The following is a 110,707-nucleotide window of genomic DNA, read 5'->3' on the forward strand; positions in this document are numbered from 1 at the left end:
TTTCAGCTACCTGCTGGTCACTGGCATCACCGTTTGTCTCTATATCTGGTTCACCGTCAAGGCGAGCGACTGGCGCATCGCCATCCGCCGCTCGATGAACGACAGCGACACCGACGCCAATACCAAGGCGATCGACTCGCTCCTGAACTTCGAGACCGTCAAATATTTCGGCAACGAAGAGATGGAAGCCAAGCGCTTCGACAGATCGATGGAGCGCTATGAGAAAGCCGCGACCCAGGTCTGGACCTCGCTCGGCTGGCTCAACTTCGGCCAGGCGATGATCTTTGGTGCGGGCACCGCCGTCATGATGATCATGTCCGCGCTTGCGGTGCAGCGCGGTGAACAGACCCTCGGCGACTTCGTCTTCATCAACGCCATGCTGATCCAGCTGGCCATTCCGCTCAATTTCATCGGTTTCGTCTATCGCGAGATCCGTCAGGGCCTGACCGACATCGAACACATGTTCGATCTGCTCGACGTGGAAGCCGAAGTGGTCGACCGCCCGGATGCGCGTCAGCTTGCCATTGCCAACGGGGCAATCGCCTTCAACGACGTTCACTTCGCCTATGATCCGAAGCGGCCGATCCTCAAGGGCATTTCGTTCGAGGTTCCGGCCGGCAAGACCGTTGCCGTCGTCGGCCCTTCTGGCGCCGGCAAATCAACGCTGTCGCGACTTCTCTATCGCTTCTACGACGTGCAGCAGGGCACGATCACCGTCGACGGGCAGGATGTGCGCGATGTGACACAGAAGAGCCTGCGTGCGGTCATCGGCATGGTGCCGCAGGATACGGTACTGTTCAACGACACCATCGCCTACAATATTCGCTACGGGCGCGTTTCGGCGACCGAGGAGGAGGTCGTGGCTGCGGCCGAGGCGGCACAGATCGCCACCTTCATCCAATCGCTTCCCGAAGGCTTCCAGGCAATGGTCGGCGAACGGGGCTTGAAGCTCTCCGGCGGCGAAAAGCAGCGTGTCGCCATCGCCCGTACGATCCTGAAGGCGCCGCCGATCCTCATTCTCGATGAGGCAACCTCGGCGCTCGACACCCGCACCGAACAGGAAATCCAGTCGGCGCTCGATGTCGTATCGCGCAACCGCACGACGCTGGTCATCGCCCATCGGCTTTCGACGGTGATCAATGCCGACGAGATCATCGTGCTGAAGGATGGCGTCATCGCCGAGCGAGGCACGCACGGGGAACTGATCGATCGCAGCGGACTTTATGCTTCCATGTGGAGCCGCCAGCGTGAGGCGACCCAGGCGGAAGAACAATTGAAGCGTGTACGCGAGAGCGATGATCTGGGCATCGTCACGCGTGGCGAGCCGGCCTTATGACGGCATGCCCATTGGCTGATCACGACGCGTATTGTCGCTGTCGGGCGGGCGGCGTTGCCGTAGGCGGCATTTCGCGCTAGGTCACGTTCCACAGCAAATCTGGAGTAGAGTTCATGAGCTTGGTCAATACGGTGCGCAACACGCTGGTCCCGGTGCACAAGGAAGGCTATCGCTTCATCGCGATCTTCTTCGTCGTGTCGCTGGCGCTGGGCTTCCTGTGGGAGCCGTTGATGTGGATCGGCTTCCTGCTCACCGCCTGGTGCGCCTATTTCTTCCGCGATCCCGAGCGCATGACGCCGATCGACGACGATCTGGTGATCAGCCCGGCCGATGGCCGCGTGTCGTCGATCGCCATGGTGACGCCGCCGGAAGAACTGGGTCTCGGTTCAGAGCCGATGCTGCGCATCTCTGTTTTCATGAATGTCTTCAACTGCCATGTGAACCGTGCGCCGATGGCCGGCACCATCAGCCGCATCGCCTATCGCGCCGGCAAGTTCGTCAACGCCGAGCTCGACAAGGCCAGCCACGAGAATGAACGCAACGGTCTCGTCATCCAGACGAAGCACGGCGCCATCGGCGTGGTGCAGATCGCCGGCCTCGTTGCCCGCCGCATCATGTGCTGGAAGTATGAAAACGCCTCGCTCGACGCCGGCGAGCGTTTTGGCCTCATCCGGTTCGGCTCGCGCCTTGACGTCTTCCTGCCGGAAGGTGTCGAACCGCGCGTCAGCCTCGGCCAGACCGCGATTGCCGGTGAAACCGTGCTGGCCGAATTCGGCTCGTCCAAGGGCCCGGTCATCAGCCGTCGCGCATAAAGGAGACCCTATGGAAGGTCCTCAACAGGAAAACCCAGCCGAACCGCCGAAAGTGGCGGACGAGGCGAATGGTTCCAACGACACCGGCCGCGGCCCGCGGCTGCGCGAGATACCGCTGCGCCTGATGATCCCGAACATGATCACCGTGCTCGCGATCTGCGCGGGTCTCTCCGGCATCAGGCTTGCGTTTGAAAACCGCATCGAACTCGCCGTCGCCATGGTGTTGCTTGCGGCCTTTCTCGACGGCATCGACGGCCGCGTCGCCCGTCTTTTGAAGGCAACGTCGAACTTCGGCGGCCAGATGGATTCGCTTGCCGATATCATCAACTTCGGCGTTGCACCGGCGCTGGTTCTCTACGTCTTCATCCTCGATCAGGCCCGCTCGATCGGCTGGATCGCGGCGTTGGTCTACGCGATCGCCTGCGGCCTGCGGCTGGCGCGCTTCAACGTCATGGCCGAGCGCCAGTCCAAAGCGGCGTGGCAGTCGGAGTACTTTGTCGGCGTACCGGCACCGGCAGGCGCCATGCTGGTGCTGCTGCCGGTCTATCTCGGCCTGCTCGGCCTGGCGCCTGAGCGCACCATGGCGCTGATCGCATCGGGTTACACCGTGCTGATTGCCTTCCTGCTCGTCAGCCGTCTGCCGGTCTGGTCGGGCAAGTCGGAAAGCCGCGTGCGCCGCGATCTCGTGTTGCCGGTCATTCTCATCGTCGTGTTCTATGTCGCGACGCTGATGACCTACACATGGGAGACGATGGCGGTGACCGCCCTCGGTTATCTGATCACGCTGCCGTTCGGCGCGCGCTCGTGGCAGCGCAAGTATGGCGGCGACTGGCCCGCCCATCCCGCCCACGGCGGTGACGGACTGCCGGGCGACAAGGACTAAGCCTGAGCGGCCGCACAAACATAAAGGCCACCGTGGAAACACGGTGGCCTTTTTGATTCCGGGTTTGTGGCAGCCATTACTCCGGCAGGCGGTAGTCGACGATCTTGTTTTCGCGAACGATATAGAGCTTGCCGGTTTCGGTCTGGTCTGGGCCGACCAGCGGCAGAAGCTGAGCCGCGACTTCGGACGGATGCGGCACGGTTTCCGGGTCCTCTCCAGGCATCGCCTGTGCGCGCATGGCGGTGCGGGTGGCGCCAGGATCGACGCTGAGGATGCGCAGCGGCAGCCGCTGCGTCTCTGCGGCCCAGGTGCGCGCGAGTGCCTCGACTGCGGCCTTCGAGGCGGAGTAGGGGCCCCAGAACGGCTTGCACTTGTGGGCAGCGCTTGACGAGAGAATGAGCGCGCGTCCGGCGTCGGACTTGATCAGCAACGGCTCAAGCGTGCGGATCAGGCGCCAGGTGGCGTTGACGTTGATGGTCATCACCTTGTCGAACACCTTGGCCTCGACATGGCCGATCGGCGAGATCGTGCCGAGCACGCCGGCATTGGCAACCATGATGTCGAGCTTGCCCCAGCGCTCGTTGATCGCGCCGCCGAGCTTGTCGATCGCAGCCATGTCGGCGAGATCGAAGGGAACGAGCGTGGCCGAGCCGCCGACAGCCTTGATGGCGTCGTCGAGTTCCTCGAGGCCGCCGACGGTGCGGGCGCAGGCGACGACATGGGCGCCAGCCTTGGCGAGTTCGAGGGCCGTGAAATAGCCGATACCGCGCGATGCGCCGGTGACGACGGCGACCCGGTCTTTCAAATTGATCGTCATTTTATTGTCTGATTATCCGTTGCTGGCGAGAACCGAGAGTTTGCGGACATTGCTGGCGCCTTCCTGGTCGAGAAGGCGGGTCGGATAGTCCCCGGTGAAATAGTGGTCGGTAAACTGCGGTGCCTTGGGATCGCGCTTGACGCCGCCGACGGCCTCGTAAAGCCCGTCGATCGACAGGAACTCGAGCGAGTCCGCACCGATGAAGCGGCACATGGAGGCAAGGTCGGCGTGCTGGTTGGCGAGCAGCTTGTCGCGATCCGGTGTGTCGATGCCGTAGAAATCGGGGTGGAAGATCATCGGGCTGGCAACGCGCACATGCACTTCGCGTGCGCCGGCATCGCGGATCATCTGCACGATCTTGACCGAGGTGGTGCCACGAACGATCGAATCGTCGACGAGCACGACGCGCTTGCCCTCGATCATCGCACGGTTGGCCGAGTGCTTCAGCTTGACGCCGAATGCGCGGATCTGCTGCGTCGGCTCGATGAAGGTGCGGCCGACATAATGGTTGCGGATGATGCCGAGTTCGAAGGGGATGCCGCTCTGCTGCGCGTAGCCGATCGCAGCGGGCGTGCCGCCATCGGGAACCGGCACGACGACATCGGCTTCGACAGGCGCTTCCTTGGCGAGATTTTGGCCCATGTTCTTGCGCGCGACATAGACGTTGCGGCCGCCGACGACGGAATCCGGACGGGCGAAGTAGACGTATTCGAACAGGCAGAGCCGCTCCGGTTGCGGGGCGACAGGCTTGCGGGCATCGATCGAGATCGAGCCGTCGGCCTGGATCTCGCAGATGATGATTTCGCCATTCTCGACGTCGCGCACGAACTTGGCGCCGATGATATCGAGTGCGCAGGTTTCCGAGCAGAAGATCGGCTTGCCATCGAGTTCGCCCATGACGAGCGGACGGATGCCGTGCGGGTCACGGGCGGCAATCAGCTTGGTGCGGGTCAGCGCCAGCATCGAGTAGCCACCTTCGACCTGCGCAATCGCATCCGCGAAGCGGTCGGTGGTCGAAGCGTGCTTCGAGCGGGCGATGAGGTGAAGGACGACTTCGGTATCGGAGGTCGACTGACAGATGGCACCATCCGAGATGATCTGGCGGCGCAGCGTCAGCCCGTTGGTAAAGTTGCCGTTATGGGCGATTGCGATACCACCTTCATGCAACTCGGCAAACAGCGGCTGGACGTTGCGCAACGCCACTTCGCCTGTTGTCGAGTAGCGCGTGTGGCCGATGGACATGAAGCCCGGGAGCTTTGCCAGGGTCGCGGGGTCGGTGTAGTGGTCGCCGACAAGGCCCATGCGCTTTTCCGTGCAGAACTGCTTGCCGTCGAAGGTGACGATACCGGCGGCCTCCTGGCCGCGATGCTGGAGCGCGTGCAGGCCAAGCGCCGTCAGCGCGGCGGCATCCGGATGCCCCAGGATGCCGAACACGCCGCACTCTTCGTGCAGGGTGTCGCCATCGATTTCGTCATGGATTTCCTTGGATCTCAGATCGGTCATCACAGTCGCCTTTGCTCCGTGCCGGTGCGCATATCGTGATCAGGCCCGCCGTCTTCAAGCGATATTAGCTGAAAACGGACACAAGCGTTATTCCCAAAAGGACAAAGCCCGCGCAGCGGGCTTTGTCGGCAGTTTTTCCATGTCTCAGCCGTTGGTGGCCGGGGCGTCGTCAACCGGCGCCTGGTCGGGCGAACCCGACGGTGCCTGTCCGGGCGTTCCAGCCGGGGCCTCGCCTTCGCCTTCGCCGGTCGTGTCCTTGCCGCGCAGGCGGTCGAGGATGGTGGCGTCGGCTTCCTCGGGCAGGAGCGCGATCAGCTTGTTGCCGAGATTGTCGAGCAGCGGCTTGGACTTCGCCTGCGTAACCCAGCCCGGCTGCTGCTGCGGAGCGACCAGCCAGTTGAAGAACAGCATGGCGACGACCACGAGCAGGATGCCGCGTGCGGCACCGAAGAGAAAGCCGAGCGTGCGGTCAAGCGCGCCGATGCGGCTGTCGATGATGAAATCGGCAATCCGCATGGTGATGAAGGAAATGATGATGAGCGCAACCAAGAAGATCACGGCCGCCGAGCCGATCAGCGCGACGGTGTCGCTGCTGGTGTACTGCTTGGCATAGGGCAGGAGGTGCGGGTAGAGGAAGTAGGCCGCTGCCGCAGCGCCCACCCAACTCGCAACCGACAGGACCTCGCGCGAGAAGCCTCGGACCATGGCCAGGATTGCTGAAAACAGCGCGACGCCGAGAACGATACCGTCGAGAATTGTAATGGGCATTTTGTCCTTACTCCGAACCCGGTTCGTCCGGGTCTCCTCAAGCCTATCCGCCGTCGGCCCTGCCTGATATCCAGGGCATTGTTGTGAGCCAGCTCAGAAGCCGCCTCGTGGAGCCGCTTGCAGCACCCGCACCTTCAATCTGCGTCCTCTACCGGTCTCAGCGCGTTTCGCGATCCCGCGATGCGCGCCACCAGATCCGGCAGGCTTTCCAGCTCGCTCCACCGGCCATTGCCGTTCTTCGGCAATTCGGTCGAGGCAGCCGGCAGAACAGCCTGGGAGAACCCGAGTTTCTCGGCTTCCTTGAGGCGTTGAGCGGTATGCGCAACCGGCCGGATGGCGCCCGACAAGCTGACTTCGCCGAAATAGACGCAATCAGCCGGAAGGGCAAGCCCGGCAAGCGACGAAACCAGTGCGGAAGCCACAGCCAGGTCGGCGGCAGGTTCGGAAATCCGGTAGCCACCGGCGATGTTCAGGTAGACGTCGTGCTGGCCGAGCCTGACGCCGCAATGGGCTTCAAGCACGGCAAGGATCATGGAAAGGCGAGCAGAGTCCCATCCGACGATGGCGCGACGCGGCGTGCCGAGCGAGGTCGGCGCGACAAGCGCCTGCACTTCGACCAGGATCGGCCGCGTGCCCTCCATTCCGGCAAAGACGGCAGCCCCCGGCGATTTCTCGTTGCGCTCGCCGAGGAACAGTTCCGACGGGTTTGCGACCTCGCGCAGGCCTTTGTCCGACATCTCGAAGACGCCGATCTCATCCGTTGGTCCGAAGCGGTTCTTCACTGTTCGCAGGATCCGGTAGTGATGGCCGCGATCGCCTTCGAAATAGAGCACGGCGTCGACCATGTGCTCGACAACGCGGGGACCGGCGATCTGGCCTTCCTTGGTGACGTGGCCGACGAGCACGACGGCGGTACCCGTCTGCTTGGCAAAGCGGATCATCGCCTGCACGCCGGTGCGCACCTGCGTGACCGTGCCGGGGGCCGAATCGACGATGTCGCTCCAGAGCGTCTGGATCGAGTCGATGATGACGAGGTCGGGACGCTTGCCCTCGGCAAGCGTCGCGAGAATATCCTCGACATTGGTTTCGGCCGCGAGCAACACGTCGCTGTCCGCGGCACCGAGCCGCTGGGCGCGCAGGCGCACCTGGGCCACGGCCTCTTCACCGGAGACGTAGATGACGCGGTGCTTCTGTCGGGCAAGGGCGGCAGCCGCCTGCATCAGCACCGTCGACTTGCCGATGCCTGGATCACCGCCGATGAGCAGGGCGGAGCCGCGAACGAAGCCGCCGCCGGTGGCGCGATCAAGCTCGGATATGCCGGTCTGGATGCGCGGAGCATCCTCGATCTCGCCTGATAGCGTGGTGAGCGCGACGGGACGCCCCTTTTTCGGTGCACGCGAAGGGCCGCCGCCGATGCCGGAGGTCGGGTCGTCTTCGATGATCGTGTTCCATTCGCCGCAGCCCTCGCACTTGCCGGCCCAGCGGGTATGGATGGTGCCGCAGTTCTGGCAGACGAATTGGGTGCGGGCTTTCGCCATCGGATATGACTTTCACGGTGCGGAGACTTCAGCGCATCGCCAATGGCGATGCGGCCGGTGATCGGAGAATCACTTTCGCCTCCACATAATGCCGCGAAACGCGGAACAAAAGGTGATTTTCGGCGACAGACTGTAAAGGAGCGGGAAAGCCGCCTCAGACCGCACCGACATAGTGACGTTCGTAGCGGCGGCCGAGGCTCGTCAGCATCTCATAGCCGATCGTGCCGCCGGCGCGCGCCACATCGTCCACGGCGATATGCCGACCGAACAACTCGATGTAGTCGCCGGGGCGAACCGCGTTTTCCGGAAGGTCGGTGACGTCGAAGAGGCTGAGGTCCATGGTCACCCGGCCGACATGCGGCACCTTCTGTCCGTGCAGGAAGCCGAAGGCGCCCGAAGGCGTCGCTTGCCTGAGGGTCACGCCACCACCCGAGACGGACCGGTGGTAGCCGTCTGCATAACCGACAGCAACAGTCGCGATGCGACTGTCGCGGTTGAAACGGGCGGACGCTCCGTAACTCGCGTGGCCGCCGGAGACGACGGTGCGCACCTGAATGATCCGGGCTTCAGCCGTCACCACCGGTTTCATCGGATTGACAACGTCATTGACCGCTTCGCCGCCGTAGACGGCGATCCCAGGGCGCGTCAGCTCGAAATGATAATCATTGCCGAGGAAGACGCCGCCGGAGTTGGCAAGGCTTGCGTCGACCCCTTCGAATGCGCCCGTCGCTTCGCGGAAGCGCCGAAGCTGGTAGTCGTTGAGCGGGTTGCCCGGGTCGTCGGCACAGGCGAGGTGGCTCATGATCAGGACGGGGGAAAAGCTGGCAGGGCGCGCCGGATCGTTGGCAAGAGCAACGGCTTCCTCGACCGTCAGCCCCAGCCGGTTCATGCCGGTATCGACATGCAGCACGCAAGGATGGTCGCCACGCTCGGACAGTGCGGCCATGAAAACGGCCAGCTGTTCCTCGGAGTTGATCACCGGCACCAGATCGTTGTCGAAGAACAGCGGCTCGTTGCCGGGCCACATGCCGGCCAGGATGTAAATCCGGGCTTCCGGCACCAGCGGCCGCAGGTCGGCGCCTTCCTCGGCATTGGCAACGAAGAAATCGCGGGCGCCGGAAGCATAAAGCGCAGGCGCTGCCTCATCGATCCCAAGGCCGTAGGCATCGGCCTTCAGCACCGCGGCGGCACGTGCTTTGCCCGAGCGGGCATTCATCGAGCGCCAGTTGTCTGCCAATGCATTGAGATCGACCGTGAGCCGGTTGGAGGCGGAGAGAAATTCTGGACTGAGCATGCCTGGCACTCTGCGTGGACGATCAAAAAGCAATACAGTCAACCACGCTTGCCCGCAAATGCCGTCCTGCCGCATGTCGAGAGGAGAGAGCGAAGAGCACTTTTATGCAAGACGCTTGTCGTTGCGGACGCTAGGATCGTTGCATGCATACGATCTCGCAGGAACAAGCCCTTGATGTCATGCCGCTGGAAGGCGCGGAGCGGACCCGATTCTGGCGGGACACCCGATTCGACGGCATGGAGTGTCTGACCGCGACTTTCATCACGCATGAGTTTGCACCGCACGCGCATGACACGTTCAGCATCGGCGCGATCGAGGCGGGCTCGCAGATCAGCAAGATCAGGGGCGAACGGTCGCAGGCGGGACCCGGCGACTTCTACCTCATCAACCCGGACGAGATCCACGACGGCCACCCGGGTGGCGGCGGTTATCGCTACCGCATGGTCTATCCGAGCACCGAGCTTCTGGTGAATATCCTGGAAGACGTCACCGGGCGCCCGTTCAAGGGAACGCCCTCATTCTCGAAACGGATGCTGCGCGACCCGGATCTGGCTCAATCGTTCTATCAAGCACACAAGGCGCTGGAGCTGGCGACGGGTGCGCTCGAGGCCGAGGAACGCATGTTCGGCGTCCTGGCCACCATGTTCGAACGGCACGGCAGTTCGATCATCGTGCCTGTCGAAACAAGGGAACAGTCCGCGGTGCAGCGGGCCCGCGACTATCTGACCGAGAATTATGCCGAAGACATTGGCCTCGACGAACTGGCAAAGGTCGCGGGCCTCAGCCGTGCCCATCTGATCCGGGCCTTCCGGCGACAGTACCATATTACGCCGCATGCCTTCCTCACCGACAAGCGAGTGCGGGCGGCAAAGACGCTGCTGCGGCATGGCTGGTCGGCGGTCGATACCGCCTATCAATGCGGCTTTGCCGATCAGGCGCATTTTACCCGGCACTTCAAGGCCCGAACCGGAGTGACACCCGGCGCCTTCCGCGCCGGATGATCACTTTCGTTCAATACGCCCGGCTAAACTGCGCCTAGGTGTGCACCGGTCATGATTGATCGGGAGACAAGGGCATTGAGCGATACGGGATTCTTTCCAGATTTTAGAGCCGGGGCCATGTCGATGGCGCCGCTGATCGTGGCGGTCATGCCGATCGGGCTTGTCTTCGGCGCGGTTGCTGCCGGCAAGGGTCTTTCGGGGGTTGAGGTGACGTTGATGAGTGCGCTGGTTTTTGCCGGTGGCTCGCAATTCGTGGCCATGGATATCTGGACGCATCCGGCCTCCTGGGCAGCACTCGCGTTTTCGGCCCTGCTCGTCAATGTCAGGCATGTGCTGATGAGCGCGTCGCTCGGCGCCAAGCTGCAAGGGTTCTCAGGCCCGGCGAAATACGCCTCGATGCTTTTGCTCGCCGACGAGATATGGGCGATGGCCGAGATGCGGGCGAAGGAAGGCAAATTGACGCCGGCCTGGTTCGCAGGTCTCGCTGTGCCCTTCTATCTCGTCTGGGTGACGACGAGCCTTGCCGGCGCCTTGCTGGGCGCCTTCCTCGGCGATCCCAAGGTGACGGGGCTCGATTTTGCCTTTCCCGCGGTCTTCATCGTCCTGGTGATGAGCTTCTGGAAGGGGCGCGAGACCGGAGCGGTGCTGGCCGCCAGTGCCGCCGCTGCGGTGCTGACGCACCATTTCCTTCCTGGCGTCTGGTATATCGCTGCCGGTGCCGCCGCCGGGGTTGCGGTCGCGCTTCTAGGCCGCCGGCGCGAGGAAGCGCACGCATGACAGTCGATCCGCACACGTTTCTCGCCATCCTCGCGATGGCAATTGCCACCATCGCCACCCGCATCGGCGGGCTGGTGCTCATTCGGTTCGTGACGATCGGGGAGACGCAGAGGCGCGCCCTTGAGGCAATCCCGCCAGCCGTGTTGATGGCGGTGATTGCGCCGACGGCGCTGGTCACCGGGCCGGCGGAAACGATTGCGACCGTGGTCACGGCGCTGGTCGCCATGCGCCTGCCGCTGCTCGCAGCCGTCGCGGCCGGCGTTGTCACCGTGGCCATCCTCAGAATGGCCCTGGGGGCGTAAAGACGCCCCCAAGCTTTCTCAGTGTTCTTCGTACTGGGTGAAGGACGGATCGGCCAGATCGGTAAAGCGGGTGAATTCCGACTGGAAGGCGAGCTTGACGGTGCCGGTCGGTCCGTGACGCTGCTTGGCGATGATCACGTCGGCCGTGCCCTTCACCTGCTCCATCTTCATCTTCCACTCGTCGTACTTCGGGTCGAACTCGTCGCGCGGCTCGAGGTTCTTCACGTAATATTCTTCACGGAACACGAAGAGCACGACGTCGGCGTCCTGCTCGATCGAGCCCGATTCACGAAGGTCAGAGAGCTGGGGCCGCTTGTCTTCGCGGCTTTCCACCTGACGGGAGAGCTGTGACAGCGCGATGATCGGCACGTTCAGCTCCTTGCCGAGCGCCTTCAGGCCGGTGGTGATCTGGGTGATTTCCTGCACGCGGTTGTCGCTCGACTTGCCCGAACCGGTCATGAGCTGGATGTAGTCGACGACCAGGCAATCAAGGCCGCGCTGGCGCTTCAGGCGGCGGGCACGGGCCGAGAGCTGGGCAATCGAGATGCCACCGGTCTGGTCGATGAACAGCGGCACTTTCTGCATCATCTGCGAGCAGGCGACGAGCTTCTCGAAATCGGCTTCGGAGATGTCGCCGCGGCGGATCTTCGAGGAGGAAACCTCGGTCTGCTCGGAAATGATACGGGTGGCCAGCTGTTCGGATGACATTTCGAGCGAGTAGAAGCCGACGACGCCGCCGTTCTTCGCCTTGAACGAACCGTCGGCCTGGACCTCCGGATCATAGGCGGCAGCGATGTTGTAGGCGATGTTGGTGGCGAGCGAGGTCTTGCCCATGCCGGGGCGTCCTGCAAGCACGATCAAGTCCGAGCGCTGCAGACCGCCCATGCGGGCATCGAGCGAAAGGATGCCGGTCGAAATGCCCGACAGGCTGCCGTCGCGTTCGAAAGCCTGGCCGGCCATGTCGATGGCAAGCGCCACCGCGTCGTTGAAGGACTGGAAGCCGCCGTCGTAACGGCCGGTTTCGGCAAGCTCGAATAGCCGCCGCTCCGCGTCTTCGATCTGGCCCTGCGGCGGCATGTCGAGCGGAGCGTCGAAAGCGATGTTGACCATGTCCTCGCCGATGGTGATCAGCGAACGCCGCAGCGCCAGGTCATAGATGGCGCGGCCATAGTCTTCCGCATTGATGATCGAGACGGCGCCGGCGGCAAGGCGCGCGAGATACTGCGCGACCGTCAGGTCGCCGACCTTGTCGTCTGCCTTGAGAAAGGTCTTGATCGTCACCGGGTTGGCGGTCTTGCCCATGCGGATGATATCGCCGGCAACCTCGTAGATGCGGCGGTGCAACGGTTCGAACAGGTGGACCGGCTTCAGAAAGTCGGAGACGCGGTAGAACGCATCGTTGTTGACGAGGATCGCGCCGAGCAGCGCCTGTTCGGCTTCAAGGTTGTTCGGCGCCTCGCGGTAGTGCTGGTCCGACTGGTCCTTGCCGATAGGGGCTAGCTTTCGCGCTGCGTCGTTCATGGTCGTTCGTCTCTGCCTTTTCTGGTGTGCACCCGGTTTGATCTCTGCGTCCATGCCGGTCAAGTGCAGCAGTGCCACAGTCGCTGGCCATGTGCTGCGACCCGTTGCCTTTGCCCGTTGTTCGACTGATCCACAGGCTGGCGTCACAAAAGTGCGAAAAATAATGCCCGCTTGAAAAACGACGTTGACGCTGCGAATCGCTACGACCCGCGACGGCCTCAATTCTAGCGCCGTTTGCCGCTGCGCTCAAAACGGCATCTTGAAAAGAGCCGCCGGATGGATTAGATAGTGGCAATATAATTAGCATGCTACTAATATGGAAAAGGTACTATGTATCAACCGACCGTGAATCGTGAATTGTTCGACGCCCTGGCGATGGTCAATCGCAAGCTGCGGGCGGTGTTCGATGCCCGCGTCAAGGAACGCGGACTGACGCTGTCACGGGCAAGGGCGCTGTTTGCGCTGACGAAGAAGGATGGCTTGAACCAGCGGGAACTGGCCGACGAACTCGATATCGAGACGCCGACGATCGTGCGCCTGCTGGATGGCATGGAAAAGCAGGGCTTTATCGAGCGTCGGGTTGAGGCCTCGGACCGCCGGGCCAAGCAGGTCCACATGACCGAGCTTGGCCGCACGATCGCCGACGAGATCCTCAGGCTTGCCGATGAGATCCGGGCAGAGGTGCTGCTGGGTGTCGACGCTGACGAGGTCGCGGCCGCGCTGAAGGTGGTCCGCACCATCGCCGACAACGTTCAATCGCTCGCCAAGGAATGATGGTGATGAGTGCCGCCGCGAGCGCTGCAGCCAACGACAACAGGGCCGCCGTCGTCGAAGGCGAGGCGGAGGCGCCCGTAGGCGCAGACGAAGTCTCCCACTTCCCGGCGCCGAGCGTTGCAACGCCGCCCACGCCGCAGCCGATGAGTGTTGCCAGGTCATCGACCTACGTGGTCTGTTCGGCGCTCTTGTTCCTGACCCAGGGCCTGGGCATGAACCTGGCGCTGGCCAATCTTACCCAGCTTCAGGGGTCTCTTTCGGCCACCTCGATCGAGGCCGCCTGGCTCTCGGCGGCCTATATGGCGCCGAATGTTTCGCTGTCCATCGCGCTGGTCAAGATCCGAGCGCAATACGGGCTGCGCCGTTTCGCCGAAATCGGCATCCTCGGCTTCGTGATCGTTTCGTTGATGAACGTCTTTGTTTCCGATCTGCATTCGGCGATCGTCGTTCGCTTCATCAGCGGCATTGCGGCTGCCCCCATGTCGACGCTCGGCTTCCTCTATATGCTGGAGGCCTTCCCGCCGGCGCGCAAATTGACGGTCGGACTTGCCCTGGCGCTGACATGCACAACGATCTCGGCGCCGATCACCCGGCTGATCTCGCCGACGCTGATCGAGTATGGGCAGTGGCATGGGCTCTATACGCTCGAGATGGCGCTGGCGCTGATGGCCTTGCCAATCATTTATCTCATGCCACTGACGCCGGTGCCGCATGCGAAGGTGATCCAGCGAACGGATATCCTCAGCTACCTGCTGGTCGCCGTCGGCTTCGGTTGCATTGCCATCGTGCTGACGATGGGGCGGCTCTACTGGTGGTTCGAGGCGCCATGGCTCGGCGTGCTCCTGGCCATCGCGATCGTGACCCTGACCAGCGTGGTGCTGATCGAACTCAATCGCGAACTGCCGCTGATCGACGTTCGCTGGCTCGCCTCCAGGGAAATCCTGCACTTTACCGCGGTGCTGCTGGTCTTCCGTCTGGTCGCCTCCGAGCAGTCGGCGATTGCGGCAAATTTTTATCAGCTGCTCGGATTGCAGTTCGAACAGGTCGCAACGCTTTACTGGGTCATTCTTGGCGCATCGATCGCCGGCGGCATGCTCTGCGCCGCACTCATGAAGCCGGATCACGCACCGTTCGTGCATGTCCTGGCATTGAGCCTCCTGGCAGCCGGCGCCTATATCGACAGCCAGGCGACCAATCTGACGCGACCGGCGCAGATGTATATGAGCCAGGCGATGATCGCCGCCGGAACCGCGCTTTTCCTGCCGCCTGCCATGGCCAGCGGCTTCAAGGCGGCGCTGATGAAGGGGCCGAACTACATTCTCAGCTTCATCGTCATCTTCCTCTTTACCCAAAGCATCGGCGGCCTGATCGGTACGGCTGCCTTCGGCAGCTTCGTTACCTTGCGTGAGAAGTTTCACTCCAATGTACTGGCCGAGCAGGTCGTGATGTCGAACCCGCTCATCGCCCAGCGCATCAGTCAACTGGCTGCCGCCTATCGCCGCGTGATCGGCGACAGGGCCCTGCTGGACGGCGAGGGCGTCGCGCTGCTTGGACAGCAGGTCACCCGAGAGGCGAACATTCTTGCCTACAACGACGCCTTTCTGCTGGCGTCGGTCATCGCGCTTTGCGCCTTGGCCGGCCTGCTGGCGCATATCCTTTACAAGCGGATTGCGGGGCGCCTTGTGCCTCCCGCAGCTGCGCTCACGTCTTGACGAACAGAGTTACCACCATGCTGAAATTCTTGCGCTCACCCACGACAATCATCGTTTTGCTCGCCGGCCTCTCCGGGCTGACCCTGGTTCTCTATGCCTGGCGGCTGCCGCCGTTCCACAGTTCCGTGGAGATGACCGAAAACGCTTATGTCAGGGGCTACCTGACGATCATGAGTCCGCAACTGTCAGGTTATGTCGCCGAGGTTCCGGTGCACGACTACGAGGAGGTCAAGGCCGGCCAGTTGCTGGTCAAGATCGATGACCGAATCTACGCCCAGAAGCTGGCGCAGGCTGAGGCTGCACTTGCCGCCCAGAAGGCATCGCTTGCCAATTCACGGCAGCAGGAGTTGTCGGCCAAGGCGGGTATCGCCGCAAGTAAAGCGCAATTGGACAGTGCGAAAGCGGCGCTTAACAGAGCGGAGGCATCCTGGGGCAGAATCCGGCCGCTGGCGGAAAAGGGCATCTCGACCCGCAGCGATGCGGACCAGTCGAAAGCCGCATTCGAGCAAGCGATAGCAGCCGTCAATCAAGCGGAGGCCGGCCTGGAGGTCTCGCGGCAGGCGCTGGCGACGACGCTCGGCGCCCGCGCCGGCCTTCAGGCAGCCGTTGCCGGCGCCGAGGCTGCCGTCGAACTGGCGCGGATCGATCTGGACAACACCCGCATCGTCGCCCCCCGCGATGGCAAGCTCGGCGAGATCGGCGCACGCCTCGGCCAATACGTCACGCCCGGCTCGCAACTTCTGTTCGTCGTGCCGCACGACGTGTGGGTGCTGGCGAATTTCAAGGAAACGCAGCTCGATGGCATGAAGGCAGGCCAGCCGGTGACCATTTCCGTCGATGCACTGCAAAAGAGCATGCTGACCGGGCATATCGAGCGTTTCTCGCCGGCCGCCGGCTCCGAGTTCAGCATCATCCGCCCTGATAATGCCACCGGCAATTTCACCAAGGTCGCCCAGCGCGTTGGTGTGCGGATCGCGGTCGATCCCGGCCAACCGCTTGCCGATCTGCTGTCGCCCGGTCTTTCCGTCGTCGTGCGCGTCGACAAGAACGCCGCGCCCGTGGCCGAGCCTGCCCATAGCTGAAGCCAAGTCGGCGCAAAAGAAAAAGCCCGGATCCTGGGATCCGGGCTCTCTCAATCAGAACGGCCAGTAAGGCTTATTCTTCTTCGCCGTCGAAGTCGGCTTCCGGGTTGAAGAAGTCTTCCGGCTTCAGCGCGTCTTCGTCAACGCCGTAGATGGCGTCGGCCGAGGTCAGGCTTTCGCCCTTGGACTGGCGCTCAGCTTCTTCAGCCGAACGGGCAACGTTGACTTCAACTGCGATTTCGACTTCCGAATGCAGGTGCAGCGTAACGTTGTGCAGGCCGATCGACTTGATCGGGTGGTTCAGGTCGACCTGGTTGCGGCCGATGTTGAAGCCGGCGGCAGCCAGAACTTCGATAACGTCGCGAGCAGCAACCGAACCGTAGAGCTGGCCGGTTTCGCCAGCCGAGCGCACGATGATGAAGGACTTGCCTTCGAGCTTCTCGGCAACCTTCTGGGCTTCCGACTTGCGCTCGAGGTTACGGGCTTCGAGCGTCGAGCGCTCGGCTTCAAAGCGGGTCTTGTTGGCAGCGTTGGCGCGCAGTGCCTTGCCGAGCGGCAGCAGGTAGTTGCGTGCGAAGCCGTCGCGAACCTTTACGGTTTCGCCCATCTGGCCGAGCTTTGCGATACGTTCGAGAAGAATGACTTCCATGATCTTGTCCTTTCAGAGTTCAGGTTTGGTGAGGTCAGTTTTTTCCCACCGGGGTGACCGCGATGGTGCGTCGCGTATCGGTCAGTCCCGTCAGGAGGAAGAAGATTGCCGGGATCGTGAACACGAGCACCGACAGGTATGCGATCCACAACACGGGAAGCCGCCAGGACTTGCCGCGCGTGCGGAAGTGGAAGGATGCGAAACCGGCAAGCAGGAAGCCCGCGCCGAAGGTTCCGCAGATGAGCGCGCCGATCGTCGCCGGAGCGCCGCCCAGAAAGGTCAGGACCAGCCCGCCGAGAAAAATGAATATTGCATTGCGGTGCATGCGCAGCGTCGACGGAATGTCTTCGCGCGGGCGCAACGACTTGCCCGACATCTGCACGATGCGGGTGGCGATGTAGTAGGCGGTAAACAGCATCACCACCCAGACGGCGCCCTGGATGAGCGGGAGGGCCAGCGTGAAGATCGACTTGATCTGCGCAATCGCCGCAGCGTCGGGGTTGTAGAGGGGTTCCTGAGCCTTCACCGCCTCGATGACAATGTCGACCATGCGGTCGGACACGCCAGAATCATATCCGACGATGAAGCCGACGATGATCATGCCGGCAGTTACCAGGCCGGCGAGGTGGCTGAGAATGTCGGAAAGCGGGTACCAGGCAAGCGCACCATCAGGGCCGCCGAGCTCGGTTGCTGGGCGCGCCAGATTGGCGAGATGGCTGAGCCACCCGGCCGGGATGAGCGTCACGACGAGGATCAGCAGCGCGAACTGGGGTGAAATCAGAGCGGCAGCGGTCGCGCCGGCGCTGATGATGGCGGTGATCGCGGCTGCATTGCCCCAGCCGAGGCCGGCAATAAGAATGGGAAGCGCCGAAGCGGCATAGAGAACGATCGTAAGCGACGACTGCGTGTTCGCGCCCATCGACAGGAGGGCAGCGGTAACGCCGGCGAGAGCGCCGGTCAGCAGCGATGTCTTGTTCACGGTGTTCACGGTCGCTGTCCTGCTTCGTGCAGTTAGGGGATGGCCAAGGGTCAGCCCCAACATGGGATTTCCGTGTGTTTCCACACGAGGGTTCCGATCCGCGCCCAACGCGGAAGGGAGAGGGCAAGGCGTCACGTAAAGGGAGCGCCTTGCCTCAGAGTCGGTTTCCGTTGAGTCAGGCGACCAACGGAAGGTCAGCCGTTGTTACGAAACGACGTAAGGCAGCAGGCCGAGGAAGCGGGCGCGCTTGATCGCCTGGGCGAGTTCGCGCTGCTTCTTCTGGGAAACGGCCGTGATGCGGGAAGGAACGATCTTGCCGCGCTCGGAAATGTAGCGCTGCAGCAGACGGATGTCCTTGTAGTCGATCCGCGGAGCGTTTGCGCCCGAGAAGGGGCAGGTCTTGCGGCGACGGTGGAACGGGCGACGAACCGGAGCGGAAGAAACTTCAGCCATTGTCTTTAATCTCCTAAAGTTTCTTGATTAAGCGCGGTCTTCGCGCGGACGACGCGGGCGGTCTTCGCGGTCGCCACGGTCCGGACGCGGACCACGGTCGCCGAAGCCACGCTCCGGACGGTCGCCATCGCGGCGCGGACGGTCGTCGCGGTCGCGCTTCTGCATCATGGCAGACGGGCCTTCTTCGTGCTTCTCGACGGCGATCGTCATGTAGCGCAGGACGTCTTCGTTGATGCGCATCTGACGCTCGATTTCGTGAACAGCGGCTGCCGGAGCATCGATGTCCATGAGAACGTAGTGAGCCTTGCGGTTCTTCTTGATGCGGTAGGTGAGGGACTTGAGGCCCCAGTTCTCGACGCGACCGACCTTGCCGCCGTTTGCTTCGAGGACGCCCTTGTACTGCTCGACGAGACCGTCGACCTGCTGCGGCGTGATGTCCTGGCGGGCCAGGAATACGTGTTCATAAAGAGCCATTGTGGCTTACCTTTCTTGCGTTAATCAGCCCGGACATCGGCGGCTAAGCCTCAACGACTGTTCTTAGTGGCTGACACGCAGCCGGCAAGAAAGTGTTGTATCGAGACGGTCGAGAGCGGAGACACGGGAGGCCGGAAAGACTTGCAATCCTAACGGCTCCCCTCGAGGAAGCCGGCCCTCCGTTCAGCCACCAGCCAGAAGACCGGGCATTTCGAACAGCGCGCTTATACGCATATTTCAGCGAAAGGCAAGGCTTGGCCGGTCTTTTCGCCCGGTTTTGCCTTTCAAGCAGTTCCCGCGGTCTTCTTCCACTTGCGCAAACGCCCGCGGGCATTGGCATAGGGTGAGGACGTGTTGAACTGGATCATGCGGCCAAGCGGCCATTTGCCGTACCAGGGCTGACCGTAGAGTGCTCGGTCATCGCGCGCCTCGATCAGGGCGACCAATCGATCCTTGCTGGCTGCGAGGCGCGACAGGCGTTCTGCGGGTGGAAGCGCCTGGTAGTCATTATAGAATTCCTGCGCGAGCCGGCCGAGTTCGTTCCACTTGTATCCCGTCTCCGGAAAATCGACCGGCAGGCCTTGCTCGTCCCGTTCGATCCACTTGATCACCAGTTCGCCCCAGCCGATGAGGTAGGCGACGAGGTCGCCCACACTCATCATCGTGCCCTTGGCATGCCCATCGAGCGAAGGCTCGGCGAATCGCTCCGGTGCTATGCCGTCGAGTTCGCGGCGGAGTTTGGCGAACTCCGTCTGGATGGCGAAGAGCAGTTCCGCTTTCGTCTGGGGCACGGACATGGGCTGTTTCGCGCTCAGATCGGCATGGGATAGAGTCGGTGCAGGCGGCGAATGCCGTTCATGACGTCCTGCGACAGCGTCATTCCGGCCGCACCGAGATCCGTCTTCAACTGTTCCATCGAGGTTGCGCCGATGATGGCGGAAGCCATGAACGGGCGGGAGAGGCAGAAGGCGATCGCCAGCTGCGAGGGGTCGATCCCATGCTCGCGGGCCAGCGCCACATAGCCGGCGACGGCCGGCTCCTGGTGCGGCGTGAAGCGGCCGCCGAGATCGCCGTTGATCGCAAGCCGCGAGCCGGTCGGCCTGATGCCGTCGAGGTACTTGCCGGTCAACAGGCCGGCTGCGAGCGGCGAATAGGCGAGAAGCCCTACGTCCTCGTGATGCGAAAGCTCGGCGAGATCGAGGTCGTAGGCTCTGTAGAGAAGATTGTATTCGTTCTGGATCGAGGCGACGCGTGGCAGGCCGTGGCGTTCGGCCATGTCGATGAGCTTCATCGTGCCCCAGGCGGTGTCGTTCGAGAGACCGATTGCCCGCACCTTGCCGGCTTTCACCACGTCACCGAGCTTTTCGAGGATCGCCTGGAGGTCGGCCGCTACATGGGCCTTGTTCTGTTTGGCGGGCTCGTAGGACCAGGCATTGCGGAAATGGTAGTGACCGCGGTTCGGCCAATGGATCTGGTAGAGGTCGATGTAATCCGTCTTCAGCCGCTTGAGGCTGGCGTCGACCGCTTCATCGATGCCCTCGGGGGTGATCGGGCCGCCATTGCGAATATAAGGTCGCCCGGAGCCGGCAACCTTGGTGGCGACCACGACGTCGTCGCGACGGCCGCGTTTGGCCAGCCACTCGCCGATGAAGCGCTCGGTATCGCCATAGGTTTCGGCCGAAAGCGGCGTCGTTGGGTAGAGTTCAGCAGTGTCGATGAAGTTCACACCCTTGTCGAAGGCGTAGTCGAGTTGTTCGTGCGCCTCGGCTTCGGAGTTCTGCGAGCCCCAGGTCATTGTGCCCAGGCAGATTTCGGAAACCTTGATGTCGGTCCGGCCAAGCGTGTTGTAACGCATTGCGTGATGGTCCTTATGGATGGCGGGTCTCGACCCAGGACGAAGGGTGCCCGCGATAGAAAAGGGTGAAGGCCGCAAGCCCAGGGGAGGTTGAACGGGCAGGGCGGCGATGCGCGGCAAACTTACGCCTTGATTGGCGAAGATCAAGGGCAAAAGGCCGCCTGAAGCCCGCAAAGCCGGGCCTGCGCGCTTGACTCACCGTTCAGGAATGTGAATGGAGAGGAAAACTAGGGAAGGGACAATCCCATGAGTATTGCATTCACGTTCCCGGGCCAGGGCAGCCAGGCTGTCGGTATGGGCAAGGATCTGGCGGACGCGTTTCCGGAAGCAGCGGCGGTGTTTGCCGAGGTTGACGACGCGCTCGGCGAGAAGCTCTCCGAGGTCATGTGGAACGGCCCCGAGGAAACGCTGACACTGACGGCCAACGCCCAACCGGCGCTGATGGCCGTGTCGATGGCGGTGATCCGTGTGCTGGAAGCCAAGGGCCTCGATCTGAAGAGCAAGGTCTCGTTCGTGGCCGGCCATTCGCTCGGCGAGTATTCGGCGCTCTGTGCCGCCGGAACCTTCTCGATTGCCGACACGGCGCGCCTCCTGCGCATCCGCGGCAATGCCATGCAGGCGGCCGTTCCCGTCGGCAAGGGTGCGATGGCGGCGATCATCGGTCTTGAGCATGCGGATGTCGATGCCATCTGCCGCGAAGCCTCCGCTCTCGGCTCCTGCCAGATCGCCAATGACAATGGTGGCGGTCAGCTGGTAATCTCCGGCGAGAAGGCGGCCGTCGAAAAGGCTGCGGCACTTGCGTCGGAGAAGGGCGCCAAGCGCGCCCTGATGCTGCCGGTTTCGGCTCCTTTCCATTCGAGCCTGATGGCGCCCGCGGCCGATGCGATGCGCGAGGCGCTTGCCAAGGTTGATAAGCACAATCCGTCCGTCCCCGTCATCGCCAACGTCCTGGCCGCTCCGGTCAGTGACGCCGAAGAGATTGCGCGCCTTCTGGTCGAGCAGGTGACGGGCCAGGTTCGCTGGCGCGAGACGGTGGAGTGGTTCGCCGCCAACAACGTCACGACGCTTTATGAAGTGGGTTCCGGCAAGGTTCTCACCGGGCTTGCCCGCCGGATCCACAAGTCCGTCACCGGCATTACCGTCAACACGCCTGCCGATATCGACACCGCGCTCTCGGCGCTTCTGGCCTGAGTGCTCCAGTTATAAGGAATCAATCCGATGTTCGATCTTTCCGGCCGTAAGGCTCTTGTAACCGGTGCATCCGGTGGTATCGGCGAAGAAATCGCCCGCATGCTGCACGCCCAGGGCGCAATCGTCGGCCTCCACGGCACGCGCGTCGAAAAGCTTGAGGCGCTTGCCAACGAACTCGGCGAACGCGTCCAGCTGTTCCCGGCCAACCTTTCCGATCGCGCCGAAGTCAAGGCGCTCGGCGAAAAGGCCGAAGCTGAACTGGGTGGCGTCGACATCCTCGTCAACAATGCCGGCATCACCAAGGATGGCCTTTTCGTTCGCATGAGCGACGAGGACTGGGACAATGTGCTCGAGGTCAACCTGACCGCCGTGTTCCGCCTGACCCGCGAACTGACCCATCCGATGATGCGCCGCCGCTTCGGCCGTATCGTCAACATCACCTCGATCGTCGGCGTCACCGGCAATCCCGGCCAGGCCAACTACTGCGCCTCGAAGGCCGGCATGATCGGCTTTTCGAAGTCGCTCGCTCAGGAAATCGCCACCCGCAACGTCACCGTCAATTGCGTTGCGCCGGGCTTCATCGAGAGCGCCATGACCGGCAAGCTGAACGACAAGCAGAAGGACGCCATCATGGGAGCGATCCCGATGCGGCGCATGGGCACCGGTGCCGAGGTTGCATCTGCGGTCGCCTATCTCGCTTCGAACGAAGCAGGTTACGTCACCGGCCAGACCATTCATGTCAACGGTGGCATGGCAATGATCTGATGCGGTGTCGGGGCCTTACATGCCGTGCATGCCAACGGGCGTGATCTCGGCCTGCAATGCTCCGGCATATCCTCTGCCAAATGCCTGAAATTCAATGTTGAGCAAGCGATTGTCAGGCATTTTCGCACTTTGCGGCAGACCTAAACCGTGTTAATCGGGCCATGACTGTTAGCAGTCGACCGGCCCCGCCAGGTGTCCGGCAGCCTTGGCTGCCTTGGGTTTGCCGCGGTTCTGGTTGGATGGATTGCCCGTTGGACCGTCTTGGTCTATCAGGCGTATTGAGAGTACCGGTGCCAGAAAGGCGCCCAGAGAAACGAAGGTCGAGGAACTCCGACATGAGCGATATCGCAGAACGCGTAAAGAAAATTGTTATTGATCATCTTGGCGTCGACGCCGAAAAGGTCAGCGAAGGCGCAAGCTTTATCGATGACCTCGGCGCGGACTCGCTCGACACCGTCGAACTGGTCATGGCATTCGAAGAAGAATTCGGCGTCGAAATCCCGGATGATGCCGCGGATTCGATCCTGACTGTCGGCGACGCCGTCAAGTTCATCGAAAAGGCCCAGGCCTAATATTTCACGGCCAAGCCGTAGACGGGCCGCGTTCAGCGGCCCGTACCAGCCCAGGGGAAGTGGGCTGTCCCGTGCTGAGCGCGGGTTCTCGATCAGCAATGCGGTCCGGCATTTCCCTCTGATCGTTGCTACAAGAACTTAAAATGGATGCACGGATCGGGTTCGTCACACGTGGTCCGATCCGGCTCTGAAATTGAACAGTCAGGGTGGGTCGCGGACTATGAGACGTGTCGTTATCACCGGTACCGGCATGGTATCTCCTTTGGGTTGCGGAACCGAGGCAACTTGGGCGCGCCTGATCGCGGGCGACAATGCTGCGCGCAGGGTCACGGAATTCGAAGTCGAAGATCTGCCCGCGAAAATTGCGTGCCGCCTTCCATTCGGCGATGGCTCGAACAACACCTTCAATGCCGATGACTGGATGGAGCCGAAGGAACAGCGCAAGGTTGACCCCTTCATTGTCTACGCGATGGCCGCTGCCGACATGGCGCTGGCCGACGCCGGCTGGAAACCCGAAAACGACGAAGACCAGATTGCAACCGGCGTCCTGATCGGTTCGGGCATCGGTGGTCTCGAAGGCATTGTCGAAGGTGGCTATACGCTGCGCGACAAGGGCCCTCGACGCATTTCGCCCTTCTTCATTCCCGGCCGCCTGATCAACCTTGCCTCGGGCCAGGTTTCGATCCGCCACAAGCTGCGCGGTCCCAATCACTCTGTCGTCACCGCCTGCTCGACCGGCGCGCATGCTATCGGCGACGCGATGCGCCTTATTGCGCTCGGCGACGCCGACGTCATGGTGGCCGGTGGTGCGGAATCGCCGATCTGCCGTATCTCGCTTGCGGGCTTTGCCGCCTGCAAGGCGCTGTCGACACAGCACAATGATGATCCGCAAAGGGCATCGCGTCCCTATGATGTCGATCGCGACGGTTTCGTCATGGGCGAAGGCGCCGGCATCGTGATCCTGGAAGAACTGGAACATGCCAAGGCGCGCGGCGCGAAGATCTATGCCGAAGTCGTCGGCTACGGCCTTTCCGGCGACGCCTATCACATCACGGCGCCGTCCGAAGATGGCGATGGTGCCTATCGCTGCATGCAGATGGCGCTGAAGCGCGCCGGATTGACGGCGGCCGACGTCGACTACATCAACGCCCACGGCACCTCGACCATGGCCGACACGATCGAGCTTGGTGCAGTCGAGCGGCTTGTCGGCGAACATGCCTCGAAGATTTCCATGTCGTCGACCAAGTCGGCAATCGGCCACCTGCTGGGTGCTGCCGGTGCGGTCGAAGCGATCTTTTCGGTGCTGGCGATCCGCGACAACATCGCGCCGCCGACGCTGAACCTCGACAATCCCTCCGTCGAGACCAAGATCGACCTGGTGCCGCATGTTGCCCGCAAGCGCGAGATCAATGTCGCTCTGTCGAACTCCTTCGGCTTCGGCGGTACAAACGCTTCGCTGGTTTTGCGCCGCTATACCGGCACTTGATAATGCCGAGCTTATCAACGGGGCGATGTTCATCACAGCCCCGTTGATCCTGCTTTTGCCGCATTGCTCGCTACAAGCATGTAGCAGGAGGACGTGCCGCCTTTTTGTAGGGGGATTGGCACTGCCTGACGGCTATGTTCGCGCAAGGCACATCTGACAGTCTGTTGTATCGCTATTGCCGCGCGCATGCTGGCTGTCGTCGAGCGAAAAAATGCCGTTGACTGGCGGGTGCGCCGAAACCATTTATTCCACTGCCGGCCCCAAGGGCTGGCTGCGGCTCAAACGTTTTGATTTATACCTGCCACGGTCCAGGCCGAAATTCGCACCGCGGCAGCTAGAATGAGGATGCGAATTTCGGGTTCGGGACAATCGTGAGCGACTCAAACGAGAACGGCGCGGCGCAATTCGGCCGCAGTGACACCGGGAACAACGGGCCGATCATTCCGAAATCGGCCAGCGAAGCCTTGCGGCCCGAGAAGGCACCGCAGCCGCCGAAGCGTTCGCGCAAGGCGCGCAGCCAGGTTGTGATCTTCCTGAATTTCGTCATGACCGTTATCGTTTTCGCCGCACTCGCCGCGGCCGGCGCGGTCTACTACGCCATGCACCAATACGAGAAGGCAGGCCCGCTCGAAGCCAACAAGAACTTCATAGTCAGAAGTGGCGCCGGTATCAGCGAGATCGCCAGCGGTCTCGAACGTGGCAACATCATCACCGATGGCCGCGTCTTCAGGTTCGTCTCGGAGGCTTACCTCGACAACGACACGCTCAAAGCAGGCGAATACGAGATCAAGGCCGGGTCTTCGATGCAGGAGATCATGCAACTGCTGAAATCCGGCAAGTCCATTCTCTACTCCGTGTCGCTGCCCGAAGGACTGACCGTCAAGCAGATGTTCAGCCGGTTGTCCGGTGACGAGGTTCTTGTCGGCGATCTGCCAAAGGAACTGCCTGTCGAGGGTTCGTTGAAGCCGGACACCTACAAATTTACCCGCGGCACCAAGCGTGTGGAAATCGTGCAGCAGATGGCGGCCGCCCAGAAGGCATTGGTCGACCAGATCTGGGAGAAGCGCGATCCGAACCTTCCGGTCTCGACCGTCGAGGAGTTCGTCACGCTTGCTTCGATCGTGGAAAAGGAAACCGGGCGTGCCGACGAACGTCCACGCGTTGCCTCCGTCTTCATCAACCGGCTGGACAAGGGCATGCGCCTGCAGTCCGACCCCACCATCATCTACGGCATTTTCGGCGGCGACGGGAAACCGGCGGACCGGCCGATCCTGAAGTCGGATCTCGACAAGAATACGCCCTACAACACCTACATCATCAAGGGCCTGCCGCCGACGCCGATCGCCAATCCAGGTCGCGCAGCACTTGAAGCCGTTGCCAATCCGTCGCGCACACCGGAGCTCTACTTCGTTGCCGACGGCACGGGCGGCCACGTTTTTGCCGTCACATTGGATGAACACAACGCCAATGTTCGCCGCTGGCGCAAGGTAGAAGCCGAAAAGGCAGCTGAAGCGGCAAAGGCCGCCCAGGACGCAGCGACGGCGGCGCAGCCTCAGTAACAACAGCCTTGCATTGTGGACGGACTTACCACGGCGCGGATATCCCTTGCGGGATACCGCGCCGTCGCCTTATTGCTTCTCCAGAAAATGCAACGGAGGTGAGGATGCCGCTCCAATCGATGACCGGCTTTGCCCGGAGAGAAGGCAGCAGCGGCCGCCATCGCTGGGCTTGGGAACTGCGCTCCGTCAACGGCAAGGGCCTTGATGTCAGGCTACGCTTGCCGCAAGGGCTTGAGCGGTTCGAGCCGGGCGTACGCCGGCTTGCTGCGGAGTTCTTTTCCCGAGGCAATCTGCAGGTCAGTCTGTCCGTCAGCGGAGCGGAGAACGTTGTTGAGGCGGTGGTGAACCAGGCGGCGCTGACAGCGGTCCTGGGCCTGCGTGAGCAACTCGGCGACCTCGTCGACCCCGCGCCGCTGAAGTTCGACACGCTGCTGGCAATTCGGGGCATCGTCGACTTCCGCGAACCCGAGGAGAGCGAAGCGCAACGTGCCGCCCTCGACGACGATATCATGACCGGACTCAAGCTCGCTCTGAACGATCTGCGCGAAATGCGCGAGGAAGAGGGCGGTGCGCTCTGTCAGATCCTGCTGGGGCAGGTCGAGACCATCGAGACGCTGACGGCAACGGTCGAAACCGATCCCTCGCGCAGCCCGGCGGCAATTGCCGAAAAGCTGGCGCAGCAGGTGGCGCTGGTGGTGGGTAACGGCTCTTCGCTCGATCGCGACAGGCTGTATGCCGAAGTGGCACTGCTCGCCACTAAGGCCGATCTGAGAGAGGAGCTGGACAGGCTTGGCTCTCATGTTGTCGCCGCCCGCGACCTCTTGTCGAAAGGCGGGCCGGTCGGCCGCAAGCTTGATTTCCTGGCACAGGAATTTAACCGGGAATCGAATACAATCTGTTCCAAGTCGAATGCGGCTGCGGTCTCTGCCGCCGGCATCGAGTTGAAAGTTGTGATCGATCAGTTCCGCGAACAGGTTCAGAATCTGGAGTAACGCATGAAACCGGCGACACCTTCGCCCATCAAGATCGCCCGCCGCGGGCTGATGCTGGTCATTTCCTCACCCTCGGGTGCGGGAAAGTCGACGATCGCGCGCAACCTGCTGGAAGCCGATCCCGAAATGAGCATCTCGGTCAGCGTGACCACGCGCCAGCGTCGTCCAAGCGAAATTGATGGCCGGCACTATCACTTCAAGTCGATCCGCGAGTTCGAAGCGCTTCGGGCGACCGACTCGCTGTTGGAATGGGCTGAGGTTCACGGCAATTTCTACGGCACGCCGCGCGACGCCGTCGAGGCCGCGATGGCCGCCGGCCGCGACATGCTCTTCGATATCGACTGGCAAGGCGCCCAGCAGCTTCAGGAGAAGATGGCCGGCGACGTCGTCTCGATCTTCATCCTGCCGCCATCAATGGCGGAGCTGCAATCGCGGCTGCATCGCCGTGCCGAAGACAGCGAGGAAGTGATCGCCACGCGCCTGGCCAATTCGCGTGCTGAAATCGAACATTGGCGCGAATACGACTACATCGTTCTCAACGACGATCTCGACCGTGCCTTTTCGTCCGTCCGTGCGATCGTCGAGGCGGAACGCCTGCGTCGGGACCGTCGTCCGGGCCTGTTCGAATTCGTCAACGGGCTGCTGACGGAAAACCCGTTCTGACCACGACAGCGGCCGGGCAATACCGGCCGCTCACCCGGCAACGGTTGTCCGACAAGCATGTGCGCGACGACGCACGCGAAGCTTTTTCTGCGAAAAGTATCATGACGGCTTTCCGTCAGGAAACGCATGGAAACAAAGCGATAGAGCGTCTTGGTGAATCTGTTTCACCGGTAGCGCTCAGGGCGCTGAACCAGAACCTAAAGAGCCGTTTGCCCGCAAGAGGCTAAAGGCAGTTCGCCAGTCGGCAGAATTCTTCCACGGAAAGCGTTTCCGCGCGCCGCTGCGGATCAATCTCGGCTTTTGCCAGCAGCGCTTCGCCACCAAGCGGCTTCAGGCTCTGCCGGAGCATCTTGCGACGTTGGCCGAAGGCGGCATGAGTGACCCTTTCGAGCGAGGTCACCGCGCACGGGATAGGATTGGCAATCGGCTCCAGATGCACCACCGAAGATGTCACCTTTGGTGGTGGCGTGAAAGCCTGGGGCGGCACGTCGAAGGCCATGCGGGCATTCGTCCGCCAGCCACACAGAACACCCAGGCGACCGTAGTGATCGTCGTCCGCATCAGCGACGATCCGCAAGCCCACCTCGCGCTGGAACATCAGCGTCAGCGATTGCCAGAAGGGGGGCCAAGTCTTTGGCAGGAGCCAGTTGACGAGAAGCTGCGTGCCGACATTGTAAGGCAGGTTGGCAATGATCTTGACGGGGCCGCCACCGCTGATTGCCTCGAAATCGATCTTCAGCGCATCGCCTTCGATGACCTCAAGCCGGTTCGGATAGTGATCGGAGATTTCGGCAAGTGCTGGCAGGCAACGGGAATCCCGCTCGATCGCCACCACCTTCTTTGCGCCCAGCGCCAGGATCGCACGTGTCAGTCCGCCTGGCCCAGGTCCGACCTCGATGACCGTCACATCCTCGAGCGCCCCGGCCGTCCGGGCGATCTTCTGGGTGAGATTGAGGTCGAGCAGGAAGTTCTGCCCAAGCGCCTTCTTGGCGTCGAGGCCATGACGCTGAATTACGTCCCGTAGCGGCGGGAGTCCGTCGAGAGCGGCCATCAGACGATAACTCCTGCGGTATTATTGGAAAGCTCTGCCGCGAGTGTCAGGGCCGCGAACAGGCTGTCGTCACGGGCGATACCCTTGCCGGCGAGACTGAAAGCAGTACCGTGGTCGGGCGACGTACGGATGAAGGGAAGGCCAAGCGTGACGTTGACGCTGTCGTCGAAACCAAGTGCCTTGGCCGGGATCAGCGCCTGATCGTGGTACATGCAGATCGCGACGTCGTAGGTCGCGCGCGCCCGGTCGTGAAACATTGTATCGGCGGGCAGTGGCCCGGTGGCGTTGATGCCTTCCGCGCGCAACCGCTCGACGACCGGACGGATGATTGCATCGTCCTCGGCGCCCAGGGCTCCGCCTTCACCTGCATGCGGATTGAGCCCGGCGATCGCCAGCTTCGGCTTGTGGATGCCGAAGCGCGTGCGAAGGTCGGTGGCGGTGATTGTGCAGGTCCGGTAGATCAAGTCAGCTGTGAGCTGGGCCGGAACGTCTTTTAGTGGGATGTGGATCGTGACAGGCACGGCCCGAAGCTTGGGGCCGGCCAGCATCATCACCGGCAACAGGGTTTCGCCGGTGGCCTTCTCTGCGAGATCCGCCAGGTACTCGGTATGGCCCGGAAAGCGAAAGCCGGCGAGATAGAGCACGGCCTTGGCAATGGGGTTCGTGACCACCGCCGAAGCTTCGCCATTCATGACCAGCCGCACCGCCGTGTCGATGGCACCCGTTACGGCCGGCGCGTTGGCAGAATTTGCCTCGCCAGCGATGACGGGAGCCATGCAGCGCACGGGCAGAACGGGCAGGGCATCATCAAAATGGGAGACTGCGTTCGCACAATCGGTCTCGCGGATCGAGACCGCATGGCCTAGCAAGTCGGCTCTGGCGGCCAGAGCGGCGGGATCGCCGATGAAAAGGAACGGCGGTGTCGAGCGTTCGCGGCGACCAAGCCACGCGGTCAGGCTAAGGTCCAACCCGATCCCGGCAGGATCGCCCATGGTCAGGGCGAGGGGCCCGCCGGTCGTATCGCGCATTTTTGCCCGCTGATCTTACTTGTTGACGATCTGCGCCTTCTTGCGCAGTTCCTCGATATATTTTTCGCTGTTCGGATCTTCGCCGCCGGCCTTCTTCTTGCCGAGGTCCTCGGCGCGGAAGACGATTTCGGCTGCGGTGTCATCATTGACCTGGCGCTTCTTGCAGATGGCGAGAAACTCGACGCCCTTTTCGGTCACGCGCGTTCCCGTCGTGTTGCCGTCGCCGGCCTTCTCGACAAGTGGCTTCCATTCGTCCGGCAATTGCTGGGCCAGCATGCGGCCGAGATCGCGAATGGAAACGTCGCGATAGTTCGCCGCAAAAACCTTTGCCGTATCGCATCCCGGGAACTGAGCACGCGCTGCGTTGGCTTCCGCTTGACGCTTGCCGGTGATGGCGCCGCGCTTCTTCTCCGGAATGACGAAGATGACCTGCTTGAAATAGTATTCGGTCGTGACCGGCTTGTTGCCGCCGCCTTCCATCATCCGCTTGACGAGATCGGCGCCCTGCAGGCGGTTTCCACTACCGAAGCGGAAATTGACGGCGCGCGGCCAGCTCATCTGCACGGCGATGAACTGCTTGAAGTGTTCGGAGCCAACACCGGCCTGGTCGAGGATCTTGCCAAGCTGCTCGGGAGAGAGCTTGTTGCCGGCCGCAAAGCGCGCAAAGGCCGCGTCCACGTCCTGCGTGCTGACCGACTGGCCGATCCGTGCGATTTCTGCGCGCTTCAATACTTCGTCGACGAGTTGCTTCTTGGCTTCCTCTGCACTGCCGCCCTGGCGTTGCAGGCGAAGGAAGGCGACGCGCTTGGCAATGTCGCCGGAGGTGATCACGGTGTTGTTGACCGTTACCTTCACCTGGCTCGCAGCCTGCGCGCTGGCGCAAACGGCAATGCTCAGGCTGCCGGCCAAAGCCATTACCGAAAGCGTCCTCAAGATCGACATTTTCCCGCCCATCATCTTTTCCTGTCCTTGGCGCGGTCGAAACGTGGTGCTTCGATCCGCATCCCGGCTCACGCCGTTGCTCTATCTTGTCGGAGGGAATGCATAATACATGCGGCCAAACGATGACAAGACCGTTTGGCCGGCCCGATAGCGGGTGGAGGGGCAATCCTTTGGCGAATGCCCCTCCGGCTAAAGCGTATCAATAGTAGTCCAGCTCTTCGAACTTGGTGTCGCCGACATTGACGTCGCCGAGTGTACGGAAGCTGATGCGGGCACCGATCGACCAGTCGTTTGCAATCGTGCTGTCGGTATCGCGTTCCTGCTTGTAGACGAGCGAGAACAGCGTGTCCTGATCGTCATAGGTGATGCCGAAGCCGTTGCGCGAAATGACATCGTTGTTGATGTCGTAGGTTATCGCGCCGAAGACCGACCAGTAGTCATGGAACCGGTAGGCTGCCGCGGTCTGGATTTCGTCCTGATTGCTTTGCGAGCCATAAAGCGGCTGCGCCTCAATGCGCGTATAGGTCATGGCTGCCTGCCAGGTCAGGCCGAGATAGCCGACGGTGGCATCGGCGCGGCGCAGAGCCAAATCCTCTTCGTCGAGACGGCCGGAAAGGTTTGCCATCAGGCCAGACGGCGCATCGATACCGAGCATGGCGACGTAGTCGGACCGGTTGCTTTCGAGGCCTGAATTCGCCCCCGCCTTGACCAGGTCGTCCGTTGCGAACGAGTTCAGGCCGCCGAGATGGTAGGATTGACCGACGATGCCGCGCAAGCCGTAGCCGCTGTCGAATGTCCCGGTATAGCGAAGACCGACATTGGCGCGGGTGCCGCCTTCGATGCGATCGAAGCCCGAAAACTTGTCGCGATCGAACAGGTTCGTCGCGTCGAAGACGAAGCTCTGCGCATCCTCGTTGGGCAGGCCGCCGGCATATTGCTCGTTGGGACGGGCATAGACCTGGGCGATCGGCTCGAGGACGTGGCTGCTATTGTCGCCCACGAACAGGATCGGGTAGCGCGCCTCGAGGCCTGCCGTCAGCATGCGCCGCGTGGCGGCATCGCTGTTGTTGAAGTCCCCCGTATAGCCGGCACCCGGGTCCGTCATGTTCAGGCCGAGCGCGTCACCGCGGGCGGCCAGCAACGGCGTCAGGACGATCCCGCCCGGAGCGATGTAGGTCCGCTTCCATTCGAGTTCCGCAGTCAGGCGATGCGTCGTTCCTTCGAGGCCACGGTACCGATTGACCACGCCTGGAATGGAATCGAGGTCGAGCCGGTTGCGCTTTATGTTGGTGAGGTTCACCGTTGCCGAAAGTTCGCCGCCCAGAACCGGCTGAGGCGCCTTGTAGGAATAGTCCAGAACCTGTGCTGCCGGCTGCTGGTTTTCAGCAACGCTGCTTGCGTCCGCGTCCTGAATGTCGAAATAGAAGGCGCGCAGGTCGAAATAGTTCCGCTTGCCAAGGCCGGTCAGGTAGGCCTGGTTGACATAGGTCGTTCCGTCGAACGTCGACAGTTCATAGGTCTTGGCGAAGTTGTTGTCGGACTGGACGAGGACATTCCAGCCGAACGTCCAGCGCGGATTGATCTCGAATTCGCCCTTGGAGGCGATCATGCCGCGATTGGTTTCGAGCGCATCGACCGTGCCGGGCGTAAACCGGCTCCTGTCGAGCTGGCTGATGCCGGCAACGCTCAAGGTGTGAAGGCCGTTGTGGAATCTCTGGCGGAACTCACCTTCCAGCAGGAAGCCCTGCCGGCTGAGACCCGTCAATGTTGCCGTCGCGTCCATGTGGGGCGAGATCGCCCAGTAGTAGGGAATGCCGACGCCGGCGCCGAGCTTCTGCGTGTAGCGGAACTTCGGAAACAGGAAGCCGCTCTTGCGCTTTACCGTGTGGTCGGGAATCTCCATCACCGGAATGTAGGCGATCGGCTTACCAAAGAGCTCGAAGCGGGCGTTTTCCAGCTTGATCGTGCGCGTGCGTCCATTCTGGACAATGCGTTGCGCCTTGATGTGCCACAGCGAACGGTGATCGGGCTTCGTCGTGCACGGCGTGCAGGCCGTGTAGACGGCCTCGTTGAGGATGAATTCTTCGCCGTTCCGGCGCTCGCCGCTGGTCGCGGCAAGCCGCGTCAGATCCGTCGTCTCGATGCGCATGGCATCGACGAAACCGTCGCCGAAGTCGTCGGTCACGTCCATTTTTTCGGCGTAGACGACATTGCCGCCCGGCTCGATCAGCTGGATTTCACCGGTGGCATGAATGCGGCCCGCCTTCTGGTCGTATTCGACCTGCCGGGCCACCATCTTGTAACCGCCGTAGTCGATCTGCACGTTGCCGCGCACAATCACCTTCTCGGCGTCCTTGTTGTAGACAAGCTCATTGGCGGAGAGAAGCAGCTTGGCATCTTCCGGCATGTTCGGGCGCAGCGAATCAAGGCGCTCCGAAGTCTGCTGCGCGAGCGCGGGCGCACTCATTCCCATGGCAAGTGTCTGCAGCGCCACGCCTGCGAACAGGGCAGCGTTGATCAGCTTTGTACGTTTGCGGTTGCCTGCCGCCACTAGCCATCCTCCTGGTTTAAAAGAATCGTCGAGCCCAGCGCCATCGCTACAACAACTGGCAACCAGGCTGCAACGAAAGGAGGCACTATACCGCTGCTCCCGAATGCTTTGACAAGCACGGTGACGACATAAAGCACGAAGCCCGATAGGATTCCACCGAGAATTACCGAGCGGGATTGGTTGAACCGGCTAAATTTCAGCGACACGCACGCGGCAATCAGCGTCATGGCGACAAGTAGCAGCGGCAAGGACAAAAGGGAGTGGAATTGGGTTTCCATGCCGTTGGTCGAAAAGCCGAATGAGCGAGCCACTTCGATCTTTCGAGGGAGGTCGAAAAACTGAATGGAATCAGCCTTTGCAAGCCTTTCCTGAACAAACTCCGGCTTCAAATTGGTGCGCAGTTGTGCCGTTTGCAGACGACGAGGCAGCTGTCCGCTGCGTGTTTCCGCGACGTCGTTAAGAAGCCAGTAACCATCTTCGAGTTTCGCCGAGGCGGCATCCTGTCTCAGAATGATCGAACCCTGTGGATCGAAGTGGATGACGGTGACGTTGACAAGCGTCGTGCCGCCGTCCTGAACCGAGCGGGCGCCAATGATTGTATCGGTGCCCTGGTAGATCTGTCTGAGCCACGGGATCGAGCCGGCATCCGAGGTCCGCGACGAACCAAGGGCGGCAAGCATGGCCTCTTCCTTCTTGGCACCCCAGGCTGCCAGCGGGTTGAGTGCGAGCACGGCGAGCACGCCGAACAGGAAGGCGCCAAGGACAAACGGACGCAGGAACTGCCACACCGAAATGCCCGCAGCCCGGGTGACCACGAGTTCGTAACGCCTGTTGAGCGAGATCAGGGCGGCCATCGCAGAGAAAAGCGCGACGAAGGGAACGGTCTGCTGCAGAATGGTTGGGATCCGGAAGGCACTGATCAGCAACGCGGCCGTTATCGAATAATGCGGAAGGTTGGACAGGCGGCTCGCCTGTTCGCTGAAGTCGATGATGAAGACCAGCGAAAAGATACCGACCAGAAACCAGAAGGTTGTGACGACGTAACGGGTGAGGAAGTAGCGACCGAGGGTGGTGAAGATCACGATGCGTTGCTCCCGTCAGGGGCCGGGCGCACGAGGCGAAGGCGCACCATCAACTCGGACAGCTTTTCCTGCCAGGTCATGGGAATGTCGAGCCGACGGTTGCTGGCGAGCTGGTGAATGGCAAGCGCGCCGGTGGCAAGTGGAACGACATACATCAGCGGAACGAACCAGACCGAATCTTCGGCGCTGTTGCCCGCATAGAAGGTCATCCAGCGAATGACCAAGGCGGAGCCGAGGGCGCTGACCATCGGGTGGACTCGCGCCTCGCGGTGCGAGCGGGCATCGCTGCAGAAGACAAGCGCGATCAGGCCGAACAGCAGCGGGAACGTCCATTCCGTTAAGCGGCGGTGCAGCTCGGCGGTGAAGGCAAGCGGGTTACCCTGATAGACGGGATCGTTGGGGTCCGGGTTGAAAAGATTGGGAAGGTCGCGATCCTTGGCACGGATCGTCGCTTCGCGCGTCGTCTTCGTCATGTCGGCGAGATCGAAGGCGTAGGAATCGAACTTGATGATCGACACGCCGCCGTCGGGCAGCTTTCGCTGAACTTCGCCGTCCTTCATGACCAGCGCCGAGCTCTTCTCGTCCACGGCACCTTCGCGCGCATAATAGACGAGCTCGAAAGCCGGGTTGCGGGAATCGGCGACGAAGATCCCTTCGAGCACGCCACCGCCGCGTCGGCCGCCAACCTGCACATAAAGCCCGTCGGTAATCTTGCGGAAGGCATTCTCCTGGACGACCGAGGAAAGCAGGTCCGCATTGGCCGTTGCCAGCATTTTGCGCACGGCGACGCGCGAATAGGGCTCAACAAAATTGTCGACCACGAAGGAGAGGACGCTCAGGCCGGCAGCGAGAAGGATGATCGGACGGATGATCGTCATGCGCGAGCTTCCGGCAGCATTCAGCACCGTCAGTTCAGAATCGGTGTTCATCGTCGTCAGCGTCTGGGTCACGCCGATGACCAGCGCGAACGGCAGAATGATCGGTACGACCGAGGGCAGGATGAGCGTCGCGAGTTTGAGGAACGCAAAGACCGACTGGCCGCTATCGGTGACCAGATTGACGTTGGTCAGGGCCTGCGTCGTCCACACGATGCCGAGCAACGGCAAAAGTGTCGCGAGGAACATGGTCAGGGCACGCCGGAAAATGTAGCGTTCGATCAGCTTCATGTCCGTTTCCGGTCCAAATTCCTGCTCATGTTTCCGTCCCGCATCGCTGCATCGAAACGCCTGTTTCTGCTGCCGCCATCAGCGGGAACCGAGCTTTCGTCTCATCTCCCGCATTGCTCAAAGGGTAAAGCAACTGGGATAATTTAAGGCGAAGAACCTCGGTTAACCGCATGTAAACATCTGAGGGCATCTTGCCAAGCCGTTGAAAAGCGAGAAGGGTGCCGACCACAGCTTTGACGGCGGCAGACGCAGCGAATGTTTGCCACTGTAACCGCCCGGTAACAGGGGCGAGCGCGTAAGACCAAGAAATGCCCGGAGTTTTGTAATGTCTATGAAATTTGAGTTCACCTTCGCCAAGTCTCATCGCCCGGCGGGTGGTGTTGCAATCCTGTTGAAAGCGACCGTTGGACAGGCAGCGGGCGCCGATGTCGCCGATCCGGAAGGCGTTCTGGCCAAGGCGGCGAAGATCAAGAAGTTCAGCGGCAAGGCATTCTCCACCCTCGATATCCTCGCGCCGCATGGCTCGCCCGCAGATCGGATCATCGTGCTCGGCCTCGGTAACCCCGATGCATTGACCGATCACGATTGGCTGAAGGCAGGTGGTGCCGCAGCGGCGAAGTTGCGTGGGGCCGAAAAGGCTACGATCTTCATCGACGTTCCCGATCTCGAAGTCAGCGGCAAGGCGGCGGCCGACTTCGCGCTCGGTATGGAAATGAACGCCTACAACTTCGACGGCTACAAGACGAAAAAGGCCGATGATGAGGCCAAGTCCCCGGGCAAGCCGGTGAAGGTCACCATCGTGACCGGCGCGGTGATTGCGGCGAAGAAAGCTTTTGCGACGGCGCAGGCGGTCGGCGAGGGTGTGTTCCTTGCCCGCGACCTGGTCAACGAGCCGGCAAACGTCCTCGGTCCGCTGGAGTTCGCCGCCAAGGCGAAGGAGCTGGAGAAGCTCGGCGTCGAGGTGGAGATCCTCACCGAAAAGGAAATGAAGAAGCTGGGAATGGGCGCGCTTCTCGGCGTTGCCCAGGGCTCGACGCGCCCGCCGCGACTGGTCGTGATGCAGTGGAAGGGCGGCAAGTCCAAGGAGCGCCCGGTTGCCTTCATCGGCAAGGGCGTCGTGTTCGACAGCGGCGGCATCTCGATCAAGCCGGCTGCCGGCATGGAAGAGATGAAGGGCGACATGGGCGGCGCCGCCGCCGTTACCGGCCTGATGCACGTGCTTGCGGCGCGTCACGCCAAGGTCAATGTCGTTGGCATCATCGGCCTTGTGGAAAACATGCCCGACGGCAGCGCGCAGCGTCCGGGTGATATCGTGACGTCGATGTCCGGACAGACGATCGAGGTCATCAATACCGATGCCGAGGGACGTCTCGTGTTGTGCGATGCGCTCTGGTATTGCAACGACCGCTTCAAGCCGCAGGCGATGATCGACCTCGCAACGCTGACCGGCGCGATCATGGTAGCGCTTGCCACCCATCACGCCGGCCTGTTCTCCAATGACGACCGCCTGGCCGGCCAATTGCTGGCCGCCGGCATTGCCACGCAGGAGCGCCTCTGGCGCATGCCGCTTGGCAAGGAATACGACAAGATGATCGACAGCAAGTTTGCCGACATGAAAAACACCGGTGGACGTTATGGCGGTGCGATTACCGCGGCGCAGTTCCTGAAGCGCTTCGTCGGGGACACGCCCTGGGCCCACCTGGATGTCGCCGGCACCGCGATGGGGTCGCCGACTGACGAAGTCAATCAGTCGTGGGCCTCCGGTTTCGGCGTTCGTCTGCTCGATGAGTTGGTCCGCGCGAGCTACGAGTCCTGACCGGCATCGCAGGCGATGACGAAGGCCGTGGAGAGATCGGCATGACCGAGATCCTTTTCTATCATCTGACGGAATCGAAGCTCGAGGATGCACTTCCGCCGTTGCTCGACAAGAGCGTCGAGCGCGGCTGGAGAGTGGTGGTGCAGACGGTCGATGCCGAGAGGCGCGATGCGCTCGACACACATCTCTGGGTCTACCGGGACGAAAGCTTCCTGCCGCACGGGACAGACGCCGGGGACCTTGCTGCCGAGCAGCCGGTTCTCCTCGTCGCCGACGAAGGCAACCAGAACGCCGCAACAGTTCGTTTCCTTGTCGATGGCGCCAATCCGCCACCGGTCGAGAGCTATGAGCGAATCGTCTTCATGTTCGACGGCTACGACCAGCAACAGCTCGAAGCCGCCCGCGGGCACTGGAAACGGCTGAAAGGTGAGGGCCACAGCCTCACCTATTGGCAGCAGAACCGTGATGGCCGATGGGAAAAGAAGGCCTGATCGACACATCCGCAATGCTTGACCATGAAAAAGCCCGCAGGAAACCGCGGGCTTTCTCTTTCGCCGTCGTCTCGGCGACTAGAGCATTTCCAGGAAAAGTGCGAAGCGGTTTTCCGTCAGGAAATGCGTAAAAACAAGGTGCTAGAGCGTTTCTGCGACTCTGTCTAAACCGGAAACGCTCTAGTCGTGGAAGGCTTCGACGAACTTGCGTCGTCCGAGCATGAACGCATCGGCGACGTGGCGCAGTGGCGCGAGATCGACGTCCGATGTCTTGGCCCTGATGATTTCGGCGAAACGCTTGTAGAGCATCGGATATTCCTGTTCCGGCTCCTCGTGCACGATCTTGCCGTCGATTGAGAGTTTCGCGCCGCCTTCCGACAGCACCATTTCGCCAGCGTCGGTCTGCGCTACAATATCCCAGCTCTGTTTGCCGGTCTGGCGCCAATCGAATTCGGCCGAAACCGCCAGCTTGTCCGCGTCGGTGAAGGCGATCGTGGCAGCGATCGGGGCATCGCGGTTTTCCGGGAACTCCAGCGTGGCCGCGGTAATGAACAATGGTCGCGGCAGGATATGCGTGACGATAGAGAGCGCATTGATACCAGGATCGAAAATGCCGAGGCCGCCCGCTGCCCAGATCCAATCCTGGTTCGGGTGCCACTGCCGCACATCCTCTTTCCAGACGATCTTCACATCGCGGATTGTCGTTGCCGCGAGAAACGACTTTGCCGCCTCGACGGCAGGCGCATAGCGCGAATGCCAGCTCGCAAACAGTGAAAGGCCCTTAGAAGTAGCGAGCGATTCGAGGTCTGCAACCTCACTCAAGGTGGCGCCCGGCGGCTTTTCGAGGAAGACGTGCTTGCCCGCTTCAAGGGCAGTGCGCGCCGCCTCGTATCGGTATTGCGGCGGCATGCAGAGCGACACCGCATCGATTGCGGGAACGGCCTCCAGCATTGCCTCGATTGACTTGAAGTTATCGATGCCATCGACGGTGCCGTGGCGGCTCGCCGCGGCAATCAGCCGGTAGTCGCCGTTCTTGGCGATGGCAGGCAAATGCTGGTCACGAACGATCTTGCCGACGCCGACAAGCGCGATTTGAATTGGAGGCATGGTGTTTCGCTCATATTAGTATGATTTATTGCCGGTTCTTGTAGCAGATTGCGCGGCGCGGGCAAGCGCTGCCGAGAAAAGCTGGTCCCGTTCGCCGAGCCGAAAACAAACGGCAGTGGCCCCATTCTCTCTGGCCTCCCGTGCCCTAGCTTCTACAATCCATGATGCCAATCAATATGGTCAGCAAACGTGACACGAGTGGTAACAGGCAGAACGAGGAGAGACCATGCACCAGCACATCCGCCACGCCAGCCGCGACGAGCTCGATGCCATCATCGATTGGGCGGCTCGCGAGGGCTGGAACCCGGGGCTCGACGATGCGGCGGCGTTCTGGGCGGCGGATCCGGAAGGATTTTGGGTGGCGGAGCGCGAGGACAGGCTGGCAGCCTCCATCTCATTGGTGCGCTATGACGAGACCTATGCCTTTCTCGGTTTCTACATAACGGCGCCGGAGTTTCGCCGGCAGGGCATCGGGGGTCAGATGTGGCAGCAGGCGCTGACGGCGGCCGGGCAGCGCATCGTCGGTCTCGACGGCGTTGTTGCCGAGCAGGAAAATTATCGCCGGTCCGGCTTCGTTCTCGCCCACGCAAACATCCGATACGGCGGCATCGTCGACGTGGTCGAACCTCCAGGTACCGAGCTGATCGAGGTCGCGCCGGTCCACACGCCGATGCTGATCGACTACGACCGCCGCTTCATGCCGGCCCGGCGCGACGCCTTTCTCACCGAATGGCTGAGACCTGGCCGGACGCGTCGAAGCATCGTGCTGTTTCGGGACGGTGCTGTTTCCGGCTACGGCACGCTGCGATCCTGCCGCCAAGGCTACAAGATAGGCCCGCTCTTTTCCGAAAGCGAGACCGTGGCCGACCTGGTGTTTCGAAAGCTCGCCGCGACGGTGAAAGGCGAGGAGGTCTATCTCGACATTCCCGAGCCGAACGCCTCGGCGCGGGGGCTCTGCGAGCGCTACAACATGAAACCGGTTTTCGAAACGGCGCGGATGTATCGAGGCATTGCGCCCGACCTGCCACTTGCCCGGATCTACGGCATCACCACCTTCGAACTCGGCTGACCGGCGATCACACGCCGGAAGAGCCAGCTCGAAAGCGTTGGATCAATTGGCCATCGCTTCTTCGTACTCGGACGAGAGCTCGAGCCACTGTTCCTCTGCATGCGCAAGTTTTTCGACCGCGTCGGAGCGTTCCTTGGCCTTCTGTGCAGCTTTGGCCGGCGTCTTTTCATAGAGCGCAGGATTGGCGAGTTCGGCGTCGAGCGCTTGAATCACTTTCTCCAGTTTTCCCGTCAGCGATTCGATTTCGTTGATCTTTTTCCTCAACGGGGCGAGCGAGGCGCGCTTGTCCGCGTTGGCTTTGCGCTGGTCCGCCTTCGACAGCGAATCGTCCGCGCCGACTGACTTGGACTTGTCTTCCTTCGCCTTCGGTCCCCCAACGATCAGGCTCCGATAATCCTCGAGGTCGCCGTCGTAGCTCGTCACCGTCCCGTCCCGCACGAGCCACAGCCGGTCGGCGGTCGCCTCGATCAGGTGGCGATCGTGCGAGATCAGGATCACCGCACCGGAATAGTCGTTGAGCGCCGTGATCAGCGCATTGCGGCTGTCGATATCCAGGTGGTTGGTCGGCTCGTCGAGGATCAGGAGGTTCGGAGCGTCGAACGCGGCAAGGCCCATCAGCAGGCGCGCCTTTTCGCCGCCCGACAGGTCCTTGGCGGGTGTCTCCATTTTCTCGGTCGCCAGGCCCATCTGCGCGACGCGGGCACGCACTTTCGCTTCTGGCGCTTCCGGCATGCGACGGCGCACGTGTTCGACGGCGCTTTGTGTCGGGATCAGATCGTCCAGCTGGTGCTGTGCAAAGAAACCGACCTTGAGGTTCGGGGCGATCTTCAATTCGCCGGATTCGGGCGCAAGCCGTCCGGAAATGAACTTGGCGAAGGTCGACTTGCCGTTGCCGTTCGACCCGAGCAGGGCGATGCGGTCGTCGGTGTCGATGCGCAGGTTCAGGCGCTTGAGGATCGGCTTGCCCGGCTCGTATCCGACGGTGCCGCCGGTGACGGCGATGATCGGGGAAGCCGCTTCCTTTTCCGGGTCGGGGAAGGAGAAGCCCTGGACGTGATCCTCGATCACGGCGGCGATCGTGCCCATGCGCTCCAGCGCCTTGACACGGCTCTGTGCCTGACGGGCCTTGGTGGCCTTGGCCTTGAAGCGGTCGATGAAGCTTTGAAGGTGCTTTCGCGCCGCGTCGTTCTTGGCCTTCGCCTTCATCTGCAGCTCGTCAGCTTCCGCCTTCTGCCGCTCGAACTGGTCGTAGGGGCCGCGATAGTAGGTGAGCTTCTTCTGGTCGAGATGCACGATGGCGTTGACGGCCGTATTCAACAGGTCGCGGTCATGGCTGATGATGATGACCGTGTGCGGATAGCGACGAATGTAATCCTCAAGCCAGAGCGTGCCTTCAAGGTCGAGATAGTTGGTCGGCTCGTCGAGCAGCAAGAGGTCCGGCTCGGAAAAGAGCACGCCTGCAAGGGCCACCCGCATTCGCCACCCGCCGGAGAAGGAGGAGGCGGGACGCAGCTGTGCTTCGTGGTCGAAGCCGAGGCCGGCGAGAATGCTGGCGGCCCGCGCTTCGGCGGAGTGAGCGCCGATGTCGGCAAGCCGTGTCTGGATTTCGGCGATGCGGTGTGGATCGGTCGCGGTCTCCGCTTCGGTGACCAGCGCCGTGCGTTCCTTGTCCGCCTTGAGCACGATCTCGATCAGCGGCTCCTCGGTGCCCGGCGCTTCCTGAGCCACCTGGCCGATCCGCGCGTTCTTCGGCAGCGCAATCGTGCCGGCCTCCGACGCGAACTCGCCGGTAATGATGCGGAAGAGCGTCGATTTGCCGGCGCCGTTTCGCCCCACAAGCCCGGCCTTCGTGCCTGCAGGCAGCGTCACGGATGCGTTTTCGATGAGGAGACGGCCCGCGATGCGGGCGGAAAGGCCGGAAATCTGGATCATTGCGGCCTTTTGCCCGGAGTCAGGGCGGAAGGCAAGAGCTGTGCGGCGGCTGCCGTTTCGAGCCTGCGTCTTGAGGTGGGGTTCGCAGTTTTCAAGGGGCCATTGTTATCAATTCATGAACAACGCGTTCCGACAATCGATACTACACATCCTCATCGTGAGGGACCATCTGTTTAATCGAAGGGCAGCGAAAGGCTCTTCCGACCGCCTCGATCGACTGAACGCCATCGGCAAGGCCACCGCGTTCCAGCAAAGACCGATCCGGCCAAACGTAGTTTTGACAAACCCCTCGTTCAATCGAACGAGCCTCCCAGGAGCAAGACGATGAAAACCACTGTTCACACCGCACTCGCCGCAGCCCTCGTTGCAACTGCCGTCATCGGTGGCGCCTCCGCCGCCTTTGCCGGCGGCAGCTACTACGAAGGCATCAGCCCGACCCCGCTGTTTACCGAACGCGCGCCCAAGGCCGTCGGTAGCTCCACCTTGAACATCCGCGGTTCGGAAGCCGGCTATATCGACCGCACGGCCACCGGCTCGGTCTACAACTACGACGCCAAGCCGCGGGTCGCGCAGGGCGGCGAAGGCGAATACTACCAGGGTATCTCCCGTTAAGGCGCATTCCGTCGCCGGTCATGGGGCTTTCAGCCCCATGAGACTTCATCCCCATCAAGGAACAGACCCATGACCAAGTCCATCGCAACGCTTCTCGTTGCAGCAGCGACGCTCGCCGGCGCTTCCGCGGCCTTTGCAGGCGGCAGCTACTATGAAGGCGTCAGCCCGGCGCCGCTGTTTACCGGTCGCGCTGCCGCTTCTGCCGGTGCAGGCGTGTCAGCAAGCACGGCCGAAAGCGGTGATTATTATGCCGGCATCGAGAACAAGTCGGTTGATGCCGCAGCGACCGGTGCGATTGCCAACGGCCACGCAAAGGCATTCGGCAAGGTCAGCCAGGACAGCCAATAACAAACGCCCAACGGACGACCAGATAACCCGGTCCCGCCAAGCGGGGCCGGGTTATCTCGTTTTGGCGTTGCCAACGAGGTGATTTGCCATGACAGAAAAAATTCAAGTCGCAGAAAGGCTCTTTGAACTCTATCACCGCGTCCATCGCCTGGTGAATGCGTCCATGAGTGAAGAAGGCGTCTCGCTCGCGCGCAGTAAGTTCCTGTTTTACCTCAGTGAACTTGGCCCTTGCCGCTGTGCCGACATCGCTTCGGCGCTCAGCTTTGCCCCGCGAACGGTGACCGAGGCGATCGATGGACTGGAGCGGGACGGCATGGTTGTCCGCGAACCGGACCCCGAGGATCGGCGGGCGAAGATCATTTCGATTACCGATCTCGGTCGGGCCGGCCTGGAAGCGGCGCTTCAGCCCCGTCGGCAGGTGATCGAGGAGCTCTTCTCGACGCTCAATGATGCGGAGCGCACGGATCTCTATCGTCTGCTCGGTCTGCTTGGTGACAAGGCTTGCGAAATCGGCGCGAGCCGGATGATCGACCATGAGCGGCAGGCAGAGGCCGCATAGGCAAAGGAGCACGCGGCTAAGGCATGTTCACGCAAAACCGACCGCGTGAAGCGCGGCAGGCGCATTATCGAGATTGTGATGCGCCTCAGGCGGCGTGCGGCGAATAGATCTTGTCCCGCCTGCCGCCCAGTTCCGTCGAATAGACGAGAACGCCCGAGCGAGAACCCGCGCGCGCGGCCGAAAGTGCCAATTCTGCCTGCTGCATGAAATCGGACGGCGTCGCCATCGGCTGGGCCACAGCGATCCCGGCCGCGAGCGAAAGCGTTTCGGCCGTGAAGGCGCGGCCGGGCAGGGCGACGCGCAACGCCTCCACCGATTGTCGGATGCGTTGCGCAATCGCTTGAGCATTCTCCTCTGTGACATCGCTGCAGAGGAACGCAAACTCATGGCCGCCGACGCGCGCAACGAAGTCGCTCTTCTTGATCGACTTGCGAAACAGTGTCGAAAGCTTGCCGAGCGCCTTTTCCGCGGTGGCGGCGCCGTGCTGCTCGGCAAGACCGCGCAACCCCTCGACGGACGCGACGATCAGGGCAACCGGCTCTGTTTCACCTTCCGATTCAAGCAGCGTTTTCAAGCGTGCCGACAGGGCCAGGCGATTGGGCAGGCCGGTGACGGGGTCTCGGTTCAACGGCTTGCGGCTTTCGGCGAACGCGCCTTCCAGCGCTGCAAAGCGCTCGGCACTTGACTGCACGGCTGTCAGAAACGCCTGTTCCTCATTCATCAGCAAGCCGGCCGCATCTCGCAGTCTTGCTGCGTCATCGGCAAACTCCGTAAGGCCCGCAACCGGATCTGAGGTAAGGCGGATCTTGAAGCGGTCAAGCTGGCTTCTGAAGGCATGTCGTTGCGCAAGGCTGTGCCTCAGCTGCAGCGCAAGGTCGTTGAGTTCTTCTTGAGCCGTTGCCCTCGCTCGATCGGCAGCAAGCGCTCCATGGGCTATGAGGCGATGCTTGAGCCCAAGTTCATCAAGGGCGTCCTGCTTCGGTGTGGCGCCGAGCGCTGCAAGGTCGCGCGAAAGCTGCGGCAACCGGCCGGACAAGGCTTCATAGACAAGCTCATAATTGCGGGGCAGCGCCGCGATGCTGAGCTGAGACATGGACTGCGCCACCTTCAGAATGATGGCGGTGCTCTTCGTCTGAGATCGGCTGGTGTTCGCGGCGGCTTGCCTGGTCATTCCGTGGTCGTCCTCGATGCCTTTGTCGGATCTGCAGACACTATGGGCTGGCCGCATTTAAGGGAGTCTGAAGGCAGCGCGGCGGTGGTCGAATCCGCGCGGTATGGTTGCCGGAATCTCACCGAGGGCAAGGTTGACGCAACCGAACGGAGCAGGGCCGTCGAAACTTGCTATTTTAGTTCATGTTTATAGTTGACGGAGCCAGTCAGCAATTATATGCCGCCTTGCTAAATCGGGCAGGAGGCTCGAATGCAGAGTGGCGGTTCGACAATGCCCCCTTCGTTCATTGCGGATCTGGCGACATGGGGCGAACGCGCCGCTCTGGTTCTTCCCGGCCAGCGGCTCGTGAGCTACCGCGAACTGCATGAGAGGGTCGACCGTCAGGCCGCGTTGTTTCCGCGCAGCCGCGCGCTCGTAACGCTTGAGCCCGAGCTTTCCGAACACGCGATCATAGCCTATCTGGCGGCGCTGAGAGCCGGACATGTGGTTGCCATGCAGGCACCGCGCAGTGCCGGCGACCCAGCCTGGACAGACATGCTTGAGCCGGATTGCGCCTATCGCCGCATCGACGGCCGCTGGCGAACGGAACATCTTTGCGGCAGCGACGAGCCCCTTCATCCGAACCTTAGCGTCCTGCTGTCGACCTCGGGCAGTACAGGTGGCTGCAAGGCGGTGCGACTTTCCATCGCCAATATTGCAGCCAATGCCCGCTCGATCGCCGAATATCTCGATCTTGGCGCCGACGACCGCGCCTGTCTGATCCTGCCGCTGCATTACTCCTACGGCCTTTCCGTGCTGAATGCCCATCTGAGCGTCGGCGCCAGCCTCTACGTTCCCAACGGCTCCATCCTTGACCGGGGGTTCCTCGACGGTCTTGCGGCGAGCGGCTGCACCAATCTTTCCGGCGTGCCCTATTCCTATGAACTCCTGGAAAAGGTCGGGTTTCGCGATCGTGCGTTCCCGCAGTTGCGTTTCATGACGGTTGCCGGCGGACGGCTGGCGCCCGAGCGTGTCCGTGCCTACGACGAGCATCTTCGCGCCCAGGGCGCCAACTTGTTCGTCATGTACGGTCAGACCGAAGCGACGGCCCGCATCGCCTACGTGCCGCCGTCTCGGCTTGCGGGCAACGAAGACCGGATCGGCATTGCCATTCCAGGAGGCAACCTGTCGATCGAGGATGAGCAGGGGCGACCGATTGCCGGTGCAGGTGTCTCCGGCGAACTCGTCTATCGCGGCCCGAATGTCATGATGGGCTATGCCTCGTCGCGCCAAGATCTGGCCCGCGGTGCCGACCTCGCGGAACTGCGTACGGGCGACCTGGCTGTCCGCGAGACAGATGGTCTCTTCCGTATCGTCGGGCGCATGAAACGCATGTCCAAGATTGCCGGCCTGCGCATCGGCCACGATGCCGTCGAGCAGGCGCTGGAGCGGCGGGGCATCGTCGCGGCGATCGTCGGCGATGACGACGGATTGCATGCCTTTTTCGAGGGAGATGCCAAACCGGAGGACATGCGACGCTTGCTCGTGGCTGCGAGCGGCCTGACACTTGCCCATATCAGGGCCACGCATGTGCCGGACATCCCGAGATTGCCGTCGGGCAAGGTCGACTACACCGCATTGAACCTTGCAGCAAAGCAGGCGGTCGCGGCAGGCGACGGCGATCGCCAAGGCATTGAGAGCCTTTTCCGACAGGTGTTCTATCCTGCAAGGGTGAAGCCAGAGGACAGTTTCCTCTCGCTTGGCGGAGATTCGCTGCGTTTCGTGCAGCTCTCGATCGGTCTCGAGAAAGCGCTCGGTCAAGCGCCGGAAATGTGGGAGGCCATGCCGATTGCGACGCTCGCCGCGCTGGAAAGGCGAGAGACGACCACCACGCGGATTGGAATGGATCTTATCATCCGTGCCTTGGCGATCTTGCTCGTCGTTGTTCATCACGAGACCCTGTGGCCGTTGCCGGGCGGGTCGGCTGCCATGGTCATCCTTGCCGGCTTCAGCCTTGCTCGATTCCAAATGGGGCCACTTCTGGCGGGCGACGGCCTTGCCATTCTGCGGCCGCTCGCGCAGATCCTTGTGCCGTATTATCTCATCGTTGCCGCCTACGCTGCCGTTTGGGGCGAGGTCCCCTGGGCCTCCGTTTTTCTCGTCGGCAATTTCGGATTTGCCGATCCGGAGACACGTGGGATGGTGCCTTACCTCTACTGGTTCATCGAAGCCTATTGCCAGATGATGCTGGTCTTCGTTGCGCTGTTTGCGATCCCGCGCTTCCGGCGGATTGCTGTTCGGCGAGCCTTTGCGACGGGCATGCTTTTGCTCGGGGTGGCGCTGGCCGCCCGGCTGGCGTTGCCGCTGTTGTGGCCAATCGGCAACCGGCAGATTTTCACCCTGCCATGGATCTTCTATCTCGCGGTGATCGGCTGGTGCGCGGCGATCGCCGAAACGCATCTGCAGCGGCTGCTGCTGGTATCGGCGGGAACGGGTGCCTTCCTGTTCTTTGGTCTTTACGAGGGTGTCTGGATCGGCACGAAGATCAAATACCTGCTGTTGATCGCCGTGCTCGTCGTGCTGGTCTATGCGCCCCGCGTGAGCGTGCCGCGCTGGACCGTGCAGCTCGTGCTGCCGCTATCGGCTGCCGGTTTCCATATCTACATCCTGCATCGTTTCGTGCCGGAACTGTTGCTGGCGCCGTTGCAGGGACAGCTTCCGACGGTGCTGTTCTCCACGGTGTCGATCGCCGGCGGCATCGCACTTGGCCTTGCCGCATGGCTGCTGCAAGGCCGGCTGCTCAAGACAGCTGCGAGCGGGAGCCTGTCGCTTGACCGACTGCGGCCGGTCGCCCTGCGCGCCGCTTTATCCCGCCCACTTCTCGCCTTCGGCCCGCAGAAAGAACGCGAGATCCAGCACAACTGACGGGCGGCCGAGCGCTGTCAGTGTCGCATGCAGCTGGCCGCGATGATGGGTCTGGTGGTTGAAGACATGGGCCAGCGTAGGTCCGAGCGTCTGCGTGATGCTGACCGGGTTGCTGAGCGGCGTGTAGGTGAATTTGGCCGCGAGCCGCGCCTCATCGAGCCCGTCGAGCCAGGTGATCATCCGTGCATCTTCCCGTTCGCGTGCACCGGTAAGGCCGGCGAGATCGTCATGGAGCATCGCATCCAGCACTGTCGGCGCGTCACCCTCGCCGGTGAAGCGCTTCATCCAGATCCGATCGGCGGCGAGGATATGATTGAGCGTCGCAAGGACCGAACCGAAGAAGGCACCCGTGCTCTGCCGCAGTTCGCTGTCGGGCAGTTCTGCCGCTGCCGCGTAGAGCCGGCGGTTGGCCCAGTTGTTGTAGTCGGCGAACATGCGAAAATGATCGAGCATCTGTTTCTCCTTTTCAGTGGCAAGGCTAACGCAGATCCGCATTCCTGTGGCGAATGCCACCCATGAAATTTAATGATTTGATCGTACGGCCCGTCTGGCATCCAATGGAACAAGCCAATTCATTCTCGCCGGGAGATCACGTGAGCAGGAAGCTTTATTCGCTTTGCGGTACCGACAGGGCACGACCCTTCTCGCCACATGTCTGGAAGACCAAGCTTTCGCTTGCGCACAAGGGGCTCGATTTCGATGTCGTGCCGGTCGGATTTACCGAGATCCCGAAGGTGGAGGAGGGCGCGACCAGGCTCGTGCCGCTCCTGCGCGACGGCGACCAACTGGTGCAGGACAGTTTCGCGATTGCCGTCTATCTTGAGGAGAACTATCCGGATCGACCGTCGCTGTTCGGCGGCCCTGGCGGCGTGGCCATGGCTCGCTTCGTCGAGGGCTGGTCGCAGACGACACTACATCCGGCGATCGCCCGCATCGTCATCACGGATATCCACGACAGCCTCGACCCGGTCGATCGGGCCTATTTCCGGGAAAGCCGCGAGGCACGTTTCGGCGCATCGCTTGAGGCCGTGGCTGAAACCGGGGGTGCTGCCCTTGCGACCTTCGCCGAAAAGCTTGAGCCGTTGCGCCATATGCTGAAGTTTCAGCCCTATCTCGGTGGCGATCGTCCGCTCTTTGCCGACTACATCGTCTTCGGTGCCCTGCAGTGGGCGCGCATCGTCTCACCGCAACAGCTGCTTTCGCCGGGCGATCCGGTAACCTCCTGGTTCGAGCGTTGCCTCGACCTGCACGATGGCATCGGACGCTCTGTGACAGCGGCGTGAAACCCGCAGCGCTGCCTGCGAATCGTGAGCGAACCCCCTTGTTTTGCGCGGGATTGGCGGCTAATGAACCGCCACTTCTCAAGAAAACAAGGGATTGAGCCAATGGCGATTGAACGTACCTTTTCGATGATCAAGCCGGACGCAACGAAGCGTAACCTGACCGGCGCCATCACCAAGATGCTCGAAGACGCCGGCCTGCGCGTCGTTGCTTCCAAGCGCGTCTGGATGAGCCGCCGCGAAGCCGAAGGCTTCTACGCCGTTCACAAGGAGCGTCCGTTCTTCGGCGAACTCGTCGAGTCCATGTCCTCCGGCCCGACCATCGTTCAGGTTCTCGAAGGCGAAAACGCCATCGCCAAGAACCGCGAAATCATGGGCGCCACCAACCCGGCAAACGCTGACGAAGGCACGATCCGCAAGGTTCACGCTCTTTCGATCGGCGAAAACTCGGTTCACGGTTCGGACGCTCCGGCAACGGCTGCTGAAGAAATCGCATACTGGTTCTCCGGCACCGAAATCGTTGGCTGAATCAAGATCTGCATTTCCGGCCATAACGGCTTGAATTGATTAGATTGAACCGGAGCGGAAACGCTCCGGTTTTTTCATGTCGGGCACTTGGCCGTCTCAAAATGCTCCGGCGCCTTGCCATCCCTGAAGACCGCCGGGTTCTTGTCATAGGCGGGGCCCTCGACCAGCGCCTTCGCCGGCATCATGTCCTGATCGATATCGGAAGTGACAGTCGTCTCGATCGTCTGCAGCGCCTGTCCAGCCGGGCCCTTGACTTCGATCGTCACGGCATAGGGCCTTTCCTTCTTCACGCAGGTGATATCGGGGCTTTCCAGCACCACCTTTTCCAGCTTCGCAAACAGCTTGCGCGTCAGGGTCAAAGGTTCGCCGCCAGCCGGGTTCTCGAAGGTCGCAACGACGATGCTTCCCTCCGGCACCGGTTCGAGCTTGCTCAGCGTGATCATGTAGGTGGCGTAGGCAAGCCGGTAGTTGAAGACGAACATCTTGCCCGTCAGCTTCAAGGGATCGGGTCCGGTCTCCCGCTGACAGCCTGCCATCAGCAGTGTCGCCGTCATCGCGGCAAGTATTGCAAGCGTCCTCGTCATTCCCCAGCCTCCTCCTTGCTGCGGTGATAGTGGCGCCTGGCCTTGCTGCGATTGCCGCAGACCGCCATGTCGCACCAGGTGCGGCTGCGGTTGCGGCTTCTGTCCAGAAACAGCCAGCCGCAATTGGGGCAGATCTTCATTCGCTCGGGCTCGGGACTGGCGGCAAGGCTGAGGGCGGAATGGGCCGTTGCGGTATCGAGCGCAAGGGCCTGTTCTTTGTTGCCGGCACCGCGCAGAACCGAGGCGATTGCTTCCAGCAGGTCGGCCATCAGCTCTGGCCGGTGTCCCCCCGCCACAGTTGCGCGAAAATGCCGATCCGTCGCCTCGCGCAACGTCAGCAGCCTGCCGCGGTTCCGTTCGGAAACAGGCAGCAGTGTGCCGAAGCGCGGGCTTTCGGCGCAGAATTGGTTGGCGGCAACGGCGAAGGCGTCGAGCGCCGCGACGTCGGCAAAGCGATCGATGCGCCTTTCGGGATCGAAGCGTAAAATCACGGAGTTGGCGACATCCAGCGCCAGTGCGCCGCCGGCAAATCGGTGCGCGGTCCAAGTAAAGGTCATCAGTGATTCCTAACTAGCAAAACTGATTTTACCAGTTATATTGATGTTGTCACGCTCCGGATGCGCCATGCTCTATTTCCTGCAGCAGATCGCCAATGCCGTCCCGATCGCCGCGCTCTATGCCGCGTTGGCCTTTGGCTATGCGATTGCCTTTGCCGTGACCCGCAGGGCCGATCTCACCTATGGCGCGCTCTTTGCCTTCTCCGGGCAGATGTTTGTGTTGTTTGCCAATTTCGGCTGGAACCAACTGTGGCTGGTGCTGCCGGCAGCGCTTGGCGTCGGGGCGGCCGCCGGCCTGACGCTCGGCGTCGGGGCAGGGCTTGTCGCCGGGCGCTACGTGATGCGACCGCTCGCCTTCTCGTCCGCCAATACCGTCGTCGTCGCCTCGCTCGGCTGTCTGCTGGTGCTGATGGAGACCGCGCGGCTGGCCTCGGACACCAGGAGCCTGTGGCTTCCGCCGTTTCTGAACGGCAACATCGTCTTCTGGTCCGACCCGAAATTCCCGGTGACGCTGACGGTAATCCAGTTGCTCAACACGCTGTTGATGATGGCGCTGATAACGGGCGGCCACTGGTTTCTGGCGCATAGTCGCGCTGGCCGATCGTGGCGAGCCGTGTCGGAGGATCGTGGCGCCGCCGCCCTTTGCGGCATCGACGCCGGCCGTGTCTACATCGTCGCCTATGGGGCGGCAGCATCGACTGCCGCCTTCTGCGGTATCCTGGCCGCGTCCTATTATGGCAACATGGATTTCGGCACCGGGCTCACCTTCGGGGTCAAGGTGTTGTTCATCGCGGCAATCGGCGGGCAGACGTCGCCGCTTTGCGCCGCCTTGGGCGCCGCAGCCATCGGTCTTCTGGAGACGCTATGGGGTGCCTACGGCCCGATGCTCTGGCGGGATTTTGCGATCTTCGGCTTCCTGATCATCGTGCTTGCGGTGACGCGGCAGGAGAAAGCTATCCCGTAATGTCGGGGTTGGGCGCGTCAGCGCTTCCAGCGATCGCGCGCCGTGTCATCGGCATCCTTGGCGCTGACCCAGCCGCCGGTCGTACCGTCGGCAAGATGTTCCTTTTTCCAGAAAGGAGCAGAGGTCTTGAGGAAGTCCATGATGAAGTTGGCGCCGTCGAAGGCCGCCTGGCGATGCGGCGACGCGGTGACCACGAGCACGATGTTCTCGCCAGGATTGATCTTGCCGTAGCGATGGATCGCCGTTGCCGCCTGCAGCCCGAAGCGTTCGATCGCCAGTTCACAGATGCGGGTGATTTCCGCCTCCGCCATCCCTGGATAGTGTTCGAGCTCGAGAGCGGCAAGCGTGCCGGCTTCGTCGCGGCAGAGGCCCGAAAACGTCACGACCGCCCCGATCTCGGGGCGGTCGAAAGAAAGACGGGAAACCTCGGCCGACAGGTCGAAGTCCTCGCGCTGAACGCGCACGGTGACGAGCGCGCCCATGGTGTCAGCCACCGGTCATCGGCGGGAACAAGGCGATCTCGCGCGCGCCGGCGATTGGTTCGTCATGCTCGACATGTTCCTGGTTGATCGCCGCGCGGATGACATTCTGGTGCTCGAGCGCCGTCTCGTATTCTTCTCCCAGCGTCTTCAGGTGGGAGAGCAGGTCGGCAATGGTGACGACACCAGCCGGAACCTCCAGCGTTTCCTCACCCTTGCCGATGCGTTCGCGCACCCAGGAGAAATAGACGAGATTGACGGTGCTCATTCGTTGACCACGTGCTTCAGGCCGGCGCGGAAATAGTCGTAGCCGCTATAGAGCGTGATCGCCGCGGCGATCCACAGCAGGCCGATGCCGATCTCCGTCGTATAGGGCAGGATCTTGTCGCCGGCGGGGCCGGCCAGCAGAAACACGATTGCCACCATCTGGATCGTCGTCTTCCACTTGGCGATGCGCGTCACCGGCACGCTGACCTTGAGCGCTGCCAGATATTCACGCAGGCCCGAAACGAGGATTTCGCGGCACAGGATGATGATGGCGGCCCAGATCGACCAGCCGGCAATCGTACCATCGGCGGCAACGAGCAGCAGGATCGATGCCACCAGCAGCTTGTCGGCGATCGGGTCGAGCATCTTGCCGATGTTCGACGTCTGCTTCCATATGCGGGCGAGATAGCCGTCGAAGAAGTCGGTGATCGAGGCGATGGCAAAGAGAGTGACCGCCGTCCAGCGCGCGAAATCCGAACTGTGCAGCCGGCCCTCGATGAAAAAGCAGAGCACGATCAGCGGCACGATCAGGATTCGGAAATAGGTGAGCAGATTGGGGATGCTGTAGGCGACGGGCGTGGGCATGGATTCGGGTTCTCTGTCTTCCTCGGAGGTACAGAATGACTTTGCGGCCCTCAGGTCAACAAATCATTGTGCGAAGGGTGTCATAATTGGCGCATCCCACCTGAACGTCGGGTGAACTGCCACTGCATAATTCCCTTAATCGGCATCGATTTAGCGGCAAGATTATGCAGCACGCTTAAACCTTTGCAGCGCCATCCGCGCATCTTTGTCGATGGGTGGCACTGCCAAGGTCATTTTGCCGCGTCCTCGTGAAAATGCTCGTAGACCAGCCGCGCGACCGCCTCGGAAATCCCGTTGACCGCCATCAGGTCGCTCATGCCGGCGCGTGAAACGGCCTTGGCGGTGCCGAAATGGGTGAGCAATGCGCGCTTGCGCGTCGGCCCGATGCCGGCGATCTCGTCGAGCGGATTTTTCACCATCTCCTTCTTGCGTCGGGCGCGGTGCGAGCCGATCGCAAACCGGTGCGCTTCGTCCCGCAGCCGCTGGATGAAATAGAGCACCGGATCGCGTGGCGGCAGGGTGAAGCTGTCGCGCCCAAGCGCGAAGAAGCGCTCGCGCCCGGCATCGCGGTCGACGCCCTTGGCGACACCGATCGCCGTCACGCAATCCTCGACATCGAGTTCCTTCAGGATCGCGCGCACGGCCGTCATCTGTCCCTGGCCGCCGTCGATCAGGATGACATCAGGCCAGGCGGGGAAGGCGGCATCCTCGGTAATCTCCGCCGTCCGGTCCGGCTTGCCCACTTCCTTCAGCAGGCGTGAGAAGCGACGGGTCATCACCTCCCGCATCATGCCGAAGTCGTCCCCGGGCGTGATGTCGGTCGATTTGATGTTGAACTTGCGATACTGGCCTTTGACGAAGCCTTCCGGGCCGGCGACCACCATGCCGCCGACGGCATTGGTGCCCATGATATGCGAGTTGTCGTAGATCTCGATCCGGCGCGGCGCCCGTTCGAGCTTGAACGTCTCGGCAAAACCGTCGAGCAACCGCGATTGCGAGGCCGTTTCCGCCAGCTTGCGGCCATGGGCCTCGCGAGCGTTGGCAAGCGCATGATCGACAAGATCCTTTTTCTCGCCACGCTGCGGCACCTGGATCGCCACCTTGTAGCCGGACTTCTCGCTCAGCGCTTGACCGAGCAGTTCCTGTTCCTCGACCGCCTCGCACAAGAGGATCTGCCGTGGACAGGGCTTGTCGTCGTAGAACTGGGCGAGAAAGGCCGAAAGTACTTCTGCCGTCGGCAACGACGGATCGGCCTTCGGGAAATAGGCGCGGTTGCCCCAGTTCTGCCCGGTTCGGAAGAAGAACACCTGGATGCAGGAGGTACCGCCTTCGTGGTGGATTGCGAAGACATCAGCCTCTTCGACGCCGGCCGGGTTGATGCCCTGGTGGCTCTGCACGTGGCTGAGGGCGGCGAGCCGGTCGCGATAAAGGGCGGCACGCTCGAAGTCGAGGTTTTCCGAGGCCTCGCCCATTGCTGCCGCAATCGTCGCCTTCACCGCCTGGCTCTTGCCGGACAGGAAGTCCTTCGCCTCGGACACCAGTTCGGCATAGCCCTCATTGCTGATTTCGCCCGTACAGGGCGCCGCGCAGCGCTTGATCTGGTGCAGAAGACAGGGACGCGTGCGCGTTTCGAAGACGCTGTCGGTGCAGGTCCGCAACAGGAAGGCGCGCTGCAGCGAGTTGATCGTGCGACCGACGGCGCCCGCCGAGGCGAAGGGTCCGAAATAGTCGCCCTTTCGGCTGCGCGCGCCGCGGTGTTTGTAAAGGGCCGGTGCACGGCTGTCGCCTGTGACAAGGATGTAAGGAAAGGATTTGTCGTCGCGCAGAAGCACGTTGAAGCGCGGCCGAAGTCGCTTGATCAGGTTGGCTTCGAGCAGAAGCGCCTCGATCTCCGTGCGGGTGGTGACGAATTCCATGTTCGCGGTCTCGCGAATCATCCGCGAAATGCGGTTGGAGTGGCCACGCCCTTGCGCGTAGTTGCCGACGCGCTTTTTCAGGCTGCGTGCCTTGCCCACATAAAGGACGTCGCCGTCCTCGTTGAACATGCGATAGACACCGGGGCCGTTCGGGAGCCGCTTGACGAAAGCCTGGATGAGTTCGGCGCCCTTGAGGCCTTCGACCTCATTGCGGTTTTCCGCCCATTCGATGGCCGGAGCCGCGGGGGCGCCTTCGGCGACCTCGATCAGGTCGTCGTCGTCCTCGGCATCGTTGCCGTCATAAAGGATGCCGCCGTCGGTCGGCACGCGTCCGTTCATTCCACTATCTCCCTGATGTCAGGCGTTTCCCAGGCGAGGTGCTGGCCGCCGTCCAGCGCGATCATCTGCCCGGTAATCGACGGCGTGTCGAACAGGAAGCGGATCGTCCGCCCGAATTCGCCGAGCGCCGGACCGCGCCTGAGAATCAGCGCATCGACCTGTGCCTGGAAATCGCGCGGATCCTGTCGCTCGTTCGGCAAGGTCGGCCCTGGGCCGATGCCGTTGACGCGGATATCCGGCGCGAGTGCCTGAGCCATCGTTTGTGTTGCCGTCCACAAAGCGGACTTCGACAACATATAGGAATAAAAGCGCGGGTTTGGAGACCAGACGCGCTGGTCGATCACATTAACGACGAGGCCGGAGACGCCGCGCGGCAGCTGGCGGGCAAAGTCACGCGTGAGCAGGGACGGGGCTTTCACATGCAAGGCGAAATGCCGATCCCATACCGTTTCGTCGAAAGCATCGAGGCTATCCTTCTTGAACAACGAGGCATTGTTGACGATCAGGTCGATCGGTCCGAGCGCCCCGTTGACCTGCGCCATCAGCGCGGACGTTTCCTGGGTGTCCGTAAGGTCTGCCTTCACTGCAACGGCGCCGACGTCTTTTTTCGACAATGAGGCCGCAAGTGCCTCGGCCTCATCGAGCGAGCCGTTCGCGTGGATGGCGACCGCGAAGCCGTGCGCCGCGAGGTCTTCAACTATAGCCTTGCCGATCCGTTTGGCGCCACCGGTTACGAGTGCCACCTTCAGTGCTTTCTTCAACGTTTCATCCCGCTTTTCGAATCTCCGTGCCAGCGGACGAAGATATAGGCAAGAAACGCCGCCCTGAAACTCTCCCTGATCAATCATTTCGCAAAAATTAATGGAATTCGCGTAAATTGTATTATTTTGAAGTTATATAGTATAGCTTTCGTTAATCTTGAATTATGGTTAATAAAATCCCTGTGGCGTGAAAGCAACATCAAACTTTGGACGTGATTGTGCCACCAAAATTTCACATTTTGGCTCTTGTGAATCCTCATTTGCTGGCCAATTTCAGCTCAACCGGGCGGGTTAATTGAAAGTTGTCCGATGTTTCATTGAGGGATCCCAACCCTTGGGGCATCGGTTCGTAAAGGAGAATATTTATGCGTACGCTCATCACCACCCTCATGGCTTCGGCCGTATCCCTCATCGCCTTCCAGGCCGCCCAGGCTGCAGACGCGATCGACGAAGTTCCGGCAGCTCCGGCAGCCGAGTACACCGAGCCGGCAGCCAAGAACTGGTCGGGCGCCTATGTCGGTGGTACCGCTGATTGGCACCATGGTCAGGCCGACGCGACCGGCAACAACACCGCAGCTGGTTTCGGTGGCGGTCTCTACGGCGGTTACAACATGCAGAGCGGCCAGATCGTATACGGCGGTGAAGCTGACGTCGGTTACTCCGGTCAGGACTCCACCAGCGGCGACCTGCGCATGAAGCAGGGCGTCAACGGCTCGCTGCGCGCTCGCGTCGGTGTCGATCTGAACCCGGTTCTGCTCTACGGTACGGCAGGTCTCGCCGTTGGCCAGGCCAAGGCATCGAACTCGGCTGGCTCGGACAAGAACACCATGGTCGGCTGGACCGCTGGTGCTGGTGCCGAAACTTTCGTCACCGACAACATCACCGCACGCGTCGAATACCGTTACACCGACTACGGCTCGAAGGACTTCAACGTTGGCGGTACCAACGTATCGTCCGGTTACGACGAGCACAGCGTCCGCGTCGGTATGGGCGTCAAGTTCTGATCGGCTTCTGCCGGATCAAGGAAAAGGCCGGGGAGACCCGGCCTTTTTTTATGCCTTGAATTTGGAATATTCAGGAAAGTGCTTCTCGAATTTGCTCGGCCAGTTCTTCAGCTTGGCGCGTCCCCGCTGCCATTCTCCGCTGAAGCGCAGCTCGACGTAGCGAAGCAATGCCGCGAGCGCGAAATGCCCGGCATGCAGCTTGGCTCCCGTCTTGGGCAGGTTTTCGTTCAGGTGGTCGAGGCCGCGTTCGACCTTGGTCCACTGCATGTCGATCCAGGGCTGATGCACCTTTTCCGGCGGGTGGATGCGCTTCTCGTAGACGATGGCCAGCAGGCAGTCACAGATGCCGTCACACAGCGCCTCGAGAATGTCGACGTCGGTGCGTTTCCCGCCATTCTTCGGGTAGAGCTTGCCCTTCGTTTCCCGGTCAATGAAGTTCATGATCGCACGGCTGTCGTAGATCGATTTGCCGTCGCCGGTGATCAGCGTCGGAATCTTGCCGAGCGGATTGCTGCCGATAAGCTCAGGCGAGTTGGCATTGGTGTCGGTCAGGGCGCTCTCCACCGCAAATCCGGCATAATGCGCAGCCATGCGGACCTTGTTGGAGTAGGGGGACGTGGGCGAGTAGAGTATTTTCATCGAGCATCTTTCCCTTTCGCGCATGGCTCCCGACGAGAAAAACGGAAGGCCAGGCGCTGTTTCAAAATAGCAGGCCCCGTATGGTGCCCCCGGCATCGACGTAAAGCGCGTAGCGATCGTTCAGATCCGCTTGGCGCGCTTTAAGTTCTTGTCTTTACGCATGTCGCAATCGCAAAACCGCGGCACACTTTTGCGCGACATGCTTTAGGATGCCGGCGGCAGGATAACGGTGTCCCTTCGGCAGGCCTGGCGATCGACTTCCGGGCAGGGGCGGAAATTCAGCCCCTTGTCGAAGCAGATCCTGATTTCCTCCAGCCGCTTGTCCTCGCAGGTAACAGCGACCGCGTTGGTCGTCATGCCGGGATTTCTGGCCACGAAGCCCGCCTCTATCGCGCTGACGGAAAGCGAATTCTCCCGACGCGGTGTACTGAGTTCCTCCGGCAATACGACGCGCTCACGCGCCGCCCGGGTGACGGCGAAATAGTCCTGCTGGCTGAGACCAGAGCAGGTGCCGTGCTTGCGCCATTGGTGCCCGATCAGCCCCATGGACGGGATAAGGTCGAGATACTGGCGGCCAAGTGTCTCCGGTACGCGATCCGATTGCCGCGTCGGGCAGAAATCCGGGTAGCCTCGGTCGTTCTGCGGCCACAGCCCATGCACGATCAGCCCGCGATTGCTGCCTATCTTACATTGACCGGTTTTGCCGGACGGGTCGTTGTCGTCGCACCATGTTGGCGACCAGGAGAGTGAGAGAACATAGAAATCAAAGCCCTGGCCAACAGGGATGACAGCATCGGCTTTTGCTTGGTCCGGAGCTTGTGCCGGTGGCTTCTTCTGCGCGCTGTCGTCGCTGCAGCCCGCAAGTGCCAGCGCAAAGAAAAGCGCCGGCAGGAGCCGGCGCTGTCGGCAATGCGTTGGCATGATCAGCGAAGCGAAGCGCAATGGGCGCCGTAGACGTACCAGGGATCAAGCCCGCCGACGCAGAATTCGATACTGCGGCCGATACCGGCAAAGCCCCAGTTGCGCTCGATAAGGTAATAGAGCGACCGCTGTTCTCCGTCGGTCATGACGGCTGTTGCGCGGCAGTATTCGCGCTCGACGCGGTGCGTGTAATCCCGCAGCTCAAGCCGGTTCTGGCCCATGTTGCGAATCTCGGCAATCGAGAGATTGGCGTGCAGATAGTTCGCAGCCCTGTACTCGAACCGCGAGGTGATGAAACCGAGAACCGAGGCGTCGCCACAGACGCCTGCGCTATAGGACGTCGGCTGGTCGCGGTAAGTCCCGAGATAGTCGGCCGCCGTGGCGGCGGGCGCCGTCGCGGCGGCGATGGAAAGCGAGGCCAGAAGCGTTGCGGCGAACTTGCGAGTCATGGGCGTCTCCCTGGATCGTCTCGCAAGATTGCGGCTTTCTGAGCCTTTCAGTCAAGGGCCCGGGTTGCTGCTTCTTCTCCACGCAGCCAGAAGCAGCGCGATGACGCAAAACGGTCCTGTCCGAGCCGGGTTTTCAGGAAGGGCAACAGCACGTCGAGTTCGCCCTTGAGCGTGAAGGGCGGGTTGACGATGATCAGGCCCGAACCCGACAATCCGGTGGTTTCGCGGTCGCTGCGCACCGAGAGCTCGGCGCAAAGCATCTTCGGGATTTCGAGCGCCTTGAGCGCCTCATGGAAAGCCTTGATCGGCGCATTTTTTTTCAGGGCATACCACAGGCAGAAGGTGCCGCCGGCAAACCGGCGATAGCCCTTGGCGAGGCCGTCGGCCAACCGCTCGTATTCGCCCTCGATCTCGAACGGAGGGTCGACGAGGATCAGGCCGCGCTTTTCCTTTGGTGGCAGGTGAGCGCCGAGCGCCAACCAGCCGTCAAGCTCGGTGACGCGGCTCTGGAAGTCGCCGTCGAAGAGCCGGTGCAGCGTTTCATAGTCATCCGGGTGCAACTCCATCGCCGACAGACGGTCCTGAGGGCGAAAGAGCATGCGGACCAGCTTCGGAGAGCCGGGATAACGCGTCAACTCCGTACCGGGGTTCAGCTCGCGAACGGTGGCGAGGTAAGGTTCGAGGATTGCGGCGATCGGCGCCGGAAGGTCGCCCTCGAGCAGCCGGCCGATACCGTCGCGCCATTCACCGGTTTTTTGAGCCTCTTCGCTCGACAGATCATAGAGGCCGATGCCCGCATGGGTATCGAGGACCCGGAACGCCTTCTCCTTCTGCTGCAGATAGGTGACGAGCCGGGCCAGCACCGCATGCTTGAGAACATCGGCGAAATTGCCCGCGTGGTAGATATGCCGATAGTTCATGAGGGCCGCCGATGGCTGTTATCAATTGTTTCGATGGATGGGCGTTTGGCTCTTTGAGCCCGATTGTCGATGCCATATAGAAAAGCCATGAACGTTGCGACCCCCATCAAAGCAGAAAAGTCGATCGGCCACTCCGTCTGTCCGCACGACTGTCCCTCGGCTTGCGCACTGGAAGTGGATCTGACCGCCGAAGGCCGGATCGGACGCGTGCGCGGCGCCGCCGCCAACACATATACCGCTGGCGTCATCTGCGCCAAGGTCGCGCGCTATTCCGAGCGCATCTATCATCCCGACAGGCTGATGGTGCCACAGCGTCGCGTCGGGCCAAAGGGCGGTGGCAACTGGCAGGAGATTTCCTGGGAGGCGGCTCTCGACGAAATCGCCGACCAGTTCGTCAAGGCCGAGCAGAAGTTTGGGGCCGAGGCCATCTGGCCCTATTTCTACGCCGGCACCATGGGCCAAGTGCAGCGCGATTCCATTGACCGCCTCCGCCACGCCAAGCGCTATTCCGGCTTCTTCGGCTCGATCTGCACCAACATGGCCTGGACCGGGTTTTCGATGGCGACCGGTTCGCTGCGTGGTCCCGATCCGCGTGAGATGGCGAAATCCGACTGCGTGGTGATCTGGGGGACGAATGCGGTTGCCACCCAGGTCAACGTCATGACCCATGCGATCAAGGCCCGCAAGGAACGCGGCGCCAAGATCGTCGTCATCGACATCTATGACAATCCCACGGTCAAGCAGGCGGATATGGGCCTGGTGCTGAAACCGGGAACGGACGCCGCACTTGCCTGCGCGGTGATGCATGTCGCCTTCCGTGACGGTTATGCCGACCGCGCCTACATGGCCGAATTCGCTGACGACCCGGCCGGGCTCGAATCACATCTGGCATCGCGCACGCCGGAATGGGCATCGGCGATCACAGGTCTGTCCGTCGAGGAGATCGAGGCGTTCGCCAGACTCGTCGGCACGACGCCGAAAACGTTCTTCCGCCTCGGCTACGGCTTCACTCGCCAGCGCAACGGCTCGGTGGCGATCCATGCTGCCGCCTCCGTCGCCACGGTGCTCGGTTCGTGGAAGCATGAAGGCGGCGGTGCGTTTCATTCCAACAACGACATCTTCAAGCTCGACAAGCGCGAGCTCATCGGGACCGCGTTTCATGACCCTGATGTGCGCATGCTCGACCAGTCGCAGATCGGCCGGGTGCTGACCGGCGATGCCGAGGCGCTGCGCCATGGCGGCCCGGTGACGGCGATGCTGATCCAGAACACCAATCCGGTGAATGTCGCGCCTGAGCAACGGCTGGTGAAACGCGGCTTTCTGCGCGACGACCTCTTTGTCGCGGTGCACGAGCAGTTCATGACCGACACGGCGCAGCTCGCCGATATCGTGCTGCCGGCGACGATGTTCCTGGAACATGACGACCTTTATCGCGGTGGCGGCCACCAGCATATCCTGATCGGGCCGAAGGTGGTGGAGCCGCCATCGACCGTGCGCACCAATCTTTTTGTCATCGAGGAACTGGCCAGGCGCCTCGGCGTGGCAGATCATGCCGGCTTCGGCTTGTCCGAGCGCCAGCATATCGACCTGCTGCTCGCCAACTACGGCATCGGCTACGAAGAGATGAAGCGCGAGAAATGGCTCGACTGTCAGCCAGCGTTCGAGGACGCGCATTACCTCAAAGGCTTTGGCCATCCCGACGGCAAGTTCCGCTTCAAGGCGGACTGGACCGGCACACCGGCGCCGAACCGCCCGCCCAAATCTATGGGCTTGCAGGGGCCGCATGCGGCGCTGCCGGAATTCCCTGACCATGTCGACCTGATCGAGGTTGCGGACGCGGACCATCCCTTTCGTCTGGCCACATCGCCGGCCCGCTCCTTCCTCAACTCGACCTTCGCCGAGACCCCGTCTTCGATCCAGAAGGAAGTCCGCCCGCTCGTGATGATGCATGCGGATGATGCAGCGTCGCTCGGCGTCGGCGACGGTGACATCGTCAAGCTCGGCAATCAACGCGGCGAGGTGCGCCTGCATGTCACAGTCGGTGGCGGCGCGCGCCGCGGTGTGGTGATCGCCGAAGGCTTGTGGCCGAACGGCGCCCATCTCGACGGCGAGGGCATCAACGTGCTGACCGGTGCCGATGCTGTTGCACCCTATGGTGGCGCGGCCTTCCACGACAACAGGGTCTGGGTCCGACCCGCCCCCTAGCCACGGGATGCATCGATGAGCGGCGACCATCAACATGCGGATGTCAGCAACACGCCGGTCTCGCGCCTCTGGGGTGCGCTCGGGCTTACGGGCGGCTTCATGCTGGCCGAGGTCGTCGGCGGCATTCTGACCGGCAGCCTGGCGCTGATCTCGGATGCAATGCATATGCTGACCGACGCGGCCGCTCTTGCGATCGCGCTCGTTGCCATCCATGTCGGCCGCCGGCCTTCCGATCTGCTGCGCACCTATGGATATGCCCGCTTCGAGATTCTCGCGGCGGCCTTCAACGCCTTGCTGCTGCTCGCCGTCGCCTTCTACATTCTCTACGAGGCCTGGCAGCGCCTGTCGCTGCCGCAGGAGATCCAGTCCGCCGGCATGCTGCTGATCGCCGTCGTCGGCCTCGTGGTCAACCTGATTTCGATGCGGCTTCTGACCAGCCACAAGGAAGAGAGCCTCAACGTCAGGGGTGCCTATCTCGAGGTCTGGTCGGACATGCTCGGTTCGGTGGCGGTGATAGCGGGTGCGGCGATCATCTGGTTCACCGGCTGGCAGTGGGTTGATTCGTTGCTCGCCGTCGGAATCGGCTTCATGGTTTTCCCGCGCACCTGGGTGCTCTTGAAGGCGTGCGTCAACATTCTCCTGGAAGGCGTGCCACCGGGCATGCGCCTGGCGGATGTGCATGCAGCGATCACCACCGTGCCGGATGTTGCTTCGGTGCATGATCTGCACCTCTGGGCGATTACCCAGAGCCAGCCGTCGCTGACCGCACATATCGTTCTGGCCGAGGATGCCGACGGCGAGACGGTGCGGCGTGCGATCGAGCAGCGCCTGCGCGACGAGTTCGATCTGCACCACACGACGTTGCAGATGGAGCGCGAAAGCTGCGCACCTTCAGAACATATTCATTGACGGTCGACAGCGACCGCATTCTTCCTCTCCCGATCAAGGACCCCGCCATGACGAAACACAACGATCCACGTGTGAGGATCATCGACCGGCGCACGCTGTCGGACGGTTTCATTCATCTGGAGGAAGTCACGCTCGAGCAGGACATGTCCAATGGGGGGACTGCGACACTGAAGCGTGAAGTGCATGATCACGGCCGCGCCGCGACCATCCTGCTGTTCGATCCCAGGCGTAAGAGCGTTGTGTTCGTTCGGCAGTTGCGCGTGCCGGTGCTGCTGCAGGGCGATCCCGCCTATCTGATCGAAGCGCCGGCGGGCCTGCTCGACGACGATACGCCGGAGGTGGCCATCTGCCGCGAAGCAATGGAGGAAACGGGATATCACGTCGATGCGGCCAGGCATCTCTTCGATGCCTATATGAGCCCCGGTTCATTGACGGAGCGAACCAGCTTCTTCGTCGGGCTGATCGACGTGGAGGAAAAGGCCGGTGACGGCGGCGGCCTGGCGCATGAGGGCGAGGATATCGAGGTTCTCGATATTCCCTTTGACGAAGCGGTCGCGATGATTGCCACCGGCGAGATCTGCGATGCCAAAACCATCATGCTGCTACAATGGGCGCAGCTGAACCGTGGCGCGCTTACGGCATAAGATCTTGTTTTGTAAGCAAACAATACATTACGGATATTTCACTTTTTGATCGTTCTCCGGTAGGCTACAGCGCTGATGTCTTCATCAATGACATGGGCAACCCATGACGTCCTCCCTTACGGAACGTGCAGCCAACGACGATCAGCAGGTCGAGGCAGGGTGGAGGCCCTTCCTGCGTCGTAACCGGCGCTACCTTCAGGCGCTCGCAACCTTGCTGGTCATCGGCCTCTTCGGCCTTGCGATCTTCCATCTGACCTCCGAGGTCCAATATGACGACGTGGTCCAGGCGCTTGCCGATACCAGCTGGACCTCCGTCGTTGCGGCTATTCTCTTCACCGCCCTGAGCTTTTTCGCTCTTACCTTCTACGACGTCGGTGCGCTGGAGTATGTCCGGCGAAAGCTCCCCTATGCCGATGTCGCGTTGACGGCGGCTTGCGCCTATGCGGTCGGCAACACGGCCGGTTTTGGTGCCTTGAGCGGTGGCGCCATCCGCTACCGCGCCTATTCGCGTCTGGGCATCGAACCGGAAAACATCGCCCGGATCATCGCCTTTGTCACGCTCGCCTTTGGCCTTGGGCTTCTGACGGTCACATGCCTGAGCCTGCTCGCCGTCGGCGAATATGTGGCGCCGTTGACGGGGCTGGACCCGTTCTGGCTGCGCATGATCGCCGTTGCCATTCTCGGCGTCGTGCTCGCCGTCTTCGTTAAGGGGCGGGACGGACATGAGGTGACCATCGGGCGCTTTGCTCTGCGGATGCCGGATTCGCGCACATCCTCACGCCAGTTCCTCGTCACGGCGCTGGACCTGGCGGCGTCGGCCACCGTGCTCTACGTGCTGCTTCCCGCAGGCACGATCGGATGGCCCGCTTTCCTCGCGATCTATTCGCTGGCCGTCGGCATCGGCGTGCTCAGCCACGTGCCGGCTGGTCTCGGTGTTTTCGAGACGATCATCATCGCCACGCTGGGTCACAACGCCGATGTCGACACCATCCTCGGCGCGCTGGTTCTCTACCGCGTCATCTACCATGTCCTGCCGCTGCTGATCGCGATCGCCGTCGTCGTCGGCATCGAACTCCGCCAATTGTCCGGGCATCCTGTCGCCTCCAGCGTGCGCCGTATCGGCGGCCGCATTACGCCGCTTTTGTTGGCGACGCTCGGCATCGTGCTGGCGATCATGCTGGTGCTCTCGAGCGTCACCCCGACGCCGGACGAAAATCTGGCGTTCCTCGAGGCCTTGCTGCCGCTGCCGATCGTCGAAGGCGCGCATTTTCTCGCAAGCCTGCTCGGTCTGGCGCTGGTCATCGTCTCGCGCGGCCTGGCGCAGCGGCTGGATGGCGCCTGGTGGGCGTCGGTCGCCATCGCCGTTGCCGCACTGCTGCTTTCGCTGATCAAGGCAGTTGCGTTGGTCGAGGCCGGCATGCTGGCCTTCTTCCTTGTCGGCCTCATCGTCAGCCGCCGCCTGTTCGTGCGGCCGGCTTCGCTCTTCGGTCAGGCGCTGACGCTGCCGTGGCTGACTGCGCTCGGCGTCATCTGCCTCGGCGGATTTGTCGTTCTCATGTTCGTCTATCGCGATGTCGACTACAGCCACGAGCTCTGGTGGCAGTTCGAATTCTCCGCTGAAGCGCCGCGCGGCCTGCGTGCGCTGCTCGGCGTCACCATCGGCGCCAGCGCCATTGCCATCTGGAGCCTGATGCGCCCGGCGGCCTCGGGTGCCGCTCCGGCAAGCGACGACGCCATGGAACGGGCCCTGGCAATCGTCGATGCGCAGGACATGTCCGATGCCAATCTGGTGCGCATGGGCGACAAGAGCCTGATGTTTTCCGCCGACGGCCGCGCTTTCATCATGTATGGCCAACGCGGCCGCTCGTGGATCGCGCTGTTCGATCCGGTGGGTCCTGTCGACGCCTGGCCGGAACTGATCTGGCAATTCATCGAGACGGCCCGCGCCAGCGGCTGCCGCGCGGTGTTCTACCAGGTCTCGCCGCTCGGGCTTGCTTACTATGCCGATGCGGGGCTTCGCGCCTTCCGGCTTGGTGAACTCGCCCACGTCGATCTCGCCCGGTTCGAGATGAAGGGCGGGAGATGGGCCAACCTTCGCCAGCAGGTCAGCCGCGCCCAGCGCGACGGGCTCGAATTCAGGATGGTGGCGCCGGCGGACGTTCCGGCGATCATGGGCGAACTGACCGCGATTTCCGATGCCTGGCTCGCCCACCACAACGCCAAGGAGAAGGGGTTTTCCCTCGGTGCCTTCGACCCTGACTATCTGGCCGAACAACCGGTGGCTGTCCTGACCTACGAGGGACGGATCGTCGCCTTTGCCAATATCCTGGTGACCGCGACGAAGCAGGAGGGCACCGTCGATCTCATGCGCTTTGCGCCGGATGCACCCAAGGGATCGATGGATTTCCTCTTCGCCCAGGTGATGGAATACTTGAAGGCGGAAGGGTACCGCACCTTCAATCTCGGCATGGCGCCGCTGTCGGGCATGTCTTCGCGCCAGATCGCGCCGGTCTGGGACCGGGCAGGGCGGACGTTCTTCGAACACGGCGAACGCTTCTACAACTTCAAGGGCCTCCGCGCCTTCAAGTCTAAATTCCACCCGCACTGGCAGCCGCGCTACCTCGTGGCGAGTGGCGGCATCAATCCGATCCTTGCCTTGATGGATGCAACATTCCTGATCGGCGGCGGCCTCAAGGGAGTGATGAAAAGATGATGCGGATCTCTGATCTCTGGAAGCCTCTGGTAGGCGCCGCCCTTCTGGCGACCACGGCGATTGCACCGGTCTCGGCGCAGGAGAAGCCGGCGACCTACGATACGGGCATGATCCCGGCACCCCACGTCCTCGTCCCGCAGGACACGGCGTCCGCCCTCGTTGTCCTGTTGTCCGGCGCCGAGGGCTGGAGCGACAAGGAAGACGCGGTGGCGCGCGACCTCGTCGATGACAAGGCCGTTGTGATCGGCATCGATCTCAAGGCCTATCTGACCGCTCTCGGCAAGGATGACGGCGACTGCATCTATATGGTCTCGGATATCGAAGCGCTGAGCCAGCAGGTTCAGCGCTCTCTCAAGAGCGATGCCTATCTGCCGCCGATCGTTGCCGGCGTCGGCGCAGGCGGGGCCATGGCGCTGGCAATTGCCGCCCAGACGCCCGCCGCGACCATCGGCCAGACGCTCGCCGTCGATCCCGAGGAAGGCATCGCGTTGACGAAACAGCTCTGCACGCCGGCAGAAAAGGCGCGCAAGGGCGACCGCATGGTGTACGGCCTGACGGACGGCCCCCTTCCTGATCCGATCTCCGTCGTCTTTACGCCGACGGCATCCGACGACGGCCGAAATCACGTGGCAGCGCTCGCAGAAAAACACCCCGATATCACACAGGAAGACACTGACGGCGAAGCCTATGCGACCCTTTCCAGCCATCTGACGGATCTGATCGATAACGAGGCCGCGTCCGACAACCCATTCGGCTTGCCTCTGACTGTGCTCGATACCAAGCCCACCCGCGATACGATGGCCGTGATCTATTCTGGCGATGGCGGCTGGCGCGATATCGACAAGCAAGTCGGCGACGTGCTGCAGCAACAGGGCGTCCCCGTCGTCGGCATCGATTCCCTGCGCTATTTCTGGTCCGAGCGCGACCCGCAGGCGACCGCCGACGATCTCGCCAAGGTGATGGATTACTATCGGAAGCGCTGGAACGTCCGAAACGTCTTGCTGATCGGCTATTCCTTCGGTGCCGATATCCTGCCACGCACGTTCAACCTGCTCCCGCCGGCCGAGCGCGCCCGCGTGCGGCAGGTCACGCTGATGGCGTTGTCGCATCGGGTCGACTACAAGATCTCGGTGCTTGGCTGGCTCGGCGCATCCGGGCAGGGCGATGCCGGCGATCCTATCGACGATATCAAGCGCATCGACCCATCGCTGGTGCAATGCATCCATGGCACGGAGGAAGAGGACGATGCCTGCCCTGACCTGAAGGGCACAGGTGTCGATGTCGTCGCCATCGAAGGCGGGCACCATTTCGACGAGGACTATCCGGCGCTGACCGGTCGCGTGCTCGACGCGCTCGACCGGCGGCTGGCTTCCGCGAAGTAGTCCGGTCTCAGGCGGCCGGCGAGATCAGGATGGAGGATGCGGGCGACGGATCGACGTTCTCAGTGACGACCCGCCCGTCATCCATACGAACCTTGCCTTCGGCCAGCAGCCGGAGCGCCATCGGGTACGTCCTGTGCTCGACCGTCAGCACGCGGGCGGCAAGCGTGTCGGCCGTGTCGCCGTCGACGACGGGCACCACCGCCTGCGCGACGATCGGGCCTTCGTCCATGCCTTCGGTGACGAAATGCACGGTGCACCCCGCCACCTTCATGCCGGCGTCGATGGCACGCTGATGGGTGTGGAGGCCGGGAAAAAGCGGCAGAAGCGACGGATGGATGTTGATGATCCGGCCTTCGTGGCGCTGGATAAAGGTCGCCGACAGCAGCCGCATATAGCCTGCAAGGCAGATGATATCAGGAGACAGCCGATCGAGTTCGGCAAGGATCGCCGCTTCGTGCGCGTCCTTGCTGTCGAAATCCTTGCGCAGGAACGCATAGGTCGGGATGCCGAGCGCTTCCGCCTTGGCAAGCCCACCGGCGTCTGCCTTGTCAGCGATCACTGCAACGATCTCGGCTGGAAAACCAGGCTCAGCCGCGGCCTTGGCCAGCGCGAGCATGTTGGAGCCGCCGCCCGAAATGAAGACGACGACTTTTTTCCGGCCTGCCGTCACGTCCTTGATCATAGGGCGAGGCTGCCCTTGTAGATCGTGCCATGGGCGCCTTCTCTGCGGGCGACCATGCGACCGAGCGTGAAGACGGTTTCGCCTTCTACTTCAAGCACGGCGGCCACTTCCTGCGCCTTGTCTGCCGGAACGACGGCGATCATGCCGACGCCGCAGTTGAAGGTCCGCAGCATTTCGTTGGCCGCGACGCCGCCGGTCTGGGCGAGCCAGGAGAACACCTTCGGTGCCTTGATGGCATCGAGGTCGATTTCGGCGGCAAGATGCTTCGGCAGCACGCGCGGAATGTTTTCAGGGAAGCCACCGCCGGTGATGTGCGCCAGCGCCTTGATCGAGCCGGTTTCGCGGATCGCCTTCAGGAGCGGCTTCACATAGATGCGCGTCGGCGTCATCAGCAGGTCTGCGAGTGTGCCTTCGCCGAAGGGGGCAGGCGCATCCCAGGCAAGACCCGACAGTCCGACGATCTTGCGCACGAGAGAATAACCGTTGGAGTGAACACCCGACGAGGCGAGACCGAGAATGACGTCGCCTTCACTGATGTCGCCGGCGGGAAGCAACTGCCCGCGCTCGGCCGCACCGACGGCAAAGCCGGCAAGGTCGTAGTCGCCGCCGGAGTACATGCCCGGCATTTCCGCAGTTTCGCCGCCGATCAGCGCGCAACCGGACTGGCGGCAGCCGTCGGCAATACCGGCGACGATTGCGGCACCCTGATCCGGGTCGAGCTTGCCCGTGGCGAAGTAGTCGAGGAAGAACAGCGGTTCCGCACCCTGGACCACCAGATCGTTGACGCACATGGCAACGAGGTCGATGCCAACCGTATCGTGCTTGTTGGCATCGATGGCGATCTTGAGCTTGGTGCCAACACCGTCATTGGCGGCAACGAGCACGGGGTCGGTGAAGCCTGCAGCCTTCAGGTCGAAAAGGCCGCCGAAGCCGCCGATCTCGCCGTCGGCACCCGGGCGCCGGGTCGAGCGCACATGTGGCTTGATTTTCTCCACCATCAGATTGCCGGCATCGATATCCACGCCCGCATCACTGTAGGTGAGGCCGTTCTTTCCCGACTGGCTCATGCTGGTTCTCCAAGGCTGGTCGCGCGACAGGTATTTTGCGGATGCGAATTGCACGGCGGGCAAGGGAGTGCAAGCCGACAGCCTGTCTTCTCGGCCTTTTTTCACCATTTTGCCCATATCCCACCGGCAAGACGGCGGTCGAGAGTTCAATTTGGGGGCCTGGGAGGCGCGCGGACTTGACCGCCGCGCCGCCGGCCCCCTATCTCCACAACGAGAATATGATGCGGCAACGGCATGCTTGGCGTGTTACGGGGAACACCATGGACATAAAAGTCAGCGGTTCGGGACTTCAGCGCCAGGTTATTTTCTGGCTGCTGGTGCTTGCCGCCTTCATCGCCTTCCTGATGGTTTTCAGCTCGATCCTGCTGCCGTTCCTGGCCGGCATGGCGCTGGCCTATTTCCTCGATCCGGTCGCTGACCGCCTTGAACGCCTCGGCCTTAGCCGCCTGATGGCGACAGTCGTGATTCTCATCGGCTTCGTGGTCATCTTTGCCCTGTCTTTGATGATCATCATTCCCGTGATCTTCACGCAGGCCGCCGATTTCATCCAGAAGATGCCCGGCTATATCGCCAAGCTGCAGGAATTGTTGACCGACAGCCAGTCGACCTTGTTGCCGGACTGGCTTGCGGACCAGATGACGGCGATCAAGCAGAATTCGGCCAAACTGCTGGAGCAGGGCGCCAGCTTCCTCGGCACGCTCTTCCAGCAGCTCTGGAATTCCGGCATGGCGCTGCTCGACATCCTGTCGCTCTTCGTCATTACGCCTGTTGTCGCCTTCTATCTGCTGCTCGACTGGGACCGGATGGTCGATAGGGTCGACAGCTGGGTGCCGCGCGACTATGTCGGCGTCGTCCGCCAGATCGCCCGCGACATGAACACGACGATCGCTGGCTTCGTTCGCGGTCAGGGCTCGCTCTGCATCATCCTTGGCCTTTACTATGGCATCGGCCTATCTCTCGTGGGTCTCAATTTCGGCCTGCTCATCGGCCTGTTTGCCGGCATGATCAGTTTCGTCCCCTATGTCGGCTCGATGGTGGGGCTGGTGCTGGCGGTCGGCGTGGCGCTGGTGCAGTTCTGGCCGGATTATCTCTGGATCGGGCTTGTCGCCGCCATCTTCTTCAGCGGCCAGTTTCTGGAAGGCAACATCCTGCAGCCCAAGCTGGTCGGCAAGAGCGTCGGCCTGCATCCGGTCTGGCTGATGTTCGCGCTCCTTGCCTTCGGCGCCCTCTTCGGTTTCGTCGGGCTGCTGGTTGCCGTTCCCGCGGCGGCGGCCATCGGCGTGCTTGTTCGCTTCGGCATCCAGCGATACCTTGATAGTGACCTCTACCATGGGCATGGGAAGGTCGCGGTGAAGAAGACAAAGGGCAATCAGCCCGGCTGATCGTCCCCTCCTTGTCCCGAGTACAGCATGACAAAACGTCCCTTCGAACAACTGCCATTGGCATTCGACCACGACCCGGCAACGGGTCGTGAAGATCTGCTCGTTTCTGATCGGTTGAGCGCGGCGATCGCCATCGTCGACCACTGGCCCGACTGGCCGTCGCCTGTTGTCATCATCGCGGGGCCGGTCGGTTCCGGAAAATCGCATCTCGCCAGCATCTGGAAGGAGAGGGCGGGCGCGCGGACGATCCACCCGGTCGCGGACAGTGATGCGGCGTTGATCGCCGCGGAAGGTCCTGTTCTGTTCGAGGACGCCGACCGACAGGGTTTTGACGACACCACGCTGTTTCATGTCATCAACAGCGTCCGCCAGCATGGCACCGGTCTGTTGATGACCTCGCGGCTCTGGCCGATGTCCTGGCCAGTCGTTCTTCCCGATCTGCGCTCGCGCCTGAAGGCGGCGACCGTCGTCGAAATCGGCGAGCCTGATGACGAACTGTTGACGCAGGTGCTGATCAAGCTCTTTGCCGATCGCCAGCTTCTGATCGATGAAAGGCTCGTCGGCTATATCGTCCAGCGCATGGAGCGCTCGCTCGAGGCTGCCCAGACGATCGTTGAGCGCATCGACCGGCTGGCGCTTGCCCGAGGCGTCAGGCTGACCCGGTCGCTTGCGGCCGAAGTCCTGGAAGAGCTTGGAAATCAACGCCATTCCGATTGACTGTCACAGTTCCGTCGTCAAACTGTTATAGTTCCTGCCTGCGGAGAAATGGGGTCTGATCGGCAATGGATAATGCGACGTCTGCGGTGAGCGAGAACAAACAGACGGTGGAGGAAGTCGATCTGCTCTCCAGTCCGGAGCGGTTCATCAATCGCGAATTTTCCTGGCTGCAGTTCAATCGACGCGTGCTTGAAGAGACGCTCAACACGGCGCATCCGCTGTTGGAGCGGGTTCGCTTCCTGTCGATTTCGGCCGCCAACCTCGACGAATTCTTCATGGTGCGTGTCGCCGGCCTTGAAGGCCAGGTGCGCCAGGGGCTCGCCATGCGGTCGCCTGACGGCAAGACACCGGCCGAGCAGCTTGAAGACATCCTGAAGGAAATCGATAACCTGCAAATGGAGCAGCAGGCCTCGCTTGCTGTGTTGCAGCAATATCTTGCCAAGGAAGACATCCTGATCGTCCGGCCGGCGTCCTTGTCCGCACAGGACAAGAGCTGGCTTGCCAACGAGTTCGACCAGCTGATCTTTCCGGTGCTGACGCCGCTGTCGATCGATCCGGCGCACCCATTCCCATTCATCCCGAACCTCGGTTTCTCGATGGGCCTTCAGCTCGTCAGCAAGAACGGCCGCGAGCCGATGACGGCGCTGTTGCGCCTGCCGGTGGCGCTCGACCGCTTCATCCGCCTGCCTGATGTCAAGAACGTCATCCGCTACATCACGCTGGAAGACATGGTCAGTCAGTTCATCGACAGGCTGTTCCCGGGCTATGAGGTCAATGGTTCCGGCACGTTCCGCATCATCCGAGACAGCGACATCGAAGTCGAGGAAGAGGCGGAAGATCTGGTGCGCTTCTTTGAAACCGCGCTGAAGCGCCGGCGCCGCGGCTCGGTGATCCGCATCGAACTCGATTCGGAAATGCCTGCGTCGCTGCGCCAGTTCGTCGTTCAGGAATTGAGCGTTCCGGAAAACCGCGTCGCCGTACTGCCAGGCCTTCTGGCATTGAACACGCTGTCGGAGATCACCAAGGCGCCGCGCGACGATCTGCGCTTCGAGCCCTACAATCCGCGCTTCCCGGAGCGCGTGCGCGAGCACGCCGGCGATTGTTTTGCCGCGATCCGCGAAAAGGACATGGTGGTCCACCACCCCTACGAATCCTTCGACGTCGTCGTGCAGTTCCTGCTGCAGGCGGCTCGCGATCCGGAAGTGGTGGCGATCAAGCAGACGCTCTACCGCACCTCGAACGACAGCCCGATCGTGCGCGCGCTTGTCGACGCGGCCGAAGCCGGAAAGTCGGTGACGGCGCTGGTTGAGCTGAAGGCGCGCTTCGACGAGGAAGCCAACATCCGCTGGGCGCGTGACCTGGAGCGCGCCGGTGTGCAGGTCGTCTTCGGCTTCATCGAGCTCAAGACCCATGCCAAGATGTCGATGGTCGTGCGCCGCGAGGAGGGCCGGTTGCGCACCTATTGCCACCTCGGCACCGGCAACTATCACCCGGTCACGGCGAAGATCTACACCGACCTGTCATTCTTCACGTGCAATCCCGTCATGGCCCACGACATGGCGAACATCTTCAATTTCATCACCGGCTACGGCGAGCCGGAAGCCGGCATGAAGCTGGCGGTTTCACCGCACACGCTGCGCCCTCGCATCCTCAAGCATATCGAGGAGGAGATCGAGCACGCCAAGGCCGGCCGGCCCGCCGCGATCTGGATGAAGATGAATTCGCTCGTCGACCCCGACATCATCGATGCCCTCTACAAGGCCAGCCGTGCAGGCGTCGAAATCGACCTCGTCGTGCGCGGCATCTGCTGCTTGCGACCGCAGGTTCCCGGCCTTTCCGACAATATTCGTGTCAAGTCCATCGTCGGCAGATTCCTCGAACACTCCCGCATATTCTGTTTCGGCAACGGTCATGGCCTTCCATCGGAGAATGCGCTTGTCTATATCGGCTCGGCGGATATGATGCCGCGCAATCTGGACCGGCGGGTTGAGACGCTTGTGCCTCTTATCAACCGGACTGTGCACGAACAGGTTCTTTCGCAGATCATGCTGGGCAATCTCATCGACAACCAGCAGAGCTACGAAATTCTTCCCGACGGCACGTCTCGCCGGATGGAAGTCGGCAAGGACGCCGAGCCGTTCAACGCGCAGCATTATTTCATGACCAACCCCAGCCTCTCCGGCCGGGGTGAAGCCCTGAAGTCCAGCGCACCGAAGCTGATTGCCGGCTGGAAGAGCAGCTGGCGCAAGTAAACTGGTTTTGCATGGTCGAATCTGAAGCGCAGGGGCGTCTGCCCGGCATCCGCCCGGTTTCCGTTGTGGATATCGGCTCGAACTCCATTCGCCTTGTCGTCTACGAAGGCCTGAGCCGCGCCCCGGCCATGCTGTTCAACGAAAAGGTCATGTGCGGTCTGGGCAAGGGCATCGATGCCACGGGCCGCATGGACGAAGAGAGCGTCGAGCGCGCTCTGCGGGCGTTGCATCGCTTTAACGCGCTGTCGCAGCAGGCGCGCGCGACGTCCATGTATGTGCTGGCCACAGCGGCTGCCCGCGAGGCGAGCAACGGTCCGGCCTTCATTGCCAAGGCCGAGGCCATCCTCGGTCACAAGGTGCGCATCCTCACTGGCGAGGAAGAAGCCTATTTCTCCGCCATGGGCATCGTCAGCGGCTATCATGATCCCGATGGCGTGGTCGGCGACCTCGGAGGCGGTTCGCTGGAACTCGATGAGGTCAGCGGCACGACGATTGGCAAGGGCATCACGCTCCCGCTCGGCGGTATCCGCCTCTTCGAGCACAGCGGCGGCTCGCTGCCAAGGGCACGCACCTGGGTGCGCAAATTCATGAAAAGCACCTCGGTGCTGAAAGCCGGCGCCGGCCGCACTTTTTATGCCGTCGGTGGCACCTGGCGCTCGATCGCCAAGCTGCACATGGAAATCCGGAACTATCCCCTGCATATGATGCAGGGCTACGAGATTTCCTACGACGAGGCGATGGCGCTGCTACCGGAAGTGATCGAGCCGAAGAACATCAAGCCGTCCGCCTACGCGACGATCTCCAAGAGCCGTCGCAGCCTGCTTCCTTTCGGCGCCATCGTGATGCAGGAGGCGCTGTCTATTATGAGGCCGGAACGGATTTCGTTCTCGGCGCTCGGCGTTCGCGAAGGCTATCTCTTCTCCCTCCTGAACGAGAACGAGCGGGCGCAGGATCCGCTGCTGACCGCTGCCGGCGAAATCGCCATCCTGCGGGCGCGTTCGCCCGAACATGCCCGCGAGCTTGCCGACTGGACCGGCCGCATGGTGCCGTTCTTCGGCGTCGAGGAAACCGAAGAGGAAAGCCGCTATCGCCAGGCGGCCTGCCTTCTTGCCGATATCAGCTGGCGAGCCCATCCGGATTATCGAGGCCTGCAGGCGCTGAACATTATCGCCCACTCGACTTTCTCCGGCATCACCCATGCGGGACGGGCCTATATCGCGCTTGCCAATTACTATCGCTTCGAAGGGCTGAACGATGATGGCGCGACCGGCGCCCTGACCGGGATTACCACGCCGCGGCTGCTGGAACTGGCAAAGCTGCTCGGCGGCCTTTTGCGCGTCGCCTATCTCTTCTCTGCTTCTATGCCGGGTGTGGCGAAGAACCTGACGTTCCGCAAATCGTCATTGCCGGATATCGATCTGGAGATCGTCGTGCCCGCGGCCTATTCTGAGTTTGCCGGCGAGCGCCTCGACGGGCGGCTGCAGCAGCTCGGCAAGCTGACCGGCAGAAGACTGGCATTCCATTTCGTGAGCTGAACGCTTCTCGATCTCGGTTGAAGGGCGCGCGGACTGAAATCCGCGCGCCCTTTTGTTTATTCGGCTTTCAGGAAGTCGCCGACTTCGAGCAGGACGAACTCGTTGTCGTCGGCCTTGTCGAGCGCGCGGCCGGCCGAGAACGGCAGGTTGTTGTCGTTGCCGACGATGATGTGCGTGGCATCGACGCGATCGACGTTTTCGATCGTCACGAACGGCATGTCGTAATAGCCGTCGCCGCCGCCCTGTCGCTTCTTGTTGTCAGGATCGGCGATCTTCAAGAGGTCGATGTAACCGATCTTGCGTACGGCCTTGCCGACATTGCTGTCGTCGAAGGCGATCTTGTAGACGCGCTTCACCTTCGATCCGACTGCAAAGCAATCCGGCTTCGGATCTTTCGGGTCGGCGCAGGCCTTGTCGAGCGTGCCGGCACCGTTGTCGCGTTCGATTACCAGGGCTGTTCTGTCGTCGAGCATGTTGAAGTCGCCGATGGCTTCGCCGCCTTCCGCAAGCGGATATAGCCAGCTGCGGCCCGTCCAGGCCTTGGTGGCAACGTCGAGTTCGATGACGCGCAGCGCCGGACGGCCTTCCGCCTGTTCGACGGTTTCGCTGTCGGTCCAGATCGGGCCTTCGAGCAGGCCGTAAAGCTTGGCTCCGTCCTTCGAAAGGGCCATGCCTTCATAGCCACCGGAGCGCTTCAGGTTGAAGGCTGGCGTCTTCTTCGAGGGGTCGCCCTGCAGCGTCAGGGTCGGGTTGTCGGGCGACATTACCGGCTTTTCATTGACCGTCGTCGCGATGACGTCGGTCAGCTTACCGTCGACGTCGAACTTCAGGATGTAAGGACCGAATTCCTCGCCGACCCAGAAGCCGTCTGCGACAGGCTGGATCGATTCGACGTCGAAGTCGGCGCCTGTCAGGTAGCGCTTGTCGGAGCCTTCCATGACGATCGGGAAGGGGGCCTTGCGGTCGGGATCCGTTAGAAACACTGTCTTCAGCGCCTCGACCTTGCCGGCATCCCAGTCCATCTTCACGTGGTGCAGCATCAGCATGGCATCGGTGGAGTTTAGCTTGCTGCCGAAGCCGTTGTCGGACAGGCTCCAGAAGGTGCCGTCTTCCATCGCCTTGATGCCGGAGAAGCCCTGCATCGGCTGGCCGTTGAACGGCAGCGACAGGCCGGTCGGGCGCACGCCGTCCTTGCCGGGCACGGTGCCGAGCGCGTCAGCGCGCTTGCGGTCGGCGGTGGTGAACTTGCCCGAGGTCTTGAGATATTCCGGTGCGTCCGACGGTGCGGCCAGAATCGTGTTTGCCGGCAGGATCGCATGCGCCTTGAGGGTTGCGGGAAAGGCTTTTTCCTCAGCCAGGGCGGTCGTCGTCATCAAAAGGGAGAGCGCCGCGGTGGCGAGAAGCGTTTTGGTCATGAAAGTCACCATCGGTTGGATGCCAGAGTACGCAAACCCGATAGGCGGCTTTGATGACGGTTGGGTGATATCTGGCTTACAGCGCGGTGAAGCTTTGATGACAGGGCATCGGCGTCAGCCGGCAACGGCAAGCGTTGCCCATCGCCCGGGTGTGACGCCATAGGCGCGCTTGAAGTGGCGGGTGAAATGGGCCTGGTCGGCAAAGCCGGTGTCGAGCGCCGCACCCGCCAGGCTGTGGCCGGTGGCGATCATCCGGCGCGCCTGCTCCAGCCGCCGCATCAGCAGGTAGCGGTGCGGGCTGGTGCCGAGAACCTTGCGGAACTGGCGGGCGAGCGTGAAGCGATCAAGTCCGCTGATGGTCTCGAGTTCCTGCGACCCGACAGGGCGATCGAGGTTGGCTCTGAGGTAATCCGTCGCCTCGAAGACTGCCCGTTTCGCAGACCTGCCGGCAGCCTTGCCCGTTGTTCCGGCATGGCGGCACAGGCCCTCGGCGATGCGGGTGAGAATGTCGTCCAGCGCCAGTTCGTCGATGCCGCAGTCGAGATCCATGACGGCTTCGCTGATGGCCTGGCGCAGGGCGACATCGCCGACCACCGGCGCGGCGATGAAAGGCAGGGCTGCGCCGGTGTCGCCAAGCGCTGCGATCAACCGTTCCGGCCGCAGATACATCATCCGGTAGCGAAGGGTCGCCTCCGTACCGGCGCCACCGTCGTGCATCTCGTCCGGATGAATGATGATGATGCTTCCGGGCGTGCTGTAGCGGCTCTCGCCGCGATATTGGAAGGTCTGGATGCCGCCGAGCGTGACGCCGAGCGCATAGGTGTCGTGACGATGCGGCTCGAACACCTTTCCATGCAGCCGAGCTTCAATCCGCTCTATGCCGTCCACTGGCGCAGCGACACGGATGCCGTCACCCGGCGATCCGCACAATCGTTCAAGATCGACCGACGCGTCTTCGGCTAGTGCCTTCTCGGGCACGCCCTGATGTCCTGAAATGGAGATACCCGTCATGTTCGACACCAAGTTCGCGATCGTGTTGCGCGAGGATCTGGCCACCTGGCAGAAGCTGAACGTCACCGCATTTCTGGCCACCGGCATCGCCGGACAGAAGCCGGCAATCATCGGTGAAGCCTATCGCGATGGCGCCGGCAATGTCTACAACGCGTTGAGCGTCCAGCCGATCATCGTGTTATCGGCAGATGGTGCGACGCTCGGACAGATTCAACGGCGCGCGATCGAAAGAGAGATTCGCACCTCTGTTTATGTCGATGCCATGTTCTCGACCGGCCATGATAGCGCCAATCGTGCGGTCTTTGCTGAGACGCGGCCTGGTGACGCGAAGGTCGCCGGCATCGCCGTTCATGCCGACAAGAAGCTGGTCGACAAGATCACCAAGGGGGCAAAGCTGCACGGATGAAGGCTAGCTGGCCAGTTGCGGCGCCGGCGCACCCCCGGCGCGAAGCGCCAGCACGCCGAGCTTCTGTCCGCGTCCCTTGACGGCGTGCTCACCGAGATCCTCGACACGCACATAGTGAGGCAGTCGCATCTTGCGAGCAAGGTCGGCGGAAATGAGAACTTGATGGTTCAACGTCTTGCAGAAGCCTTCAAGCCGGGCCGTCGTGTTCACCGTGTCGCCGAAATAGGTGATCTTGTGGCGGTCGAGGCCGATCTCGGCCGCGACGATGGTTCCCCCATGGAGAGCCGCACGCAGACGCGGAACCTCGCCGAATTCCTTCTGCCAGCGGTGCGCGTCCGCGTCGATCATCTCCAGAATGTCGAAGACGCAATGGATACAAGCTGCGTTGTTTGTGGCCCGGTCGAAGGGCCAGGTGATGACTGCGGCGTCTCCCACATAGTCGTCGATCGATCCGCGATAGCGCAGAACCGGATCTGCGATCGTCGCGAACAGCTTGCCGAGGTATTCCTGCATCCGCAGGTCGCCATTGCGCTCGGCATAGGAGGTCGAACCGGCGAGATCGATGAACAGGAAGACACGCTCTTCCTGGATCGGCCTGCGGTAGCGCCCGGTCAGCAGGCTTAGGAAGACGTCGCGCCCGAGCAGTTCACGGACCCTGAGGATGAAGACGAGCGAGCCCGAGATGGCCAATGCAAAGAGCAGAACCGTCTTGGACGGCAGCATCGCCTCCATCCAGTGATCGTTCATCACGCCGCTCATCCCCATGATCAGGCCGGCGGCTGCGTAACCGATATCGAGCAGCACGAAATAGATTGCGAGCGAGGCGACGAAGAAGACCGGTGTCGAGAAGGTATGGATCCGTCGATTGAGACGCCGGAAAATGATGCGGCGCTCGAATGCAATGATCGGCGTGCACATGAACAGTGCATAGGTCGCGCCGATCAGCCAACCTGTCCCATAAACAATCCACGCGTAGACGGCGCCGGCCGCAGCAACGACCAGCAGCAGGAGAAGTCCTTCGAAAGTGGAGAAACGCCAGCGCATGCGGAAAGGCCTCGGAACCCGATAACGGAAGAAGGGGCACGTCGGCCAACGTCGTTGTACCGTGTCGCGTCAGCGCGCCGATTCGCGATCCCTAGGATTGCGAATCGGTGGCGCCAAGGGGCCTTGGCTAGAGCCGGATTCGGGCGGAAGATTGTTGTCCGCCCGCGCGCCTTCAGTCGCCGATTTCCATCGCTTCGATCTTCTTGTCGACGAAGCGCAGAGCCACTTCGCCGTTGATCAATTTCAGTGCCGTATCGCCGAACAGCTCACGCCGCCAGCCTTTCAGCGCGCCGACGTCGGCCTTCTCGCCCTCGGCGGCGATCTTGTCGAGATCGTCGCTGTTGGCGATGATCTTGGCAGCCACACCCTGTTTCTCGGCGATCAGCTTCAACAGCACCTTGAGCATTTCGGTGGCGGCGGCAGCACCTTCCGGCGTGTGGTTCTGTCGCGGCAAGCGTGGCAGGTCGGTCTTGGGAATAGCAAGCGCTTCGTTGACCGCCTCGGTCAGCGCTGCTCCCGCGCTCGAGCGCTCCCAGCCCTTCGGGATCGTTCGCAGCCGCGCCAGTGCCTCGGAATCCTTCGGCTGCTGTTGTGCCACTTCATAGATCGCATCGTCCTTGAGGATGCGACCGCGGGGAACGTTGCGATTGCGCGCCTCACGCTCGCGCCAGGCCGCAACCTTCTGCAGAACGGCAAGTTCGATGGGCTTCTTGACGCGCATCTTCAGGCGTTGCCAGGCGTCATCGGGATGCAGGTCGTAGGTGTCTTTGGCTTCGAGGATGGCCATTTCCTCCGACAGCCACAGCGAACGGCCTTCGCGCTCGAGCTGCGCGTTCAGGTGCTGATAGACGTCGCGCAGATGCGTGACGTCGGCCAGCGCGTAATCGAGCTGTTTCTCGGTCAGCGGCCGGCGGCTCCAGTCGGTAAAGCGCGAGGACTTGTCGATCTGCTCGCCCTTGATCCGGTTGACGAGCTGGTCGTAGGAGACGCTGTCGCCGAAGCCGCAGACCATGGCGGCGACCTGGGTGTCGAAAATCGGGTGCGGGATCAGGTTGCCGAGATGGAAAATGATCTCGATATCCTGGCGCGCGGCATGGAACACCTTGATCACGTCAGGGTTGGCCATCAGCGCAAAGAACGGCGCGAGGTCGATGCCCTTGGCCATCGGATCGACGATGACGGCCATATCCGGGTTCGCCATCTGGATCAGGCAAAGCTCCGGCCAGAAGGTGGTCTCACGCAGGAATTCCGTGTCGATCGTAATATAACTTGAGCGGGCCAGCTGCTGGCAGGCGGCCTCGAGATCTGCGGTTGTTTCAATCATCGGATTTAAATCACTGTGGCAAAAATGCGGCTAGGTTTTTCGTGTAGCCCTTCGTGCCATCCGTCACAATCGAAATTCTCAGACCACCTTGAAATAACCGGTCATGCCGGTCTTCTGATGCTCGATGATGTGGCAGTGGAACACCCAGTCGCCAAGATTGTCGGCAACAAGCGCTATTTCCGCCTGTTCGTCGGGCAAAAGCAGGATGGTGTCGGTCGGCGGCGGCAGGAATGTCCGCTTGTTCGAGCTTAGAATGCGGAAGCTCATGCCGTGCAGATGGATCGGATGGGCATGTGGCGTCCGGTTGGCGATCTGCATCACATAGCTCTTGCCGAGCTTCATCTCCTCGATCGGCGCGATCGGATCGGGCGTGTCGCCCGGCCACGGCACCTTGTTGATCGCCCAGAATGTGTAGCCGAGCGAGCCGCAGATCGAGGGTGTCGCCTTGTGTTCGGCGGTGGCCGTCAGGTCGATCGGAATGCGCGTGGCAACCGACAGGTCCGCCTCGGCGATCGGATTGGCGGGCAGGGCTGAGACATCGCGGATATCTCGATTCAAGGATGGCCCCGCCGCGCGGAAGCTTGCGATCGTCCAGGGATGCGAGCCGCGCAGATTGCCGAGCTTCACCGTGGCGCCCTCGCGGTCCGGCATCCTGACGACGAGGTCGATGCGCTGACCGGGGCCGATGTCGTAGCGGTCGAGAGGGAAGGGCTTGCCGAGCGGGTTGGCGTCCAGCGCCACGACCACGGCGTCCGCGCCCTCCAGCCCGAGCGTATAGATCCGCGTGACGTCCGTTGCCGCAATCCGGACCCTGACGAGGCCGCCGGCCGGCACGTCGTAGCTCGGCTCCTGCTGCCAGTTCGCCGTGCGCACCGTGCCGTAGGTGCCGCCGCGCGCAGCGTCGCGCGGCTTGAACGGGTCGATGAAGGCACCGCCCTTGCCGAGCCGCCAGTCGCGCAGGTTCAGGACGATTTCGGCGTCGAACACAGGATCGTCGGGGTTCTCGACGACGATGACGCCCGTCAGCCCGCTTCCCATCTGGGTCAGCGTGTTGCAGTGCGGATGATACCAGAAGGTGCCGGCATCCGGCGGCGTGAAGACGTAGTCGAAGGGATCGCCCGGATAGACATAAGGCTGGGTCATCTCCGGGACGCCGTCCATGGCGTTGGGGATGCGAAGTCCGTGCCAATGCACGGTCGTCGGCTCGTCGAGCCTGTTCATCAGTCTTGCCGCGTAGGGTTCGCCCATGCGCATCCTCAGCACGGGCGGCATGCCGTTGCTGACAGAGTCCCCGAGCCCATAGGTCATGACCTTGGGTGTAACGCCGTCCGCGGCAATCTGCGCCTCGGTCAGCTGGGCCGTCAGGATCTGCGGATCCGGTGCAGCCCCGGCGCGTGCCGCCATGCCGGCGCCGAATGCGAAAGCGCCACCCAAAGCGGCGGAGCCCTGGAGGAACGTGCGGCGGCTGATCAGGGACATTCTGGCAATCTCGGCAACTGGATGGGAGGTCAGGTTCTAAACCTGATCGTCGCAATCAGCAATTCGCTCGCGCAGGCACATCTTGCCGCAGGGGTTCAGTCGTCCTTGCGCGGTTGGCTTCCACCCGCGAGCTTGTTGAAGAAGGACGACGTCCGCAGCAGGTTGCGAAACGGCATGGCACGGGCTTCCGTCGGCACGCCGCTGCGGGCCGTCATGCGCCTGATTGTATAGAGCATGAAGAGGAAGAGGATGGCGGCGGTATAGATGAACAGCGCCTGCGGGCCGAAGATTTCGAGCAGGAAGGAGGCAAACAGCGGGCCGATGATCGCACCGAGCGACCAGAAGAACAGCATGCCCGCGGAGACCAGCGCATGCTGGCCTTCCGCCGCGTGGTCGTTGGCATGAGCCGAGCACAGCGAATAGAGCGGCATGGCGAAAGCGCCGAACAGGAAGATGCCGGCGAAGTTCAGCAACTCGTCGTTGCCGGCGCCGAAGGCGAGGAAAAGCCCAGCGAGCAAGGACCCGAAGGTGGCAATCAGGATGATCAGGCGCCGGTCGATCTGATCGGAGTAGTGGCCGAGCGGGTATTGCAAGACGACGCCACCGATGATGCCGGCGCTCATGAAGGTGGCGATCGCCGTGACGGACAGCCCGATCCCTTGCGCGTAGATCGGGCCAAGGGAGCGGAAGGCGGCATTGGTCAGGCCGACGACGATGCACCCGACGGTCGCGAGCGGTGAGATGTTCCAGAGCGCCCTGACGTCGAAGCGGATCGCCTCCGGCGCTACCGGGCTCGACCGGTCGGCAAAGGAAATAGGCACGAGCGACAGGGTCAATGCCATCGAGATGATGGCAAAGAGTTCGAAGCCGCCGATCCCGATGCCAGGAATGATGTATTGGGCCGCGGTAACCGAGCCGAGATCGACCAGGCGATAGACGGACAGCGTCCGCGCGCGATTCGTATTGGTGACGCTGGCGTTCAGCCAGCTCTCAACGGTCGCAAAAAGACAGGCGAAGGCGATACCGGCGACCAGCCGCATCAGGAACCACATGAACGGGTTGATGACGAGCACCATGGCGATCGCCGCCGCCGATGCGATTGCTGCCATCGCCGAGAACGTGCGGATATGCCCGATCGAGCGCAGGATGCGGGTGACATAGATGCAGCCAAGCGCGAAGCCGATATTGTAGCCGGCGCCGATGACACCGATCAGCGATGTCGAGAAGCCTTCTTCCAGCGCTCTGAGCGAGATGAACGTGCCTTGCAGTCCGTTGCCACCGATGAGGATGCCTGCGGTGACAAGAAGCGGAATGAGCGGACGAATTTGCGACATGGGGCAGGCGACTTCCGAAGGGCTCGCGAGTCGGGATAAAGGCGGACGCAATATGTGTAACGGCGCATTCGGATGGCGCACAGTCGCGAATTGTGACGATATCCGTTCTTTTCGCGCCGTTTGAGCGAAAGCCTTGTCTTCAGCCCGTGAACAGGGGCGAATTTGTCCGCCGTCGGCGACGCTTCCCGAAGGGAACGCAGACGTCTCGGCTTGACAAAGCCGGCGCATCATGCGCTTTTCCGCCCGATTTTGATCATGTTGCCGCGCGCCGTTCCGGCCTGCGCGGCGCTTTGCAATTCCGGGATAACACGATGCACCGCTACCGCAGCCACACCTGTGCCGCCCTCCGCAAGTCGGATGTCGGCTCCACCGTTCGCCTCTCCGGTTGGGTCCACCGCGTCCGCGACCATGGCGGCTTGCTTTTCATCGATCTGCGTGACCACTACGGCATCACCCAGGTCGTCGCCGATCCCGACAGCCCCGCCTTCAAGGCGGCCGAAACGGTTCGTGGCGAATGGGTCGTGCGCATCGACGGCCTCGTCAAGGCCCGCATGGACGACACCGTCAACAAGGGCATGCCGACGGGCGAAATCGAGCTCTACGCCCAGGAGATCGAGGTTCTTTCTGCCGCCAAGGAATTGCCGCTGCCGGTCTTCGGCGAGCCGGATTATCCGGAAGACGTGCGCCTGAAGTACCGCTTCCTCGACCTGCGCCGCGACACGCTGCACAAGAACATCGTCAAGCGCACGCAGATCATCTCGTCGATGCGCCGCCACATGGGCGAAGTCGGCTTCACCGAATACACGACCCCGATCCTGACGGCGTCGTCGCCGGAAGGTGCACGCGACTTCCTCGTGCCGTCGCGCATCCATCCCGGCAGCTTCTACGCCCTGCCGCAGGCGCCGCAGCAGTACAAGCAGTTGCTGATGGTTGCCGGTTTCGACCGCTACTTCCAGATCGCGCCGTGCTTCCGCGATGAAGACCCGCGCGCCGACCGCCTGCCGGGCGAATTCTACCAGCTCGACCTGGAAATGAGCTTCGTCGAGCAGGAAGACGTCTGGACGACGATGGAGCCGGTCATCCGCGACATCTTCGTCGAGTTTGCCGACGGCAAGCCGGTGACGGAAAAGTTCCCGCGCATTCCTTACGACACGGCCATCCGCAAATACGGCTCCGACAAGCCGGACCTGCGCAACCCGATCGAGATGCAGGCGGTTACCGAGCACTTCGCCGGTTCCGGCTTCAAGGTCTTCGCCAACATGATCGCCTCGAACCCGAAGGTCGAAGTCTGGGCCATCCCGGCCAAGACCGGTGGTTCGCGCGCCTTCTGCGACCGCATGAATGCCTGGGCGCAGAGCCAGGGCCAGCCAGGCCTCGGCTACATCTTCTGGCGTAAGGAAGGCGAAAAGCTCGAAGGCGCTGGCCCGCTTGCCAAGAACATCGGCGAGGAACGCACCGATGCGATCCGCACGCAGCTTGGTCTCGATGACGGCGATGCCTGCTTCTTCGTCGCCGGCGATCCGTCGAAGTTCTACAAGTTTGCCGGTGAGGCCCGCACGCGGGCAGGCGAGGAGTTGAACCTCGTCGACCGTGACCGCTTCGAGTTCTGCTGGATCGTCGACTTCCCGTTCTACGAATGGCTGGAAGACGAAAAGAAGATCGATTTCGCCCACAACCCCTTCTCGATGCCGCAGGGTGGCCTTGAGGCGCTGAACAGCGAAGATCCGCTGTCGCTCAAGGCCTACCAGTACGACATGGTCTGCAACGGCTTCGAGATCGCGTCCGGCTCGATCCGTAACCAGCTGCCGGAAGTCATGGTCAAGGCGTTCGAGCTGACCGGCAAGTCACAGCAGGAAGTCGAAGAGCAGTTCGGTGGTCTCTACCGTGCGTTCCAGTACGGCGCGCCGCCGCATGGCGGCATGGCCTTCGGCATCGACCGCGTCGTCATGCTGCTCGTCGGTGCCAAGAACTTGCGCGAGATCTCGATCTTCCCGATGAACCAGCAGGCCGTCGACCTCCTGATGGGCGCGCCGTCCGAGGCGACGCCGGCGCAGCTGCGTGAACTGGCGCTTCGCCCGATCCCGCAGAAGAAGGACTAAGGTCTTCACAGACTGAGAAACAAGAGACCCGGCGGTTGCCTTCACCGCCGGGTCTTTTCATTTCTACGTGGGTGCAAGCTCAGGGCTTGGCGTAGACGGCGTCGCGCACATCGCGGGTAAACTGGCCCCACATGCCTTCGAACGCCGTGTTGGTCAGGGCCACCACCGTGATGTTTTCGACCGGGTCGACGAACCAGTTGTGGCCATAGGCGCCGCCCCACTGGATCGTGCCCTTGGACTGCGGCGTGCCGGCCCCCGCGGGATCGACGAGCACGGCCCAGCCGTAGCCAAAGCCCCAGCCGGGACCCTGTGTTTCCGCCTTGGGACCGGTGTGGTCCTGCATCATGGTGCTGACCGTTTCCGGCGAGAGCAGTGGCCCGCCGCCCTTGCGGATCGTTTCCAGGAACGTCAGCAGGTCGTTCGCGGTCCCCGCCATGCCGGCGCCGCCAGAGGGGAAGGCATGGGCGTCGAGGATGCGGTCGGGCGAGAAGAGCACCTTGCCCTCGCCGATCGGTACGGCCGCGTTACCCTCCATTCGGACCGGCGCGGGCGAGCCATCGAAGTAGGCTGCGGTCAGCCTGTCCGTCTGCCTCACCGAAAACCCGGTGTCGGCCAATGCAAGCGGCGTCACGACCAGTTCGTCGACAGCCTTGTCCAGCGTCTTGCCTGTGGCTTTCTCGATGACGGCGCCGAGCACGTCGATCGCCACGGAATAGCGCCAGGTCTCGCCCGGTCGGGATGCGAGCGGGACGGTGGCGATGCGCTTCAGATTCTCGTCCAGGGTGATGCCGGAGAGATCGAGCCCATCGGAAACGCCGGCCTTCGCGTAGGAACCGCCTGGCGGCTGGAAGAAGCCGTACTCGAGCCCGGCGGTATGGTTGAGGAGGTGGCGCACCAGGATCGGCGCCTCGCTGCCCTCGAAGTTGGGCCGGAAATCCGGAAGCCATTTGCTGACGGGATCGTCCAGTTTGATGCGTCCCTGTTCGACAAGCCGCATCGCTGTCACCGTCACCAATGGCTTGGTCACCGAGGCAAAGCGGAAGATATCGTTCTGGTGCGCGGCACGGTTCGCTTCCCGGTCGGCAAGGCCCGCAGCTCTGGCATAAACAAGTTCGCCATCGCGAGCGACGAGAACGACGGTGCCGACAATGCGCTTTTCAGCAATCGCTCGATCGATCACCGGGTCGAGCTGCGCTTTGAGTGCCGATTGGCCGTGATCGTCGGCAAGTGCCGGAAAGGCGAGCAGCGCGGAGACCAGGGCAGCACTCTTGAGATGGAGACTCATCGTGGAAAACCTCCTATAATCACAATGACCGTTCCTGAATATGTCAGGTGCGATTCTAATTCTAGAGTGATCGTTGTGAAAAATAGCAGTTTGTTGGAATCATCTACCCGCCGGCGTGGACGACCACGTGCTTTCGACCGCGATGTTGCGCTTGCGGCCGCCGGAGAAACCTTTTGGCGACTGGGATACGAGGGGGCGTCGATTGCCGATCTGACCGCAGCCATGGGGATTACGCCGCAGAGCCTCTATGCGGCCTTCGTCTCCAAGGCGGAGCTCTATCGCGAGGCGCTTGAGCGCTATCGGCAGGAGGAAGGGGCGGCGGCCGGCCGGAACCTGAACGGTGAAGGGCACGTGGTCGATGCTATTGCGAGGCTTCTTCGGATTTCAGCCCATGAGTTTTCGCTTCCCGGTCGGCCGAAAGGCTGCATGATCTCGACCGCCGTTTTGACATGCGCTGTCGAAAATGACGCGATCGCCCGCCACGTGACCGTTCTTCGCAGCCAGACACTCGCGGCGCTCGAGGCGCGGCTTCGCCGTGGCATCGAAGAAGGTGAATTGCAAGAGCACACGGATGCGGGCGGGCTTGCTCGCTTTATCGGCGCCATCCTGCAGGGAATGACGGTGCAGGCTCAGGACGGAGCCGGAGAGGCGGATCTCTTGCCGATTGCCGAATTTGCCATTGCCGAGGTCGCGCGTCACTGCCGGGCCGCGGCCTGAGTTCACGGCAGTCCCGCTCCTCGGTCTGAGCTGGCCGGTCCGCAACCCATGGCACTCATCCCCGCTTCTCAGAAGTCCATGCCCGCACCGTTGGGCGGTTGTGCGGCGCCATCCTTCTTCGGCTTCTCGGCGATCATCGCTTCGGTGGTCACAAGAAGTCCGGCAACGGAGGCAGCGTCCTGAAGCGCTGCGCGCACCACCTTGGCCGGATCGATAACGCCCATCTTGAAGAGATCACCGTATTCGCCCGTCTGTGCATTCCAGCCATAGGCGAAGTCGGTTTTCTCGCGCAGCCTGCCGACGATGATCGAACCTTCGGCGCCGGCATTCTCGGCAATCTGGCGCACCGGCATCTCCACCGCGCGCCGGACGATCTCGATGCCGACCCGCTGATCCTGGTTGGCAACCTTGATGCCGTCCAGCGCACCGACCACCCGAAGCAGGGCGACACCGCCGCCTGGCAGGATGCCCTCTTCGACGGCCGCACGGGTGGCATGCAACGCGTCGTCCACCCGGTCCTTTTTTTCCTTCACCTCCAGTTCGCTGGAGCCTCCGACCCGGATGACGGCCACGCCGCCCGAAAGCTTGGCAAGCCGTTCCTGCAGTTTTTCCCGATCGTAGTCGGAGGTTGTTTCCTCGATCTGCGCCTTGATCTGGCTGACCCGGGCGCCGATGTCGGCCTTGCTGCCGGCGCCGTCGACGATGGTGGTGTTTTCCTTCTCGATCATCACCCGTTTGGCACGGCCGAGCGTTTCAAGCGTGACATTCTCAAGCTTGATGCCGACATCTTCGGAAACGACCGTACCGCCGGTCAGCACCGCGATATCCTCGAGGATCGCCTTGCGCCGGTCGCCGAAACCCGGCGCCTTGACGGCAGCGATCTTGAGGCCGCCACGCAGCTTGTTGACGACAAGTGTTGCCAAGGCCTCGCCTTCGACATCCTCTGCAATGATGAGAAGTGGGCGGCTCGCCTGGATCACCGATTCGAGGATCGGGATCATCGCCTGCAGGTTGGAAAGCTTCTTTTCGTAGATGAGGATGTAGGGATCTTCGAATTCGACCCGCATCTTCTGCTGGTCGGTGATGAAATAGGGCGAGAGATAGCCTCGGTCGAACTGCATGCCCTCGACGATCTCCAGCTCGATCTCGGCAGTCTTGGCCTCTTCTACGGTAATGACGCCTTCATTGCCGACCTTCTCCATCGCCTCGGCGAGGTAACGGCCGATCTCCGTGTCGCCGTTGGCGGATATGGTGCCGACCTGCGCGATCTCCTCGTTATTGGCGATCTTGCGGGCGCGGACTTTGAGCTCGGTGACGATGGCGTCCACGGCCAGGTCAATGCCGCGCTTGAGGTCCATCGGATTCATCCCGGAAGCGATCGCCTTGACGCCCTCCTTGACGATCGCCTGCGCGAGGACTGTTGCCGTCGTCGTTCCGTCGCCCGCAACATCACTGGTGCGCGATGCCACCTCGCGCAGCATCTGTGCGCCCATGTTTTCGAACTTGTCTTCGAGTTCGATTTCCTTGGCGACGGAAACGCCGTCCTTGGTGATCCGCGGGGGGCCATAGGACTTTTCGATGACGACGTTTCGTCCCTTCGGTCCGAGCGTCACTTTCACGGCATTGGCAAGGATATCGACGCCGCGCAGCATGCGGTCGCGCGCGTCGCTACTGAATTTGACTTCCTTGGCTGTCATTGTCGGCCTCCCTCAACACGAAACTCGCAGTCACGTGGCCCGCGATCGAAAAGGGCCCTGACGCTACCGATCGTCAATGTGGCGCCCTCATCGGAAGCGCTGCCGCTCAACACGTTACTCTTCGCCATCATCAGGCGTCAGGATGTCGATCAACGCAGCGACCCGTCCAGCCGGCAGATGCCGTCCTTCGCCGATCAGCGCCTCGTCGTTGTTGACCCAGGCGATTGCTTCGGCGAGTTCTGCCGCACTGGCTCCCGTCGCCAGTAGCTCCGCCATCAGCGTTTCGTCGACCGGGCCAAGAATGGCGGTGATATCCGCATGTTTCAGTCCCATGACGTTCTCCTTCCGTGTGATCGGTCAGGAATGCCGGATGAAGTCTTGCCTTCAGAGAAATGTAGATAGGCGACGGCGCTCGTGCATCAAGCAGAGGCCATCATAACATGGAACGTGTTCGCGCGAAAAAGCCCGGCTTGAGGACGGGCTTGCCAGGTTCCGATCGGATCACTCGGGTCGAAGGCTATTGTCGAGAAAGTACCACTGGTCGAGATTGGCCCGGATAATCGGTTCGATCGCGTTGTTCAACATCAGGATGTCATCCAGCTGCCGGGCGCCGGGGCGGTCCTCGGGCGGAAGCTTTATCGGGGGCAGTGCCCGGCATTCGAAGCGGAAGCCGTCGGCGCGCAGGTTGTACCACGGGCAGATGGTGGCGCCGGTCATGCGGGCGAGGCGGATGGCAATGGCGAGGTTGCCTTCGAGATGTGGCTTGCGGTCGAAGAACGGACCACGGATCAAGCCGCCAAAACCTTCGTCGCAGAAGGTGCTGACGACGCCGCCGCTCTTCAGGATCTTGATCGCAGGGCGAATGCCTTCGGCGCCGGGCGGCAGGAACCGCAAACCCGCCTTGCTGCGAACGCGCTCGGCGATCCAGGCCTTGGCCCGGCCCTTGGGCGGGAGGTAGAAGGCATAGGGGTGGACGTTGATCCTCTGAAGAACGGTTGGCCCAACTTCCCAGTTGCCGAGATGCATGCCGACGATGATGACCGGGCCGGCCTTGACGGCATCATCGATGATTTCGAGACCGTGGAATATCAGCCGATCGCGATTGTTCTGCAACCGGTTCACCACGGAGAACTCGGTCATCAGCCGGCCCTGCGCTCGGCAGTTTTCGCGAAACAGTTCCTGCTGCTCGGTCTCGTTGAGGTCCGGCCGCAATGCGCGGATGGTTTCCTGCGCGCGGCGCGACGCCACCTTGTGGAAGCGCGGCATGGCAAACAAACCGAGCGCTGCACCCAGCTTGGAACAGGCATCCATCGGGAGGAGCTTCATGCCGAAATGCCCGCTGAGGTGCGCGAGGTTCCAGAGATTATCGGTTACCCAGTAGCGCCAGAAGGCACGCAAGCCCTCCCGGCCGGAAAGCGCATCCGCAAGGGAGGGGCGCTCTTGGCTGGCGAATGTCCATGCCTTGCGCTTGGCAATTCTTTCGGCCCGTTGCGGTTCTTCAATGGTCATGGGATGGCCTCTGCCGTCGATGGAGGGTGACCGGAAGCCCGCCCTTCGGTCGCAGCGTCAGGCGGCAGATGGGCTCCACCTTGTGGCCGTCGACGACCGCTACCCGAAACTGCTGCGCGATGATCGCCAGGCACAGAATTGCTTCCGTGAGCCCGAAATGCAAGCCGGGGCAGACGCGCGGCCCACTGGCAAATGGAATGAAACTATAGGGCGTTGGGCGACGCCCTCCCATGAACCGGTCAGGGCGGAAATGATGCGGGTCCTCGAACAGGCTTTCCGTCCGGTGGAGAAGCCAAGGCACGATCAGCACGAGCGAGCCGCGTTCCGCGGCGATATCGCCGATCATTTCTGCCTGACGGGTTTGTCTCGCCAGAATGGGAACAGGCGGGTAAAGGCGAAGCGTCTCCTCGATGATGGCCTTGCACAATTCGAGCTGCGGCACGTCGTCGATCGTCGGCACCCGATCGCCGCAGACGCGGCCAATCTCGTCATGGAGCGCCTTTTCGACCCATTTGGCGCGGGACAGGAGGTACCAGGCCCAGGTGAGCGTGGCGGCCGTCGTCTCATGACCCGCCATGAAAATCGTCGCCGCTTCGTTGCGCAGGGCAACCAGGTCGAGCTTGAGTTCAGGATTTCGCTGCTGGCGACGGATCAACAGCTCAACCATGGAGTTGTGGTCGCCGCGGCCTTCGAGGTGATCCTCGACCACCTTGTCGATGATACGGTGGATACGCTTGACCGAGCGGCGAAGCGTCGGTGTTCGCAAGATCGGGAGCCCATCGTCGAAGCCGAGGAAGTAGCCGAGATTGATCGAATCGACCAGCGACTGGTAGCTGGTGAAGCTGTCGGTGACTGCCGCCGCGCTGTCGTCCCCGAGCTGGTTTCCAAAGACGCTGCGCGCAATGATCTCCGCGGTCAGGCCAGCCATTTCGTGCAGGGCGTTGACCTGCGCACCGTCCGGCATCCCGTTCCAGCGCGCGACCAGTTCGCTGGTCGTGCGCTCCATGACCGGACCGAAGGCAGGCACCCTTTTGGCATGGACGATGTCGGCGACCAGGGGACGCCGCTGTTTCCAGATGTCGCCGTCCGAGATGAAAAGGCCGTCGCCCAGGAGGAATTCGAGTGCGCGGCGCATCTGCGGGCTCTTGCGCTCGAAATTCTCGTGACGTTTGACGACAACCTGGCGGATGAGGTCGGGCGAGTTGACCAGAATGACCTGCCGCCCGATCAGCCGGATCTGGGAAACCTTCTCCGTAAAGTCGTTGTTCCGCCAGATCGACAGAAAATCCGTTCGTGCCTGAAGCAGAAGCCGCAGGGGCTTGCCCGGTGGTCCCGAATAATAGTCGGCGCGCGCAGGCTCAAATCTCTCTTCCGACAGCTCTTCTCTGAATTTTACCGATTGATGGAACCATCCAGCCATTGACGCCCGATCTGTCGAAAAGAAACGAATAAATGCACTTGCGTTTCGGCGTTCAGAACAATGTTCGCGAGAGTGTGGCTCTCGATATTTGTCTTCTGTTCTCTAACTTGCGCCTGTTCTACAAAACGACAGTTTTCACGGTTGCCGGATCTGAATTGTTCTTCATCCGGGATTACAGCATGGTCGAAAAATGCGCGCAGTACGGAATGGTCAGGCAAAACGCCGTTGACGTTTCATACGAATGGGGCATGCGAGAAAAAGCTGCGGTCCTTCGAAGCAGATCAGGGGATAATACTGGCGGTGCAGTCTTCGAGGCGCAAGGCGGCGCAAGTAAAACAGGCCGTCGAAACAAGGGTTTTCAACCGAAAACGGCCACTCGACAAGAATATGACACGGCTGCGAGGAGGCAATCCGAAACGCGATTGGCTGCTCGGCCCGAATGAGACTGGTGCTTGGGTATCGTGGCCGTCGAACGCCGTATCTGCGGCCCTTGTTTCATGCGTGCCGTGAAGCCGGGCTGTGTGCTGGATACGGAAACGCCGGCGACTTCGACGACCGATAGGTCATGCGAAGTCGCCGGCGCTGATTTTCAGGCCGGAGCTTTACCGATCAATCGTTTGCCGTCACCTTGACGCCGAGGACCGAAGGGATCGTGTTCGGTGCGCCCATTGCTGCGCCCATGATCATCGGGAACGGAACCGGCTTTTCTGGAGCAGCGCTGATCGTGAGGCTCTTCGGGCCGTCGAGGTAGGTATTGACTGCGGACGATACCTGGTTCTGCAGTTCCGGCACGTTGAGCTGTGCCATCATCAACGGAACGAGGCCCTTCAGCGATTGCGCCAGCTGATCGCCCGTCACACCCTGCTGCGAACCCGCGTAGTCGAGTGCCTTCTTGGTGATCGAGGCGTCGTCGAAGCGGATTTCGGCGCTGTTGAAGGTCAGCTGCTGCATCAGCCCCATCATGGCGAGACCCATCGCCTGATTGGCCTCTTCCTTGTTGGGGTTCGCTTCGGCGGACTTCATGGCTTCCTGAAGCGACTTCATGAAGGCAAGTGTGTAGCCCGAGATGTCGACAGCGAGGTTCAGCCGGCCGACATTCTTGAAGTCGAAGGCGTATTCCTCGAGCGCGACGTTGCCGCTTTCGACTTCCCAGCTGCCCTTCATCGTCACCGCGCCGTCCAGCTTGGTCAGGCCAAGCTTTTCGATGGCCTCCTTGGTCTTGGGGTCTTCGATTTGCGAAAGGTCTGCCTTGAGGCCGGCAGCGGTTGCATCGAAGTCAAAGCCGGCATCGTTTTCCTGGCGGGCGAGGTTTGCTTCACTGCTTTCCAGCGAAAAGACTTCCTTGCCCTTGGCGCTGACAGTGATCGGGCCGGTGCTCGCGCTTTCGTAAAGCAGGATATCGTCGAGCGTGCCGCCTGCCGGGTTGGCCGGAATGGACAGGCCCGAAACGAGAATGTCCTTGACGGCGAGGCTGCCCTCATCCTGTGCGACGTTGACGTCAGGGAAGGAAACGGTCTCGGCATAGTAGCCGCCGCCTTCGGTTTCCTCGACGCCTTCGAAGGTGATGTCACCGATCTTCAACGCGTCGCCGGGCTGGCCCGCGAGCTTGATCTGGACGCCCGAGGCCGTCACCGTGTCGCCGCTGACTTCGGCCTTGTCGAAGGTGAGTGTGGTGCCGTTCGAACTCATCGCCGCATCGAGCTTCTTCATCAGGTCCGCGCCGTCCAGCGCAAAGGCCGGGCCGGTGAGGGTCAGGAGTGCGGCGCTGGCCATCATCAGGCGGATCTTGCGCGTATGCATCATTGTGGAGTTCCTTCGTGAAAATATCTGATTGTTTAGCTGTGTCGAGGATGCGGCATCGCTAGTCTGGTTCATGTCGGCAAGCTGCGTCAACTGAGGCAGATAGCCTTATCGGCCGGCGAAATATGCCATGCCTGAGGCCCGTCCTCCCGTCAGTTCGCGTCCCGCAATGTCCCCCTCGCAAATCATCCAAATCAACAGCAGCCGAACCTAATACGAAACAGGGCGAAATTATATTCGCTCGATGAAATCACGCGCGCTTCCTCGCCCGGATGCTTTCCAGGACGTTACCGACGGCATTCGCTCACCCATGCCATAACCGTCTGGACGTTGCACGAACATTGCAGGACCGGGTCTGCGCCCTTCAATAGCGCATAGGCGGCGCCATGCGGTTCTCCACAGCGCGATCCCCTGAAATCCTTGATGTTCCGGGTTTGTTGCGCTAGCAAGAACATATGGGACAAAGCCTTACTCCCCCGTCTGGCGGGGATGATCATATTCAGCCGGTTGACCTGAAGGCGGCGCTGGAAGAGCGCTACCTGGCCTATGCCTTGTCGACCATCATGCATCGCGCGCTTCCTGATGTCCGCGACGGCCTGAAGCCGGTGCATCGTCGCATCGTTCATGCCATGAGCGAGATGGGGCTGAGGCCGAACACCTCGTTCAAGAAATGCGCCCGCATCGTCGGCGACGTCATGGGTAAGTTCCACCCCCATGGCGACGCCTCGATCTACGACGCACTGGTGCGGCTTTCCCAGGAATTTGCCATCCGTTATCCGCTGGTCGATGGCCAGGGTAACTTCGGCAATATCGACGGCGATAACGCTGCCGCCATGCGTTACACCGAAGCGAAGATGACCGATGTCGCCTCGCTTCTGCTTGAGGGTATCGATCAGGACGCGGTGGACTTTCGGCCCACCTACAACGAGGAAGATCAGGAGCCGACCGTGCTCCCGGGAGCCTTCCCCAACCTGCTTGCCAATGGTGCGACCGGCATTGCCGTCGGCATGGCAACGTCGATCCCGCCGCACAACGCCCATGAGCTTTGCGATGCGGCGCTGCACCTGATCCGCCATCCGGAGGCAACGGTCGAAGATCTTCTCTACGATCCGGCCAATCCGCAGAAGGGCGGAATCGAGGGGCCGGACTTCCCGACTGGCGGCGTCATCGTCGAAAGCCGCGCGAGCATGGCGGAAGCCTATCGCACCGGCCGCGGCGGCTTTCGCGTGCGGGCGCGCTGGGCTTCCGAGGAGCTCGGGCGGGGCGGCTATCAGATCGTCATCACCGAAATCCCCTACCAGGTCCAGAAGTCGCGGCTGATTGAGAAGATCGCCGAGCTTCTCGTCGCGCGCAAACTGCCGCTACTGGAAGACATCCGCGACGAATCGGCCGAAGACATCCGTATCGTGCTTGTGCCGAAGAGCCGTTCTGTCGATGCCGGCATCCTGATGGAATCGCTCTTTAAGCTGACCGAGCTCGAAAGCCGTATTCCGCTGAACATGAACGTACTGTCGATGGGGCGCGTGCCGCGCGTCATGGCGGTCAACGAAGTGCTTTCGGAGTGGCTCGCCCACCGCCGTGATGTCCTGCAGCGCCGTTCGCGTCACCGTCTGGCCGCAATCGATCGCCGCCTGGAAATCCTCGGTGGTTACCTCGTCGCCTATCTCAATATCGACGAGGTCATTCGCATCATCCGCGAGGACGACGAGCCGAAGGCCGTGATGATGGAGCGGTTTTCGCTCACGGACCTTCAGGCCGAGTCGATCCTCAATATGCGGCTGCGCTCCTTGCGCAAGCTGGAAGAGTTCGAGATCCGCACCGAGTTCGACGCGCTGTCGAAGGAAAAGGCGGAGATCGAGGCATTGCTCGCTTCCGAGGAGAAGCAGTGGCAGACCGTCGCCTGGGAAATTGGCGAAGTGAAGAAGAAGTTCGCCAAGGCGACCGAGATCGGCAAGCGTCGCAGCACCTTTGCCGATGCGCCGGAGGCCGATATTGAAGCCATCCAGCAGGCGATGATCGAGAAGGAGCCGATCACCGTCGTCATCTCGGAAAAGGGCTGGATCCGCGCGCTGAAGGGCCACATCTCCGATACCTCGACGCTGCAGTTCAAGGAAGGCGATGCGCTGAAGGTCGCATTCCCGGCCCAGACGACCGACAAGATCCTCGTCTTCACCACCGGCGGCAAGGTCTACACGCTCGGCGGCGACAAGCTGCCAGGCGGTCGCGGTCATGGCGAACCGTTGCGCATCATTGTCGATATGGAAAACGATCAGGACGTTCTGACGGCGTTCGTGCACGATCCTGTCCGAAAGCTGATCGTTTCGTCGGCGGCCGGTAATGGCTTCGTGGTTGCAGAAGGCGAGATCGTTGCCAACACCCGCAAGGGCAAGCAGGTGATGAACGTCGCCATGCCCGATGAAACCAAGCTGGTCATTCCGGTCAAGGGCGACCACGTTGCGGTCGTCGGTGAAAACCGCAAGATGCTCGTCTTCCCGCTGGTGCAGATCCCTGAGATGGCACGTGGCAAAGGCGTCCGGCTGCAACGCTACAAGGATGGCGGCATTTCCGATATCCGTTGCTTTGCGATCGCTGACGGCCTCGTCTGGGAAGACAGTGCCGGCCGCGTCTTTACCAAGAGCAAGGACGAACTGATCGAGTGGCTGGCTGATCGTGCCTCCGCTGGCCGCGTGGTGCCGAAGGGCTTCCCGCGCAGCGGAAAGTTCAGCGGCTGATCCATCGCTGCCTGCGCGGCTTCGCTGCGCGGGCAGGTCTCGTCGACTTCGTAAGCAATCTGAAATTTAGAGGAATGCCCCGTTTTCGGCGCTTGAAAGCAACGTGCGGTCGTGGATCAATACCCATCCCAACAGGATGAAGACCATGCCGAATTCCGCTGCCCTCGACGATATTCTCCTCGCCCTGGCAAATCCGATTCGCCGTCGCATCTTCGAACTATTGCTCGGGGGGGAAACTCGGGTTGTCGAGGTTGCGGCCGCCGTTGCCGTGACGCCTGATGCGCTTGAGCAGCATCTGCGCATCCTGGAGGAGGCCTGCCTGGTTTCGCGGCTGCCTGCCGGCGGCGGGGAGGCCGTGTGCGGCAATCCCGCGCCTCTGGACATCGCTGCGGCGTGGATCGAGATGAACCGCGAACTCTGGTCAATGCACATCCATGCGCCGAAATCCCTGGAGGCCGGCGTGACGCCAACCTGACGACCTCAGTTGTCCAATACCAGCGCTGCCTCGATGTGTCGGCTGTCTATTCCGGGCAGGGCTGTGCCGCGCGGGCCGCCCGGCTGCGCATCTGCCAAAGTGAATGACCGATGAGCGCAAAGATCAGGATCGCGCCGCCCGCAAGCGTTTGCGCCGTCGGGCTTTCCGCAAAGACCAGCCAGACCCAGATTGGCGCCAGGATGGTCTCGAGCAGATAGAACATGCCCACTTCCGGTGCAGACAGGAACCGCGGGCCCGTGGCCAGGCAGAAGAACGCCAGCGGGATCATCACCAAACCGTTGAAGAAGATGTATTGCGGAGCTGCGATCGCAAAACCACCGGCAGGTAGCATCAGAAGTGCCACGGCGGCTGGAAAGATGGCAGTCACCAGCGGAACCAAAGCCATGTCGCGGCCGCTTGCCCGGCTGATGGTGATGGCGCTGGCCAAGAGGAAGGCGGAACTTGCCGCCATCGCATCGCCGAAGAGATGACCGCTCTCAAGTCCGTCCTGCACGATCAGCCCGACGCCGAGCACCATCGCTCCCATTGTCACAAGTGTTGCGTTGGAGGGGCGCTCCTTCAGAAATATCCAGGAGAGCAGGGCCGCAAACATCGATGTAAACGCAAGGATGAAGACCACGTTCGCCGTCGACGTATTGAAGACGGCGAGCAGGAACGTGCACGAGTTGATGCCGTAAAAGAGGCCGACAATCAGTCCGGCCTTGCCCGGCATGAGCGAGATCTTGCGACCAAGTACCTTGTTGATCACGAACCATGCCAGGAGCCCGATCACGAAAGTCGAAAGACTGCGCACGGCGAGCAGCGACCAGACTTCGCCACCGGCGGATCGGATGAGCGGAATGTCGAAGGAGAGAGCAAGGCCGCCAAGGCCGGTGATGGCAAGTCCGCGCCGGTGCAGCGCGGCATCAGAGGAAGGGCTCAATTTTCAATCCGTTTCGGTGGGGGGCGTTTCTGAAGCAGGCTCAGGACCATCGTAACGCTCCCAGCCACGCGGCATAAGGTGCTCCTGTGGCAAAAATTTCGTCTTGTACCCCATCTTGCGCGACCCCTTGACCCAATAGCCGAGATAAACGTGTGGGAGGCCCCGTTCCTTGGCGCGGCGGATGTGGTCGAGAATCATGAAGGTGCCGAGCGAGCGGTCTTCGTAGGCCGGGTCGAAGAAGGAGTAGACCATCGAAAGCCCGTCACCCATCCGGTCGGTCAGCGCGGTTGCGATCAACGGCCCGCGAGCCCTCTCGCTGATACCGTCGCCTTCGACCCTTAGGCGATATTCGATGATCTTGGTGTGCACATGAGTGTCCTCGACCATCATCGCATAGTCGAGAACCGACATGTCGGACATGCCGCCTTTCTGATGCCGTTGGTCGAGATAGCGGCGGAAGAGATTGTATTGCTCGCTCGATGGTTCGGCCGGATACTCCGACGAAATCACATCGCTGTTGGCGGCGAGCACGCGGCGCATCGATCGGGTGGGCGAGAATTCGTTCGCAAGGATGCGAACGGAAACGCAGGCGCGACAGGTTTCGCACGCCGGCCGATACGCAATGTTCTGCGAGCGACGGAAGCCACCCTGGGTCAGGAGGTCGTTGAGCTCCGGTGCGCGCTCCCCCACCATGTGGGTAAACACCTTTCGCTCCATCTCGTTCGGCAGATAAGGGCAGGCTGCCGGCGCAGTGAGATAAAATTGCGGAGACGGTGTGGTCTGTGTGTTCATCGAGTGCGACGGTCACTCTTGGCGCGGTTGTTCATGACAGTAGCATGGCGGAAGAATGAAAAACGTCAACTCACACGTTTGGGGCGGTTGCCCCTGGCGCGCGGATTGTTCGTCGTCGATTGTTTCGGCGGGGATCAGTAGCTGTCGCGACGGACCGTCACGGTGCCGATCAAGAGATCGTGCAGCAGACGGCTGCGATCCGTGAACAGCCCGATCAGCAGAATGAGGGGCGTCAGCAGCGCGTTGGCGATCCAGAAAATGACGAGATGCACGATCGCCGTCAGGAAATCCATCGGGCGCCCGTCCGTGCGCGCAATCGCCAGTCCCATCATCCGCATGCCGGGCGATGCCTGCTCACGGCCGCCGACCGTCACGCCGAAATAGAGCATCGCCACCAGTGCAAAGAGCACGGGATAGAGCAGGAAGCCGAGGCCGAGCGTCAGAATGCCGAGGAAGAACACCACCACGGCGGCCGGGATCCACAACAGCGCGATGATGACATAATCGAGAATGAAGGCGAACACCCGCCGCGACAGCACACCCTGGTAGGCACGCCAGTCATTGCTCGGCAGCCGCAGTTCATCGTTGTGCATCGTCATCTCTCGTGGCCTCGCATGGTTTCAAGCTGGATATGGGTTAGCATTGCCGGCAAAACAAGGATTGCCCACCACGGTCCGCCTGTCGTTTGCAAGGCGTGTTACCGCCCCTTGGCCAGGATCCTGGCGACTTCAACGGCGAAATAGCTGAGGATGCCGTCGCAGCCGGCCCGCTTGAAGGCGAGCAGCGTCTCGAGCATCACCTTGTCGCCGTCGATCCAGCCGTTGGCGGCAGCGGCCTTGATCTGAGAGTACTCTCCCGAAACCTGATAGGCGAAGACCGGAAGGCCGAAAGCTTCCTTCATGCGCCAGCAGATATCAAGGTAGGGAAGGCCGGGCTTGACCATCAGCATGTCGGCGCCTTCCTCGACGTCGAGTGCGGCGTCGCGGATCGCCTCGGTGCCGTTGGCCGGGTCGATGTAATAGGTCTTCTTGTCGCCTTTGAGCAGGCCACCGGTGCCGATCGCCTCGCGATATGGCCCATAGAAGCCGGAAGCGAATTTCGTCGCGTAGGCCATGATGCCAACATTCTGGTGGCCCGCGGCGTCCAGCGCCTGACGGATCGCGCCGATGCGGCCATCCATCATGTCCGAGGGGGCGATGATATCGGAACCGGCGTCGGCCTGGGCGACGGCTGCCCTGGCGATCATCTCGACCGTCTCGTCGTTGACGATTTCGCCGTTGCGCAGGATGCCGTCATGGCCGTGGCTGGTGAAGGGATCGAGAGCCACGTCGGTGATGACGCCGATCTCGGGCACGGCCTTCTTGAAGGCGCGCGTTGCCTGGTTGATGAGATTGTCGGCGGCAAGGCTGTTGGAGCCGGTCTCGTCGCGCAGCGACAGATCGATGTTGGGAAAGGTGGCGATTGCCGGGATGCCGAGATCGGCGGCTTCCTTCACCGCTTCGACAGCCTTGTCGATGCTCATGCGGTTGACGCCCGGCATGGCATCGATCGGTTGGACGATGTTCTCGCCCGGCACGATGAAGATCGGCCAGATCAGGTCGTCGACCGTCAGGCGGTTCTCCTGCACAAGCCGGCGCGTCCAGTCGGCCTTGCGGTTGCGGCGCATGCGGCGGTGGCCCGTGATCCTGTCCACAAGATTCGTCCTGTCGTTCATCGCGCCGCGCCTTTCCCTGAAAACTGTGAGCTGGGATGCGCTTTATCATGTGGGGGCCGCGCTTGGGAACGGTGCCGCCGACAACGGGCCTGCGGCATTTCTTCCTTTTGCTGGACCGCGGCGGGGGAGGGGGCTTCCTTCGTGCTGGCGGATGGCGCCGACCCGCCCTATCTTGCCGCCCATGCTTCATGATTCTGCCCATGTTCCGAAACCATCGCTGACCGAGATCCTTTTCGGTCTGTTCCTGCGGCTGGTATCGGCGTCGTGCTTCTGGTTCGCGCTGAACTATTGGGCAATGCTGATCGGCTTTTCCCATGGCGGTGCCGGCCGCTTCGATCTCCTGACGCCGGAATGGCGGGCAGCGGCAACCGCGCTTGCCGTCGTCTACCCGGTTGCAGCCCTTGGGCTGTGGCTGCTGGTCTCTTGGGGGCCTGTTGTATGGGTGGTGGCGGCAGCGATCGAAATCGCGATGTACGAGTTCTATCCCGTCAGTTTCGGCCACCGTCCGATGCTGGTTGTCTTGCACGTCGCGGTCGCCGTCACATTCATCCTTTTCAGGGCAGCACTCTTCTATCAGCGCTTCCGGCAGGCAAGACAGGTAAGGGTTGATTCACCCTGAGACAGGGTCGCCGATTGGTAAGCTCATGTTAAGGCTGCGGTTTAAGTAGAATTTTAGACGTATTCGTTAGGTTCTCACTCAAGGCGGGAAGACAAACAGACACCGCCAAACAAAACAGTGAGGCAGTCAAATGAACACGAAGATGAAGCCGCAGGTCACTGCGCCCCGAGACCCTCAGGAAGAAGCCGTCCGTGGTCTCTACATGGAATCCCTCCACCTCGTCGAGCGCCTGCACCGCCGTCTGCTCGACGTCATCAAGGACGAGTTCGACCGTCAGGGTCGCGACGATGTCAACGCCGTCCAGGCCCTGTTGCTCTTCAACATCGGCACCTCCGAGCTGACCGCCGGCGAGCTTCGCTCGCGTGGCTACTACCTCGGCTCCAACGTTTCCTACAACGTCAAGAAGCTCGTCGATCTCGGCCTGATCAACCACCAGCGCTCGCGTGTCGACCGTCGCGCAGTCCGCATCAGCCTGACGGAAGACGGCCAGGAAATCGCCGAAACCGTCGCCAAGCTCTACGAGCGTCATATCGGCTCGATCCAGAAGGTCGGCGGCATCGGTTCGGACGAATTCACCCAGATGAACAAGCTGCTGCAGCGCCTTGATCGCTTCTGGAACGACTCGATCATGTACCGCCTGTAACAGGCGTCACACACCTCCAGTTCAAAGAGCCGGACGCAATCCCTGCGTGTCCGGCCTTTGCCGTTTTTCCACGCCGGCGATGTTGCAGAAAGGCCGCAGCGGCTTGAAGCAAGAGGCGTGCCACATGTCTTCGGCGGCAGTCCGAGACACGAATTGGCCATATTGCTGTGACAGCGACGAGGGTATGCGGTAGGTGCGGCCACGTGTTTTCATCGACGTGGATTCGTTTTGCGTTCGCCTGCCGGATGAGGGTCCTCGCTCGCGGTATCGTGAAATCATGTGAGGGCAGGGTGGCTCGTTGGTTGACCTTTGTTAACCACGATCGTGTTAGGGCTCCGGCAACATGCGTGCCTGCGCATAGGGCGCGTGCCAACGCATTGGGATGGTAGGAATATGTCAAAAAAGAATGGAATTGATGCATTCTCGCGCCGCGCATTTCTGCGTTCGGCCGCAACCTTCGGTGCCGTCGCTTGGGCGGGAGCCGCAGGCGCTCAGGACGCCCTGAACGAGATCATCAATTCGCCTCGCCGCGGCTCCTGGGACGACCAGTACGACGCAAAGGCGTCGCGCACGGCGACGACGGTCGTGTCCAATACGCCGGTCTTCGGCCCTGAGACGATCAACCATGTCCAGCAGGCGATCTTCGATTATCAGAACATCGTTTCGTCGGGCGGTTGGCCAATGGTGGAAACCAGCGTCAAGCTCGAACTCGGTGTTACGGACCCTTCGGTGCAGCAACTGCGTCAGCGCCTGATGGTTTCCGGCGATCTGCCGCGTTCCGCCGGCATCTCGTCGTCCTTTGATTCCTACGTCGATGGCGCGGTCAAGCATTTCCAGGCACGCCATGGTCTGCCGGCAGACGGCGTCATTGGCGAATACACGCTGAAGGCAATCAACGTTCCAGCGACCACCCGTCTCGGCCAGCTGCAGACCAACCTCGTGCGCCTGCAGTCGATGTCCGGCGATCTCGGTCGCCGCTATGTGATGGTGAACATTCCGGCCGCTTACATCGAAGCGGTGGAGAACGGCCGCGTCGCGCTGCGCCACACCGCTATTGTCGGCAAGATCGACCGCCAGTCGCCGATCCTCAACTCCAAGATCTATGAGGTCATCCTCAATCCCTACTGGACTGCGCCGCGCTCGATCATCCAGAAGGATATCATGCCGCTGATGCGCAAGGACCCGACCTACCTGAAGCGCAACGCCATCCGCCTGTTCGACGGCAGCGGTGGCGAAGTGTCGCCGGAAACGGTTGACTGGAATGCCGAGAAGGCGCCGAACCTGATGTTCCGTCAGGATCCGGGCAAGATCAATGCGATGTCTTCGACGAAGATCAACTTCCACAACGAGCATCAGGTCTACATGCACGACACGCCCCAGCAGGGCCTGTTCAACAAGCTGATGCGTTTCGAATCGTCCGGCTGCGTTCGCGTCCAGAACGTTCGCGACCTTTCGAGCTGGCTTTTGAAGGAAACCCCCGGCTGGTCGCGCCAGCAGATGGAGGCCACGATCAAGACCGGTGTCAACACGCCGATCACGCTGGCCGAAGAGGTCCCGGTTTTCTTCACCTACATCACCGCCTGGTCGGCGAAGGATGGTGTCGTGCAGTTCCGCGACGACATCTATCAGCGGGATGGGGCGACCGAACTGGCGCTGCAGACGCCTTACGGCGTCGAGCAATCGGCCGGCTCGGTCGAGTCGGATGCTCTGCCGCAATAAGCAAAGTCGGGCAATTCATTGCAAAAGCCGCGCTTCCCCTGGCAGCGCGGCTTTTTCGTTGGTCCGCGGCTGCGATGTTTAGGCGCGGCAGATGGGGGAAATGACGCAAACCGCACAGCGGATATTGCTCTCGCCGTGCGAGGAAGCTAAAGAACTGCCACCTTTGAGAGGAGCCTCGCGCCGATGCTTGCACAGAACAATGATGCCTTCTTCACCCGCTCTCTCGCCGACAGCGATCCGGAAATCTTCGGTTCGATCGAAAAGGAGCTGGGTCGTCAGCGCCACGAGATCGAACTGATCGCGTCCGAGAACATCGTTTCGCGCGCCGTGCTCGAAGCTCAGGGCTCGATCATGACCAACAAATATGCCGAGGGCTACCCGGGCAAGCGCTATTATGGCGGCTGCCAGTTCGTCGACATCGCCGAGGAATTGGCGATCGAGCGTGCCAAGAAGCTGTTCGGCGCTAAGTTCGTCAACGTGCAGCCGAACTCCGGCTCGCAGATGAACCAGGCTGTGTTCCTCGCGCTCCTGCAGCCGGGCGACACCTTCATGGGCCTCGACCTCAATTCCGGCGGTCACCTGACGCATGGTTCGCCGGTCAACATGTCCGGCAAGTGGTTCAACGTGGTTTCCTACGGCGTTCGCGAGAGCGATCACCTGCTCGACATGGACGATGTCGCCGAGAAGGCACGCCAGCACAAGCCGAAGCTGATCATTGCCGGTGGCACCGCCTATTCCCGCATCTGGGACTGGAAGCGCTTCCGCGAGATCGCCGATGAAGTTGGCGCGTACCTGATGGTCGACATGGCGCACATCGCCGGCCTCGTTGCCGGTGACCAGCATCCGTCGCCGGTTCCCCATTGCCACGTTGCCACGACGACGACGCACAAGTCGCTGCGCGGTCCGCGCGGCGGCATGATCCTCACCAACGACGAGGATATCGCCAAGAAGATCAACTCGGCGGTCTTCCCGGGCCTCCAGGGCGGCCCGTTGATGCACGTCATCGCCGCCAAGGCCGTTGCCTTCGGTGAGGCACTGCAGCCGTCCTTCAAGGACTATGCGGCTCAGGTCGTCAAGAACGCCCGCACGCTTGCCGAGACGCTCAAGGCCAACGGTCTCGATATCGTATCCGGCGGCACGGACAACCACCTGATGCTCGTCGATCTGCGCAAGAAGAACGCGACCGGCAAGCGCGCCGAGGCAGCCCTCGGCCGTGCCTACGTCACCTGCAACAAGAACGGCATCCCGTTCGATCCTGAAAAGCCGTTCGTCACGTCGGGCGTCCGTCTCGGTACCCCGGCGGGCACCACCCGTGGCTTCAAGGAAGCCGAATTCAAGGAAATCGGCGAATTGATCGTCGAAGTCCTCGACGGCCTCAAGGTCGCCAACTCCGACGAAGGCAATGCCGCCGTCGAAGCGGGCGTGCGCGAAAAGGTGATGACGCTCACCGGCCGCTTCCCGATGTACGGCTACATGTGATCGGCTCATCATGCGCTGCCCCTATTGCGGTTCCGAAGACAGCCAGGTGAAGGACAGCCGTCCGGCAGAGGACGGCAACGCCATTCGCCGCCGCCGTATCTGCCCGGATTGCGGTGGTCGCTTCACGACCTTCGAACGGGTGCAGCTGCGTGAGCTGATGATCATCAAGAAGACCGGTCGGAAGGTGCCTTTCGACCGGGACAAGCTGCTGCGGTCCTTCGAGATCGCGCTCAGAAAACGCCCTGTTGATCGTGACCGCATCGAGCGGGCGGTCTCCGGCATCGTGCGTCGGCTCGAAAGCTCCGGCGAGACTGAAATCCCTTCGGAGGAGATCGGCTTGCAGGTGCTGGAAGCGCTGAAGAGCCTCGACGATGTCGCCTTCGTCCGCTACGCGTCGGTCTATCGGGACTTCTCCCACGCCGAAGATTTCGAAAAGGTCATCGCCGAGATCAGCGCCAAGATTGCGCGCGACCCCGGCGAATAGGAAGGCGCACCGGACCGCCATGGCCAACCCCACCCGTAAGGACGAGAGGTTCATGGCGGCGGCGCTGCGGCTGGCACGCCAGCATCTCGGCCAGACATCCACCAATCCCTCCGTCGCCTGCTTGATCGTCCAGGATGGTGTCATCGTCGGACGTGCGGTGACGGCAAGAAGCGGGCGGCCCCATGCCGAAGCTCAGGCACTTGCCGAAGCGGGCGAGCGGGCACGCGGCGCAACCGCTTATGTCACCCTTGAACCCTGCTCTCATCACGGCAAGACGCCGCCCTGCGCCGATGCGCTGGTCGCCTCCGGCGTTGCCCGCGTCGTCATTTCGATCCTCGATCCCGATGAACGCGTCGCCGGGCGCGGCGTGGTGCGTTTGCGTGAAGCCGGCATCGCGGTCGATATCGGCGTTTTGCCGCTGGAGGGACATGGCGCGCTCGAAGCCTATCTCACGCGACAGGTCAGCAAGCGCCCACATGTGACTCTCAAACTTGCAGTTTCTGCCGACGGCATGATCGGCCGAACAGGTGCCGGACAGGTCCGTATTACAGGCCCGATTTCCAGGGCGCAGGTCCAGATCCTCAGGGCGCAGACCGACGCGATCCTCGTGGGCATCGGTACTGCGACTGCGGATGATCCGGAATTGACTGTGCGTTTGCCAGGTCTTGAAGATCGCTCGCCCATCCGCATCGTCCTGGATCGGCGACTGGATCTTTCGCCAGGCTCGAAGCTCGTGCGGTCGGCGGCGCAAACCCCCGTCATCGTGGTGTCGGGAGAGCCATCGACACAATCGGAACTGGAGCCAGCCAGCGAACGGGCTGGCCGGCGCGCTGCGCTGGAGGCTGCCGGTGTCGAGGTGCTGGAAACCGGAACGGTTGCCGATCTGCTTACGGCACTCGGCTCGCGCGGCATTTCCTCTTTGCTCGTCGAGGGTGGTGCAGTTGCCGCTCGCGCTTTCCTGGACGCTGGGCTGGTCGATCGCATTCAGATCTATACCGGCCCGCAAATCATTGGCGAAAACGGCATCGCATCCCCATTTGATCGGAAATCCGTGCCCCCTGGCTTTAAGCTCGTTCGCTCCGCGCAATACGGCGACGATCTTTTCGAAGAATACGAAAGAGAGAACTGATGTTCACAGGCATTGTCACTGACATCGGCACCGTTGATGCCGTAACGCCGCTGAAGGAAGGCGTGAAGCTACGCGTCGCCACCACATACGATCCGAAGACCATCGATATGGGGGCGTCCATCGCCCATTCCGGTGTTTGCCTGACGGTGACGGCCCTGCCGGACGGCGGCAGCAACGAACGCTGGTTCGAGGTCGAGGCGTGGGAAGAGGCTTTGCGCCTGACGACCATCGCTGGCTGGAAAAAGGGCACGCGGATCAATCTCGAGCGGTCATTGAAGATCGGCGATGAACTGGGTGGACATCTCGTTTCCGGTCATATCGACGACAAGGCGGAGATTCTATCGGTCGAACCCGAGGGCGACGCCGTGCGGTTCAGGCTGCGTGCGCCCGCGCATTTGGCCAAGTTCGTCGCGCCGAAGGGATCCGTTGCGCTCGACGGCACATCGCTGACAGTCAACAAAGTCGATGCAACCGACTTTGACGTGCTCTTGATCCGCCATTCGCTTGAGGTGACGACCTGGGGCGAACGCCGGGCGGGCGATTTCGTCAATTTCGAAGTCGACACGATGGCGCGCTACGCCGCTCGCCTTGCGGAGTTTCCGGCCCCGAAGGCCGAATAGACGGCCGCCGCTGCCAGAGACCGACTAAGCGCACCATCTCGCGTGTGGAGATGGTGCGCTTCTTATTCGTTGACTGAACGCGTATTCAACGCATGTAGATGGTGAGGCTTCCGTCGGCACCCTGCTGAGCGCCTCCTATATTACCCATTTCGACGTTCTTGGCCTTTAGCTGCGCGGCCAATTCCGCGTTGCCGTTGACCGCAGCTTGCAGGGCTGCGCGTTGTTCGGCCGTCGCATGCTCGACCCACAGGCGGGTCTGATCCTGCTCGCTCAGCGTGGAGATATCGACGATGTTGAACTTGTCCCCCTTGAAGTCGCGCACCGTCTGCTCGATTTCAGCCGGCCATTCCATTTTGGCGTCCTGAGCGTGCGGTATAGCTGCGAAGGCGAGGGACGAGAACGCAGCAATGACTGATAGCTTTGCAATGCGATTCATGATCATGCTCCTTGGTTGTCTGCGGCGCAGTGACCAGTAACCTGATACCCGAACACAATACCCGATGCGGGTTTCCGGAAGGCCTGCTGAGATGCGTGTCGCAGTCGTCAGCAGGCTGCATTACGGGCGACTTACCCGCAGCAAAATGTGTTGGATTCCCTTGTCTGATCGGGTGGTGTTGCCTGTTGTAGTTCGCCTGCACCCGATGCCAGGCAATCTTGCCTGCAATATAGACGTTTCGATGGCGTTTTCATCAAAACGACAATTGAGGATTGTTTACGTCTCCGAATGCGCGGGCATTGGCGCTTTGCGGGCCGTGGCAACAGCAAGCGTTCGCTGCCGTTCAAACATGATGACATGCGTGCCGTGATAGCGCGTGCGCCAGAATTCCTTGAAGCCCTGCTTTTCGGCGACACGGACCGAGGCACGGTTGCCGACATCGATGATGCAGGTTTTTCGCACTTGGGGAAACTGCCGATCGGCCCATTCGAGCGCGGCGCTGACGGCCTCGGTTGCAAGCCCCTGTCCGTGTGCTTTTGGGGAGAGCGCCCAACCGGTCTCCATCGTCCCTTCAAGCGAGGGCGTGATCAGCCGATGGACGTCGTGAAAGCCGGCTTCTCCGAGAAAGGTGCCGGTCGCACGATCCTGGATGGCGAAGAAACCGAAGCCGAAATAATGCCACATGCCGACCTGGCGCAGGAAACGTGTCCAGGATTGCTCGCGCGTATAGGGAACGCCGCCGACGAAACGCGTAACCTCGCTGTCGGCAAACAGGGCGGCATAGGCCGTGAAGTCGTCGCGTCTATAGGGGCGCAGGACCAGACGTTCGGTCTCGATGATAGGAACACTGTGCATGTTTTATCCGCTGCTATGGGTTTGGTAGGTGGGATGATCAGATGCCGGGCTCGCCGTCCCAGTAGTCGGCAGCACTTTCAGGCCTGCCGGTAAACTGGAACCGGCGTTCGCCGGCGGCCGTACGCGTCCTGGCGTGAAACTTGCCGCTATCCGGATATTCGCAGATCTCGGTGGCGGCCATCGTCGAGATGGAGAGATATTTGAGCGGCACGGTTCCGGTGTTGATCAGGTGATGCGCCGTCTCCGCCCCGCCTGCCGGTGCGCCAAGGATGTCGCCCGGTCCGACGGCATAGCGCTCTGTTCCGAACCGATAGGTGCCTTCGCCTTCGAGAATGATGAAGAGTTCCTCTTCCACGTGGTGGTTGTGGAAGGGGCAACCGGATTTGCCCGGCGGTACTTCGCCATAGCCGACGCCGAGGTCTTTCAGGCCAAGCCGGCTGCCGAATGACGTGTCGCTGGATTCGAAGAACGTGCCTTCCGACCAATGGTCGAGGGCAAGGTCCCTTGGGTTGATGATGGGTTTGTTGCTGTCCGCCATATATATTCCTCCCCGGCGTTATCGTCTCCGAACGGAGAACCGCTCCCGGTCATCCGTGTCGGGCGTTTGACTTTCCGTCAATTGCCAAACTCTCACGTGTCCGGTGGCGGCCGTCCATTCCCGCGGAAGCGTTTGCAAATCGATCGCGGCCAAGGGGCCGTGGCAGGGCCGCGGTCAGGCGGGGACATGGGCGCCCCGCGCATGGTGGAGGAGGGCGGCGTGAACGTCACCAAGATTGCCTGCGACGCCGATGCAGAGGCTTCGGATCTCCTCCGTTGCCGCGAGAAGGTCCGGCACCATAATCGTCATCATGCCGGCTGATGACGCCGAACGCACGCCGTTATGGCTATCCTCCAGCGCCAGGCAAAGCTCGGGCGCGACATCGAGCCGCCGGGCAGCTGTCAGGAAAGGTTCGGGATGCGGCTTGCCCAGTTGGTAGTCGCCTTGGGCGACGACGACCGGAAAGCGATCGAACAACCCGTAGAGGCCCAGGTTTCGCTCGACATCGTGATGCCCGGACGATGTTGCGATAGCAAAGGGAATGCCGAGCTCCTCCAGGGAGCCGACGAGCTCGACCACGCCCGGCTTCAACTGCAGTTCGGTCGTTGTCCGAGCATGGAAGGCGGTCGCCGCTTGTTTCCAGAAGCGATCGAGGTCGAAATCCGGCCCGAAATATTCGCCGAGCGATTGTCGTGTCGCTTCGCCCGAAAGGCCGATCGATGCATGGTAAAGCGAAAGCGGCATGGTCCGGCCGAGCACCTGCGCAGCGGCGAGCATGGCATCGCGATAGAGCGCCTCGGTATCGAACAACAGGCCATCCATGTCAAAGACGACGGCCTGAGGCATACGGGGCAGGCGGATCGACATCGACGGATCGACATCATGCATCGGAGACAACTTTCGCTCGATTTCCTTTGCCTAAGCGGCGTTGTCCCCGATCAGGCGTTGTGTCTGTCCTGATTATTGTCATTGTCGGAAACGCCTGGCTACCCCCTCAAGCGTGACATGAGCGTTCCACGCCGTCTGTCACGGACTCTGCTGGAGGGCGCGCAACGCGGCAAAAGGGCGCCAACAGCGGAATTTGCTTGCCATTCGACGCCGGTCATGGTTTGACCGCCGCCTCAGCCGGTCGCACCGGCGCGGAAATCTCAAGACAGGTGATCCATGGCGAAGACCAAGGCTGCCCACATCCTGATTGTGGAAGCACGCTTCTATGACGATATGGCCGACGCATTGCTCGATGGCGCCAAACATGCACTGGATGCAGCCGGCGCGACCTATGATATCGTAACGGTACCCGGTGCCCTCGAAATCCCGCCGGCAATCGCAATGGCGCTCGATGGCGCAGACGAGGGCGCCGTCGAATATGACGGCTTCGTCGCGCTCGGTATGGTCATTCGCGGCGAGACCTATCATTTCGATATCGTCGCGAACGAATCCTCGCGCGCGATCATGGACCTCGCCGTCAGCGAAAGCCTTGCCATCGGCAATGGCATCCTGACGGTCGAAAACGACGATCAGGCCTGGGCGCGTGCGCGCCGGTCGGAAGGCGACAAGGGCGGTTTTGCCGCGCGTGCTGCGCTGACCATGATTGAACTGAAGAAGAAATTGGGCACAGAACAGTGACGAACACCCCCTCGGATCAGCCGTTGAAGCAGGCTAACCAACGCGGCGCGGCGCGTCTTGCAGCCGTGCAGGCGCTCTACCAGATGGATATCGGC

The 110,707-nt window shown here is 61.8% G+C and carries 106 protein-coding genes (2 of these 106 cut by a window edge); 51 read left to right on the forward strand and 55 right to left on the reverse strand.

The genetic code is table 11. The annotated features are described in order from the left end of the window. The 3 genes from LPJGGPFB_RS08325 to pssA form a co-directional block, all read left to right on the forward strand. Positions 1-1,336 carry the 3' portion of an ABCB family ABC transporter ATP-binding protein/permease gene (locus LPJGGPFB_RS08325; RefSeq protein ID WP_173419544.1) on the forward strand. Its footprint begins 575 nt before the window's first position, so only the last 1,336 of its 1,911 coding nucleotides appear in the window; its start codon lies off the left edge, out of view; the stop codon is at positions 1,334-1,336. 113 nt (positions 1,337-1,449) lie between these two features. Next, a complete protein-coding gene (locus LPJGGPFB_RS08330) occupies positions 1,450-2,148 on the forward strand; it encodes a phosphatidylserine decarboxylase (RefSeq protein WP_173419545.1) in 699 nt (232 codons plus the stop codon). A gap of 10 nt (positions 2,149-2,158) precedes the next feature. After that, positions 2,159-3,031, forward strand: a complete 873-nt coding sequence (gene pssA / locus LPJGGPFB_RS08335; RefSeq protein ID WP_173419546.1) for a CDP-diacylglycerol--serine O-phosphatidyltransferase — start codon at positions 2,159-2,161, stop codon at positions 3,029-3,031. Between the two features lie 76 nt (positions 3,032-3,107). Here the strand turns inward: pssA and LPJGGPFB_RS08340 are convergent, their stop codons facing one another. The 5 genes from LPJGGPFB_RS08340 to alr form a co-directional block, all read right to left on the reverse strand. Further along, positions 3,108-3,848, reverse strand: coding sequence for an SDR family NAD(P)-dependent oxidoreductase (locus LPJGGPFB_RS08340; RefSeq protein ID WP_173419547.1), 741 nt, complete (start codon positions 3,846-3,848; stop codon positions 3,108-3,110). 12 nt (positions 3,849-3,860) lie between these two features. Continuing rightward, positions 3,861-5,351: an amidophosphoribosyltransferase gene (gene purF / locus LPJGGPFB_RS08345; RefSeq protein ID WP_173419548.1), complete on the reverse strand. Its 1,491-nt coding sequence runs from the start codon at positions 5,349-5,351 to the stop codon at positions 3,861-3,863. Between the two features lie 144 nt (positions 5,352-5,495). After that, positions 5,496-6,119, reverse strand: a complete 624-nt coding sequence (locus tag LPJGGPFB_RS08350; protein WP_173419549.1) for a CvpA family protein — start codon at positions 6,117-6,119, stop codon at positions 5,496-5,498. 134 nt (positions 6,120-6,253) lie between these two features. Further along, positions 6,254-7,657, reverse strand: a complete 1,404-nt coding sequence (radA, locus tag LPJGGPFB_RS08355) for a DNA repair protein RadA (RefSeq protein WP_173419550.1) — start codon at positions 7,655-7,657, stop codon at positions 6,254-6,256. A 154-nt stretch (positions 7,658-7,811) separates the two neighbouring features. Further along, positions 7,812-8,951 carry an alanine racemase gene (gene alr / locus LPJGGPFB_RS08360; RefSeq protein ID WP_173419551.1) on the reverse strand — a complete coding sequence of 380 codons (1,140 nt, stop codon included), beginning with the start codon at positions 8,949-8,951 and terminating at the stop codon, positions 7,812-7,814. Between the two features lie 143 nt (positions 8,952-9,094). Here alr and LPJGGPFB_RS08365 point away from each other — a divergent pair, with 143 nt between their 5' ends. From LPJGGPFB_RS08365 to LPJGGPFB_RS08375, 3 genes are all read left to right on the forward strand, one after another. Next, on the forward strand, positions 9,095-9,952 hold the full coding sequence (locus LPJGGPFB_RS08365; protein WP_173419552.1) for an AraC family transcriptional regulator: 858 nt from the start codon (positions 9,095-9,097) through the stop codon (positions 9,950-9,952). Between the two features lie 123 nt (positions 9,953-10,075). Then, positions 10,076-10,729, forward strand: a complete 654-nt coding sequence (locus tag LPJGGPFB_RS08370; RefSeq protein ID WP_427858220.1) for an AzlC family ABC transporter permease — start codon at positions 10,076-10,078, stop codon at positions 10,727-10,729. Then, on the forward strand, positions 10,726-11,031 hold the full coding sequence (locus tag LPJGGPFB_RS08375; protein WP_173419554.1) for an AzlD family protein: 306 nt from the start codon (positions 10,726-10,728) through the stop codon (positions 11,029-11,031). The genes LPJGGPFB_RS08370 and LPJGGPFB_RS08375 overlap by 4 nt, the downstream gene beginning before the upstream one ends. 18 nt (positions 11,032-11,049) lie before the next feature. Here the strand turns inward: LPJGGPFB_RS08375 and LPJGGPFB_RS08380 are convergent, their stop codons facing one another. Continuing rightward, complete coding sequence (locus LPJGGPFB_RS08380) at positions 11,050-12,552, reverse strand: replicative DNA helicase (protein ID WP_115420622.1); 1,503 nt, start codon at positions 12,550-12,552, stop codon at positions 11,050-11,052. Between the two features lie 330 nt (positions 12,553-12,882). Between LPJGGPFB_RS08380 and LPJGGPFB_RS08385 the strand changes: the two genes are divergently transcribed. The 3 genes from LPJGGPFB_RS08385 to LPJGGPFB_RS08395 all read left to right on the forward strand — a co-directional run bounded on the left by LPJGGPFB_RS08385 (position 12,883) and on the right by LPJGGPFB_RS08395 (position 16,120). Further along, positions 12,883-13,326: a MarR family winged helix-turn-helix transcriptional regulator gene (locus LPJGGPFB_RS08385; protein WP_173419555.1), complete on the forward strand. Its 444-nt coding sequence runs from the start codon at positions 12,883-12,885 to the stop codon at positions 13,324-13,326. Between the two features lie 143 nt (positions 13,327-13,469). Further along, positions 13,470-15,038 (forward strand): MFS transporter, encoded by a 1,569-nt coding sequence (locus tag LPJGGPFB_RS08390; protein ID WP_173420998.1) that lies wholly within the window; start codon positions 13,470-13,472, stop codon positions 15,036-15,038. Between the two features lie 17 nt (positions 15,039-15,055). Continuing rightward, the gene (locus LPJGGPFB_RS08395) at positions 15,056-16,120 is read left to right on the forward strand and encodes an HlyD family secretion protein (protein WP_173419556.1); all 1,065 of its coding nucleotides are present in this window, start codon (positions 15,056-15,058) and stop codon (positions 16,118-16,120) included. A 73-nt stretch (positions 16,121-16,193) separates the two neighbouring features. Here LPJGGPFB_RS08395 and rplI read toward each other — a convergent pair whose 3' ends face one another. The 6 genes from rplI to LPJGGPFB_RS08425 all read right to left on the reverse strand — a co-directional run bounded on the left by rplI (position 16,194) and on the right by LPJGGPFB_RS08425 (position 20,530). Then, on the reverse strand, positions 16,194-16,769 hold the full coding sequence (gene rplI, locus LPJGGPFB_RS08400; RefSeq protein WP_173419557.1) for a 50S ribosomal protein L9: 576 nt from the start codon (positions 16,767-16,769) through the stop codon (positions 16,194-16,196). 34 nt (positions 16,770-16,803) lie between these two features. After that, positions 16,804-17,757: a DUF2232 domain-containing protein gene (locus tag LPJGGPFB_RS08405; RefSeq protein WP_173419558.1), complete on the reverse strand. Its 954-nt coding sequence runs from the start codon at positions 17,755-17,757 to the stop codon at positions 16,804-16,806. A 195-nt stretch (positions 17,758-17,952) separates the two neighbouring features. Next, entirely contained in the window at positions 17,953-18,201 is a 249-nt protein-coding gene (gene rpsR / locus LPJGGPFB_RS08410; RefSeq protein ID WP_025426448.1) for a 30S ribosomal protein S18, read from the reverse strand. A gap of 27 nt (positions 18,202-18,228) precedes the next feature. Further along, entirely contained in the window at positions 18,229-18,675 is a 447-nt protein-coding gene (gene rpsF, locus LPJGGPFB_RS08415) for a 30S ribosomal protein S6 (protein ID WP_025426449.1), read from the reverse strand. A 284-nt stretch (positions 18,676-18,959) separates the two neighbouring features. Then, positions 18,960-19,472 (reverse strand): ClbS/DfsB family four-helix bundle protein, encoded by a 513-nt coding sequence (locus LPJGGPFB_RS08420; RefSeq protein ID WP_173419559.1) that lies wholly within the window; start codon positions 19,470-19,472, stop codon positions 18,960-18,962. Between the two features lie 14 nt (positions 19,473-19,486). After that, the gene (locus tag LPJGGPFB_RS08425; RefSeq protein ID WP_173419560.1) at positions 19,487-20,530 is read right to left on the reverse strand and encodes an aldo/keto reductase; all 1,044 of its coding nucleotides are present in this window, start codon (positions 20,528-20,530) and stop codon (positions 19,487-19,489) included. 246 nt (positions 20,531-20,776) lie between these two features. Here LPJGGPFB_RS08425 and fabD point away from each other — a divergent pair, with 246 nt between their 5' ends. The 7 genes from fabD (at position 20,777) to gmk (ending at position 27,758) form a co-directional block, all read left to right on the forward strand. Beyond that, the gene (gene fabD, locus LPJGGPFB_RS08430) at positions 20,777-21,721 is read left to right on the forward strand and encodes an ACP S-malonyltransferase (protein ID WP_173419561.1); all 945 of its coding nucleotides are present in this window, start codon (positions 20,777-20,779) and stop codon (positions 21,719-21,721) included. Between the two features lie 27 nt (positions 21,722-21,748). Continuing rightward, positions 21,749-22,486: a 3-oxoacyl-[acyl-carrier-protein] reductase gene (gene fabG / locus LPJGGPFB_RS08435; RefSeq protein ID WP_173419562.1), complete on the forward strand. Its 738-nt coding sequence runs from the start codon at positions 21,749-21,751 to the stop codon at positions 22,484-22,486. A gap of 335 nt (positions 22,487-22,821) precedes the next feature. Continuing rightward, positions 22,822-23,058 (forward strand): acyl carrier protein, encoded by a 237-nt coding sequence (locus tag LPJGGPFB_RS08440; RefSeq protein WP_003531676.1) that lies wholly within the window; start codon positions 22,822-22,824, stop codon positions 23,056-23,058. 220 nt (positions 23,059-23,278) lie between these two features. After that, entirely contained in the window at positions 23,279-24,544 is a 1,266-nt protein-coding gene (fabF, locus tag LPJGGPFB_RS08445; RefSeq protein ID WP_173419563.1) for a beta-ketoacyl-ACP synthase II, read from the forward strand. Positions 24,545-24,915: 371 nt separating this feature from the next. After that, entirely contained in the window at positions 24,916-26,103 is a 1,188-nt protein-coding gene (mltG, locus tag LPJGGPFB_RS08450; protein ID WP_173419564.1) for an endolytic transglycosylase MltG, read from the forward strand. A gap of 104 nt (positions 26,104-26,207) precedes the next feature. Next, positions 26,208-27,095 (forward strand): YicC/YloC family endoribonuclease, encoded by an 888-nt coding sequence (locus LPJGGPFB_RS08455; RefSeq protein ID WP_173419565.1) that lies wholly within the window; start codon positions 26,208-26,210, stop codon positions 27,093-27,095. Between the two features lie 3 nt (positions 27,096-27,098). Beyond that, complete coding sequence (gene gmk, locus LPJGGPFB_RS08460) at positions 27,099-27,758, forward strand: guanylate kinase (protein ID WP_112810031.1); 660 nt, start codon at positions 27,099-27,101, stop codon at positions 27,756-27,758. A 223-nt stretch (positions 27,759-27,981) separates the two neighbouring features. On the opposite strand, the gene rsmA is transcribed toward gmk, so the two are convergent. From rsmA to lptF, 6 genes are all read right to left on the reverse strand, one after another. After that, on the reverse strand, positions 27,982-28,809 hold the full coding sequence (rsmA, locus tag LPJGGPFB_RS08465) for a 16S rRNA (adenine(1518)-N(6)/adenine(1519)-N(6))-dimethyltransferase RsmA (protein ID WP_173419566.1): 828 nt from the start codon (positions 28,807-28,809) through the stop codon (positions 27,982-27,984). Next, a complete protein-coding gene (gene pdxA, locus LPJGGPFB_RS08470; RefSeq protein WP_173419567.1) occupies positions 28,809-29,837 on the reverse strand; it encodes a 4-hydroxythreonine-4-phosphate dehydrogenase PdxA in 1,029 nt (342 codons plus the stop codon). Before pdxA ends, rsmA begins: the two co-directional genes overlap by 1 nt. A gap of 15 nt (positions 29,838-29,852) precedes the next feature. Further along, positions 29,853-30,794 (reverse strand): SurA N-terminal domain-containing protein, encoded by a 942-nt coding sequence (locus tag LPJGGPFB_RS08475; protein ID WP_173419568.1) that lies wholly within the window; start codon positions 30,792-30,794, stop codon positions 29,853-29,855. A gap of 184 nt (positions 30,795-30,978) precedes the next feature. After that, positions 30,979-33,330 carry an LPS assembly protein LptD gene (locus LPJGGPFB_RS08480; protein ID WP_173419569.1) on the reverse strand — a complete coding sequence of 784 codons (2,352 nt, stop codon included), beginning with the start codon at positions 33,328-33,330 and terminating at the stop codon, positions 30,979-30,981. After that, positions 33,330-34,412: an LPS export ABC transporter permease LptG gene (lptG, locus tag LPJGGPFB_RS08485; protein WP_173419570.1), complete on the reverse strand. Its 1,083-nt coding sequence runs from the start codon at positions 34,410-34,412 to the stop codon at positions 33,330-33,332. Before lptG ends, LPJGGPFB_RS08480 begins: the two co-directional genes overlap by 1 nt. Next, entirely contained in the window at positions 34,409-35,578 is a 1,170-nt protein-coding gene (lptF, locus tag LPJGGPFB_RS08490; RefSeq protein ID WP_173419571.1) for an LPS export ABC transporter permease LptF, read from the reverse strand. The genes lptG and lptF overlap by 4 nt, the downstream gene beginning before the upstream one ends. Before the next feature lie 325 nt (positions 35,579-35,903). Between lptF and LPJGGPFB_RS08495 the strand changes: the two genes are divergently transcribed. Next, positions 35,904-37,394, forward strand: coding sequence for a leucyl aminopeptidase (locus LPJGGPFB_RS08495; protein ID WP_173419572.1), 1,491 nt, complete (start codon positions 35,904-35,906; stop codon positions 37,392-37,394). Between the two features lie 41 nt (positions 37,395-37,435). Beyond that, positions 37,436-37,885, forward strand: a complete 450-nt coding sequence (locus LPJGGPFB_RS08500; protein WP_173419573.1) for a DNA polymerase III subunit chi — start codon at positions 37,436-37,438, stop codon at positions 37,883-37,885. Between the two features lie 180 nt (positions 37,886-38,065). On the opposite strand, the gene LPJGGPFB_RS08505 is transcribed toward LPJGGPFB_RS08500, so the two are convergent. Beyond that, a complete protein-coding gene (locus tag LPJGGPFB_RS08505) occupies positions 38,066-38,992 on the reverse strand; it encodes a Gfo/Idh/MocA family protein (RefSeq protein WP_173419574.1) in 927 nt (308 codons plus the stop codon). A gap of 226 nt (positions 38,993-39,218) precedes the next feature. Here LPJGGPFB_RS08505 and LPJGGPFB_RS08510 point away from each other — a divergent pair, with 226 nt between their 5' ends. Beyond that, on the forward strand, positions 39,219-40,061 hold the full coding sequence (locus LPJGGPFB_RS08510) for a GNAT family N-acetyltransferase (RefSeq protein WP_173419575.1): 843 nt from the start codon (positions 39,219-39,221) through the stop codon (positions 40,059-40,061). Between the two features lie 42 nt (positions 40,062-40,103). Here LPJGGPFB_RS08510 and LPJGGPFB_RS08515 read toward each other — a convergent pair whose 3' ends face one another. Next, on the reverse strand, positions 40,104-41,993 hold the full coding sequence (locus LPJGGPFB_RS08515) for an ABC-F family ATP-binding cassette domain-containing protein (RefSeq protein ID WP_173419576.1): 1,890 nt from the start codon (positions 41,991-41,993) through the stop codon (positions 40,104-40,106). Between the two features lie 324 nt (positions 41,994-42,317). Here LPJGGPFB_RS08515 and LPJGGPFB_RS08520 point away from each other — a divergent pair, with 324 nt between their 5' ends. The 3 genes from LPJGGPFB_RS08520 (at position 42,318) to LPJGGPFB_RS08530 (ending at position 43,512) form a co-directional block, all read left to right on the forward strand. Next, a complete protein-coding gene (locus LPJGGPFB_RS08520; protein ID WP_173419577.1) occupies positions 42,318-42,605 on the forward strand; it encodes a hypothetical protein in 288 nt (95 codons plus the stop codon). Between the two features lie 69 nt (positions 42,606-42,674). Then, the gene (locus tag LPJGGPFB_RS08525; RefSeq protein WP_173419578.1) at positions 42,675-42,953 is read left to right on the forward strand and encodes a hypothetical protein; all 279 of its coding nucleotides are present in this window, start codon (positions 42,675-42,677) and stop codon (positions 42,951-42,953) included. An 88-nt stretch (positions 42,954-43,041) separates the two neighbouring features. Beyond that, complete coding sequence (locus tag LPJGGPFB_RS08530) at positions 43,042-43,512, forward strand: MarR family winged helix-turn-helix transcriptional regulator (RefSeq protein ID WP_173419579.1); 471 nt, start codon at positions 43,042-43,044, stop codon at positions 43,510-43,512. An 85-nt stretch (positions 43,513-43,597) separates the two neighbouring features. Here the strand turns inward: LPJGGPFB_RS08530 and LPJGGPFB_RS08535 are convergent, their stop codons facing one another. After that, positions 43,598-44,683 carry a GGDEF domain-containing protein gene (locus LPJGGPFB_RS08535; protein WP_173419580.1) on the reverse strand — a complete coding sequence of 362 codons (1,086 nt, stop codon included), beginning with the start codon at positions 44,681-44,683 and terminating at the stop codon, positions 43,598-43,600. Positions 44,684-44,932: 249 nt separating this feature from the next. Here LPJGGPFB_RS08535 and LPJGGPFB_RS08540 point away from each other — a divergent pair, with 249 nt between their 5' ends. Beyond that, positions 44,933-47,587, forward strand: a complete 2,655-nt coding sequence (locus LPJGGPFB_RS08540) for an AMP-binding protein (protein ID WP_173419581.1) — start codon at positions 44,933-44,935, stop codon at positions 47,585-47,587. Here LPJGGPFB_RS08540 and LPJGGPFB_RS08545 read toward each other — a convergent pair. Continuing rightward, entirely contained in the window at positions 47,528-48,040 is a 513-nt protein-coding gene (locus LPJGGPFB_RS08545) for a DinB family protein (protein WP_173419582.1), read from the reverse strand. The genes LPJGGPFB_RS08540 and LPJGGPFB_RS08545 overlap by 60 nt on opposite strands. A gap of 140 nt (positions 48,041-48,180) precedes the next feature. Between LPJGGPFB_RS08545 and LPJGGPFB_RS08550 the strand changes: the two genes are divergently transcribed. Together LPJGGPFB_RS08550 and ndk are read left to right on the forward strand one after the other, a co-directional pair. After that, entirely contained in the window at positions 48,181-48,870 is a 690-nt protein-coding gene (locus LPJGGPFB_RS08550; protein WP_173419583.1) for a glutathione S-transferase N-terminal domain-containing protein, read from the forward strand. Positions 48,871-48,972: 102 nt separating this feature from the next. Next, positions 48,973-49,395: a nucleoside-diphosphate kinase gene (gene ndk / locus LPJGGPFB_RS08555; protein ID WP_025426476.1), complete on the forward strand. Its 423-nt coding sequence runs from the start codon at positions 48,973-48,975 to the stop codon at positions 49,393-49,395. Between the two features lie 74 nt (positions 49,396-49,469). On the opposite strand, the gene LPJGGPFB_RS08560 is transcribed toward ndk, so the two are convergent. Further along, positions 49,470-49,979 (reverse strand): hypothetical protein, encoded by a 510-nt coding sequence (locus LPJGGPFB_RS08560; RefSeq protein ID WP_173419584.1) that lies wholly within the window; start codon positions 49,977-49,979, stop codon positions 49,470-49,472. Continuing rightward, on the reverse strand, positions 49,976-50,536 hold the full coding sequence (locus tag LPJGGPFB_RS08565; protein ID WP_173419585.1) for a CGNR zinc finger domain-containing protein: 561 nt from the start codon (positions 50,534-50,536) through the stop codon (positions 49,976-49,978). Before LPJGGPFB_RS08565 ends, LPJGGPFB_RS08560 begins: the two co-directional genes overlap by 4 nt. Before the next feature lie 67 nt (positions 50,537-50,603). On the opposite strand from LPJGGPFB_RS08565, the gene LPJGGPFB_RS08570 reads away from it, so the two are divergent. After that, the gene (locus tag LPJGGPFB_RS08570; protein WP_173419586.1) at positions 50,604-51,500 is read left to right on the forward strand and encodes a branched-chain amino acid ABC transporter permease; all 897 of its coding nucleotides are present in this window, start codon (positions 50,604-50,606) and stop codon (positions 51,498-51,500) included. A 17-nt stretch (positions 51,501-51,517) separates the two neighbouring features. Here LPJGGPFB_RS08570 and LPJGGPFB_RS08575 read toward each other — a convergent pair whose 3' ends face one another. From LPJGGPFB_RS08575 to LPJGGPFB_RS08595, 5 genes are all read right to left on the reverse strand, one after another. Then, on the reverse strand, positions 51,518-51,982 hold the full coding sequence (locus tag LPJGGPFB_RS08575) for a molybdenum cofactor biosynthesis protein MoaE (RefSeq protein ID WP_173420999.1): 465 nt from the start codon (positions 51,980-51,982) through the stop codon (positions 51,518-51,520). Positions 51,983-51,986: 4 nt separating this feature from the next. Further along, on the reverse strand, positions 51,987-52,247 hold the full coding sequence (gene moaD / locus LPJGGPFB_RS08580; protein WP_173419587.1) for a molybdopterin converting factor subunit 1: 261 nt from the start codon (positions 52,245-52,247) through the stop codon (positions 51,987-51,989). Continuing rightward, the gene (gene pgsA, locus LPJGGPFB_RS08585; RefSeq protein ID WP_077498627.1) at positions 52,244-52,831 is read right to left on the reverse strand and encodes a CDP-diacylglycerol--glycerol-3-phosphate 3-phosphatidyltransferase; all 588 of its coding nucleotides are present in this window, start codon (positions 52,829-52,831) and stop codon (positions 52,244-52,246) included. The genes moaD and pgsA overlap by 4 nt, the downstream gene beginning before the upstream one ends. Positions 52,832-53,061: 230 nt before the next feature. Beyond that, positions 53,062-55,086 (reverse strand): excinuclease ABC subunit UvrC, encoded by a 2,025-nt coding sequence (uvrC, locus tag LPJGGPFB_RS08590; protein WP_173419588.1) that lies wholly within the window; start codon positions 55,084-55,086, stop codon positions 53,062-53,064. After that, positions 55,083-55,847 carry an SDR family oxidoreductase gene (locus LPJGGPFB_RS08595; protein ID WP_173419589.1) on the reverse strand — a complete coding sequence of 255 codons (765 nt, stop codon included), beginning with the start codon at positions 55,845-55,847 and terminating at the stop codon, positions 55,083-55,085. Before LPJGGPFB_RS08595 ends, uvrC begins: the two co-directional genes overlap by 4 nt. A gap of 365 nt (positions 55,848-56,212) precedes the next feature. Between LPJGGPFB_RS08595 and LPJGGPFB_RS08600 the strand changes: the two genes are divergently transcribed. Continuing rightward, a complete protein-coding gene (locus LPJGGPFB_RS08600) occupies positions 56,213-56,851 on the forward strand; it encodes an outer membrane protein (RefSeq protein WP_173419590.1) in 639 nt (212 codons plus the stop codon). A 48-nt stretch (positions 56,852-56,899) separates the two neighbouring features. Here LPJGGPFB_RS08600 and LPJGGPFB_RS08605 read toward each other — a convergent pair whose 3' ends face one another. The 4 genes from LPJGGPFB_RS08605 to LPJGGPFB_RS08620 all read right to left on the reverse strand — a co-directional run bounded on the left by LPJGGPFB_RS08605 (position 56,900) and on the right by LPJGGPFB_RS08620 (position 59,780). Further along, positions 56,900-57,490 (reverse strand): glutathione S-transferase, encoded by a 591-nt coding sequence (locus tag LPJGGPFB_RS08605; protein ID WP_077498620.1) that lies wholly within the window; start codon positions 57,488-57,490, stop codon positions 56,900-56,902. 204 nt (positions 57,491-57,694) lie between these two features. After that, positions 57,695-58,411: a ribonuclease T2 family protein gene (locus LPJGGPFB_RS08610; protein WP_173419591.1), complete on the reverse strand. Its 717-nt coding sequence runs from the start codon at positions 58,409-58,411 to the stop codon at positions 57,695-57,697. 2 nt (positions 58,412-58,413) lie between these two features. Next, positions 58,414-58,860: a hypothetical protein gene (locus tag LPJGGPFB_RS08615; RefSeq protein WP_173419592.1), complete on the reverse strand. Its 447-nt coding sequence runs from the start codon at positions 58,858-58,860 to the stop codon at positions 58,414-58,416. A gap of 47 nt (positions 58,861-58,907) precedes the next feature. Then, a complete protein-coding gene (locus LPJGGPFB_RS08620; RefSeq protein ID WP_173419593.1) occupies positions 58,908-59,780 on the reverse strand; it encodes a 23S rRNA (adenine(2030)-N(6))-methyltransferase RlmJ in 873 nt (290 codons plus the stop codon). A gap of 69 nt (positions 59,781-59,849) precedes the next feature. Here LPJGGPFB_RS08620 and LPJGGPFB_RS08625 point away from each other — a divergent pair, with 69 nt between their 5' ends. From LPJGGPFB_RS08625 to LPJGGPFB_RS08645, 5 genes are all read left to right on the forward strand, one after another. After that, entirely contained in the window at positions 59,850-61,985 is a 2,136-nt protein-coding gene (locus LPJGGPFB_RS08625) for a molybdopterin-containing oxidoreductase family protein (protein ID WP_173419594.1), read from the forward strand. A gap of 15 nt (positions 61,986-62,000) precedes the next feature. Then, a complete protein-coding gene (locus LPJGGPFB_RS08630) occupies positions 62,001-62,894 on the forward strand; it encodes a cation diffusion facilitator family transporter (protein WP_173419595.1) in 894 nt (297 codons plus the stop codon). A gap of 47 nt (positions 62,895-62,941) precedes the next feature. Next, positions 62,942-63,538, forward strand: coding sequence for an NUDIX domain-containing protein (locus LPJGGPFB_RS08635; RefSeq protein WP_173419596.1), 597 nt, complete (start codon positions 62,942-62,944; stop codon positions 63,536-63,538). 103 nt (positions 63,539-63,641) lie between these two features. Further along, a complete protein-coding gene (mprF, locus tag LPJGGPFB_RS08640) occupies positions 63,642-66,251 on the forward strand; it encodes a bifunctional lysylphosphatidylglycerol flippase/synthetase MprF (protein ID WP_173419597.1) in 2,610 nt (869 codons plus the stop codon). Further along, a complete protein-coding gene (locus tag LPJGGPFB_RS08645; RefSeq protein ID WP_173419598.1) occupies positions 66,248-67,633 on the forward strand; it encodes a virulence factor family protein in 1,386 nt (461 codons plus the stop codon). Before mprF ends, LPJGGPFB_RS08645 begins: the two co-directional genes overlap by 4 nt. 7 nt (positions 67,634-67,640) lie before the next feature. Here LPJGGPFB_RS08645 and purN read toward each other — a convergent pair whose 3' ends face one another. Next, positions 67,641-68,315: a phosphoribosylglycinamide formyltransferase gene (purN, locus tag LPJGGPFB_RS08650; protein ID WP_173419599.1), complete on the reverse strand. Its 675-nt coding sequence runs from the start codon at positions 68,313-68,315 to the stop codon at positions 67,641-67,643. Then, the gene (gene purM, locus LPJGGPFB_RS08655) at positions 68,312-69,382 is read right to left on the reverse strand and encodes a phosphoribosylformylglycinamidine cyclo-ligase (protein ID WP_173419600.1); all 1,071 of its coding nucleotides are present in this window, start codon (positions 69,380-69,382) and stop codon (positions 68,312-68,314) included. Before purM ends, purN begins: the two co-directional genes overlap by 4 nt. Positions 69,383-69,642: 260 nt before the next feature. Here purM and LPJGGPFB_RS08660 point away from each other — a divergent pair, with 260 nt between their 5' ends. The 4 genes from LPJGGPFB_RS08660 to ppx all read left to right on the forward strand — a co-directional run bounded on the left by LPJGGPFB_RS08660 (position 69,643) and on the right by ppx (position 75,268). Further along, positions 69,643-70,764, forward strand: a complete 1,122-nt coding sequence (locus LPJGGPFB_RS08660; protein WP_173419601.1) for an AI-2E family transporter — start codon at positions 69,643-69,645, stop codon at positions 70,762-70,764. Between the two features lie 27 nt (positions 70,765-70,791). Beyond that, the gene (gene hdaA / locus LPJGGPFB_RS08665) at positions 70,792-71,481 is read left to right on the forward strand and encodes a DnaA regulatory inactivator HdaA (RefSeq protein ID WP_173419602.1); all 690 of its coding nucleotides are present in this window, start codon (positions 70,792-70,794) and stop codon (positions 71,479-71,481) included. Between the two features lie 65 nt (positions 71,482-71,546). Continuing rightward, a complete protein-coding gene (locus LPJGGPFB_RS08670) occupies positions 71,547-73,733 on the forward strand; it encodes an RNA degradosome polyphosphate kinase (RefSeq protein WP_173419603.1) in 2,187 nt (728 codons plus the stop codon). Between the two features lie 11 nt (positions 73,734-73,744). Then, positions 73,745-75,268: an exopolyphosphatase gene (ppx, locus tag LPJGGPFB_RS08675; protein WP_173419604.1), complete on the forward strand. Its 1,524-nt coding sequence runs from the start codon at positions 73,745-73,747 to the stop codon at positions 75,266-75,268. A gap of 56 nt (positions 75,269-75,324) precedes the next feature. Here the strand turns inward: ppx and LPJGGPFB_RS08680 are convergent, their stop codons facing one another. Next, entirely contained in the window at positions 75,325-76,683 is a 1,359-nt protein-coding gene (locus LPJGGPFB_RS08680; protein ID WP_173419605.1) for an esterase-like activity of phytase family protein, read from the reverse strand. A gap of 114 nt (positions 76,684-76,797) precedes the next feature. Beyond that, positions 76,798-77,694 carry an AraC family transcriptional regulator gene (locus LPJGGPFB_RS08685; protein WP_173419606.1) on the reverse strand — a complete coding sequence of 299 codons (897 nt, stop codon included), beginning with the start codon at positions 77,692-77,694 and terminating at the stop codon, positions 76,798-76,800. Between LPJGGPFB_RS08685 and LPJGGPFB_RS08690 the strand changes: the two genes are divergently transcribed. Then, on the forward strand, positions 77,693-78,100 hold the full coding sequence (locus LPJGGPFB_RS08690) for a DUF2000 family protein (RefSeq protein ID WP_173419607.1): 408 nt from the start codon (positions 77,693-77,695) through the stop codon (positions 78,098-78,100). The two genes, LPJGGPFB_RS08685 and LPJGGPFB_RS08690, sit on opposite strands and share 2 nt — an antisense overlap. A 3-nt stretch (positions 78,101-78,103) precedes the next feature. On the opposite strand, the gene LPJGGPFB_RS08695 is transcribed toward LPJGGPFB_RS08690, so the two are convergent. The 4 genes from LPJGGPFB_RS08695 to LPJGGPFB_RS08710 all read right to left on the reverse strand — a co-directional run bounded on the left by LPJGGPFB_RS08695 (position 78,104) and on the right by LPJGGPFB_RS08710 (position 83,281). Beyond that, positions 78,104-79,144, reverse strand: coding sequence for an adenylate/guanylate cyclase domain-containing protein (locus LPJGGPFB_RS08695; RefSeq protein WP_173419608.1), 1,041 nt, complete (start codon positions 79,142-79,144; stop codon positions 78,104-78,106). Positions 79,145-79,316: 172 nt separating this feature from the next. After that, positions 79,317-80,468, reverse strand: a complete 1,152-nt coding sequence (gene rnd, locus LPJGGPFB_RS08700; protein WP_173419609.1) for a ribonuclease D — start codon at positions 80,466-80,468, stop codon at positions 79,317-79,319. A 78-nt stretch (positions 80,469-80,546) separates the two neighbouring features. Then, positions 80,547-81,947 carry a multicopper oxidase family protein gene (locus tag LPJGGPFB_RS08705; RefSeq protein ID WP_173419610.1) on the reverse strand — a complete coding sequence of 467 codons (1,401 nt, stop codon included), beginning with the start codon at positions 81,945-81,947 and terminating at the stop codon, positions 80,547-80,549. 95 nt (positions 81,948-82,042) lie between these two features. Beyond that, positions 82,043-83,281, reverse strand: coding sequence for an MFS transporter (locus LPJGGPFB_RS08710; RefSeq protein WP_173419611.1), 1,239 nt, complete (start codon positions 83,279-83,281; stop codon positions 82,043-82,045). 311 nt (positions 83,282-83,592) lie between these two features. On the opposite strand from LPJGGPFB_RS08710, the gene aspS reads away from it, so the two are divergent. After that, the gene (gene aspS / locus LPJGGPFB_RS08715) at positions 83,593-85,380 is read left to right on the forward strand and encodes an aspartate--tRNA ligase (RefSeq protein ID WP_173419612.1); all 1,788 of its coding nucleotides are present in this window, start codon (positions 83,593-83,595) and stop codon (positions 85,378-85,380) included. Positions 85,381-85,459: 79 nt separating this feature from the next. Here the strand turns inward: aspS and LPJGGPFB_RS08720 are convergent, their stop codons facing one another. After that, positions 85,460-86,665 (reverse strand): serine hydrolase domain-containing protein, encoded by a 1,206-nt coding sequence (locus LPJGGPFB_RS08720; RefSeq protein ID WP_173419613.1) that lies wholly within the window; start codon positions 86,663-86,665, stop codon positions 85,460-85,462. A 24-nt stretch (positions 86,666-86,689) separates the two neighbouring features. Between LPJGGPFB_RS08720 and LPJGGPFB_RS08725 the strand changes: the two genes are divergently transcribed. Next, the gene (locus LPJGGPFB_RS08725) at positions 86,690-87,382 is read left to right on the forward strand and encodes a TetR/AcrR family transcriptional regulator (protein ID WP_173419614.1); all 693 of its coding nucleotides are present in this window, start codon (positions 86,690-86,692) and stop codon (positions 87,380-87,382) included. Between the two features lie 68 nt (positions 87,383-87,450). Here LPJGGPFB_RS08725 and groL read toward each other — a convergent pair whose 3' ends face one another. From groL to LPJGGPFB_RS08745, 4 genes are all read right to left on the reverse strand, one after another. Beyond that, positions 87,451-89,079 (reverse strand): chaperonin GroEL, encoded by a 1,629-nt coding sequence (gene groL / locus LPJGGPFB_RS08730; RefSeq protein ID WP_173419615.1) that lies wholly within the window; start codon positions 89,077-89,079, stop codon positions 87,451-87,453. Positions 89,080-89,193: 114 nt separating this feature from the next. Beyond that, complete coding sequence (locus tag LPJGGPFB_RS08735) at positions 89,194-89,412, reverse strand: hypothetical protein (protein WP_025426507.1); 219 nt, start codon at positions 89,410-89,412, stop codon at positions 89,194-89,196. Positions 89,413-89,580: 168 nt separating this feature from the next. Continuing rightward, positions 89,581-90,588 carry a lysophospholipid acyltransferase family protein gene (locus tag LPJGGPFB_RS08740; RefSeq protein WP_173419616.1) on the reverse strand — a complete coding sequence of 336 codons (1,008 nt, stop codon included), beginning with the start codon at positions 90,586-90,588 and terminating at the stop codon, positions 89,581-89,583. Next, entirely contained in the window at positions 90,578-92,008 is a 1,431-nt protein-coding gene (locus LPJGGPFB_RS08745; RefSeq protein ID WP_173419617.1) for a cytochrome P450, read from the reverse strand. The genes LPJGGPFB_RS08740 and LPJGGPFB_RS08745 overlap by 11 nt, the downstream gene beginning before the upstream one ends. A gap of 32 nt (positions 92,009-92,040) precedes the next feature. Between LPJGGPFB_RS08745 and LPJGGPFB_RS08750 the strand changes: the two genes are divergently transcribed. Then, positions 92,041-92,451, forward strand: a complete 411-nt coding sequence (locus LPJGGPFB_RS08750) for a hypothetical protein (RefSeq protein WP_173419618.1) — start codon at positions 92,041-92,043, stop codon at positions 92,449-92,451. A 166-nt stretch (positions 92,452-92,617) separates the two neighbouring features. Here the strand turns inward: LPJGGPFB_RS08750 and LPJGGPFB_RS08755 are convergent, their stop codons facing one another. Next, positions 92,618-93,811 carry a hypothetical protein gene (locus LPJGGPFB_RS08755; RefSeq protein ID WP_173419619.1) on the reverse strand — a complete coding sequence of 398 codons (1,194 nt, stop codon included), beginning with the start codon at positions 93,809-93,811 and terminating at the stop codon, positions 92,618-92,620. A 452-nt stretch (positions 93,812-94,263) separates the two neighbouring features. On the opposite strand from LPJGGPFB_RS08755, the gene parC reads away from it, so the two are divergent. Together parC and LPJGGPFB_RS08765 are read left to right on the forward strand one after the other, a co-directional pair. Next, positions 94,264-96,540 carry a DNA topoisomerase IV subunit A gene (parC, locus tag LPJGGPFB_RS08760; RefSeq protein ID WP_173419620.1) on the forward strand — a complete coding sequence of 759 codons (2,277 nt, stop codon included), beginning with the start codon at positions 94,264-94,266 and terminating at the stop codon, positions 96,538-96,540. Positions 96,541-96,676: 136 nt separating this feature from the next. Continuing rightward, positions 96,677-97,015 (forward strand): helix-turn-helix domain-containing protein, encoded by a 339-nt coding sequence (locus LPJGGPFB_RS08765; protein WP_173419621.1) that lies wholly within the window; start codon positions 96,677-96,679, stop codon positions 97,013-97,015. Between the two features lie 46 nt (positions 97,016-97,061). Here the strand turns inward: LPJGGPFB_RS08765 and LPJGGPFB_RS08770 are convergent, their stop codons facing one another. The 4 genes from LPJGGPFB_RS08770 to hemB form a co-directional block, all read right to left on the reverse strand. After that, positions 97,062-97,958 carry a DMT family transporter gene (locus LPJGGPFB_RS08770; RefSeq protein ID WP_173419622.1) on the reverse strand — a complete coding sequence of 299 codons (897 nt, stop codon included), beginning with the start codon at positions 97,956-97,958 and terminating at the stop codon, positions 97,062-97,064. A gap of 3 nt (positions 97,959-97,961) precedes the next feature. Further along, positions 97,962-98,750 carry an arginyltransferase gene (locus tag LPJGGPFB_RS08775; RefSeq protein ID WP_173419623.1) on the reverse strand — a complete coding sequence of 263 codons (789 nt, stop codon included), beginning with the start codon at positions 98,748-98,750 and terminating at the stop codon, positions 97,962-97,964. 134 nt (positions 98,751-98,884) lie between these two features. After that, entirely contained in the window at positions 98,885-99,349 is a 465-nt protein-coding gene (locus LPJGGPFB_RS08780; RefSeq protein WP_173419624.1) for an RDD family protein, read from the reverse strand. Between the two features lie 98 nt (positions 99,350-99,447). Then, positions 99,448-100,464: a porphobilinogen synthase gene (gene hemB / locus LPJGGPFB_RS08785; protein ID WP_173419625.1), complete on the reverse strand. Its 1,017-nt coding sequence runs from the start codon at positions 100,462-100,464 to the stop codon at positions 99,448-99,450. A gap of 181 nt (positions 100,465-100,645) precedes the next feature. Here hemB and LPJGGPFB_RS08790 point away from each other — a divergent pair, with 181 nt between their 5' ends. The 7 genes from LPJGGPFB_RS08790 (at position 100,646) to LPJGGPFB_RS08820 (ending at position 107,157) form a co-directional block, all read left to right on the forward strand. Further along, positions 100,646-101,083 (forward strand): DUF6163 family protein, encoded by a 438-nt coding sequence (locus LPJGGPFB_RS08790; protein WP_173419626.1) that lies wholly within the window; start codon positions 100,646-100,648, stop codon positions 101,081-101,083. A gap of 130 nt (positions 101,084-101,213) precedes the next feature. Beyond that, positions 101,214-101,726 (forward strand): transcriptional regulator LdtR, encoded by a 513-nt coding sequence (gene ldtR, locus LPJGGPFB_RS08795; RefSeq protein WP_173419627.1) that lies wholly within the window; start codon positions 101,214-101,216, stop codon positions 101,724-101,726. A gap of 393 nt (positions 101,727-102,119) precedes the next feature. Next, on the forward strand, positions 102,120-103,445 hold the full coding sequence (locus tag LPJGGPFB_RS08800; protein WP_173419628.1) for a L,D-transpeptidase family protein: 1,326 nt from the start codon (positions 102,120-102,122) through the stop codon (positions 103,443-103,445). 183 nt (positions 103,446-103,628) lie between these two features. Next, on the forward strand, positions 103,629-104,924 hold the full coding sequence (gene glyA / locus LPJGGPFB_RS08805) for a serine hydroxymethyltransferase (RefSeq protein ID WP_173419629.1): 1,296 nt from the start codon (positions 103,629-103,631) through the stop codon (positions 104,922-104,924). A gap of 10 nt (positions 104,925-104,934) precedes the next feature. Beyond that, complete coding sequence (nrdR, locus tag LPJGGPFB_RS08810; protein ID WP_003529310.1) at positions 104,935-105,408, forward strand: transcriptional regulator NrdR; 474 nt, start codon at positions 104,935-104,937, stop codon at positions 105,406-105,408. Positions 105,409-105,427: 19 nt separating this feature from the next. Next, complete coding sequence (gene ribD / locus LPJGGPFB_RS08815; RefSeq protein ID WP_173419630.1) at positions 105,428-106,537, forward strand: bifunctional diaminohydroxyphosphoribosylaminopyrimidine deaminase/5-amino-6-(5-phosphoribosylamino)uracil reductase RibD; 1,110 nt, start codon at positions 105,428-105,430, stop codon at positions 106,535-106,537. After that, a complete protein-coding gene (locus LPJGGPFB_RS08820) occupies positions 106,537-107,157 on the forward strand; it encodes a riboflavin synthase (protein WP_173419631.1) in 621 nt (206 codons plus the stop codon). Before ribD ends, LPJGGPFB_RS08820 begins: the two co-directional genes overlap by 1 nt. 85 nt (positions 107,158-107,242) lie before the next feature. Here LPJGGPFB_RS08820 and LPJGGPFB_RS08825 read toward each other — a convergent pair whose 3' ends face one another. The 4 genes from LPJGGPFB_RS08825 to LPJGGPFB_RS08840 all read right to left on the reverse strand — a co-directional run bounded on the left by LPJGGPFB_RS08825 (position 107,243) and on the right by LPJGGPFB_RS08840 (position 109,874). Next, positions 107,243-107,593, reverse strand: a complete 351-nt coding sequence (locus LPJGGPFB_RS08825) for a hypothetical protein (RefSeq protein WP_173419632.1) — start codon at positions 107,591-107,593, stop codon at positions 107,243-107,245. A gap of 276 nt (positions 107,594-107,869) precedes the next feature. After that, on the reverse strand, positions 107,870-108,448 hold the full coding sequence (locus LPJGGPFB_RS08830; protein WP_173419633.1) for a GNAT family N-acetyltransferase: 579 nt from the start codon (positions 108,446-108,448) through the stop codon (positions 107,870-107,872). Between the two features lie 37 nt (positions 108,449-108,485). After that, complete coding sequence (locus tag LPJGGPFB_RS08835; RefSeq protein ID WP_173419634.1) at positions 108,486-108,986, reverse strand: cupin domain-containing protein; 501 nt, start codon at positions 108,984-108,986, stop codon at positions 108,486-108,488. A gap of 174 nt (positions 108,987-109,160) precedes the next feature. Beyond that, positions 109,161-109,874 carry an HAD family hydrolase gene (locus tag LPJGGPFB_RS08840; RefSeq protein ID WP_234902871.1) on the reverse strand — a complete coding sequence of 238 codons (714 nt, stop codon included), beginning with the start codon at positions 109,872-109,874 and terminating at the stop codon, positions 109,161-109,163. 276 nt (positions 109,875-110,150) lie between these two features. On the opposite strand from LPJGGPFB_RS08840, the gene ribH reads away from it, so the two are divergent. Both ribH and nusB read left to right on the forward strand, forming a co-directional pair. Next, entirely contained in the window at positions 110,151-110,612 is a 462-nt protein-coding gene (gene ribH / locus LPJGGPFB_RS08845; RefSeq protein WP_077498536.1) for a 6,7-dimethyl-8-ribityllumazine synthase, read from the forward strand. Beyond that, on the forward strand, positions 110,609-110,707 hold the beginning of the coding sequence (gene nusB / locus LPJGGPFB_RS08850) for a transcription antitermination factor NusB (RefSeq protein WP_025426528.1). Its footprint extends 384 nt past the window's final position; 99 of the gene's 483 nt are visible here — the first part of the coding sequence; its start codon is at positions 110,609-110,611; the stop codon falls past the right edge of the window. Before ribH ends, nusB begins: the two co-directional genes overlap by 4 nt.

The sequence above is a fragment of the Ensifer adhaerens genome, assembly GCF_013283195.1.
GTDB classification, from domain to species: domain Bacteria; phylum Pseudomonadota; class Alphaproteobacteria; order Rhizobiales; family Rhizobiaceae; genus Ensifer; species Ensifer adhaerens_G.

Excerpts from the sequence above, each read along its gene's own strand:
- LPJGGPFB_RS08545 (WP_173419582.1), bottom strand. The coding sequence starts at position 48,040 with ATGCTCGATCATTTTCGCATGTTCGCCGACTACAACAACTGGGCCAAC.
- fabD (WP_173419561.1), top strand. The coding sequence starts at position 20,777 with ATGAGTATTGCATTCACGTTCCCGGGCCAGGGCAGCCAGGCTGTCGGT.
- nrdR (WP_003529310.1), top strand. The coding sequence starts at position 104,935 with ATGCGCTGCCCCTATTGCGGTTCCGAAGACAGCCAGGTGAAGGACAGC.
- LPJGGPFB_RS08740 (WP_173419616.1), bottom strand. The coding sequence starts at position 90,588 with ATGACCATTGAAGAACCGCAACGGGCCGAAAGAATTGCCAAGCGCAAG.
- rsmA (WP_173419566.1), bottom strand. The coding sequence starts at position 28,809 with ATGGCCGCTCTCGACGGACTCCCGCCGCTACGGGACGTAATTCAGCGT.
- rpsR (WP_025426448.1), bottom strand. The coding sequence starts at position 18,201 with ATGGCTGAAGTTTCTTCCGCTCCGGTTCGTCGCCCGTTCCACCGTCGC.
- LPJGGPFB_RS08685 (WP_173419606.1), bottom strand. The coding sequence starts at position 77,694 with ATGACGGGTATCTCCATTTCAGGACATCAGGGCGTGCCCGAGAAGGCA.
- ribD (WP_173419630.1), top strand. The coding sequence starts at position 105,428 with ATGGCCAACCCCACCCGTAAGGACGAGAGGTTCATGGCGGCGGCGCTG.
- LPJGGPFB_RS08720 (WP_173419613.1), bottom strand. The coding sequence starts at position 86,665 with ATGAGTCTCCATCTCAAGAGTGCTGCCCTGGTCTCCGCGCTGCTCGCC.
- LPJGGPFB_RS08670 (WP_173419603.1), top strand. The coding sequence starts at position 71,547 with ATGGATAATGCGACGTCTGCGGTGAGCGAGAACAAACAGACGGTGGAG.
- LPJGGPFB_RS08535 (WP_173419580.1), bottom strand. The coding sequence starts at position 44,683 with ATGACCAGGCAAGCCGCCGCGAACACCAGCCGATCTCAGACGAAGAGC.
- moaD (WP_173419587.1), bottom strand. The coding sequence starts at position 52,247 with ATGAGCACCGTCAATCTCGTCTATTTCTCCTGGGTGCGCGAACGCATC.
- ribH (WP_077498536.1), top strand. The coding sequence starts at position 110,151 with ATGGCGAAGACCAAGGCTGCCCACATCCTGATTGTGGAAGCACGCTTC.
- parC (WP_173419620.1), top strand. The coding sequence starts at position 94,264 with ATGGGACAAAGCCTTACTCCCCCGTCTGGCGGGGATGATCATATTCAG.
- LPJGGPFB_RS08790 (WP_173419626.1), top strand. The coding sequence starts at position 100,646 with ATGCTTCATGATTCTGCCCATGTTCCGAAACCATCGCTGACCGAGATC.
- LPJGGPFB_RS08750 (WP_173419618.1), top strand. The coding sequence starts at position 92,041 with ATGCACTTGCGTTTCGGCGTTCAGAACAATGTTCGCGAGAGTGTGGCT.
- LPJGGPFB_RS08575 (WP_173420999.1), bottom strand. The coding sequence starts at position 51,982 with ATGGGCGCGCTCGTCACCGTGCGCGTTCAGCGCGAGGACTTCGACCTG.
- LPJGGPFB_RS08395 (WP_173419556.1), top strand. The coding sequence starts at position 15,056 with ATGCTGAAATTCTTGCGCTCACCCACGACAATCATCGTTTTGCTCGCC.
- purN (WP_173419599.1), bottom strand. The coding sequence starts at position 68,315 with ATGATCAAGGACGTGACGGCAGGCCGGAAAAAAGTCGTCGTCTTCATT.
- LPJGGPFB_RS08365 (WP_173419552.1), top strand. The coding sequence starts at position 9,095 with ATGCATACGATCTCGCAGGAACAAGCCCTTGATGTCATGCCGCTGGAA.
- LPJGGPFB_RS08530 (WP_173419579.1), top strand. The coding sequence starts at position 43,042 with ATGACAGAAAAAATTCAAGTCGCAGAAAGGCTCTTTGAACTCTATCAC.
- ldtR (WP_173419627.1), top strand. The coding sequence starts at position 101,214 with ATGAACACGAAGATGAAGCCGCAGGTCACTGCGCCCCGAGACCCTCAG.
- LPJGGPFB_RS08565 (WP_173419585.1), bottom strand. The coding sequence starts at position 50,536 with ATGACCTTTACTTGGACCGCGCACCGATTTGCCGGCGGCGCACTGGCG.
- pdxA (WP_173419567.1), bottom strand. The coding sequence starts at position 29,837 with ATGCGCGATACGACCGGCGGGCCCCTCGCCCTGACCATGGGCGATCCT.
- LPJGGPFB_RS08835 (WP_173419634.1), bottom strand. The coding sequence starts at position 108,986 with ATGGCGGACAGCAACAAACCCATCATCAACCCAAGGGACCTTGCCCTC.
- LPJGGPFB_RS08510 (WP_173419575.1), top strand. The coding sequence starts at position 39,219 with ATGCACCAGCACATCCGCCACGCCAGCCGCGACGAGCTCGATGCCATC.
- LPJGGPFB_RS08780 (WP_173419624.1), bottom strand. The coding sequence starts at position 99,349 with ATGACGATGCACAACGATGAACTGCGGCTGCCGAGCAATGACTGGCGT.
- LPJGGPFB_RS08830 (WP_173419633.1), bottom strand. The coding sequence starts at position 108,448 with ATGCACAGTGTTCCTATCATCGAGACCGAACGTCTGGTCCTGCGCCCC.
- rplI (WP_173419557.1), bottom strand. The coding sequence starts at position 16,769 with ATGGAAGTCATTCTTCTCGAACGTATCGCAAAGCTCGGCCAGATGGGC.
- LPJGGPFB_RS08390 (WP_173420998.1), top strand. The coding sequence starts at position 13,470 with ATGAGTGTTGCCAGGTCATCGACCTACGTGGTCTGTTCGGCGCTCTTG.
- LPJGGPFB_RS08340 (WP_173419547.1), bottom strand. The coding sequence starts at position 3,848 with ATGACGATCAATTTGAAAGACCGGGTCGCCGTCGTCACCGGCGCATCG.
- LPJGGPFB_RS08745 (WP_173419617.1), bottom strand. The coding sequence starts at position 92,008 with ATGGCTGGATGGTTCCATCAATCGGTAAAATTCAGAGAAGAGCTGTCG.
- hemB (WP_173419625.1), bottom strand. The coding sequence starts at position 100,464 with ATGAACGACAGGACGAATCTTGTGGACAGGATCACGGGCCACCGCCGC.
- LPJGGPFB_RS08605 (WP_077498620.1), bottom strand. The coding sequence starts at position 57,490 with ATGAAAATACTCTACTCGCCCACGTCCCCCTACTCCAACAAGGTCCGC.
- LPJGGPFB_RS08330 (WP_173419545.1), top strand. The coding sequence starts at position 1,450 with ATGAGCTTGGTCAATACGGTGCGCAACACGCTGGTCCCGGTGCACAAG.
- LPJGGPFB_RS08385 (WP_173419555.1), top strand. The coding sequence starts at position 12,883 with ATGTATCAACCGACCGTGAATCGTGAATTGTTCGACGCCCTGGCGATG.
- rpsF (WP_025426449.1), bottom strand. The coding sequence starts at position 18,675 with ATGGCTCTTTATGAACACGTATTCCTGGCCCGCCAGGACATCACGCCG.
- aspS (WP_173419612.1), top strand. The coding sequence starts at position 83,593 with ATGCACCGCTACCGCAGCCACACCTGTGCCGCCCTCCGCAAGTCGGAT.
- ndk (WP_025426476.1), top strand. The coding sequence starts at position 48,973 with ATGGCGATTGAACGTACCTTTTCGATGATCAAGCCGGACGCAACGAAG.
- LPJGGPFB_RS08800 (WP_173419628.1), top strand. The coding sequence starts at position 102,120 with ATGTCAAAAAAGAATGGAATTGATGCATTCTCGCGCCGCGCATTTCTG.
- hdaA (WP_173419602.1), top strand. The coding sequence starts at position 70,792 with ATGACAAAACGTCCCTTCGAACAACTGCCATTGGCATTCGACCACGAC.
- LPJGGPFB_RS08825 (WP_173419632.1), bottom strand. The coding sequence starts at position 107,593 with ATGAATCGCATTGCAAAGCTATCAGTCATTGCTGCGTTCTCGTCCCTC.
- LPJGGPFB_RS08635 (WP_173419596.1), top strand. The coding sequence starts at position 62,942 with ATGACGAAACACAACGATCCACGTGTGAGGATCATCGACCGGCGCACG.
- LPJGGPFB_RS08620 (WP_173419593.1), bottom strand. The coding sequence starts at position 59,780 with ATGAACTATCGGCATATCTACCACGCGGGCAATTTCGCCGATGTTCTC.
- groL (WP_173419615.1), bottom strand. The coding sequence starts at position 89,079 with ATGACAGCCAAGGAAGTCAAATTCAGTAGCGACGCGCGCGACCGCATG.
- LPJGGPFB_RS08705 (WP_173419610.1), bottom strand. The coding sequence starts at position 81,947 with ATGTCCCTGATCAGCCGCCGCACGTTCCTCCAGGGCTCCGCCGCTTTG.
- LPJGGPFB_RS08570 (WP_173419586.1), top strand. The coding sequence starts at position 50,604 with ATGCTCTATTTCCTGCAGCAGATCGCCAATGCCGTCCCGATCGCCGCG.
- uvrC (WP_173419588.1), bottom strand. The coding sequence starts at position 55,086 with ATGAACGGACGCGTGCCGACCGACGGCGGCATCCTTTATGACGGCAAC.
- LPJGGPFB_RS08375 (WP_173419554.1), top strand. The coding sequence starts at position 10,726 with ATGACAGTCGATCCGCACACGTTTCTCGCCATCCTCGCGATGGCAATT.
- gmk (WP_112810031.1), top strand. The coding sequence starts at position 27,099 with ATGAAACCGGCGACACCTTCGCCCATCAAGATCGCCCGCCGCGGGCTG.
- LPJGGPFB_RS08735 (WP_025426507.1), bottom strand. The coding sequence starts at position 89,412 with ATGGGACTGAAACATGCGGATATCACCGCCATTCTTGGCCCGGTCGAC.
- LPJGGPFB_RS08560 (WP_173419584.1), bottom strand. The coding sequence starts at position 49,979 with ATGACGAGGACGCTTGCAATACTTGCCGCGATGACGGCGACACTGCTG.
- LPJGGPFB_RS08775 (WP_173419623.1), bottom strand. The coding sequence starts at position 98,750 with ATGAACACACAGACCACACCGTCTCCGCAATTTTATCTCACTGCGCCG.
- LPJGGPFB_RS08425 (WP_173419560.1), bottom strand. The coding sequence starts at position 20,530 with ATGCGTTACAACACGCTTGGCCGGACCGACATCAAGGTTTCCGAAATC.
- LPJGGPFB_RS08420 (WP_173419559.1), bottom strand. The coding sequence starts at position 19,472 with ATGTCCGTGCCCCAGACGAAAGCGGAACTGCTCTTCGCCATCCAGACG.
- LPJGGPFB_RS08440 (WP_003531676.1), top strand. The coding sequence starts at position 22,822 with ATGAGCGATATCGCAGAACGCGTAAAGAAAATTGTTATTGATCATCTT.
- LPJGGPFB_RS08540 (WP_173419581.1), top strand. The coding sequence starts at position 44,933 with ATGCAGAGTGGCGGTTCGACAATGCCCCCTTCGTTCATTGCGGATCTG.
- LPJGGPFB_RS08840 (WP_234902871.1), bottom strand. The coding sequence starts at position 109,874 with ATGCATGATGTCGATCCGTCGATGTCGATCCGCCTGCCCCGTATGCCT.
- rnd (WP_173419609.1), bottom strand. The coding sequence starts at position 80,468 with ATGATTGAAACAACCGCAGATCTCGAGGCCGCCTGCCAGCAGCTGGCC.
- fabG (WP_173419562.1), top strand. The coding sequence starts at position 21,749 with ATGTTCGATCTTTCCGGCCGTAAGGCTCTTGTAACCGGTGCATCCGGT.
- alr (WP_173419551.1), bottom strand. The coding sequence starts at position 8,951 with ATGCTCAGTCCAGAATTTCTCTCCGCCTCCAACCGGCTCACGGTCGAT.
- LPJGGPFB_RS08755 (WP_173419619.1), bottom strand. The coding sequence starts at position 93,811 with ATGATGCATACGCGCAAGATCCGCCTGATGATGGCCAGCGCCGCACTC.
- fabF (WP_173419563.1), top strand. The coding sequence starts at position 23,279 with ATGAGACGTGTCGTTATCACCGGTACCGGCATGGTATCTCCTTTGGGT.
- LPJGGPFB_RS08765 (WP_173419621.1), top strand. The coding sequence starts at position 96,677 with ATGAAGACCATGCCGAATTCCGCTGCCCTCGACGATATTCTCCTCGCC.
- pssA (WP_173419546.1), top strand. The coding sequence starts at position 2,159 with ATGGAAGGTCCTCAACAGGAAAACCCAGCCGAACCGCCGAAAGTGGCG.
- LPJGGPFB_RS08380 (WP_115420622.1), bottom strand. The coding sequence starts at position 12,552 with ATGAACGACGCAGCGCGAAAGCTAGCCCCTATCGGCAAGGACCAGTCG.
- ppx (WP_173419604.1), top strand. The coding sequence starts at position 73,745 with ATGGTCGAATCTGAAGCGCAGGGGCGTCTGCCCGGCATCCGCCCGGTT.
- LPJGGPFB_RS08500 (WP_173419573.1), top strand. The coding sequence starts at position 37,436 with ATGACCGAGATCCTTTTCTATCATCTGACGGAATCGAAGCTCGAGGAT.
- pgsA (WP_077498627.1), bottom strand. The coding sequence starts at position 52,831 with ATGCCCACGCCCGTCGCCTACAGCATCCCCAATCTGCTCACCTATTTC.
- LPJGGPFB_RS08820 (WP_173419631.1), top strand. The coding sequence starts at position 106,537 with ATGTTCACAGGCATTGTCACTGACATCGGCACCGTTGATGCCGTAACG.
- LPJGGPFB_RS08680 (WP_173419605.1), bottom strand. The coding sequence starts at position 76,683 with ATGACCAAAACGCTTCTCGCCACCGCGGCGCTCTCCCTTTTGATGACG.
- glyA (WP_173419629.1), top strand. The coding sequence starts at position 103,629 with ATGCTTGCACAGAACAATGATGCCTTCTTCACCCGCTCTCTCGCCGAC.
- LPJGGPFB_RS08600 (WP_173419590.1), top strand. The coding sequence starts at position 56,213 with ATGCGTACGCTCATCACCACCCTCATGGCTTCGGCCGTATCCCTCATC.
- mprF (WP_173419597.1), top strand. The coding sequence starts at position 63,642 with ATGACGTCCTCCCTTACGGAACGTGCAGCCAACGACGATCAGCAGGTC.
- LPJGGPFB_RS08660 (WP_173419601.1), top strand. The coding sequence starts at position 69,643 with ATGGACATAAAAGTCAGCGGTTCGGGACTTCAGCGCCAGGTTATTTTC.
- LPJGGPFB_RS08370 (WP_427858220.1), top strand. The coding sequence starts at position 10,076 with ATGGCGCCGCTGATCGTGGCGGTCATGCCGATCGGGCTTGTCTTCGGC.
- LPJGGPFB_RS08475 (WP_173419568.1), bottom strand. The coding sequence starts at position 30,794 with ATGATGGGCGGGAAAATGTCGATCTTGAGGACGCTTTCGGTAATGGCT.
- purF (WP_173419548.1), bottom strand. The coding sequence starts at position 5,351 with ATGACCGATCTGAGATCCAAGGAAATCCATGACGAAATCGATGGCGAC.
- radA (WP_173419550.1), bottom strand. The coding sequence starts at position 7,657 with ATGGCGAAAGCCCGCACCCAATTCGTCTGCCAGAACTGCGGCACCATC.
- LPJGGPFB_RS08455 (WP_173419565.1), top strand. The coding sequence starts at position 26,208 with ATGCCGCTCCAATCGATGACCGGCTTTGCCCGGAGAGAAGGCAGCAGC.
- LPJGGPFB_RS08515 (WP_173419576.1), bottom strand. The coding sequence starts at position 41,993 with ATGATCCAGATTTCCGGCCTTTCCGCCCGCATCGCGGGCCGTCTCCTC.
- LPJGGPFB_RS08610 (WP_173419591.1), bottom strand. The coding sequence starts at position 58,411 with ATGCCAACGCATTGCCGACAGCGCCGGCTCCTGCCGGCGCTTTTCTTT.
- LPJGGPFB_RS08520 (WP_173419577.1), top strand. The coding sequence starts at position 42,318 with ATGAAAACCACTGTTCACACCGCACTCGCCGCAGCCCTCGTTGCAACT.
- LPJGGPFB_RS08495 (WP_173419572.1), top strand. The coding sequence starts at position 35,904 with ATGTCTATGAAATTTGAGTTCACCTTCGCCAAGTCTCATCGCCCGGCG.
- LPJGGPFB_RS08625 (WP_173419594.1), top strand. The coding sequence starts at position 59,850 with ATGCCATATAGAAAAGCCATGAACGTTGCGACCCCCATCAAAGCAGAA.
- lptF (WP_173419571.1), bottom strand. The coding sequence starts at position 35,578 with ATGAAGCTGATCGAACGCTACATTTTCCGGCGTGCCCTGACCATGTTC.
- LPJGGPFB_RS08690 (WP_173419607.1), top strand. The coding sequence starts at position 77,693 with ATGTTCGACACCAAGTTCGCGATCGTGTTGCGCGAGGATCTGGCCACC.
- purM (WP_173419600.1), bottom strand. The coding sequence starts at position 69,382 with ATGAGCCAGTCGGGAAAGAACGGCCTCACCTACAGTGATGCGGGCGTG.
- LPJGGPFB_RS08350 (WP_173419549.1), bottom strand. The coding sequence starts at position 6,119 with ATGCCCATTACAATTCTCGACGGTATCGTTCTCGGCGTCGCGCTGTTT.
- LPJGGPFB_RS08710 (WP_173419611.1), bottom strand. The coding sequence starts at position 83,281 with ATGTCGCAAATTCGTCCGCTCATTCCGCTTCTTGTCACCGCAGGCATC.
- LPJGGPFB_RS08505 (WP_173419574.1), bottom strand. The coding sequence starts at position 38,992 with ATGCCTCCAATTCAAATCGCGCTTGTCGGCGTCGGCAAGATCGTTCGT.
- LPJGGPFB_RS08525 (WP_173419578.1), top strand. The coding sequence starts at position 42,675 with ATGACCAAGTCCATCGCAACGCTTCTCGTTGCAGCAGCGACGCTCGCC.
- LPJGGPFB_RS08615 (WP_173419592.1), bottom strand. The coding sequence starts at position 58,860 with ATGACTCGCAAGTTCGCCGCAACGCTTCTGGCCTCGCTTTCCATCGCC.
- LPJGGPFB_RS08630 (WP_173419595.1), top strand. The coding sequence starts at position 62,001 with ATGAGCGGCGACCATCAACATGCGGATGTCAGCAACACGCCGGTCTCG.
- LPJGGPFB_RS08645 (WP_173419598.1), top strand. The coding sequence starts at position 66,248 with ATGATGCGGATCTCTGATCTCTGGAAGCCTCTGGTAGGCGCCGCCCTT.
- LPJGGPFB_RS08725 (WP_173419614.1), top strand. The coding sequence starts at position 86,690 with ATGACCGTTCCTGAATATGTCAGGTGCGATTCTAATTCTAGAGTGATC.
- LPJGGPFB_RS08695 (WP_173419608.1), bottom strand. The coding sequence starts at position 79,144 with ATGCGCTGGCGTTTCTCCACTTTCGAAGGACTTCTCCTGCTGCTGGTC.